This is a genomic window from Burkholderia contaminans (assembly GCF_029633825.1).
In the GTDB taxonomy this organism is placed as follows: Bacteria; Pseudomonadota; Gammaproteobacteria; order Burkholderiales; family Burkholderiaceae; genus Burkholderia; species Burkholderia contaminans.
In genome coordinates, this window is the sequence record NZ_CP090641.1 from 1037047 (window position 1) to 1152389 (window position 115343).

Genomic DNA, 115343 nt, shown 5'->3' on the forward strand with positions numbered 1-115343 from the left:
CGCACGCCATGCCGGCGAATACCCGACTCCCAGCCTCTTATCAGCCGATCGCGCCCGACGCGGCGCGGCGGGAAGCGCTCGTCCGTCGTTGACGTCATGACGCTCCCGCCGTGTGCAGTCCGGCACCTGGAGCACGCATGACACGACTCGATCTCTCGGCTCAGCCGAACCGGCAGCACCGGTTTGCACACGACAACCACCAGGACGCGCTCCCGCGTGCCACCTCACCCGTCGTTTACGTCGATCCGCCGCCGCTTCTTCACGCGCGCCGCGCTGACGCCGACCGGGTCGCGCACACCACGCCCCGCCTTCTCATGCGCCGGCAACGCGGCACTGCCCGCCTTTCGGCGCCACGCCATGTCCGATGTACCGGGAGAACACCATGCAAAACCGTATGAAACTCCACGCCAGCCGCCTGATCCGCGATAGCTACGTCTACTTCAAGATGCCGTACGCGCTGCTCATGCATTTCGACCGGCTCGCGGCAGCCTATGACGCGCTGGATCGCAAGCAAAAGCACGCATTCTCGTTTCCCGAGCACACCGACGGCTTCCTGCCGTTCGGGCTCGAATACTCGCATGCGCCGGAGCGTCCGGATCTGTGCGACCGGTTCTGCTACTGGGTCGCGCGTCGCGATGCGCATCACGGCTTTGCGCTGGCCAGATCCGCGTTCTATCGCGAGATGGCCGCGTACGAAGCGTGCATCCACGCAATCGCGCAGGACCTGCTCGATGCGGTATGCGAGAACCTGGGCGGTACGCCGCAGCCGCCGGTCCGGCACAGCTCCTACCTGCAGTTCTGCGCGTACGAGCAGCATCACGGCAGCCACGACCGCGCATACCTGCAGGATCCGCACGAGGACGGCCACCTGCTGTCGTTCATCCGGCCGACGGCACCCGGCCTTGTCCTGCTGCCCGACTCGTCGCCGATTTCTGCGCTGCCGCGTTCCGACGAAATGATCGTGCTGGCCGGCTCGCTGCTCGAGGCGCTCACCGACGGCGAAGTACCGGCGATGCAGCACGCGGTCGAACGCCCGCGCACGCGCGCCCCGCGCAAGTCGCTGATGTACTTCGTCAATCCCGACCTGTCGGCCGCGCACGCCAGCACGATCGTCAACCAGCGGCCGCTGGACTTGCGGGCACTCGCCGAAGGCCGGCACGTCGCATTCGGCAACCGCGCGCTGTGCCGCCCGTGCGCGGCCTGATCCGCGTCGTCCCGCCCACCTTTTCTCCGGAGAATCCATGCTTGGACGCTTCCTCCCCGTCGAAAACCGCTTTTTCGACCTCTTCGACACGCATGCGCAGCACATCGTCCTCGCCGCGTGCGAGGTTCAGATGCTCCTCGACAATCTCGACGATGCCGAGCTGGCCATGGCCAACGTCCAGACCACCGAACGGACCGGCGACAAGCTCGCGCACGATGCCATCGACCTGCTGCACAAGACGTTCATCACGCCGCTCGATCGAGACGAGATCCACAAGCTGGTCACGACGATGGACGACATCCTCGACCTGATGGAGGACGTCGCGACCACCGTCGTGGTCTACGACCTGAAATCGGTCACCGACGAGGCCAGCGAGCTCGCGGAAATCGTCGTGCAGTCGGCGCTGCAGGCGCAGATCGCGGTCAACCTGCTGTCCGACATGACGGAGTCGGCGCAGATCCTCAAGGCCTGCGAAGAAATCGACACGCTCGAGACCCGCGCCGACCGCGTGCTGCGATCGGCGATCTCGAAGCTCTTTCGCGACGACATCGACGTGAAGACGCTCATCAAGCTGAAGGGCGTCTACGACCTGCTCGAACGCATTACCGACAAATTCGAGGATGTCGCGAACATCGTCGAAGGCATCGTGCTGGAAAACGCCTGAGCGAATCAACAAGATGCATTCGATACAACTCGCCCTGTGGATGGTCGCGACGCTGGTGCTCGTCGCGCTCGTATTCGACTTCATGAACGGCTTTCACGACGCGGCGAACTCGATCGCCACCGTCGTGTCGACCGGGGTGCTGAAGCCCCGGCAGGCCGTCGTGTTCGCGGCCGCGTTCAACGTCATCGCGTATTTCATCTTCCACCTGAAGGTCGCGCAGACCGTCGGTAAAGGCACGATCGATCCCGGGATCGTCGACCACTACGTCATATTCGGCGCGCTGGTCGGTGCGATCGGCTGGAACGTGATCACGTGGTACTACGGGATTCCGTCGAGCTCGTCGCACGCGCTGATCGGCGGCCTGGTCGGCGCGGCGCTCGCCAAGTCGGGCTGGAGCTCGCTGAACATCGACGGGCTGCTGAAGACCATCGCGTTCATCTTCATCTCGCCGCTGCTCGGCTTCATCCTCGGCTCGCTGTTCATGCTCGGCGTGTCGTGGCTGTATTTCCGCACCGCGCCCAGCAAGGTCGACCGGCGCTTCCGGCGGCTGCAGCTGCTGTCGGCGGGGCTGTACAGCCTCGGGCACGGCGGCAACGATGCGCAGAAGACGATCGGCATCATCTGGATGCTGCTGATCGCGTCGGGCTATGCGTCGGCAACCGCCGATGCGCCGCCGGCGTGGGTGATCGGCGCGTGCTACCTGTCGATGGGCCTCGGCACGCTGTTCGGCGGCTGGCGCATCGTGCGCACGATGGGCCAGAAGATCACGAAGCTCAAGCCGGTCGGCGGTTTCTGTGCGGAAACCGGTGGCGCGATGACGCTGTTCCTCGCATCGTTCCTCGGCATTCCGGTGTCGACCACGCACACGATCACCGGCGCGATCGTCGGTGTCGGTGCAACGCAGAAGCTGTCGGCCGTGCGCTGGGGTGTGGCCGGCAACATCGTGTGGGCATGGGTGCTGACGCTGCCCGCGGCCGCGCTGTTCGCGGCCGGCGGATGGTGGCTCGGGCACCGGATCTTCTGATGGCTGCGGCGCAACCCTGCGCGTGACGCACGGCGCATCACACGCCACGCGTCACGCGTCGCGTTCGAGCGACTTCATGTTCGTGAGCTGGGGAAACAGCCGCATCCACGTGAGCGCGACCAGGATCGTCGCGGTACCCCCCACGACGATCGCCGCCGGCGCACCCCACCACGCGGCCGTCACGCCCGACTCGAATTCGCCGAGCTGGTTCGACGTACCGATGAACAACGAATTGACCGCGCTCACGCGCCCGAGCATGTCGTCGGGCGTGCGCAGTTGCACGAGCGACAGCCGCACGACGACGCTGACTACGTCTGACGCGCCGAGCGCGGCCAGCGCCACGAGCGACAGCGCGAAGTGTCGCGACAAGCCGAACACGATCGTCGCGATGCCGAACGCGATCACGCCGCCGAACATCGCGCGGCCCGGCCGCCCCTTCAACGGGAAACGCGTGAGCCACAGCGTGCCCGCGAGCGCGCCGACGGCAGGCGCCGCACGCAGCGCACCGAGCCCCCACGGGCCGACCTGCAGGATGTCGCGCGCGTAGATCGGCAGCAGCGCGGTCGCGCCGCCGAACAGCACCGCGAACAGGTCGAGCGACAGCGCACCGAGAATCGCCGGCTCGCGCCGGATGAATGCGATGCCCGAAAACACCGAGCGCAGCGTGACCGGCTCGCGCGCGGGCGGCGCACTGCGCAGCGGGATCGTGCCGCTCAGCACCGCCGCGATCGCGAATGCGACGACGCTCGTGCCGAATGCCGCGGGCGCGCCGACGCCATACAGCAGCCCGCCGAACGCGGGCCCGAGGATCTGCGCGGCCTGGTTCGCGGACGTCGACAGCGCGGTCGCGCGCGGCAGGTCGGTGCGCGGCACGACGGCCGGTAGCAGCGACGACACCGACGGCGATTCGAACGCGCGGGCCGTGCCGACGATCGCAGCCAGTGCATACACGGCCGGTGCCGCCAGCCACCCTTGCGCGGCACCGAGCAGGAACACGGCGGCGGCCAGCGCCTCGACGCCCTGGCAGATCGTCGCGATGCGCCGGCGATCGTAGCGGTCGGCTACCTGCCCGACGACGAGCGTCAGCGCGAACATCGGCACGAACTGCGCGAGTCCGACGAGACCGAGCGCGAATGCACTGTGCGTGAGCGCGTAGACGTACCAGCCGATGGCAACCGACAGGATCTGGAAAGCCAGGGAAGACATGACGCGCGTGCCCCAGAAGCGCTGGAACGGGACATGGCGGAACAGGTTGGCGGGTAGCGGGGATAAAGGACTAGGGTCGGGCACGGAGTCGGTCATCGAGGTCTCGGTGGTCGGCGCTGTGCGTCGGTACCGTTCGAGAAACGACTGCGCACGACCACGCGTGCGCGCGACAACGGTGCCGAAGCGGCCAAAGCGCGATGATATGCCAACCGCGGAAAACGGGCCGGAGACGTGGGTGCCGACGATTCCGGCGGCCACGCGGATCGCGGCCGCCGGGTGGATGCCTGACGACAGGATCTTCCGATGCAGGCGGCCCGCGCGCTTTACTGCGGCGCGCCGGCTGTATCGCTCGAACCCATCACCATGCCGAATAGACGTTGCCCTTCCGGCGTGTCCTCGACTCTCCAGCCCTCGGCGCTCAACGCTTCCCGGATCCGGTCGGCTTGTGCCCAGTCCTTGTCCGCCCTCGCGCGCTCACGCTCACCGAGCAACACGTGGACATGTTCCGGAATGTCGAACGCAACCGGCCGCCATTCGCGCAAGCCAAGGCCGAGCACGTCATCGAAGCTGTCGACGGTCGCTTTCAGGGTGGCAGGCGGCAGGTTGCTCCTGACCAGATCCCACAGCACCGCGAGCGCCCTCGGCAGATTCAGGTCCTCGTTCACTTCGGCATCGAATCGCGCGACGAAGTCCGCATCGGCGCACCCGCCGTCCGGCCAGCCGGCATAAAGGTGCCGCAGTCGATTCAGCGCGGTGTGTGCCGCGTCGAGCGACGCCCACGTGAAATGCAGCTTGCTTCGATAGTGGGCCGTCAGGCACAGGTAGCGGTACGCGAGCGGATCGACACCCCGGCTCTGCAAGGTCTCCAGGCGAACGAAATCGCCGCTCGACTTCGACATCTTCGTATCGTCGTCAAACGTCAGGAAGTGCCCGTGCATCCAGTAATTCGCGAGCTGCGTGCCGTGGGCCGCCCGCGTCTGCGCGATCTCGTTGCTGTGATGCACGGCGATGTGATCCTCGCCGCCGCAATGGATATCGAACAATGTCCCGAGATACTTCGCCGACATCGCCGAGCATTCGATATGCCAGCCCGGAAAGCCGCGCCCCCACGGGCTGTCCCATTCCATTTGCCGCTTGACGTCGGCCGGGCTGAACTTCCACAACGCAAAATCCGTGATGCTCCGCTTCCCGCCCAGCGCCACCCGCTTGCCCGCCTGCAACCCCGCGCGGTCCAGCCGCGCGAGATACCCGTAGTCGTCCTGCCGACTGGTGTCGAAGTAGAGGCCGTCGTCCGTCCGGTAGACGTAGCCGCCGCGGTCGAGCGTATCGATGAACGCGATCTGTTCGGCGATGTGGTCGGTGGCGCGGCACCACACCGTCGGCTCGAGCAGGTTGAGCGCGCGCCAGTCGCGGACGAACGCCTCGGTGTAGCGCCGGGCGATGGCCCATGCCGATTCGCCGGTCCGACGGCTCCCCTTCTCCATCTTGTCTTCGCCTTCGTCGGCATCCGACGTCAGGTGGCCGACGTCGGTGATGTTGACGACGTGCCGGACCGCGTAGCCGTTGCGCGCCAGTACACGGCGCAGGAGATCCTCGAACACGTAGGTTCTCAGGTTGCCGATGTGGGCATGGTCGTACACCGTCGGGCCGCAGCAATACATGCCGACCTGCCCGGCCCGGACAGGCGTGAAGGGGCGCACGGTACGCGACCAGGTGTCATACAGCGCAAGCGGCATCGAATTTCTCCGTCCCGAAGGTGTGGGCCCAAAAACAAAAAGGCCGCCTGTCTTGCATCACAGGCGGCCGGAAGGCGATTGCTTGAATGTTCAGCGAATTCGCTAGACGCAACTTCCCCCTGGCATGTGCTGACAACATGCGCGGATCAGCGACGAGGGGGACATGGCGAGATCAAGCATGCGGACGATGCTAGCGCCTATAGACGGCAATGGTCAAGACCATCCGGGCGCTGTTTCCCGGGCGGTGGCCAGGCTGGCGGCGCGGGCCGGACGGCTTTCGTGCCCGCTCACGCCCGGCAAAAAAAAAGCGCGAACCGAGGTTCGCGCCAAAGAGAGACCGCTCGCTGAAGACGTCGCTGCCCCACCCATCCCGCTCAGAACGAATGCCGCATCCCGATCCGCACGTCGGCCTGCGTCTGCGTCGTCGACGGCGTGAAGCTGTAGCCGACCACCGCATCGACGCCCTGCGACGCGCGCAGGTAATCGCCGGAGATGTAGATGTCGGTGCGCTTCGACAGCAGGTAGTGCAGGCCCGCCGTGCCCTGGTTCCAGTGGTGGCCTTCGAAGCGCGTGTGCTGGTAGCCCGCGATGAGGCTCAGCGCCGGCGTGAACTGGTACAGCCCGCCGCCTTCGTACACCTGCATGTGTGACGACTGGCCGAAGCCCTTGATCGTCGTGTACGAGTAGTTGGCGTCGAGCGTCAGCTTGCCGATCGTGTAGCTGGTGCCGATGCCGAACGTGCCCTGGCTGTCGACGTCCATCGCGGTGTTCGCAAACAGGTCGGTGCGTGCGCCGGTCGCCGGATCGACGGTGACGGTCTGCTGGCCGAGGAACGTGTGCGTGCCGATCATCGCGTACGGGTCGAACGCGTAGATGCCGTTCGGGTTGTTCAGGCGCGTGTACGCGGCGCCGATCGAGAAGTCGCCCTTCGTGAAGCTCGCGCCCGCGCTCCATGCGCTGTTGCGGTGGAAGTTGCCCGCGACGTTGCCGAACGAGTACATCGCGCCGAACTTGAAGCCGCTGAGATCGTTCGACAGGAACTTCACCGAGTTCGGCAGGCGGTCGCCGTTGAAGCGGTCGAAGTCGCCCTGGTGGATCGCATAGCCGCTGCCCCACGCCGAAATGTTGTAGATCGACACGAGTTCGTTCGTGATGTCGAGCTGGTTGCCGAACGACAGCGTGCCCCAGTCGTTCTGCAGGCCGACATACGCCTGGCGGCCGAATTCCGCGCCGCCGAAACCGAGTTGCCCGTTGCCGAGGTGGAAGCCGCTCTCGAGCGTGAACACGGCCTTCAGGCCGCCGCCCAGATCTTCGGTGCCCTTGAGGCCGAAGCGGTTTCCGTAGGCGACGCCGTCGTCGAACTTGACCACGTGCGAACCGCCCGTGTTGTTCACGTACGTGATACCCGCGTCGAGAATCCCGTACAGCGTCACGCTGCTTTGTGCATGCCCGATGGCGGGAATACAGGCCGCGCATGCAAGCGCGGCGGCTACGGCAACTTTCTTTTGCTTCATTGTCGACCACCCTCCCTGAACCGTTCGATGGATAGAATCTCGTCCCGGCGCGTGCCGCGATGCGCCGGTGGATTCCAATTCAGACCGCCCCGCTGGCTTCGGCATTTCGTTTTCCGCAATAACGGAGCCATTGGCGAAAAATACAAACCCATATTTCGGGTCACCCGTCTGAAGGCGACACCAAATGGTCACGATGCGACGGATCGGGAAAACACGTAGACAGGCGGCACGGCAAAAACCGGCCGCCCGGAGGGAGGGAATCAGCGAGCGTCGAGGGCCGCGCGCACGGCCGGCAGGCCCGGTGCGCCGGCCGCCGTCGTCACGCCGTCGAGCCAGCCGGCGACCAGCGCGGGCTCGGCCTTCAGCGCATGCTGCGCCGCGAGCGCGGGCGAGGTCTTGTGGTCGAGCATGTCGGCGATCATCCGGTTCTCGACGTCGACGGAGAACGTCATCTGCCGGAACAGTCGCGCGAGGTTCGCGCACTGGCCGGCGAACCCGGCACGCGTGACCGTGTTGACCGTCGCGCCGCCGTAGTTCGGGCCGAAGTACGCATCGCCGCCCGACAGATACGTCAGATGAAACTTCGTGTTCATCAGATGCGGCTCCCACGCGAGAAACACGATCCAGCGCTTGTCGCGCACCGCGCGCTCGACCTGCGTGAGCATGCCCGTCTCGCTCGATTCGACGAGCGACCAGTTCGCGGACCCGAGCACGTGGTCGGACAGCATCCGCTTGATGTTCTGGTTCGCGGGCGCGCCGGGCTCGATCCCGTAGATCTTGCCGCCGAAGCGATCCGCGTAGCGCGCGAGATCGGCGAACGTATGCACGCCGGCGGCGGCCACGTAATCGGGCACGGCGAGCGTGAACTTCGCGCCGCTCAGGTTCGCGTGCAGCACGTCGATCGATTTCTCGTCGACGAACGGCTTCACGAGCGGCGCCTGCGCGGGCATCCAGTTGCCGAGAAAGACGTCGACCTGCCCTTTCTTGAGCCCCTGGTACGTGATCGGCACCGACAGGTTCGCCACGTCCTGCCGGTAGCCGAGCGCCTTCAGCACGACGCCCGCCATCGCGTTCGTCGCGTCGATGTCGGTCCAGCCGGGCGCCGCCATCTTCACGTTGCTGCACGTCTGCGGATCGGCCGCGTGCGCGGCCTGCGTCGTCATCAGGCACGCGGCGGCGGCGAGCGCCACGCCGATCCTTCGGATTGCTGCATTGCGTTGCCGTTTCATGGTTCGCTTCCTCCGTCGTTGTTCAATGATCGCGATGCGGTACGCTCAGCGCCCGACACGCGGAAACCGCGCCATTGCCTCGAGCGTGTCGAGCTCGATGTGATTGCGCATGTAGCGCTGGCTCGCGTCGGTGAACGGCTGCCAGTCCCACGCCTGGATGCGGCCCTGCGTCGTGGCCGCGTAATGGAAGCGCCGGCGCCGCTGGCTCGCGCGCACCTGCCGGTCCAGCTCGGGCAGGTTCCAGCGCTGCGCGGCTTGCGCGCGGAACGCGGCAAGCACGTCGGCCGCTTCCGGCGTGCCGGCCAGGTTCGTCAGCTCGCGCGGGTCGCCCGACAGGTTGTACAGCTGGTCGGGATCGAGCGGGCAATGCACGTACTTCCAGTCGCCGCTGCGGATCATCACGACCGGCGCAACCGCGCCTTCCGCCAGGTATTCGCCGAGCGCAACGTCGTGCGCGGGCGTGCCGTACAGGTGCGGCACGAGGCTCGCGCCGTCGACCGGGTCGGGCCAGCCGCCGGCCGGCGCGGCGCCGGCCGGTCGACGAGCGTCGGCAGCAGGTCGACGTGCGACACGGGCCCGCGCACGCGCGCGGCAGCGAAGCGGCCCGGCGCATGCACGATCAGCGGCACGCGGCAGCCGCCTTCGAAGAACGTCATCTTGTACCAGAGCCCGCGTTCGCCGAGCATGTCGCCGTGGTCGGACGTGACGATCACGATCGTATCGTCGGCGAATCCGCATTGCTCGAGCGCGGCCAGCACGCTGCCGAACTGCGCATCGACGTAGGAGGTCGCGCCGTAATACGCGCGACGCGCGGCGCGGATCTGCGCGTCGGTGGGCGGCGTGCGGTCGTTCTCGCAGACGAAGCGCAGCCGCTGCGAATGCGGATCGCTTTCGGCCGCGTCGAGCCGCACGGCCGGCATGTCGATTTCTTCGTCGCTGTACCGATCCCAGTATTCGCGCGTGATCGCGTACGGGTCGTGCGGATGGGTCAGCGACACGACCATGCAGAACGGCCGCGCATCGTGCCCGGCCGCGCGCTCGCGCGCGACGTCGTACAGCTTCTGCTTCGCGGCGAACGTGACTTCGTCGTCGAAATCGAGCTGGTTCGTGCGCACGCACGGGCCGGCCTCCAGCACCGAACTCATGTTGTGATACCAGCTCGGCCGCTCGGTCGGGCTGTCCCAGTCGGGCACCCAGCCGAAATCGGCCGGATAGATGTCGGTCGTGAGGCGCTCCTCGAAGCCGTGCAGCTGATCGGGACCGCAGAAATGCATCTTGCCGGACAGCATCGTCCGGTAGCCGCCCGCGCGCAGGTAGTGCGCGAACGTCAGCGTTTGCGCCGGCAATTCGGCGGCGTTATCGTAGGCGCCGATCCCCGACGGCAGCTTGCCCGTCAGCAGCGAGAAACGCGACGGCGCGCACAGCGGGCTCGCGCAGTACGCCGCGTCGAATACGACGCCTTGCGCGGCGAGACGGTCCAGCGTCGGCGTGCGCGCGACGCGATTGCCGTAGGCCGGCAGCGCGAACGGCGTGAGCTGGTCGGCCATCAGGATCAGGATGTTGGGTGTCGGGTTCGTCATCGGCTGTCGTGGGGAAAACGGTGTTCGAATGGAACGGTGCGCCGCTCGTGCAGCGGGATGTCCGGCATGACGGAAGCGGCTCGACGAAAGTGCCGCACGGGCGGGCCGTGCTGGCTAGAATCGCGGAATACGTTGCGCGGCGGCCGTGAAGCAGACTGTGAAGCAGGCCGTGAAGCACAGGTGCCACACCGTCCGCAGCACTATCGCCCGCCCGAATTCGCGCGGGTAGGCGTCCGGCCCTTATGGGGCCATTAGAGAGACTTATGTCGAAATCCGAACCGTTACCGTCGATGCAGGCGCTGCGCGCGTTCGAATCGGCCGCCCGGCTCGCGAGCTTCACGGCCGCCGCGCGCGAGCTCGGCTCCACCCAGCCTGCCGTGAGCCAGCAGGTGTTCCAGCTCGAAGCCGAACTGGGCGTACCGCTGTTCGAGCGCAGTCCGCGCGGCGTCACGCTGACGGCCGACGGCGAGTGCCTGTACGAAGCCGTGCGGCTGAGCCTCGACACGCTGCGCGGCGCGACCGCGACCCTGCGTGCGCGCCGCGAGCACGGTGCGCTCACGATCGTCACCGACTTCGGCTTCGCGACCTACTGGCTGATGCCGCGCCTGGCCGGGCTGAAGCGCGTGATGCCGGATGTCGACGTGCGCGTCGTCACGTCACAGGATTACGACGCGCAGCGCGACCATGGCGACATCGCGATCCTGTTCGGCGACGGCCACTGGCCCTCGTGCACCGCCGCACGTCTCTTTCCGGAATCGGTCACGCCCGTCTGCTCGCCGGCGTTCCGCGACGCGCACCCGCACGTCGCGCGGGCCGAGCACCTGCTGACCCTGCCGCTGCTGCACGTGCAGCCGACGCGCCCCGAGCGCTGGCTGTCGTGGTCCGGCTGGTTCGACGCGCACGGCCTCGATACGGTGGCCGCCGCGCGCGGCGTGACCTTCAACAGCTACGCGCTCGTGATCCACGCCGCGCTGCTCGGCGAAGGCGTCGCGCTCGGCTGGGCGCCGCTCGTCGACGAACTCGTCGCGGCCGGGCAGCTCGTGAAGCCCGTCGACGCGCCGGTCGTCACGTCGCGCGGCTACTTCCTGGTGCGGCCGCCGCAGCGGCCCGAGCCGGACGCGACCCACGTGTTCCGGCGCTGGCTGCTCGACGCCTGCGCGAGCGCGTGACGGGCCCTGCCCGCCCCTGCGCGCTGGCGCGCCGATACCAGCCACACGGCGCGTTGGTTCTATCCGCCCCGAAATCGTCCTGATTTACTTGAGCCTCCCGCTACCCGCGCGGCGCGGCGCCTTCGTGCGCCGCCGCACGGCCGTGCGCCCATGCCATCCGAGGAGTCTCATGACCGCCGAGCACCGCCCCGATCAATTCGTCCTGACACTGTCGTGCCCGAGCGCGGCCGGCCAGGTCGCCGCCGTCGTCGGCTTTCTCGATCGCCATCGCTGCTATGTCGATGCGCTGAACGTGTTCGACGACGATCTCAGCAACCGCTTCTTCGTGCGCTGCGTCTTTCATCCAACGGATGAAACGCTGCAGATCGATGCGCTGCGCCAGGAATTCGCGCCGATCGCGGCCGTGCTCGGCGGCGGTGAAAGCGACACGCAATGGGCGATCCATGACGTGAACGCACGGCCGAAGGTGCTGATCATGGTGTCGAAGCTCGAGCACTGCCTCGCGGACCTGCTGTTCCGCTGGCGGATGGGCGAACTGAAGATGGATATCGTCGGCATCGTGTCGAACCATCCCGACTTCGAGCCGCTCGCGGTGCAGCACGGGCTGCCGTTCCGCCACTTCCCGATCACGGCCGATACGAAGGCGCAGCAGGAAGCGCAGTGGCTCGACTTCTTCGAGACGAGCGGCGCCGAGCTCGTGATCCTCGCGCGCTATATGCAGGTACTGTCGCAGGAGACGAGCGCGAAGCTCGCGAACCGCGCGATCAACATCCACCATTCGTTCCTGCCCGGCTTCAAGGGCGCGAAGCCGTATCACCAGGCGCATGCGCGCGGCGTGAAGCTGATCGGCGCGACTGCGCACTTCGTCACCGACGATCTCGACGAAGGCCCGATCATCGAGCAGGTCGTCGAGCGCGTCGATCATGCGCTGCGCCCGGAGCAACTGCTCGCGGTGGGGCGCGATGTCGAATCGCTGACGCTCGCGCGCGCGGTGAAGGCGTTCATCGAGCGGCGCGTGTTCCTGAACGGCGATCGGACGGTGGTGTTTCCGTAACGCACGAACGCACGACGCTCACGTGGAAGCCGACGGCACGCGCGCAGGCGCCGTGCCGATTCGATGCGCCCTGCGCCGCAGGTACAGGTTGTTCAGGATCAGCGCCGCACCGGTCAGTGCGGCGCCTGCGATCTGTGCATGATTCGGCACGACGCCCGTGAATGCGGAAACGGCGAATGCCGTAATGGGCACGATGTCCATGAACAGCACGCCGTTCATCGGTCCGAGAATCCGGTTGCCCGTCATCCACAGCAGGATCGCGCCGAAGCCGGCCACCGGCCCCATGTACGCAAGATGCGGAAGGACCGCATGCACCGCGGCGAGTGACGGTGCCGCGATCCGGTGCGTGACGATCAGCAGCAGGTTGACCGCGACGATCGTGGTCAAGCCGAGCCACGTCGTGAAGGTCGTGTATTTCAAAGCCGACCAGCGGGTGAAGCGTGCCGCGCCGAACGTATAGACGACCCAGCACAACGCGCCGACGATGATCAGCGCGTTGGCCGCGTAGTGCTGCGGCTCGTGCAGCGCGGCAATCACGTCGCCGCGCGTGATGACGAGGGCCACGCCGGTAAAGGACAGCACGACGAACAGCACCGACACCGGCGCGGGCGCGATGCGCCGCACCACGGCATTGAGCAGGAGCCCCATCATCGGCTGCGTCGCCATCATGATCGATGCGGTCAGCGCGCCTTCGTCGCCGGCCAGTTGCTGGCCCAGGAATACGAACGATCCGAATCCGCAAAAGCCGATCGACCCGAGCAGCCACGCGAGCGCCACGGGCTCGCCTGCCGAACGGAATGCGTCGGGCCCTTCGACGATCCGCAGCAACGCAATGAAGCCCGTGCCGGCGATCAGGTAGCGCAGCGACGTGAACGTGAAGGGATCGATGTAGCGCAGCGCATCGGTCATCACCGGAAACATCACGCCCATCAGGATCGTCGCGGCCACACATGCCGCGATGCCTTTGCCGTACGCGCTCGCGGCAGGCGTTGCGGGAGTTGCGTTATTCATGACCGATCATTCCCAAATTAATTGAAAAATGATGCCGGTGCGACTGCGCGCAGCAGCAGCGTCGTATCAACCACCTTGCCGTTCTTGCCTGCCCTTCACGGTCTCGATGCGGGCGTCGGGAATGCCTCACATTTGAAACCGTTCATTCTCAAAATAATCAAAAAAATCAGGTCAGTGCCCGCATCGCGATATCGACGATCGATGCCAGCTCCGCCTCCGACGCGCTCGACTTGCCCAGCACGCGCATGCCCTGGATCAGGCACAGCAGGAACCGGCCCACCTCTTCCGGATCGAGATTGCGGTCGAAATCGCCCGACTGCTGGCCGCGTGCGATGGCCAGGCTGAACTGCGTGCCGATGCGCAGCAAGGTCGATTCGATGTACGGACGGAGTGCGTCGTCGCCGGGCAGGAGTTCGACGGTAGAATTCGTGATGAGGCAGCCGCGTCGCTCCGACAGCCTTACACCGATTTCCGTGTAGTGCAGCAGCGCTTCCCGGAGTGCCTGCCGCGGCGGCAAATCCGCCGCGAGACGCTCCTTGAGCCGTGCGATCGCGCCTTCGGCGTAGCGGTCGAATGCGGCGATCAGCAAACCGTGCTTGTCGCCGAACGTGCGGTACAGGCTGCCGCGAAAGACGCCGGTCGCCTCGCACAACGCGTCGATCGACGTCGCGTGATACCCCTGCTCCCAGAACACGCGTGCTGCCGCGTCGATCACCTCGTCGGTGTCGAATTCGCGCGGGCGCCCCCTGTCGCGGGTGCCGGAAGACGTCGAGGTCGGGCTCATGGATGCCGATATTAGAACCGATCGTTCTCAAAATCAAGCGGTCACGCGCCGTGAATGCGTCGCGCGCCGGCATGAATGACGAAAGCCCGACCGCTTGCCAGCGAGTCGGGCTTCATTGCCTGCCGCGATATCGATCGCGGCGTCCGTGTGCGGTTTCCGGACGCCGCGCTCCGTTACACGGCTCGACGCGTCACTTCACCCACGCAAAGTAATACGACAACCAGATCGTCAGCCCCGCGCCGACCAGCGCAACGTAAGGCATCAGGTTCAGCCACATCGCGCGCTTCGGCACTTCGAGCTCCATGTCGCGCTGCATCTGCGCGGGGAACCGGCCGCGATCCTGCCAGTAGTGGCGGAACAGGAACACCGGCACGATCAGCAGCATCGCGATCAGCCCGTTGCGCAGCGTGCCCTCACCTTGCAGGTTCGCGCCCGCGCCGACATACACGAGGTTCGCGTAGCCGCAGATCGCGCCGCCGACGAGCAGCCAGGTCGGGCAGCGGAACGGCCGATCCCAGTTGCCGCGATCCATCCGGTGGATCCAGCCCGACTGAAGATTCAGGAATACGAACAGCATGTAGCAGACATTCGAGATCGACAGCACCGTCATGTAGTCCGACATCATCAGCAACACGAGGTTGAAGCCGAGATCGGTCCACATCGCACGCGTGGGCGAGCCGTGCTCGTTCACGTGCGACAGGTACTTCGGCAGCCAGCCGTCGACCGATGCCTGGTACAGCGTGCGCGACGAGCCCATCATCGACGTCATCACGATCAGCAGGATCGACAGCATCAGCATCACGACGACCGCATTCGCCACCCACGCGCCACCGCCGACGATCTTCGCCATCGCAGCCGCGACACCGGTGCCGTCGCCGATCGACGGATCGAGCATCGCCTGCGTGCCGAGTGCGCCCTGGAACGCCATCGGCACGAGCGTCATCACGACGAGACACAGTGCGCCCGACCAGAAGATCGCCTTGGCGGTATCACGACGCGGGTCACGGAATTCACGCGTGTAGCAGACGGCCGTCTCGAAGCCGTACGACGCCCAGCCGGCCATGAACATCGCACCGAGCGCCATCGTGACGCCCTGCCCGTTCCACGAGCCGAACGTCGCGGCCGTGAGATTGCCGTTCGCGTCGTGACCGAGCGGCAGCAGCGGGAGCAGGTTCGACATCGGCACGTCGCCCGTGACGAACGGCACGATGCCGACGATCAACAGCGGCGTGAGCGAAGCGATGCCGAGAATGCGCTGCGTACGCGCAGCCTTCGATGCACCGCTGTGCTGAAGCTTGAACGTGATGAGAAGCAGGATCGTCGCGATGATGAACGTCGCATTGATCCGCAAAGACAGACCCGGCTTGATGAACCCGAGATCTGCAACCTTGAGCTGCCAGTGCAGCACCGCCGCATCGGCGGGAAAGAGGCTCGTGAGCGCATAGCTCGCCGCGAGGCCGCAGCCGAGCGCAAGCATCGGCGACCACGCGAGCCAGTTGCACCACACGGAAACCGGGGCAATCAGCTTGCTGTAACGGACCCAGCCGATCGCGCCGTACACGGACGCGCCGCCCGATTTATGGGGAAATAGCCCCGATATTTCCGCATAAGTCGCGCTTTGAACCAGCCCCATCGTGATCGCGGCGATCCAGATCGCCCACGCGGGCTGGCCGATCGTCGCGCATACGCCGCCGATCGTGAACAGCACGCCTGCCGGCACGCCGCTCGTTACCCAAAAAGCGTCTTTCCAGGTCAGGCCACGATGCAGCGTGTGGCCCGTCGAATCATGTGAGATGGTTGCCTCAACATCACTGGTGCGATTCGCACGCAGTCCTGCTTGACTCATCCAATTCCTCCTGTGATGACTCTGCACAAGGGCGCTAGTGTAACAACTTACGCACTTTTCTGCAGAATCAAAAAAATAATTCCGGGATAAGGTCGCGTCGCAGTGCGATTATTTCGCATTCCTTCCAACCTTTCCCGGACTGTCTCTTCATCTTGTTATTGCGGCGAATCGCCGCGGTCTTACTGTGCGCCTTCGGTCCACGTGTTCACGCGGTCGGCATGGGCCGCGATCCACGCATCGGCTGCTGCTTCCGGCTTCGAGCCGTTCTGGATCGCCAGCATCACGCTGTCGATTTCACCCGGCTTCCACTGGAATTTCTTCAGGAACGCGACCACCGGCTTCGCCTTCGCTTCGAGCCCCGGATTCACGACGCTGTCGACATGCTCCGCGCCGCCGTACACCTTCTTCGGATCCTCGAGGAAGCGCAGCTTCCACTTCGCGAACATCCAGTGCGGCGCCCAGCCCGTCACGATGACCGGCTTGCTCGCACCGACCGAACGCGACAGCTCGGCCGTCATCGCGCTGCCCGAGCTCGGCATCAGCGTGTAGTTCAGCCCGTAGCTCTTGATCGCGTCGTCGGTCTTGCGCATCACGCCGGCACCGGCATCGATGCCGACGATCCGGCCGCCGAAGCTGCCCTTCTCCGCGTTCAGGTCGTCGATGCTCTTCGCCTTCACGTAGGCGGGCACGATCAGGCCGATCTTTGCATCCGGGAAATTCGCGCCGAGGTCGACGACCTTGGCCTTGTATTCATCCCAGTACGAGCCGTGCGTGACCGGCAGCCACGCGGACAGCGTCGCATCGAGATCGCCGCGCGCGACGCCCTGCCACATGATCCCGGCCGCGACCGGCACGAGCTTCACTTCGTAGCCGAGCTTCTTCTCGATGACGCGGGCCGCGACGTTCGACGTCGCCACGCTGTCGTCCCAGCCTTCGACGTAGCCGATCTTCAGCGTCGGCTTCGTATCGGCCAGCGCCGATGCGCTCAATGCCACCATTGCCGACAGGGTGCCGGTCCAAAACAGTTTTCCGAGCAGTTTCATGGTCGATCTCCTTGGTCTGCGCACCGTGCGCGTCGTCTCTCTAGGTTCTTCAACCACAAATCCGCGGTATCGTTGTTTTCCGACGGATGCTTGTCCGGACGCGACGCGCCCGGACAACCGACGGCGTGTTGCGACTACTTGTCGATCACGAGATCCGACAGCGGCTTGCTGCAGCACAGCAGCACCATCCCCTGGTCGATCTCGCGCTGGCGGATGCCGCCGTTGTGCTTCATTTCGACCTGCCCCGATACGAGCTTCACCTTGCAGGTGCCGCACATGCCCTGCGTGCACGATGCCGGCAGCCGCACGCCCGACTGGCGAGCCGCATCCAGCACGTGCTGCTCCGAGCCGCACGCAATCTCGCGATTGCTCTTCGCGAAGCTGACCGTGTACTGCTTCGTTTCGGTGTCGGCGCCTTCTGCCGGCGGGGCGAGCTCGGCGAGCAGTTCGTCGCTTGCGGTTTCGGCAAGCGTTTCGAACGAGAAGCTCTCCTCGTGATACCGCTTGCGATCGAAGCCGGCTTCGTCGAGCAGGTCGCGCACGGCCTTCATGTACGGTGCGGGGCCGCACGTGAAGATCTCGCGCTCCATGAAATCCGGTGCGATCAGCTTCAGCAGCGGCAGCGTCAGGAAGCCCGTGACGCCCGGCCAGTTGGTGCGGGCACCCACGCGCTCGACGACGAACGACGTGCGGAAATTCGTATGGTTCGACGCGATCAGGTCGAGCTCGCGCGCGAAGATGATGTCGTCCGGCGTGCGCGCGCTGTGCACGAACAGGATGTCGCGATCCTCCGCGAGATCATGGTGCGCGCGGCTCATCGACATCAGCGGCGTGACGCCCGAGCCGGCCGACAGGAACAGGTACTTGCGCGCCGGATGCCGTGCGCACGTGAATTCGCCGGCCGGGCCGAGCACGCGCACCGCGGCGCCCGGCTGCAGGTTGTCGTGCAGCCAGTTCGATACCTTGCCGCCCGGCACGCGCTTCACCGTGATCGACACCGTGTGCGGCCGCGCGGGCGACGACGAGATCGTGTAGCAGCGGTTGATCGTTTCACCGTCGATGTCGAGCTCGAGCGTCAGGAACTGCCCGGGCTCGAACGAGAACGAGCGGCCCTGCGGCGAACGGAAGAAGAAGCTCTTCACGTCGTGCGTTTCCTGCCGCACGTGGCAGCACACCAGCGTTTCCTCGACGTCGCTCGTCCAGCGCTCGGGCAGCGCGTTCCAGAAGGCCGGGTGGGTGACCCGGCTGTCCACCGGCTCGAAATTGGCCGCATCTCGCATCATCTGTAACTCCGCTTCAGTGCTGGGTACTACGCGCCGGTTTGTTCGGCGAGCCGGCCGATGTACCAGGCCGAGAATTTTTCGACGAGACCTTCCGTGAACGGCGAATACGGGCCCGGCTCGTACGCGCTGCTGGTCGCGCCGCGCTGCGAGAATTCGACGAGCGCGCGATCCTGGTCGTTGGTCGCGTTCCACACGGCCGTGAGGTTCTTCACGTCGTAGTCGATGCCTTCCTTCGCGTCCTTGTGCACGAGCCACTTCGTGCGCACGAGCGTCTTGCCGGCCGACAGCGGGATCACCGAGAACGTCACGATGTGATCGCTCATGAAGTGGTGCCACGAGTTCGGCTGCGTCCAGAACGACAGCCCGCCGAGGTCCGCCTTGTCGAAGCCGCCGAGCAGCTTCTTCGATGCGACCTTCGCATCGAGCGTCTGCGATTCGCCGTGGCGATCGAGCGGCAGGCGCTGCGTGCGGAAGCCCGTCACGTCGAGCAGCTTTTCGATTTCGGCGGACGGCAGGCCCATCTCGGCCCACTCCTTCCCGCGCCGCACGCACGTTTCCGCGAATGCATCCATGCCTTCGGCATTGGCGTCGGAGCGCTGGTAGCCGAAGCCGTATTCGTACAGCGAGATGGTGAGCTCCGGATGGTTCGCGACGCAGTGATAGCACTCGCGGTTGTTCTCCATCGTGAGCTTCCAGTTGCCTTCCTCGATGATGTCGACCTGCGCGGCGATCTTCGTGTTCGGCAGATCGTGCGGCAGCAGGTACGGCTCCATCTCGGCGCGCAGTTGCGCGAAGTCGGCGGGCGGCTCGTCGGCGAGGCAGACGAAGATCAGGCCCGCGAGGTTCTCGACGTGCACCGACTTCAGGCTGTGCTTGCAGCGGTCGAACTTCTCGCCCATGTGCTCGGCGAACATCAGCTGGCCCGTCAGGTTGTAGGTCCAGCTGTGGTACGGGCACACGATGTTGCCGACCGAGCCCTTGTCCTCGTTGCACAGGCGCGCACCGCGGTGGCGGCACACGTTGTGGAACGCGCGGATCGCCATGTCGTCGTCGCGCACGATCAGGATCGAATCGCTCCCCAGTTCCACGGTCACGTAGTCGCCCGGCTCCGGAATGTCCGGCTCGACCGCCACCTGGATCCAGTGCTGGCGGAAAATCGCCTCCATGTCGAGCGCGAAGATGTCCTCGCTCGTGTAGAACGGTGCCTCGAGGCTGTAGCCTTCCTTGCGCCGCTCGATCAATGCACGAATGTCTGCCGATACTTTCATCGTTTGCTCCGGATTCCTTGCATCCCTGGGTTCTTGCCGACAGGCATCAAAATCAGTAGTCGATGAGCTGATGCTCGCGCAAATACGCGAGGATCACTTGTGCTTTTTCGACCGAACTCCCTTCATTTACGACGTTGCCGCCACGGCTTTCGGTCGTCGTCGCGGACAGCATCCGGGCATGCCCGGAGCGCTTCTCGGCGGCGACCAGTTTTACGGGTTTACGCTCGATCGGACCGACCGTCCACGCGGCCGCGTCGGCGTCCGCGCCGGGCGCCGCGAGCGCCGGCCGGATCGCGCCGGCGCGCAGCCGCGCATACGCATAGCGCGGCTCCGCATTGGCGAGCGGATGAACGGCGACGACGGCCGGCAGCGCCGCGTCCACGCGCCGCCGCAGCCCTTTCGGCAAAATTGCCGGACCGCCGCGCGGCCGCCGTCGACCGTCACGTCGACGGCCGAGCCGACGAGCGGATAGCCGAGCGCCGCCGCGACGCGGTAAGGCAGCATCCCGGTGTCGTACGCGCCCTCGGCGCGCGTGCCGGTCAGCACGAGGTCGTAGCCCTCGACGCGCGCGGCGAGCGCATGCACGGCGTCATCGCCGTCGCGGCAGGCCAGCACCTCGACCTCCCGCGCGCCGAGCGCGAGATATTCGGCAAGCGCCGTATTCGCGGGGTCGCCCGCATGGATCACGTCGAGCGTCGCGCGATGCCGCTCCGCGAGCTGGCGGCCGGTTTCGAGCGCGGCCGCATCGTTGCGGCTATAGCGCGCGACGCCGCTGACCGGATGGCGGCCGACGGACACGAGCACCGCAATGCGTTGCAAGGGGCGGGGGGCGTTCATGCGGCAACTCCTTCCGGTTCACGGGTGCCGACCGCGGCCGGCGATTCGCCACGCGCGGCGCGCGCGGCCTGCACCTGTTCGATCAGCGCGGCGATCGTGCCTTGCGCGTCACCCACCACCGTCAGGTTCGCGCGCTTCGCGATCGGCGCACTGCCGTCGAGGTTCACCGCGATCACGTGGCGGCAGTCCTTGATCCCCTGCAGGTGCTGCACCGCGCCCGAGATGCCGAACGCGATGTACACGCTCGCCTCGACCGTCTTGCCGGTTGCACCCACCTGCTTGTCACGCGTGAAGTGGCCGTTGTCGACCGCGACGCGGCTCGCGCCGATCGCCGCGCCGAACACGCCGGCCAGCCGCTCGAACGCGCCGATGTCGGACACGCCGTTGCCGGCCGACACGATGAAATCGGCTTCCTCGAGCGCGACCTGGGCCGCATCGATTTCGTCGAGACCGAGATCGCGGTACGGTTGCGCGGCGTCATGGGCCGGGCGAATGAAGTCGGCGGCGAGACGCTCGCCCGCGCCGACGAACGGCAGCTTCGCGTCGACCGCGTTCTGCGCGAGCAGGATCACGTCGGGCAGCGCGCGGGTGGCAAACGCGCGCCCGGCCTGCGCATACGCGCCGACATGCTTCGCGTCGATCTCGACGACGTGCGCCGCGACGCTCGCGCCGGCAGCGGCCGCGTAACGCCGGCCGAGATCGCCGTCGCCCGTCGCGTTGTCGGGCACGAACACGTGTTTCGGCGCGAGGGCCGCCACGCATGCCTGCAGCGCTTGCAATTCGCTTTCGGGGTCGAACGCACGCCGATCGAAGCCGGCGAGTTCAAGCAGCTTGTCGACGCCCAGTTCGGCCACGTCGTCCTTCAGTTCGCCGAACGCGAGCAACGCGACTTCCGTCTGCGCATCGGCGAGCAACGCGGCGGCAGCGATTGCCTGCCGCGAATGATCGTCGAGCGCGCCACGTTCGCTGTGCGCGACCACCAGCATCACATGCTTCGGATCCTGCACCGCGCGGCGCGGCTTGGCAGCCGCTGCCCCATGACCGTGCGCGAACCCGTGCACGACGTTCGCATCGGCGCTGCCTTCCTCGCCGAGCGTGATGCGCTTCAGGCCCGCGGCCGTGATGATGAACGGCCGGCGCGGATCGATTCGTTTGATCGTGTTCATCGATTCACTCCAGCGAGGCGGCAACGAGTTCGGCCACGTCGAGCACGTCGGGGCGCGGGCCCACGACGCCTTCGAGCATCGCCGTGCAGTTCGGGCAGGCAACCGCGACCACGTCCGCGCCGATCGTGCGTGCGTCGGCGATGCGGATGTCCGGAATGCGCTGCTTGCCGGGGATGTCGGTCAGCGGCGCACCGCCGCCACCGCCGCAGCAGCGGCCGCGCATGCCGTTGCGCTCCATCTCGACGACCTGGATGCCGATCGTCTTCAGCAGCTTGCGCGGCGCTTCCGTTTCGCCGTTGTAGCGGCCGAGGTAGCACGGGTCGTGATACGTGGTGCGCTTGTCCTGCAGCGCTTCGACGGCCTTCGGCGCGATCTTGCCGCTGTCGGCCAGCTCCGCGAGGAAGGTCGTGTGGTGCTTGACCGTCACGCGCAGCCCGAGCGCACGGTACTCGTTGCGCAGGCTGTGCATCACGTGCGGGTCGGCCGTCACGATCTGCTTGTACGACAGCGTGCCGAGCGTGCCGATCAGGCGCTTCGCCATCTGCTGGAACGTCGCTTCGTCGCCGAGCCGGCGGGCGACGTCGCCCGTGTCGGTCTCGGTCGAGCCGAGCACCGCGTAATCGACGCCCGCCTTGTTCAGCACCTTGACGAACGCGCGCAGCGTGCGCTGGTAGCGCATGTCGAACGCGCCTTCGCCCGCGACGAACAGCACGTCGACCGGCTTGCCCGGTTGCGCGACCGGCGCGCTCAGGTCGACCGACCAGTCGTAGCGCGCGGCCGTGTCGTAGCCGCCCATCGTGCCCGTCTCGCGCAGGTTCGCTAGCACTTCCTGGCCCTTGCCCGGCACCGTGCCGTGCACGAGCGTGCGGTTGCGGCGCATGTCGACGATCGCGTCGACGTGTTCGATCAGCATCGGGCATTCCTGCACGCACGCGCGGCAGGTGGTGCACGACCACAGCGTCTGTTCCTCGATCAGGCCCGACACGATCGGGCCGTTCGGCTCGCCGCGATGCTGGCCGACCGGAATGCCCGGCGACGGGCTGCCCGCGTAGGCCGCATCGGTGCCACCGGCCATCCCGACCACGAGATCCTGGATCAGCTTCTTCGGGTTCAGCGGCTGGCCCGACGCGAACGCGGGGCACGCGGCTTCGCACTTGCCGCACTGCACGCAGGCGTCGAAGCTCAGCAGCTGGTTCCAGCGGAATTCGACCGGCTTTGCGACGCCGTACTCCTGATGCTCGATGTCCGGCAGCTTCAGCGCGGTCGGCGGCGTGGCCGTGCCGTTGCCGGTGAACGACTCGCGGGTGGCCGCGAAGCGCTCCTGGCGCGGGTGGAAGGCCAGGTGCAGGAGGCCCGCGATCGCATGCTTCATCGGGCCGCCCTTCGCGGCGCCCACCGTCATCGTGAATGCGCCGACACCGATCAGCACCGCGCAGAGCACCGCGAACGCGCCCGACATTGCGCCGGTCGGCACCAGCATGAACAGCACGAGGCCGAGCGCGAACGAGCCGAGCAGCCAGGGCAGCGTATTCCACGGGCCGCGCGACAGGCGGGCCGGCACGTCCCTGGCCGCGCGGCGGCGCCACACGAACACCGCGCCGACCAGCATCGCGAGCGCCGCGAGGAAGATCAGCTTGTCGAGCCACGGCGAGTAGATCGCGAGGCCGTAGTTGATGAACACCAGCGCGAGCGCGCCGATCGCGCCGCCGGCGGTTGCGACATGCGTCTTCGCGATATACGGATCACGGGCGACCACGTGGTGCAGGTCGACGAAGTAGCGCTTCGGGATCGCGAACAGGTTCGAAACGCCGAACGAGCCGGGCGCGGTGGCCCGGCCCAGACGCCAGTATGACGAGCGCTTCGCGACCGCGAACGCGAGCCCCGCCACCGACAGCCACAACAGGGCGGTAATGAGGAAGGACGGGTTCATCGTTTAGAAATCCTTCACGAGACGCAGCGAGTCGTAGATCGCACCGTGGACGTTGTGCATCGAGATGCAGTCGCCGACACGGAACAGCAGGAAACGGCCGTTGCCGAGTTCTTCCGACAGGCACGGCTGCGGCTCGGCCGCGAACAGCGTGTGCGGATCGATCTGGCCGCGGTTCACCGATTCCGGCTTGAGCTTCCAGTACAGCTCGTCGTTCGGCGACGAACCGTTCTCGATCACCACCTGGTCGACCGCGCGCTCTTCGAGCTCTTCCGTGTACTCGTTGCGCAGCACGGCGATCAGCTTGCCGTCCTCTTCATAGACGCGATCGAGCATCGTGTTCGGCGTCGGGATCACGCCGAATGCGTACAGGCGGCGATAGAAGATCGGGAACGTCGTGCCGCCGCAATCGTCGGCGACCTTCACGTCCGGCGTGACGACCTCGACCTTCGAGCCGCGGCTCGCCATGAAGTCGGCCACGCCGGCGCCCGCATGCGTGCTCACGCCGTCGAACAGCAGCACGTTCTGCTTCGGCTCGACCTTGCCGGTCAGGATGTCCCACGAGCTGACGGCGAGGCCCTCGGCCACGCCCCAGCCCGGCACCTGCCACGTGAAGCTCGACCCGCCCGTCGCGAGCACGACGATGTCCGGCTTCTCGGCCATGATCATCTTCTCGTCGGCGGCCACGCCCAGGCGCCGGTCGACGCCCAGGCGCTTCGTTTCCATGTCGAACCAGCGGATGATCCCCGACATCTGTTCGCGCTGCGGCGCCTTCGCGGCGATCATCACCTGCCCGCCCACTTCGGCATTCTTCTCGAACAGCACCACGTCATGGCCGCGCAGCTTCGCGACGCGCGCCGCCTCGAGCCCTGCGGGGCCCGCGCCGACCACCACGACCTTGCGCTTCGGGCCGCGCGACTTCTCGATGATGTGCGGCATCGTCGCTTCGCGCGACGTCGCCGCGTTCTGGATGCACAGCACGTCGAGGCCGTTGTACTGGCGGTCGATGCAGTAGTTCGCGCCGACGCACTGCTTGATTTCGTCCTCGCGGCCGTCGCGGATCTTGATCACCATGTGCGGATCGGCGATCTGCGCGCGCGTCATGCCGACCAGGTCGATCATGCCGGTCGCGAGCAGGCGTTCGGCCTGGCCCGCATCGCGGATGCTCTGCGCGTGCATCACCGGAATCTTCACGACCGACTTGATGCCGGCCGCGAGGTGCACGAACGGCTCCGGCGGCAGCGCCATCGGCGGCATGCAGTTGGCGATCGTGTTGTGCGTGTCGCCGCCCGAGCCGACCACGCTCAGGTAGTCGATCAGGCCCGTCTCGGACATCGCCTGCGCGATTTCCTTCAGCGCTTCGTGATCGAGGCCGTCCTCGTGGAATTCGTCGCCGCACATGCGCAGGCCGACGCAGAAATCCTTGCCCACCGCCTCGCGCACGGCCGTCAGCACTTCGATGCCGAAGCGCAGGCGGTTTTCCAGGCTGCCGCCCCATTCGTCGGTGCGGTGGTTCGAACGCTTGCTCCAGAACTGGTCGATCAGGTGCTGGTGAGCGGCCGAGATTTCGATGCCGTCCATGCCGGCCGCCTTCACGCGCTTCGCGGCGGCCGCGAAATCGCCGATGATGCGGCGGATTTCCTCGATCTCGATGATCTTCGCGTTGCCGCGGTGCACGGGTTCGCGCACGCCCGACGGCGACATCAGGTGCGGCCAGTGCTCGCCGTGGAACGACGAGCGGCGGCCCATGTGCGTCGCCTGGATCATGATCTTCGCGCCGTGCTTGTGCATCGTGTCGGCGAGGCGCGTGAGCGGATCGATGATCTTGTCGGTCGACAGGTTCACCGATTTCCACCAGCCCTGCGGGCTGTCGATCGACACCGGGCTCGACCCGCCGCAGATCGCGAGGCCCACACCGCCCTTCGCCTTTTCTTCGTAGTAGCGGATATAGCGGTCGCCCGGCAGGCCGCCCGGCTCGGCATACACCTCCGCATGCGCGGTGCTGACGATCCGGTTGCGCAGCGTCAGCTGGTTCAGCTGCATGGGTTTGAACAGGTGGGGATAACGCATCGCTGGCGACCTCTGGCGTTCGAATGTCTCGTGTTGCGGGTGTTGTTGTGTTGCTGTGCCGTTACGTCAGCGCATCAGTGCGCGATCGGCGACACTTCGAAGACGCAGTGGTCGTGATGCTCGGCCGCGCACTGCACTTCCTTCGAAAACGCGCGCGGCGCGCCCTTGCCTTCCGGCGTCGTGTCGTTGACCCAGTCCATCGCGCCGGCGAACCAGCCCGCGAACATGTAGCAGAGCTTGCCTTCCTTGCCAGGCTGCTGGAGCACGAACGACGAGTGGCGCAGCTCGATCTTCGCGCGTGCGCTGGCCGGATCCGCCTCGATGATCGAGAACAGGCCCCAGCCGCGTTGCGACAGGCGCTTCAGGTAGTGCTCGAACACCGCCATGCCGGTGATGCCGTGCTGCTTCGCTTCCTTGTCGCACCAGTGGTAGGCGGACTTGTAGCCGGCCTTGTACAGGATCTCGGCATACGCTTCGACGCCGAGCGCTTCCTCGACGGCGACGTGGTTGTTCGTGAAGAAGTGGCGCGGCACGTACAGCATCGGCAGCGCGTCGGTGGTCCAGACGCCGGTATCGGGATCGACGTTGATCGGCAGTTGCGGTTGCATCGTGTGACTCCGTGAGGAAATTGGCCGCGCGGCTCGGTGCGCAGGCGCGATATCGTCCGCGCGCCCGTGCGGCTTGCACGGGCACGTCCCGATTTTTTTAATGTTGAATCGCTGTCGGCGGTTCGGCGTTCGCGGCGCTTATGCGCCCCACACGTCCTTGAACACGCGCACCCAGTTCTCGCCCATGATCTTGCGGATACGCGACTCCTTCCAGCCGTGGCGTTCCATCGCGGCCGTCAGGTTCGGGAATTCGCCGATCGTGCGGATGCCGTCCGGGTTGATGATCTTGCCGAAGTTCGTCAGCTGGCGATAGCGGCCCTTGTCATGCGTCAGCATGTCGAAGAATTCCTTCGCGTAATCCTGCGTGAAATCCGTGCCGATGCCGACCGCATCCTCGCCGATCAGGTTCACGACGTAGTCGATCGCCTCGATGTAGTCGTCGATGTTCGCTTCGATCCCGCGCTTGAGGAACGGCGCGAACATCGTCACGCCGACGAAACCGCCCGCATCGGCGATCTCCTTCAGCTGTTCGTCGCTCTTGTTGCGCGGGTGCTCCTTCAGGCCCGACGGCAGGCAGTGCGAATAGCACACCGGCTTCTTCGAGAACGCGATCGCTTCCGACGACGTATTGCCGCCCACGTGCGACAGGTCGACCATGATGCCGACACGGTTCATCTCGGTGATCACTTCGCGGCCGAAGTCCGACAGGCCGCCGTCGCGCTCGTAGCAGCCGGTGCCGACCAGGTTCTGCGTGTTGTAGCAGAGCTGCACGACGCGCACGCCCATGTCGGCGAACGCTTCGATGTAGCCGATGTTGTCCTCGAACGCATGCGCGTTCTGGAAGCCGAGGATCACGCCGGTCTTGTCTTCCTTCTTCGCGCGGAAAATGTCTTCCGTCGTGCGCACCAGCGTCAGCAGCTCGCTGTTGTCGCGGATCTTCTTCTTCATCACGCCGATGTTGTCGACGGTCTTGGTGAAGTTCTCCCACACCGACACCGTGCAGTTCGCGGCGGTGATGCCGCCTTTGCGCATGTCTTCGAACACCGGCTTCTCGAACTTCGAGATGTTCAGCCCGTCGATGATGATGCTGTCTTGATGCAGCGTGCTCATGTGTTGCTCCAGTATTGTCGGGTCGGTGGGATCAATAGATCGGGAAGCGTTCGCACAACGCGAAGATCTCGCGGCGCACGCGCTGTTCGGTCGCGTGGTCGCCTTCCGGATTCGCGCGCAGCGCGTCGAACACTTCCAGGATCAGGCGGCCCACCTCGCGGAATTCCGCGACGCCGAAGCCGCGCGTCGTGCCGGCCGGCGTGCCGAGGCGGATGCCCGACGTGACGGTCGGCTTCTCGGTGTCGAACGGAATGCCGTTCTTGTTGCAGGTGATGCCCGCGCGCTCCAGCGCCTGCTCGACCGGCGCGCCCTTCAGGCCCTTCGGGCGCAGGTCGACCAGCAGCAGGTGGTTGTCGGTGCCGCCCGTGACGAGATCGACGCCGCCCGCCTTCAGCACTTCGCCGAGCGCCTGCGCGTTCGCGAGCACGTTGTCGATGTAGGTCTTGAAGTCCGCGTGCAGCACTTCGCCGAACGCGACGGCCTTGCCGGCGATCACGTGCATCAGCGGGCCGCCCTGCAGGCCGGGGAACACGGCCGAGTTGATCTTCTTCGCGATCTCCTCGTCGTTGGTCAGCACGAAGCCGCCGCGCGGGCCGCGCAGCGTCTTGTGGGTGGTCGACGTGACGACGTGCGCATGCTCGACCGGGTTCGCGTGGCGGCCCGCGGCGATCACGCCGGCGATGTGCGCCATGTCGACCATCAGCTTCGCGCCCACGCCATCGGCAATCGCACGGAAGCGCGCGAAGTCGAGCGCACGCGGGTAGGCCGAGAAGCCGGCGATGATCAGGTTCGGCTTGTGCTGCTGGGCGAGTTCCTCGACCTGGTCGTAGTCGATCAGCATCGTGTCGCGGTTCACCCCGTACTGCACGGCGTTGAACCACTTGCCCGACAGCGCCGGCTTCGCGCCGTGCGTCAGGTGGCCGCCCGCGTCGAGCGACATGCCGAGCACCGTGTCGCCCGGCTTGGCCAGCGCGAGCATCACCGAGCCGTTCGCCTGCGCGCCCGAGTGCGGCTGCACGTTCGCATAGCCGGCGTTGAAGATCTGCTTCACGCGCTCGATTGCCAGCGCCTCGACTTCATCCGCGAATTCGCAGCCGCCGTAATAGCGCTTGCCGGGATAGCCTTCCGCGTACTTGTTGGTCAGCACCGAGCCCTGCGCCTCTAGCACGGCGCGCGACACGATGTTTTCCGACGCGATCAGCTCGACCTGCGACTGCTGACGCTCGAGTTCCTTCAGGATGGCGCTGCGCACCGGCGCGTCGCGCTCGGCGAGGGGCTGCGAGAAGAAAGGCTGGGTATTCGACATAGTGCGTCCGTGACGAAGAATAGGGGGCTGAAACCGAAGCTCAAGGCCCGCCCTGCCTGGGTTTCCCGCTTGTCCCGTGCAAGGCTGCCGACGGCTCTATTCTTGTCGTTCGGATTTTCGGCGGATTGATGAATTTAGACGCGTTCTTTGCCTTTTCCGCCATCCGCGTCCGTTTTGTACAAGTGACCGGTCGTGCTTTTTCGGATGACCAAGCAAACCGCCTCCCTCGGTTCACCTATGAACAGGCACGCCGGCGGTGCGACCGCCGCCCGGTCGGGGTGCAGCACGTCACGAATACGGTGCAGTGCAGCATGCCGCTTTCAGCCAGGCAACGTATGGATCTAGGGTTTAGCCGTATGGCACGCTTGTTGCGCTGGCTCACACAATATCGCAGCCCGTCCGTGCCCCCGGGCGTAAAAGCTATTAGAGATTCTAGGAACGCTCCCCATGTCGCCCGACCGCACAGCGTCGCTGTCCCACTTCGCGTTCATGCCGTTACCGAACTTCACGATGATCGCGTTCACCAATGCGATCGAGGTGCTTCGGATGGCGAACTACCTGAGCGGCCAGCCGCTGTACCGCTGGTCGGTGATCAGCCCGGATGGCGGCCCGGTCACCGCGAGCAACGGCCTGACGGTCGACACCGGCCCGGCCGAATGCGTGGGGCAGCCCGACATCGTGTTCGTGTGCGGCGGCGTCGACGTGCAGCGCGCGACCACGCCCGCCCATCTGTCGACACTGCGCCGCTTCGCACGCTCGGGCATCCCGCTCGGCAGCCTGTGCACGGGCACCTATGCGCTCGCGAAATCGGGGCTGCTGGCGGGCTACGCGTGCGCGATCCACTGGGAGAACATGTCGGCGCTGAAGGAAGAGTTTCCGGACACGCGCTTCCTGAAGGAACTGTTCGTGATCGACCGCGACCGCATCACGTGCACGGGCGGCGTCGCGCCGCTCGACATGATGCTGAACCTGATCGCCGCGCGCGTGGGCACCGCGCGCGTCACGCAGATCGCCGAGCAGTTCATCGTCGAGCACGTGCGCGACACGAGCGCGCAGCAGCGCATGCCGCTCGTCGCGCGCCTCGGCTCCGCGAACAAGTCGCTGTTCGAAGTGATCTCGCTGATGGAGAACAACATCGAGGAGCCGCTGTCACGCGAGGAGCTCGCGCGGCTCGCGAACATGTCGCAGCGGCAGCTGCAGCGCCTGTTCCGCGAACACCTCGGCATGACGCCGACGCACTACTACCTGACGCTGCGGCTGCGTCGCGCACGCGAACTGCTGCTGCAGACCGACATGTCGATCATGCACATCACGATGGCGTGCGGCTTCCAGTCAGCGTGCCATTTCAGCAAGAGCTATCGCGACGCGTTCGGCGTCGCGCCGACCCGCGAGCGCCGCAAGCAGGTCGCCCCGCTTGCGCAGGGTGCGGCGAGCGCCATTCCCGCCTTCCCGGCGCATCTGCTGCACGCATGAGATTCGCGTCGATCGACGCGTGAAAAAAAAGCGACCTCGAAGGTCGCTTTTTCTTTGCGGTTACGATCCCCACACCTGCATTTCGTCGAGCGAATACCCCCACTGCGTCGCGCGCTTCGTGCCATACATACGCACATAGCGGCCATGCCCGTTCAGGTTCGGCAGCGTCACATGCCCATACGACACGCCGTTGTTCGTCGAGTAGATCGTCGTCCAGTTCACATTGTCGTTCGACGTCTGGATCTGGTACACGAGGGCGCCCGCATCCCAGTAGAGATCGACGCTGCTGATCGTCTTCGTCGCGCCGAGATCCACGGAGATCCATTGCGGATCGACGCCCGCACCTTCCGGCGAATCCCAGCGCGTGCTCGTGGTGTTGCCGTCGAACGCCTTGTCGGGCGTGAGCGATGCGTTGTAGCTCGCCGATGCGGCAGCCGGACGCCCCTGCGACAGCAGCGTCGGCTGCGCGGCGGCCGGGCCGCCGTAGTAGCTCGACCCGAGCTTGGCCTTCGTCGTGTCGGCGTTCACGCCGAACTGCGACAGGCTCCAGCGCTGGCCGGTCGTCACGTCACCGACGTAGAGCTGGTAGCCGCCCGCCGTCGTCGACGAGAAGAACACGTAGTTGGTGCCGCTCACCGGCGCCGGATCCGAGTTGTTGCTCACGCAGTCGTTGATCGGCAACGCGTTCGGCGTCGACGCCGGGTCCGCCGTCTTCGTGTAGATCTGGTCGGCCTGGCCGCTGTCTTTCCAGCGTGCGTAGAACACCATGCCGTCCGCGCGCACGATCGGGTAGTACGTTTGCAGCCCGGCCGGCGCATCGAACACCGCCGTCGCGCCGGTCGCGAGCGTGCGCTTCATCAGCCCCATGTTCGCGCCCGTACCGGTCGCGTAGTACACGGCGCTCGCATCGGGCGCGAGGAACGGCATCGAGTATTCGGCGCCGGAGGGTGCGTTCGTCAGGCTCACGACCGACGTGAACACCGGGCCCGCGCTCGTGTACGACAGCGTCGCCTGCTTGACGTCGCCGTTCTGCTTGAACACGAGCGTCTTGCCGTCCGTGCTGAATTTCGGGTCTTCGTTGCGCGTGGCGCCCGTGCTGTTCGTCAGGTTGACGGGCGGCGTGCCGGCGCCGAGCTGCAGCATGAACACGTTCCATGCGCCGTTGCTGATGCCCATGAACGCGAGCCACTTGCCGTCGGGGCTGAACACGCCGTTCATCGGATCGGTGATGCCCCACGTGCTCTTGCTCAGTTGCGTCAGCGTATGGGCCGAGAAGTCGTACAGGAACAGCTGGCTCGTGCCGTCGCCGTACTTGACGTAGCTGTGATAGACGAGCTTGCCGGTCAGTGCGGCGGGGAACGTCGCGCTGGATTGCGCCGGCGGATTGCTGATGCAGGCGGCGTGTGCTGCGCCGCCGAGGAGGTTGAGGGCGAGGCCGGCCGCGAGGCCCGCGACGAGAGTGTTCGATTTCACGCTGAAGGTTTCCGGTTAGGGTCATGACACCGCTGACTAGACCTCGCACGCACGGGCGCACGGGGCACGGATCAGCCGGCGGACAGCGTGAATTCCGTATCGGTCAATGTCGGGAACGAGGATTGCTCGAGGGGTGAAAGCATGCCAGCGAGTGGCGCCTGAAAACAGGATCAGAGTCCGTGAAAAACAAGCGGATCACGGGATATCGAGGCCTGTCGCGCAGCGCGCGCCGTGCTACTCTTTTTCGGCACAAAGCTGCTCGACTTGAGGCCGGCATGAAGCGTTATGCGATGCTCGCGCGGACAATCTCCGAGTCGATCCGGCGTGGAGATCTGGCCCCCGGTGCGCGCATCCCCACCGTGCGCGCCGCGTGCCGCGCATATGGCGTGAGTCCTTCCACCGTGTTTCGCGCGTACTACGCGCTCGAAAGCGAGGGTCTGATCGTCGCGCGCGCACGGTCCGGATATTTCGTTGCGAACCTCGAAGACAAGCACGTGCGGTTCAGCCATGAACCGCCGCGCAAACCGGCCGCCACGCCGGCGGGCAACGGCGATACGTTGTTCCGGCTGCTCGATTCGCTCAAATGCGAGGAGATCGTCCCGCTCGGCTCGGCCTTCGCCAGCTATTCGCTGTTCCCGATGAGCAGCCTGTGGCGCGCGATGGCATCGGCGGCCCGCAACATGGATCGCACGGCCCTGCTGTCCGGCGCGCCGCCCGGCCACGACGGGCTGCGCCGCCAGATCGCGCTGCGCTACCTGAATGCGGGCGCGGCGTTGCCGATGGATGAAATCGTCATCACGACCGGCGCGCTCGAAGCGCTGACGCTCAGCCTGCAGGCGCTGACGCGTCCCGGCGATATCGTCGCGATCGAGCGACCGGCGTTTCATGCGGTCCTGGAGGCCGTGCAGCGCCTGCACCTGAAGGCCGTCGAGATTCCGGTCGACCCGCGCACCGGCCTCGATCTCGATGCGCTCGAGAAAGCGCTCGACACGCATCCGGTGCGGGCCTGCTGGTTCATGACGTCGTTCCACAACCCGACCGGCGCGACGCTGACCGACGAGCGCAAGCGCGCGCTGATCGACCTGCTCGCGGCACGCAACGTGCCGCTGATCGAAGACGACGTCTACGGCGAGCTGCATTTCGGCACGGGACCTACACGCCCCGCCAAGCTGTATGACGACAGCGGTCTCGTCCTGCATTGCGGTTCGTTCTCGAAATGTCTCGCGCCCGGGTTCCGGATCGGCTGGGTCGCGGCCGGACGCTACGTGCGGCAAATTCGCCAGGCAAAGGGCGCAAGCGCGCCGGCAGCGGACGTGCCTGCCCAGATGGCGATTTCGAGCTACCTGCGCGACGGCGCGTACGACCGCTTCCTGCGCAAGCTGCGCCGCAACCTTGCCGCGCACCAGGCACAGATGCTGGCGGCCGTGCGTGCGTATTTCCCGGCCGGCACCGAAGTGTTCGCGCCGCGCGGCGGGTATTTCCTGTGGCTCGAATTGCCGCCGCGCGTGGATGCGATGCATCTGTTCGGCGATGCGATGGAAAGCGGTGTCAGCATCGCGCCGGGCCCGATCTTTTCCGCGACCGGCGGGTTTCGCCGCTATCTTCGGCTCAATTACGGCCGGCCGTGGACGCCGGCGGTCGAGCACGCGATGGAGATCATCGGGACGCTCGCGGCCCGGCAGCGGCACGACAGTTAACGCGGAACCGACGAATCAAGACAGCCTGTTTGTGCCTTGCGTTTCGCGCACCGGCGACCAAGAATGAAGCGGTAGGCAACCACGGACGAACATGTTCCGCACACCCGATGTCACGGAGAATCCCATGAACGCCGAATGCGAACGACAATCTACGACGTACGCATCATTGCATTCCGGCACGGGCCAATAGGCTGCCGTGCAGGAACGGATCATGACGACCGGCGATCGTTCGCCCTGTTGACGGCGCCCGCCCGCCTCCAGCGATGCGAGTCCTCCCCAAGCGCACCATTCGCGCGCGCGACGACTGGCGCGCGATCCTGAAATCGCGAGCCGAAGCGCGGCGCACCGCCCGCTTCCGCTGCAGCGAATGCGGCTTCACGGCCTTCCGTGCACTCGAACACTGCCCCGCCTGCGGCCGGTGGAACCGGCCGTTCGATTCGATTCACCGCGCACCGGATGCCGCGCATGCTCCGCACGCGTTTCACACGTGGTCGTCGCGCATCGCGCGCGCGCTTCGCAACGCGGCGCTCCAGCAGCCTCGCGCATCGACCGCGCCGATCCTGAGCATCCTGACACTCGTGTTGCTGGTCGGCGGCTATGTGGTAGTCGACCGGACATGCAAGGCCGATCCGGCCTGTCGCGGCTCGAGCGATTCGCGCGCGATGGCGAGCGATGCCGCCCCGTACGCATCGAACGACCCCGTGCTGCCGGTCTTGCCCACACCCGTCTTTCCGTTTCATTCGACTGACGGAACGCAGGTGGCGATCGCCCGACCAGGCAGCCCGGGCCCGGATGCCAGCCGCGCATCCGCCGGTGGGACGGCAGTCGCGCGAGCGGCGCCTGCCATGCATGCGCCCGACCGATCGCACCCCACCACCGCGGTTCGCCTGGCGGGCTGGAAAGGCAATCACGGTGCCGCGCATCGCCCACATACCATCCACCGCGTGAGCACGCACACCGCACGTGCGCGACGCGCCGCCAGCAATACGCAGCAAATCGCACAGCTCTATCGCGGCCACTGAGCGCGCGCGTGGCGGTTTCAGCGGAGGAATTCCATGAGCACCGATAACCCACTCCAGGCGACGATCCAGGCACTCGTTCAGGATGGCAAAGGGTTGCTGGCGGCCGACGAAAGCGGGCCGACCATCGCAAAGCGTTTCAAGACGATCTCCGTCGAATCGACCGAAGAGAATCGCCGCGCATGGCGCACCCTGTTGCTGTCGACACCAGGCCTCGGGGAATTCGTCAGCGGCGTGATCCTGTATGAAGAGACGCTCGGGCAATGTGCGGACGATGGCACGCCGTTGCCCAAACTCGCCGCCCGTCAGCAGATCGTGCCCGGCATCAAGGTCGATGCGGGCAAGATCCCGCTCGCGCTCGCGCCCGGCGACGAAATCACGCAAGGGCTCGATGGGCTTGCGGCGCGCCTCGACGGCTACCGGCGGCAAGGCGCGCGGTTCGCGAAATGGCGTGCGGTGTACAACGTGTCCGCCACGCTGCCCGGCCATGCGGCGATCGAAGCCAACGCCGAAGCGCTGGCGCGCTATGCGGCGATCTGCCAGGAGGCCGGAGTCGTGCCGATCGTCGAGCCGGAAGTGCTGATGGATGGCGATCATTCGATCGACCGCTGCGCGCAAGTGACCGACGCCGTGCTGCACGCCGTATTCAACGCGCTGCACCGGCATCGGGTCGTGCTCGCGCACATGTTGCTCAAGCCGAGCATGGTCGTCGCGGGCAGCACGCACGCTACACAGGCGGCCCCCGCCGAAGTCGCGGAGGCGACGGTACGCCTGCTGCGCAGCGCCGTGCCGGCCGAAGTACCCGGCATCTTCTTCCTGTCCGGCGGACAGACGCCCGAGGAAGCGACGGCGCATCTCGATGCGATGAATCGCATTGCCGGGCGGCCGTGGCTGCTGAGCTTCTCATATGGCCGCGCGCTGCAGGAGCCGCCGCTGGCCGCGTGGAAGGGGCAGGCGGCCAACGTACGCGCCGCGCAGGCGGCGCTGCTGCTGCGCGCACGCCTGAACGGTGCGGCCTGTCGCGGCCAGTACGACGCCGCGATGGAGCGCACCGCGTGAACGGAGCCGGGCGAATGTCGTCCGAACGATCGCTCACGCGTGAGCGTCTCGCCCGGCACGATCGCGGGCACAGAGCGCGCGCTTCCCGAACGCACGAAGGGCCGAGGCGCTCGAACGCCCCGGCCCCTTCGGTTACCGCGTGATGATCGGTCGCGTCATGCCGCCAGCAACCCGTGCGGGTCGATGACGAATTTGCGCGGCGCGCCGCCGTCGAACTTCTTGTAGCCTTCCGGCGCCTGGTCGAGCGAGATCACTTCGACGTTGACGATCTTCGCGATCGGCAGCCGGTCGAACAGGATCGCCTGCATCAGGTTGCGGTTGTACTTCAGCACCGGCGTCTGGCCCGTGAAGAACGAGTGCGACTTCGCCCAGCCGAGGCCGAAGCGGATGCTCAGGCTGCCGTGCTGCGCGGCCTTGTCCTTCGCGCCCGGATCGTCCGTCACGTACAGGCCCGGGATACCGATCGCGCCGGCCGGCCGCGTGATTTCCATCAACGAATTCAGCACCGTCGCAGGCGCTTCCTCCGAATGGCCCGACGAACCGTGGCCGTGCGCTTCGAAGCCGACGCAGTCGACCGCGCAATCGATCTCGGGCACGCCGAGGATCTGCTCGATCTGCTCGCCGAGCGATGCATCCTTCGACAGGTCGACCGTCTCGAAGCCCATCGCGCGTGCGTGCGCAAGGCGTTCCGCGTTCATGTCGCCGACGATCGTCACGGCCGCGCCGAGCAGGCGCGCCGAGGCGGCCGCCGCCATCCCGACCGGGCCCGCGCCCGCGATGTAGACCGTCGAGCCCGGCTTCACGCCCGCGCTCACCGCGCCGTGATAACCGGTCGGCAGAATGTCGGACAGGCAGGTCAGATCGCGGATCTTCGCCATTGCCTGATCGCGATCGGGGAATTTCAGCAGGTTGAAATCCGCGTACGGCACGAGCACGTACTCGGCCTGGCCACCGATCCAGCCGCCCATGTCGACATAGCCGTAGGCGCCGCCGGCACGCGACGGGTTCACGTTCAGGCACACGCCCGTATGCGTGTCCTTGCACATCGCACAGCGGCCGCAAGCCACGTTGAACGGCACCGACACGAGATCGCCGAGCTTCAGCGTCTCGACGTCGCGGCCGATCTCGACCACCTCGCCCGTGATCTCGTGACCGAGCACGAGGCCGACCGGCGCGGTCGTGCGGCCGCGCACCATGTGCTGGTCGGAACCGCAGATGTTCGTGCTCACCACTTTCAGGATCACGCCGTGGCCGATCGCGCGGCCGCTCGGGTCGACCATCTTCGGATAATCGATTTTCTGGACTTCGACCTGGCCCGGCCCAAGATAGACGACACCTCGATTGCTGCTCATCGTATTGTCTCCATGTCTCGTTGGATGGCGCCGCGGCGCGCCGGCTCATGCGGCGCACGCGCAACGCGCTGTTCGAGAGTAGCCCCGGAGGCAGGGGCGCCGATGTCTCAAACGCGACACGTGTTTGAACGGCGCCGACATCGATGGCGGAAATGCGAAAGTCGCGCGGGAAACGACGGGAGGGTTTGGCGCGGGGGTAACGCGCTGGATGGTGATGGTGGTGGTGATGGAACTGGACGCGCTGCGGGCGCTGGGGTGCTGGGGTGCTGGGGTGCTGGGGTGCTGGGGTGCTGGGGCTCTCGGGCTCTCGGGCTCTCGGGCTCTCGGGCTCTCGGGCTCTCGGGCTCTCGGGCTCTCGGGCTCTCGGGCTCTCGGGCTCTCGGGCTCTCGGGCTCTCGGGCTCTCGGGCTCTCGGGCGCTGGGCGCTGGGCACTGGGGGCTCGGGCTGGGGAACTGGCGAGCTGGCGAGCGCCGTGACGCACCAGGCGCCGGGCGGCGGCCCGTTCGCGGCGACCGGCCGCCCCTCTCTCGTTCGGACGTTACCCGCCCTGATTTTCGCGGATGATCGCGGCGGCGGCGCTTTCCGCGTCGCTCGCGACGCCGTCGTGCACGCGTGTGCTGACGGCCGGCGTCGGCGGCTCGCTGTCGAGCGCATGGCCGTTGCGATCGTGCGTGTCGACCGTCGCGCGCATCGACAACCCGACGCGCAGCGGATGCGCGGCCAGATCGCGCGCATCGAGCGCGATCACGACCGGCACGCGCTGCACGACTTTGATCCAGTTGCCGGCCGCATTCTGCGACGGCAGCATCGAGAACGCGCTGCCCGTACCCGCCGAGAAGCCCTGCACGCGGCCGCGATAGGTCACGCGCGAGCCATACAGATCCGACACGACCTCGACCGGCTGCCCGATGCGCATGTGGCGAATCTGCCCCTCCTTGAAATTCGCCTCGATCCACAGCTGGTTGAGCTGCACGATCGACATCAGCGGCACGCCGGGCCCGACCTGCTGGCCGACCTGCACCGAACGCTGCCCGATCGTGCCGTCCACCGGCGCGACGATCGTCGTGCGCTTCAGGTTCCGGTACGCGAGCTTGAACTGCGCGGCCGCCTGCACGACGGCCGGGCTTTCGTCGACGGGCAACCGCGTGCCGAGCGCGCGTGCCGCATCGAGCTGCGCCTGCGCGGCCGCAAGGTTCGCCTGCGCGCCGGCGACCGCCGCGCGCGCACGCGCGAGCTCCTCGGGGCGACGATCTCGACCGACGCGCCCGAGCGTGCAGCGAACGCGCGCTGCGCGAGCGCCAGGTCGGCACGCCGCGCATTCACGGCCTCGACGTACATCGTGTTCGAGATCTTCGCGTTCGCGACCTGCCGCACAGCCTGTGCGAGCTGCGCCTTCGCCTGCGCGAACGCGACGGATGCCTCGGTGTCGTCGAGCTTCACGAGGGTCTGGCCGGCGCGCACGGCCTGCGTATCGGCAACCACGACGTCGGTCACCGATCCGGGGATCTGCGCGGCGACCTGGACGATGCTGCCGGCGACGTACGCGTCATCGGTGTCTTCGTAATAGCGATCGCTCAGCAGCCAGTACGCGATCCACGCGAGCGCGGCCACCAGCACGACCGCGAAGAACGCGATGAAGCGCTTGCGGCGCGTCGCGCGGCGTGCGTCGAGTGCCGGGTCGTTCAGTGCGGCCGGCGGCGCGGCGGTATGGAGGTTGTCGTGATGCATCAGTCGCTTTGCGTAACGATCAGGCGATCGTGCTGGAACAGGGGAATCGGTGGCGTGACCGACGGGCTCGGCGCCGGACTCGCTGCTGCCGTGCGCGCGAGAACGGCGGTGCTGCGAGGCGTCGCGGCGACGGCCGGCGTGCGTGCCAAGTCGTCGCGTCGTGCGGGCCCCGCATTCGACGCAGCGACGATCGGCGGGATGGCCACGCTCGCCGCGCGCACATCGGCCGACGGCGCCGCCACAGGTTGGCTCACGGTCGGTGCGGTCGGCGCAGCCGGTGCAGCCGCAGCAGTCGCAACCGCAACGGCGGGCGCGGCAATCGCAGCGCCTCGCTTCGCCGCCCCGCTACGCGCCCGATGCGCGGCCGGCGCCTGCGCAACCGTCGCGCCCGCATCGAACCCGCCGCCCAGCGCGCCGATGAGTCCGACGCGCAGCGACCGCTGCCGGCCGAGCAACGCGATCATCTGCGCGCGCTCGTCGATCAGCGTGAGATCCGCGACATCCACGTCCTTCTGCATCAGCACGCCGCGCCGGTGTCGGTCGGTCGCGATCTCGACGATCTTCTGCGCGGCCGCGACCGCGTCCTGCTGCTGCGCGACGAGCGTCTGCGACGTCTGCAGCGACGTGACGAACTGCGCGACCTGCCCGAGCGCATCGTCGACGGTCTTGTTGTACAGCCCGATCGCGACGTCGGCCTGCGCGACATCCGCGCCGAGCTTCGCCTTCAGCCGGCCGCGATCGAAGATCGGCAGCGAGATCGCCGGGCCGACCGAGCCAGCGAGCGCGTCGCGCGAGAACAGCGACGCGGGCGTGAGCGCGAACACGCCGCCGAGCGCGACGAGGTTCACGTCCGGATAGAACTGCGCGCGCGTCGAATCGGCATTCGCGAACGCGGCTTCGACGCGCAACCGTGCGGCGACGATGTCGGGCCGGCGACCCAGGAGATCGGCCGGCAGCCGCGCGGGCAGCGCACCGCCCGCGAATGTGCCGACGCGCGGCCGCTGCAGTGCGAGCCCGCGCTCCGGGCCGCGACCGGACAGCACGCCGAGTTGCAGCTGCGCGAGCTTGATCTGTTCGTCGTTGAGTGCGATCTGCGCGAGCAGCTTGCTGCGCTTGATCGAGGCGTCGCTCGCGTCGTACGCGTTGTCGAGCCCGCGCGCGGTGCGCTCGCGCAGCACGGTCGTCACGCGCTGGCTGACCTTCAGTTTCTGCTGAAGCAGGTCCTGCGTCGCATACGCCTGGTCGAGCTGGCAGTACACGGTGACGATCGCGACCGCCAGCGTGAGCCGCACCTGCTCGGCCTCGACCCGCGCCGCTTCGCGCAGCGACATCAGGCTCTTCGTCGCGGCGCGGTTCTTGCCCCACAGGTCGAGCTGGTAGGTCAGCCCGACGAACACCGACGACGGCGAAGTGTTCGGATCGCCGAAGATCTCCACGGGCACGCGATAGCCGCTGACCGACACGTTGGCGACGTCGTCGCCCGGCTTCGGCATGCGCGCGCGGCTGACGGTCGCGCCGGCCGTGCCCGTCAGTCCCGTCAACGAATCGAACTGCTGAAGCTGCGCCTGCGCGATCCGCAGCCGCGCCTGCGCGACCTGCAGGTCCGGGTTGTTTTGCGAAGCCTCGGCAACCAGCGCATCGAGCTGCGGATCATTCAACTGCTTCACCCAGTCGGGCGCGGGCCACGCGCCGTTCGCGCCGGGGCCGGCCGTATGCACGAGCGCATCGTCGGCCGGCGCACGCAACGACAGCGACGGCAGGAAGCCTGACGGCACGCATCCGCTCAACGCCAGCGACACGGCCGCGGCGGCGATCGTCATCGATCCGCCCTTCACGCGACGCGCCGCACTCGCCGCTTCATTCACACGCCGCATCGCGCCCCTCACCCCTGCTGCACGCGTTGCGCACGCGCGGCCAGACGCGGCCGCGTGCGTTCGAGCGGACCGAGCCGGCCGAACAGGCCATCCGCGACGCCGAACAGGATGCCGGCGAGCTTCGCGCGCTTGTCGCGTTCGACGAGCGCGATCTGCACGACCTGCCACATCGTCAACAGGTTCGGCACGATCGCCACCGGAAAACGCAACCCGTACTGCATCCCGAGCTGCACCGCATTGCGCGCGCTGTAGTAGCGCCGTTGCCACGAGTGATTCATCGACGTCATTTCAAAAGGGCCGATCGCATGACGCTGCTTCGCGCCGATCCGGTGCGGCAGCACCAGCGACGGCACGACATAGAGCGGCACGTTGCGCGACAACGCGCGGAAACTGTATTCGGTATCGACGTGATCGATGAACAGCGTCTCGTCGAAACGGCCGAGCACGTCGAATGCGTCGCGCGACACGACGCAGCCCGACGAAATCAGGAACGCGCAGCGCTGCAGCGGCGCGCCCGGCTCGATGTGCAGGCGGCGCAGCCCGATCCCGTTGGTCGACAGTTCGGGCAGGAAGCTGCGCGCGTTTTCGTCGAAGATGCGCGGGCCGGCCAGGAACGCGCGCCTGCCGAGCCCCGCGCACACATCGCGCATCGCGGGGAAATACGCGGCCGGCACCGACGAATCCTGGTCGAACAGCGCGACGGCATCGATCCGGTCGCGAAACAGCGCCGCGAGCCCCGCGTTGTACGCGCCCGCGATCCCGCCGCGATTGCCGTGATGCAGCAGCGCGATGCCTTCGCGCGCGCACATCTCGCGGGCCCGTGCATCGGGCTGCGGCGTGTTGTCGACGACGAGCAGAGCGTCGCACGCGTGCCGCCATGCGCCGAGCGCGTCGAGCTGTGCATCGCTCGGGTGATACAGGATCACGAGTGCGCCGAGTGTCGTCATGTTCCTCTCCTCAATGCCCGAACGAGGCCGCCGCGCCGCGCTTCGGCCGCGTCAGCCACATCATTGCCGCGAGGGCGAGACACGTCATGCTCGCCATCCAGAACATGTCGTTGGTCGCCATCATGTAGGCCTGCTGCATCACGACCTGGTGCAGCGTCGACAACTCGCGCACGCCATCCACGCCCATCGCGTTCAGCGTGTGCACGAAGCGCTGCGTGTTCGCCGACGCGTGCGTGACGGATTGCGACACGACGTCGTAGTGATAGGTCGCGCGGTTGTCCCACAGCGTCACGCTCATCGCGGTGCCGAACGCGGCGGACAGCGTGCGCAGGAAGTTCGACAGGCTCGACGCGGCCGCGAGCCGGTCGTCCGGAATGCGCGACAGCGTCGCGGCGGTCAGCGGAATGAAGAAGCACGGCAGCCCGATCCCCTGGATCAGGCCCGGCGCGGCGATCTGCGCGAACGTCACCTTCAGCGTGAAATGCGCGTCCCATGCGAGCACGGCCGCGAACACGAGGAAGCCGAAGGTCGCGAGCACGCGCGCGTCGAAGCGATGCGCATGCAGCCCGACGAGGATCGAGAACACCAGCGCGAGCACGCCGAGCGATGCCGTGGCGAGCCCCGCATGAAACGCGTTGTAGCCCATCACGGCCTGCATCCACAGCGGGAACACGACACCGACCACCGAGAAGCTCATCATCCCGAGCGAGATGATCAGTACACAGAACGAGAACGTGCGATCGCGGAACAGGCTGAGATCGACGACGGGGTGCGCCTCGCCCGCCTCCCAGATCAGCAGCGACACGATCGAGAGCGCCGCGACCACCGCGAGCGTGACGATCAGCGGCGAGCCGAACCAGCCGCGATCGTGGCCGAGATCGAGCATCGCCTGCAGCGAGCCGACGCCGATCACGAGCAGCACGATGCCCGGCACGTCGATCGGGCCGGCCTGGCCACGTTGCGCGTCGGGGCGCAGCATCGCGGTGCAGACCGCGAACGAGAACAGCCCGATCGGCAGATTGATCAGGAAGATCCACGGCCACGAGAAGTTGTCGACGATCCAGCCGCCGACCACCGGCCCGAAGATCGGCGCGAGCAGCACCGTCATCGCCCACAGCGCGAGCGCGATCGTGCGTTTGTCCGGCGGGAACGTGCGCAGCAGGATCGTCTGCGACAGCGGCACCATCGGCCCGGAAAACAGCCCCTGCAGCGCGCGGCAGATCACCAGCACGTGCAGGTCGCGCGCGAGCCCGCACAGCAGCGACGTCAGCGTGAACAGCAGGATCGCGCCGACGAACAGCCGCAGCTCGCCGACGCGGCGCGCGAGCCAGCCCGTCAGCGGCACCGCGATCGCGGCCGCGACCGAATACGAGCTGATCACCCATGTGCCCTGGCTGTTCGATACGCCGAGGCTGCCGGAGATCGCCGGCACCGCGACGTTCGTCACGGTCGAGTCGAGCACCTCGATGAAGGTCGCGAGCGACAGCGCGAACGTCAGCAGCGCGAGCCGGATGCCGCGCACCGGCCGCGCGGCCGGCGCAGGCGCAGGCGCGTCGAACGCGGACGGCGTGACCGGCCCGTCGTGAAGCGGCGACGCGGTGCTCATGCGCCGGCCACCACGACATCGGCCCGCGCGCGCCCGCCCGCGCTTCGGCACGAACCGTTCGATGAAATCGGCGGCCGCGTTGCAGCCGTCCGGCGCGGCCGCGAGCAGCGCACGCGTACGCGCCGCATGCACCGCGAACGCGGGGTCGTCGAGCACGCGCGCGAGCGCCGCGCCGAGCCGCCCGCCGTCGAGCGGGCCGTCGACGCGCACGCCGCAGCCGTTCGCGACGACGCGTTGCGCGTTGTCGAACTGATCGTGCGCGAACGGCGTGACGACTTGCACGATGCCGGCTTCGCACGCGAGCGCCGCCGTGCCGATCCCGCCGTGATGCACGAGCGCGCGGCAGCGCGGCAGCAGCGTGCGCATCGGCACGAAGCGGCGCACGAGCAAACGGTCACTGTCCGGCGCCGCATCCTGCGACGTCAGCAGGATCCCGCGCGCGCCGGTCGCGCGCAGCGCGTCCGCCACCGCGTGCGCGTATGCCGCGTGATCGACGCGTGTCGAACCGGCCGTGAACACGACCGGGGGGTCACCGGCCGCGAGATACGCATCGAGTGCCACATCGTCTTCAGGCGTCGCAATATCGTTGAACAGCGGGAAACCGCTTTGCAGATGATTCGACGGCCAGTCCGGCTGCGGCGGCGCGAACCAGCCGGGAAACAGGCACAGCACGCCATCGGTCGAATGCAGCCAGCGGCCCAGCACGCGCCGCGCGGGCGCGAGCCCGAGCGCGCGGCGCACCGCGTTGAGCGCGGGCCCGCACGTGCGATCGAGCACCTGCCGCTCGATCAGCGTCATCAGCGCCGCCTTCACGGGCAGCGGCCAGCGCGCGGGAATCGTCAGGCGCGGGTGCGTCGGCGGCGCATGCGCGGACAGCAGTGTCGACGGCGACACCTGCACCGATACGTACGGCGTGCCGTGCAACTCCTGCATGAAGCGCGCGGAGAACGCCCACAGCGTGCCGACGAGCACCGTATCGTCGTCGGTCAGCGCACGCAGCGCGTCGTAGTGCGGGCGCAGCGTCGGCGCGATCACCTCCCACAGCGTGCGAAACGACGTGCGCGAATCCCACAGCGCGGGGTTTGCCATCGCGGCCTCGTATTCGGCCGCGGTGCCGATCGGCACGAACGCGAACCCGCAACGGCGCACGACCGCCTCGAACGGCGCATGCGTGCAGAACACGACGTCGTGACCGCGCGCCGCGAGCGTGCGTGCGACGCCGAGCAGCGGATGCACGTCGCCCGCCGAGCCTATTGCGGTCACGATCATCTTCGCCATCGCGCGCCTCGCGGGAGTCAGTAGAAGCCGGGAATCAGCGCCGCGACTTCCCGACGGTACTGCGTGTACGCCGGCCCGAAATACCCGGTCAGCCAGCTTTCCTCGACACGCACCTTGTACGCGAGCGACGCGAACACGAGCAGCACGCCGATCGCGCCGCGCCATTCGCCACCGATCAGCGCCGCGCCGACGAGCGCGATCAGGCAGCCGGTATAGATCGGGTGACGCACGAGCCCATACGGCCCCGTGCGGACGAGCTCGTGGTCTTCCTTCAGCGTGACCGACACACTCCAGTTCGTGCCGAGGTGCAGCCGCGCCCACACCGAGAACAGCAGGCCGGCCACCAGCACCGCGAGCCCGCACTGCGTCTGCAGGCCGAAGCGCTGCCAGTCCGGCACGAGCGCCTGCCAGGACGGATCGGGCAGGATGATCAGCGCGCCGCCGACGATCAGCGGAATCGACTGCAACGTGCGCGAGCGCGACGCTTCCTTGCGCACGGTCGTCTTCACGCCTTGCGAAGTGGCGATCCAGTAGGCGAGCCACACGGCCCACGGAACGACGATGGCGATGGTCTGAACGATATTCACGGCTGGCCTGCCTCGTTGGGATGGGAATTCGGGAGCGCCGCGCGTACCGGACGCACGGCGGACGGCGTCACGACGACAGCGCGTGCATCGGAGCCGGCACGCACGACTGCGCGGCGGCGAGCGCCATGCCGGCGGCGAGCGTCGAGCCGCCGCAGAAAAAGTCGAGCAATGCCGAACGCGTGTATTCGCGCTGCGCGCGGCCTTCGATGTCGAGGAAGTGGCCGGCGTCCGGCACCGTCGCGAACCGTGCGCGCGGCACGTGCGCGCCGAGCTGGCGCACGTCGGCGGGCGTCGTGTATTCGTCGCGCTCGCCGTTCAGGAACAGCAGCTCGCAGCCGATGTTCGAGAACTCGCTGAGGTAGCGCTCCGGCTGCAGCGACAGAATCTGGTCGACGTGGAACGCGACCTGGTCCTGCTCGTCGCGCGGCAGGCGCGTGAGATAGCGGTAGTTGTACAGCTTCATGATGCGCGGCAGGTAGCGGCCGACGGTGTCGTTCAGCAGCTGCGCGGCCTTCAGATTCTCGCCGGCCGCGATGTGGTCGCGGGCGCGCGTCACGTAGTCGACCATCGCGTCGTTCAGGAACGGCGAGAACGAGCAGATCGCCGCGCGCCGCACGCTCGGGCAGCCGCGTGCGAGCGCGAACAGCGACGCGACACCGCCCCACGACACCGACACGAGGTACGCCGGCGCGAAGCGCTCGACCAGGTGCTGCAGGATCGCGGCCTCGTCGTCCTTCGTCAGGATGAAGCAGCCCGGATTGTGCTGGCGCGACTGCCCCGCATACGGCAGGTCGAAGCAGATCGTGTTCATCCGCTCGCCGAGATACTGGACGGTCTGCCCGAACGACGCGGTCGTCGCCAGGGCGCCGTTGACGAGCATTGCCGTGTCGAACGCCGGGTCGAACACGTTGCGTTCGACGTAGACCTTCAGACCATTCGGCAATGGGACCACGTGTTTTTCGGTCAGCATCGTCGTTCTCCGGTTGATGCGGCGTCTCGACGTCGCGGCATGCTGCAGGTGCGCAATGACTGCGCCGGTTTCTTACACGCGATCCGAATCGCGCGATTGGCCAATGCACCGCGGCAATACCGGCGGCATCGATTCATTCCTCGTAGTGCGGCGCCATACTAATACGGACAATATTACTGACTCAAGTCATTCCAACGATACCCTCTACTCTGTTAGGAAATACGGCAGATTCAAATTATTCCCGCATTTTTTATGGTAGGCGGAATTCGATCGAGGGCGATAGCAATCGTTTGCGGGGCGGTGGTCCATTTCCATCAAAACGACAAATATCCGTTCATAATCATAAAGTTACTTCGTTTCATTCGCTTATTTCAAACGGATTTTCATGACCGAATCGTGACGTCGTTTCGCGCATCGACTTCCACGCTTAACCGAATCTCACACAGCTCAATGTTCTTTCATTCCGTAATCGCTTCGACACCTGAAACGATTAACCGGATTGATCGCCCAATTCAGAAAGCGTTTTAAACAAACTCCAATTTTTTTAAACGTCTTTCAATTATTTTTCCGCACCTGCACAACGCTCGAACGGGGCCCCGCTCACCTGCCGCGCAGCCGCCGTCACCGTCCGACCCCGATTTTTTTTATTGATTGAACGATCAATAAAAAACCGCTAAGCTCTCGACTTCCATGGACGGCCCGTCCGGGCGAAAGGAGTCGCGATGCCGAAAGTCGGAATGCGGGAGATTCGCCGCGCACAGTTGATCGACGCCACGCTGCGCTCGATCGACGAGGCGGGCCTGCCCGGCACGACGCTCGCATCGGTCGCGCAACGCGCGAACATCTCGACGGGCATCGTCAGCCACTACTTCGGCGACAAGGACGGCCTGCTCGAAGCGACGATGCGGCACGTGCTGCGCGACCTGTCGGCCACCACGCGCCGCCGCGTGGCGGCACGCAAGGATCCGCGCTCACGGCTGCGCGCGATCGTCGCCGCGAACTTCGACGACACGCAGGTCAGCGCGCCCGTGATGAAGACCTGGCTCGCGTTCTGGTCGCAGAGCATGCACGACCCGATGCTCAAGCGCCTGCAGCACGTCAACACGCGGCGCCTCCACTCGAACCTGTGCGCCGAATTCGCGAAGGCGTTGCCGCGCACGCAAGCGCGCGAGGCCGCCAGCGGCCTCGCCGCGCTGATCGACGGCCTGTGGCTGCGCGGCGCACTCGCCGGCGGCCCGATCGACACCCGGGCTGCATTGAAGCTCGCCCACGATTACATCGACCTGCTGCTCGCGTCCGACTGACGCGTCACGCAGTCGCCCTCAAGGAGATCCTCATGTCCGTATTCGGTTTGCAGCGCCTCTACATCGGCGGCGGTTACGTCGACGCCACGAGCGGCAAGACTTTCGACACCTTCGATCCCGCCACCGGCGAACTGCTCGCGCAGGTGCAGCAGGCCAGCGCGGCCGACGTCGACCGCGCGGTGGCGTCCGCACAGGAAGGCCAGCGTGAATGGGCGGCGATGACCGCGATGCAGCGCTCGCGCATCCTGCGCCGCGCGGTCGACCTGCTGCGCGAGCGCAACGACGAACTCGCGGCGCTGGAAACGCGCGACACGGGCAAGCCGATCGGCGAGACGCTCGCGGTCGACATCGTCACCGGCGCGGACGTGATCGAGTACTACGCTGGCCTCGCGACCGCGATCGAAGGGCTGCAGGTGCCGCTGCGCGCCGAGTCGTTCGTCTACACGCGCCGCGAGCCGCTCGGCGTGTGCGCGGGCATCGGCGCGTGGAACTACCCGATCCAGATCGCGTGCTGGAAGACCGCCCCCGCGCTCGCGGCCGGCAACGCGATGGTGTTCAAGCCGAGCGAAGTCACGCCGCTCACCGCGCTGAAGCTCGCGGAAATCTATACGGAAGCCGGCGTGCCGGCCGGCGTGTTCAACGTCGTGCAGGGCGACGGCTCGGTCGGCGCGCTGCTGACGGGCCACCCGGACATCGCGAAGGTGTCGTTCACGGGCGGCGTCGAAACCGGCAAAAAGGTGATGTCGCTGGCCGGCGCGTCGTCGCTGAAGGAAGTGACGATGGAGCTGGGCGGCAAGTCGCCGCTGATCGTGTTCGACGATGCCGACCTCGACCGCGCGGCCGACATCGCGGTCACCGCCAACTTCTTCAGCTCGGGCCAGGTCTGCACGAACGGCACGCGCGTGTTCGTGCACCGTTCGGTCAAGGACGCGTTCACGCAAAAGGTGCTCGAACGCGTGAAGCGCATCCGTGTCGGCAAGCCGACCGATGCCGAGACCAACTTCGGCCCGCTCGTGTCGGCCGCGCAGCTCGACAAGGTGCTCGGCTTCATCGAAAGCGGCAAGGCCGAAGGCGCGAAGCTGCTCGCGGGCGGCACGCGCCTGACGGATGGCCACTTCGGCGGCGGCCAGTACGTCGCGCCGACCGTGTTCGGCGATTGCCGCGACGACATGAAGATCGTCCGCGAGGAAATCTTCGGGCCGGTGATGAGCATCCTCGATTTCGAATCGGAAGACGAAGTGATCGCCCGCGCGAACGACACGCACTACGGCCTCGCGGCCGGCGTCGTGACCGAGAACCTGTCGCGCGCGCACCGCACGATCCATCGCCTCGAAGCCGGCATCTGCTGGATCAACACGTGGGGCGAATCGCCGGCCGAGATGCCGGTTGGCGGATACAAGCAATCCGGTGTCGGACGCGAGAACGGCATCACGACGCTCGAGCACTACACTCGAATCAAGTCGGTGCAGGTCGAGCTCGGCCGCTACAACCCGGTGTTTTAAGGATCACGAAAGGAGATTGACCGTCATGACGACACGCGAATACGACTACATCATCTGCGGCGCAGGTTCCGCGGGCAACGTGCTCGCAACGCGCCTGACGGAAGATCCGGACGTGACGGTGCTGCTGCTCGAAGCGGGTGGCCCCGACTACCGCTTCGACTTCCGCACGCAGATGCCGGCCGCCCTCGCCTACCCGCTGCAGGGCCGCCGCTACAACTGGGCCTACGAAACCGACCCCGAGCCGCACATGGACAACCGCCGGATGGAATGCGGCCGCGGCAAGGGGCTCGGCGGCTCGTCGCTGATCAACGGCATGTGCTACATCCGCGGCAACGCGCTCGACTACGACAACTGGTCGACGCACAAGGGCCTCGAGAACTGGACGTATCTCGACTGCCTGCCGTACTTCAAGAAGGCCGAAACGCGCGACGTCGGCCCGAACGACTATCACGGCGGCAGCGGCCCCGTGTCGGTCACGACCAGCAAGCCCGGCGTGAACCCGCTGTTCGAGGCCATGGTCGATGCCGGCGTGCAGGCCGGCTATCCGCGCACCGACGACCTGAACGGCTATCAGCAGGAAGGTTTCGGCCCGATGGACCGCACGGTCACGCCGAAGGGCCGCCGCGCCAGCACCGCGCGCGGTTACCTCGACCAGGCGAAGGTGCGCTCGAACCTCGAGATCGTCACGCACGCGCTCGCCGATCGCATCCTGTTCGACGGCAAGCGCGCGTCGGGCGTCACGTACCTGCGCGGCAGCGAACGCGCGACCGCGCATGCGCGCCGCGAAGTGCTCGTGTGCAGCGGCGCGATCGCGTCGCCGCAACTGCTGCAACGCTCGGGCGTCGGCCCCGGCGCATGGCTGAAGGCACTCGACATTCCCGTCGTGCTCGACCTCCCCGGTGTCGGCCAGAACCTGCAGGATCACCTGGAGATGTACATCCAGTACGAGTGCAAGGAGCCGGTCTCGCTGTACCCCGCGCTCAAGTGGTGGAACCAGCCGAAGATCGGCCTCGAATGGATGCTGAACGGCACCGGCCTCGGCGCGAGCAACCACTTCGAGGCGGGCGGTTTCATCCGCACGCGCGACGACGACCTGTGGCCGAACATCCAGTATCACTTCCTGCCTGTCGCGATCAACTACAACGGCTCGAACGCAATCGAGATGCACGGCTTCCAGGCGCACGTCGGCTCGATGCGCTCGCCGAGCCGCGGCCGCGTGAAGCTGCGCTCGCGCGATCCGAACGACCATCCGAGCATCCTGTTCAACTACATGGCCGAAGCGCTCGACTGGCGCGAGTTCCGCGATGCGATCCGTGCGACGCGCGAAATCATGCGGCAGCCCGCGCTCGATCGATATCGCGGCCGCGAGCTGAATCCGGGCGCCGACTGCAAGTCCGACAAGGAACTCGACGCGTTCGTGCGCGCCCGCGCGGAGACCGCGTTCCATCCGTCGTGCTCGTGCAAGATGGGTTACGACGACATGGCCGTGGTCGATGAAGAACGCCGCGTGCACGGGCTCGAAGGGCTGCGCGTCGTCGATGCGTCGATCATGCCGATCATCACGACCGGCAACCTCAATGCGCCGACGATCATGATCGCCGAGAAGATCGCGGACAGGATTCGCGGGCGCAAGCCGCTTGCGCGCGTGGATGTGCCTTACTTCGTCGCGAACGGGGCGATGGCCCGCAATGTCGCGAAGGCCGTGCGGCAGCCGGAAACGGTCTGACCGCGGCGGGCGTGTTGCCCGCGCATCGACGTACTGACGAAACGCCGCCGACAGCACGTGTCGGCGGCGTTTTGCATGGGATCGTCAGCCGCTGTTCACTTCCCGCTTCAACCGCTCGACGTCGACGTTTTTCAAGTAGTTCGTAATGTTCTGCCAGATCGGATGGAACCCGTAGCCGCCGTGCTGCAGTTCATCGAGCGCCTGCTCGCGCGTCCAGCCCTGGTACACCATCCGGTACAACGCCGACACGAGGCCGGTACGATCGGCGCCGTGCTGGCAGTGGATCAGCACCGGGCCGTCCTGGTCGGCCGTGCGCAGCGCCTTCAGCGCGGTCACCATGTCCTCGTCGCGGATGTCCCACGTGTTGATCCGGATGCGCTGCATCCTGATCTGCGTGCCGGCCAGGATGGCGTCGTCCGCGTGAAACGAACGGAAGCTGATGACCTTGCGGATGCCGAGCTTCTGCAGTTCCGGCACGTCCGAGCGCGACAGCTGGGCGCTGCGATACAGCGTCGGCGTGATGCGGTGCAGGTTGTTCACATGCGCATCGGCCACGCTCTGCGCCCATTTGATCGGCCGGGCGGACACCTCGGAGGCCGGATCCGCGTGGGCCGGCTGCACGAGCCCTGCGAGCGTAGCGGCGAGCGCGGCAATGACGGCGATTTTCATGTCGGGTCGGAAATCAGTAAAAGGCGCGCTTGCGCTCGCGGGAAACGATGAACAGCACGATCGCAGCGGCGCTCATCGTCCAGTAGTCGGTCGGGGCCACGCCCAGCCAGTGGATATGCCACGGCACGTTCGCCGGATTGAAGCGGGCCAGGCCATACGCCGGATTCAGCACGAACCACAGGAAATCCTCGGTCAGCCAGAACACCATGATGCACGCGATGATCCGCGCTTCGATGCGCCACGACCACCGTCCGTTGAACACGGCCGGCAGGTGAAAGAACAGCGCGACGAACGGGAACACCCACGCGTGGTAGCCGGTCATCGGCCGCCCGCCCCAGAAGAGGTCGAGCAGCCAGTGATGCTCGATGCGCCACGTCGGCAGATTCGCGGCCCAGCCCGCGCTGCCTTCGATCTGGATCTCGACGTTCGCGAAGAAGTACGCGAGCAGCACGACCCACGCGACGACGAACACCGTATGGCGCGTCGGCACAAAACGCGCGACGCTCATGCGGCCGGCTCCAGGCCCAGCACGCGATCGAGCACGAAGCGGCCGGCGAGCGGCCGCCCGAGCGGCGCGAGGCGGCGGCGCATGTCGGCGAGACGCTCCGGCGCCTGCAGCAGCGCGCGGATCCGGTAGACGAGCGCATCGTCGTCGATCGCCTTCAGCGCGACGCCCTGTTCGAGCAGGAAATCCGCATTGCGCTCTTCCTGGCCCGGAATCGGCGAGTTGACGATCATCGGCAGTTGCATCGCGAGACATTCGGACGTCGTCAGGCCGCCCGGCTTCGTGATCGCGAGATCGGCGCAGGCCATCAGGCGTTCGACCTGCTGCGTGAAACCCTGCGGAAACAGCCGGCCCGGATGCTGCGCGGCCAGTTCCTGCAACGACGCCAGCATCGCCTTGTTCTTGCCGGCCAGCGCGATCAATTGAAAGTCGGCCTCCATCTCGAGCAGGCGCGCGGCGAGCACGTCGAGGCCGCCGAGGCCCGCGCCGCCGGACATCATCAGGAACGTCGGGCGCGCGGGATCGAGGCCGAATTCGGCCGCGCAGGCCGCGCGATCGAGCGGCTGGCCGAACGCCGGCATGATCGGAATGCCGCTGACGTGCACCGTGTCGGGCGCCATGCCGCGCGCATGCATGCGCCACGCGATTTCGTCGTTGGCCGCGAAATAGCCGCGCATGTTCGGCACGACCCACATGCTGTGCAGGTCGAAATCGGTCACCTGCACCCACACCGGCGTGTCGACGCGCCCCTTGCGGATCTCGCGCGACAGCAGTTCGGCGGGCAGGAAGTGCGTGCAGATGATCGCGTCCGGGCGCTGCCGTTCGATTTCCGCGAGCAGCTGGCGGCAGTTGAGCCGCTCGATCGCGCGGCGGATCTTCTGCGATGCCGCGGCCGGATCGACCTCGTCGGTCTTCTGGTACAGATAGCCCCACAGTGCCGGCTGGCTGCTGACGAGCTTGATGTAGAGATCGGTGTACAGCTTGCGGAAGCCGGTGGATACGAAATCCATCACGTCCAGGTGGGTGGCTTCGATGCCGGCGGGATGGTGGTCGGCGAACGCGCGGATCGCTTCGGCCGCCCGGGTATGGCCGGCGCCGGCGCTGACGCTCAGGAGGAGGATCTTCTTGTTTTGCTTTGACATCTGACTGACCGTTTCGATGAAGGTGGCCCGGCGGCGGGTTCGCGGCGGCGCTCTCACGCGGCGGCGGTGTGCGTCCGGCTTACAACAAGCTTGGCAGATCTTGGGCGGTGCGGGCGGGCGGTTACAGCGCAGCGATCGCCGGCATCGACTGCGGAATCATACTGCGTTCGGTCGAGGGTGCCCGGATCGGGGGAGGCGCGAGGCAGTCAGGCGGTCAGGCGGTCAGGCGGTCAGGCGGTCAGGCGGTCAGGCGGTCAGGCGGTCAGGCGGTCAGGCGGTCAGGCGGTCAGGAAGGATAGATGGCGTGGACGGCGTGGGCACCGACGGCACGAAGGCTCAGCGCGCCGCCTGACGCCCGTTCGCGCGTACGAACGAGGCCCGGCACTTCGGCGCGAGCCAGGGTGCTCGTGCGCGATTCGTTTGGAATCCTTGCATGTCGCTTCGGTCAAGGCGATGCATCAGTCGGCCGTGTCCCACGTGCCCCCGATTCAGGGCGATACGACACCCCGCTTCCGCATCCGTTTCCCGCGGACGATCGGATTCCATCGCGACGTCAGGCTCATCGCGCCTTGCAGGCGTTCGAACGCGACGTCCTCCTGCGGCCCGAAGCGGCTGACCGCCGGCCACGCGAGCACGTGATCGAGCCACGCCTGCCATTCATCACCATGAAAGCGGTGACCGACTTCCTGAACGGCGTCCGGCGCTGCAATCACGATGCCCGCCAGCAAGTAGTAGGCCCAAACGCTGCCCGCGCCGACGAGTTGATCGAGCCGGCACACGGACAACGCCGCGAGCAGCCCGTCCACCGACGCGAGATCGGCACGATGCGTGCGAATCGCCCGCGCAACGAGGTTGTGCTGACCGCCATACGCGGCAACAGCGGTCCCGTCGCCAGCGGCGAGTGCGGCCGAGAAGGTCACGAGCGCAGCCATCTCGTCGATGCGCGACGCGTCGTTGCGCGGCCCGCACACACGCAGCACGATCGCGTCGATGACGGCGCCCGGCATGGCCGACGTTTCTCCACTCGCCGCCGCGACGACGGCCAGCCTTTCTCTCAGGTTCTTCGCAGGCGGCATGTCGTCCTGCGCGCCCTTTTCATGTTCGGTACATTCACGGCCATCGCCCCCGTTGCATTCGACACCGCCGGCAATCCGCTCGAGTGCGGCCCAGCCGACATCGGGGTCGTCGAACGCGCATGCATCGATCACGCCGTACGCGGTGTCGAACACGGCGCGCGAGCCGGGGCAGCTACGTTCGGCTTCGGCGAGTTGCTGCATCGACGGCACATGCGAGCACGGACCGCGCGGGTCGCTCAGATCGCATGCGCACATGCCGCCGTCCGAGGCGATCCACGGCGCGAGCCGACCAAGAATCGTGGTCGCTTCTCGGGACAAGTTCGCGCCCACCCGCATACGTATCGCGTGTGACGAGATGACGGTCGTGTCGCCGGCGTCACCCGCCTCCGCCGCGCACGCATCAGCGTCGAGTCGTTCGATCAGGTACTGCAACCACGCGGCCGTGCGCAGCCGGTCAGGCGTCGCGCCGCGGGCATCTCCATACTTTGCTGGATCGGTAAGCATGGGTCTTCCGGGAGTGTTCTGGCCAATTGGAATAGTGGTTAATTCAGTTGGATCGGATGGCGCGGTACGCCGTGCCGATCCTGCAAGGCCGCGCGCATCGGATCGCGACGCATGCGGCCAGCCTGTCATCGCGCTGATATGGACGAAGGCTCGAAAGCATCGAGGAAGCGGAAAGCCGCGTGCATCCAGCCCGCTCTTCGCGCACAGCGAGCGCCCCGGCGGCCTTACACGGAAAACGCGACCGCTCTGCGGAACGAATCCGGCCGCCGTGCCGAATCACGCGACGGTACGGACCCGTCGAAGCTGCCAATACCCGCCGCGCCTGCCGCACGGCCCTCGCACGCGGCGGGCACCCGCTTCGATCCGCGATCGCTTATTGCACGTGGAACTTCGGCGACGTCGCGACCGTGCCGCCCACCGTGCAATCCGGCGTCAGCGTGGCGTTGTTGAACGTCAGCGACGAGTTCGGATCGCTCCACGTCGTCACGACCTTGCTCGGCCCGCAGGTACCGAGCAGCGTGACGTTCACCTTGACGTTATTGATCGTCAACTGCGTCGTGCTGTCGGCCTGCCCCGTCCACGGCGACGCGCTGCTCGCGCTGCCGTTGATCAGCCCGCACGTCGCACCGCCCGAGAACGTCGTCGACGTGATGTTGACGATGCCGGTCGACGTGATCGTGCCGTTGAAGGTCGCGTTACAGGCCGCGGTGATCTGCCCCTTGCTGAGGTTCGTGAGCCCGGTCGCGGAAAAAGGCTCGCCGTTCGGGTTCATCGGCTGACCGTCGGCCCGCGTAACGGTAACTGCGAAAGCAGGCGCGGCCGAAACCGCGGTGAAAGCCACTGCAGCAACAAGCGATACGATTTTGCGAATGCTCATTTGAACTGCCCCCTCTCTTCACAAATGGCGGCACGCCGCCAGGAACGCGACCTCCCGACCGAAAAGGTCCGGCCAGCCAGTCGCAGGAAGCCGCCGACGCGCGTCATGCGCACCGGTCGGCTCAGAACTTGTAGGAAATCCCGACGAACGTGATCAGCGGGTCAGCCTTCAGCCGCGTGCGCGTGGTGGCAAGCGTCGAGCCGTCGGCCGCCTTGATCACGAGCGACGAGTAGGTCTTCAGCGGCATGTAGGTCAGCGTCGCCGTGAGCCCCCAGTGCTTGTCGATCGCGTAGCTCGCGCCGACGTTGTAGACCGGCGTGAACGACGACGACGCCTTGCCCTCCACCGACGTCGGCCCCGGCTTGCCGGCACCGGCCGCAAGCACGCTGCCGAGGTTCTCGTTGATGTCCTTCGCGAAGTTGCCATTCAGCTCGATGTTGCTGAACCAGCTGTAGGCCACGCCGATCCCGACGAACGGCCGGAACCGCGCGGTCGGCGAATTGAAGTAGTACTGCAGAATGATTGTCGGGCTCCACTGCCGCGCGTTCTTCACCGCCGGCTGGTTCGCCGGGTCGTCCATGTTGACGCTGCCGAGCGCGCCGGCCGGGCCGGGCGGCCGGATCGTGCCGTGCCCGGTCAGCGTGAACTCGGGCGGCACGCCGAGCACCGACGTCACCGCAATGTGATCGGTGAAGAAGTGCGTGAGCGTGAGGCCGACGGTATCGGCGTTGTTGACCGTCAGGCTCGTGCCCGGCGACGTGAACGACCCGGGCAGGCGCAGCGGCCCGTTGATCGGCATGCTCGCGAGATTCGTCGTCAACCCGTTGGTCGAATCCTGCGGCATGATGTGCAGCCAGCCCAGCGTCGCGACGTTGTCGCCCGCCTGCTGGGCCGATGCGAGCGTCGACACGCCTGCGACGACACCCGCGACAATCAGCTTCTTCATGAAGTCTCCCCTCATTCTGTCCGGGCGCCGCGCATCCGCGCGCGGCGCCACCGTGTCTCCATCCAGGCGTGCGTCACTGCACGAATGCGCCGACCGTGAAGTACGGGTTGCTCGTATCGTTCATGTCGAGGAACCCGAATACGCCGCCGGTGAACACGAACTTGCCGGTCGCCGGCCCCGACGCCGCATCCGCATGCACGGTCGTGACGACACCGGGCACCTTCTGCGTGTAGTCGAGATTCAGCGCACGCGTGAGCGCGGCCTGCGACGCATTGAACGGATCGAGCAGCGTGGCCTGCGCGCCGACGAGCGCGGTCGCGCGGTAGTTGAACGCGCTGTCGACACCCGTGTACTCGCCGTTCTGCGAGCCTTGCGCGATCGCCGTCTGCGGGCTCAGGAACGAGATGCCCGATTCGTCGTCCGCGCTCGGCGGGCCTTGCGTGAGGTCCGCGTTGGCTGCACCCGTGCGGATGAAGATCGGCACGAGCTGGTTGCGCAGCTTGCCGACGATCAGGATCCCCTTGCCGGCCTTCGCCGGATCGACCGCCGCGAGCGTCGGCTGAATCTGCGGCAGGTAGTTGAGCGACTGGAACGCCGGCGCATCGGGCCGCAGCGCGAACGGCTGGTTCACGGTCGCGCTCGATGCAAGCGGCTGCCCGCCGTTCTTCTTGCCGAAGTTGTCGGTCTCGACGTAGCTGCCGTCCGCGTTGATCGTCACCTGCTGGTCGAGCGCCACCGGCTGGAAGCTCTGCGACGGCACCTGGTGATAGCCGAGCTGGTTGTACTTGCCGGCGATCTTCGTCAGGTCGGTTTCCAGCGACGAGAAACTGATGAACGGGTAGTACGGGAACGTCGTCTTCGTGATCTTGCCGACGCCGATCACGCCGTCGAACTGAATCGTCGCGCCGGGAATCGCGCCGCCCAGCACGCCCTCGCCGAGGAACAGCCGCGCGGGCCGGTTCGGGTCGAGGCTCGCGTTCTGCATCCGGAACGTGCACTGGTTCAGCTTCACCGTCGGCAGCCCCGTTTCGTCGGCGAGCGTGCCGTCGACCACGTTGGCCGGCGTCGTGTCGCGGGTCGGCTGCACGGTGCCCGTGGTGGTCGGCACCGGCGATGCGAGATACGTCATCCGGTACGTCATTTTCGTCGTGTCGAGCTGCACCTTCACGAGCTCGCCCGATCCCGACCCGCCGACGAACACCGTGTTGTAGTCGATCGTCTGCGGGCACAGCCGAACTACCGGTGCGGGCGGCGGGTCGCCGTCGCCGCCGCAGGCGGCCAGCACGGGTGCGAGCGACGCCGCTGCCATCCATTGCTTCAAATTCATAGGAATCCTCTTGAAATTCGATTCGCCGGCGGCGACGCATGCGCCGCTGGTTTTACGTGTTCAATGCAGGGTTACTGGACGAACGCGCCGACCGTGAAGAACGGGTTGACCTGGCTGTTGTTGACGACCATCGCGTAGACGTTGCCGGCCGTCACGATCCAGCCCGTATCGCCCTTCTTGAAGATCGCCACGTTGCCGCTCGCACCCTTCGCGTTGAAGTCCTGCGAGGCCGTGACCTTGATCTTGCCGGGCGTGGCCTGCGTATAGTCGAGCGCGAACTGCGAGGTCACCGACGACGTCTGCGGATCAATGAACGCCGCGGTATTGCCCTGGAACAGCGTCGACGTATAGTTCGCGGCCATCGTCGACACGGCAGTGCCGTCGTTACAGGTTCCGGCTTCCGTCAGGAAGGTGCCATTGACGAACTTGCCAGGCAGATCCGGGTGCGGCACGTTTGGATTGAAGCTCGGGCCTGCCGACGGGAAGAAGCTCGTCGTGCCGGGAGACGTCACGACGCCGCATGCGGATGCGCTGGTCGCGCCGATGTAACCGCCCTTCAGCGAATTGGCGGCAATCGCGGTGGCTGACGACAGCATCGAGATCCCGACTTCGGCATCGGCGACCGACGCGAGCGGATTGGCCGGATCGACATACGTATAGCCGACACGAATCACGACCGGTATCCGTACGCCGTTCAGCTTGCCGACGATCATGATGCCTTTGGCCTGACTCGACGCAAGGAGGATGAGCGACGACCCCTGCCCCGCGATCGGATACGAGGCCACGCCAAACGCATTCGGCAGCCCGTTGCTCACGAACACGTTGTCGGCCGACCCGTCCGCATTCTTGCGAAGCGTCCAGGGGGTCCCGGTCGTCTGACACGAGTAGTCGCTGCCTTGCGTGATCGTGCACGAACCGTCCGCATTGAGCGTCTGGTTCCAGTTGACGACGTCCGGCTCCCAGCCGATTGGCCCCGGCGCGCTCTGCCCCCGCCGATCGGCGACAGATGGATGCCTACCTCGTTGTAATTGCCCGCGACCTTCGAAAAGTCGGTTTCCGTTTCGATGAAGCCGATGAACGGGTAGAAATCGAACGTCCGCGACGGCACGTAGCCGATGGGCGTGGGGGCCCCGAGGTCGATACCCTTGTACGCAATCGTCGCCCCCGGAATCCCGCCACCCACCACGCCATTGCCGACGAACAGCATCGGCGGATCGGCACGGTTGATCGTCACCGAATACGCACCGTCGCTCGTCGCGCCGCTGTCGAGCACGAATGCGCAGCGGTTCTGCTCGGCGGTCGGGAGCGTGGTCGGATGATGGAATGCGCCGCTGATCGTCAGGCCCGCGCGCGTGTTGTTGACTTGCCCGGCCGACGTCGGCACCGACGATTCGATGAACTGCATCTGATAGGTGAGCTTAGTCGTGTCGAACTTCACCTTCACGTACTCGCCGCTGCCCGCGCCGCCCGTATACGTCGTCGTGTAATCGAGCGCATCCGGACACAGCTTCGTCACGACGGGCGGCGTCGTTTCGGCACCGCTCGGCCCGCATGCGCTGCCCGAGCACTGCGGCACGTTGATCGGCCCCGGATCGTCGCCGCCGCCGCAACCGGCGACGAACGGCAGCGCCAGTACCGCGCACGACAGAATCGCCTTCCGCCATTCAGGAATGCAAAGCATCAACCCCTCCTTTTCAGGTACGACAAGTCTCGTCCGGACAGGCTGCATGGCCCGCCGGTTGGTATCGCGCCGCGGCACGAAAGCGCGGCGCATGACGGTGCGCGCAAGACGGCCGCGATGCCGGTCAGGCAAATGCGGCACGCGCCGCGGCGGCAGGCAAACGCTCTCCCGCGGCGCCGTCAAGCAGCAAGGCGCCGTGAGAACGATCGAAACGGGAAGTGGTTCGCCGCTACACGGCGAGAGAGCAATGCAGACACGCGATCTGCATCGCGCCTGCATTCAGCGAAAAAACGGGAAACGGCAGTCCGACTGGCCCCGCGGATAGGCGTCTCATGTATGGGTCTCCATCCGTACGCTTGATTCGTTATCGTGATGCGTCGTTGGTGGAGACTATGATCGGACGATACCCACAAGTAAATGGATGCAGAGTTCCAAACGACGGAAACCACGCAATCCTAGCGTTTACACGGTATTTGACAGATTTTCAAACAGCCTTCATTTTATTTGCTCAGACAAATACCCAGGCGGTATAACACGCGTTTGAATGGTGACCGCCAATCCGCGCCTGGCCACGCCAGCCGGGCCTCAGCCGCCCGCTGCATGTTGCGGCGCAACCTTACACGTCGATGATCGCGAGCGTGCCGTGGCTGCCCGGCAGCACCGCATGACGCACACCGGCGAGCGCGAGGTACATCTGGCCGGCCTCAACCACGACCGTCTCGCCCCCGACCTCGAGCATCATCCGGCCGTCGAGCACCAGCAGCCCCTCGTTGTAGTCGTGCACTTCCGCTTCGTAAGCCTGCGCATCCATGCGCAGCACCTTGATCCTGGCCGGCCCGACCTCGCCGACGATCGTGGATTTCCACGCGACGGGCTGCGCCGCCGCCACGGATTTGAAGTCGATCAAAGACATGCGCGCCGCTCCGTGAACGATGAAAGGAACGCATTATCGCGAGCGCGGCGGATGCCGTCCCGGTACGGCGCGACGGCCTTCGGGCGGCACAGTCGGCCGGCCGGCCGCGCTGCCGCCACGCCGAAACGCGCTCGCCGCCCGGTTCGCCGAAAACACTTCGAATTGTTCGTACGGCTCAAATAAAGCGCAGCTTTATTGAGCAATGCGTGACCATTTCCCGCAAATCCGGCACCGACACCGCACGCCCTTTCCACGAGAATGCATTTCCATCTACCGATTGCTAATATGGCGGTCCTGCGATCCCGCACCACAACGCCGTTCGACATGACGCCCGTTCGCCATGCCGTCCCCGATCCCGGCCGCTTCGCAGCGGCGGCGACGCCGGGCACGTGCGGCGCACGCCGTCGCGCCGGCCGGCCGTGCCATCCGTGAGCATGCAACCGATCCTTTCCGTCTCAGACCTCTCCAAGACTTACGCGTCCGGCTTCCAGGCGCTGAAGCACGTGACCCTCGACATCCGCCCCGGCGAGATCTTCGCGCTGCTCGGGCCGAACGGCGCCGGCAAGACGACGCTGATCGGCTCGATCTGCGGCATCGTCACGCCGACCGAAGGCCGCGTGACGGTCGGCGGCCACGACATCCGCGATCAATACCGCGCGGCCCGCGAAATGATCGGCCTCGTGCCGCAGGAACTGACCACCGACGCGTTCGAGACCGTGTGGGCGACCGTGTCGTTCAGCCGCGGCCTGTTCGGCAAGGCGCCCGATCCCGCGTACATCGAGAAGACGCTGAAAGCACTGTCGCTGTGGGACAAGCGCGACAACAAGCTGATGACGCTGTCGGGCGGCATGAAGCGCCGCGTGATGATCGCGAAGGCGCTGTCGCACGAGCCGCGCATCCTGTTCCTCGACGAACCGACGGCCGGCGTCGACGTCGAGTTGCGCCGCGACATGTGGAAGCTCGTCGATTCGCTGCGCGACAACGGCGTGACGATCCTGCTGACCACGCACTACATCGAGGAAGCCGAGGAAATGGCCGACCGCATCGGCATCATCCTCGGCGGCGAGCTCGTGCTCGTCGAGGAAAAGCACGAGCTGATGCGCAAGCTCGGCAAGAAGCAGCTCACCGTGCAGCTCGAGCACCCGCTCGCCGACGTGCCGCCCGCACTCGCGCCGTTCGGGCTCGAACGCGCGGACGACGGCGCCGCGCTCGTCTACACGTACGACTCGCAGCGCGACGACGCGAGCATCGCGAAGCTGATCAACGCGCTCGGCTCGGCCGGCATCGGTTTCCGCGACCTGCACACGACGCAGAGCTCGCTCGAGGACATTTTCGTCAGCCTGATCGACAACCGCCGCAACGGCACGCAAGGAGCCTGACGCATGAACTGGCATGGCATCCGCGCGATCTACCGCGCAGAAATGGCCCGCACGCGCCGCACGCTGATGCAGAGCATCATCGCGCCGGTGATTTCCACATCGCTGTACTTCGTGGTGTTCGGCTCCGCGATCGGCTCGCGCATCAGCGACGTGAACGGCATCGGCTACGGCTCGTTCATCGTGCCGGGGCTCGTGATGCTGTCGCTGCTGTCGCAGAGCATCTCGAACGCGTCGTTCGGCATCTACTTCCCGCGCTTCACGGGCACGATCTACGAAATTCTCTCCGCGCCCGTGTCGTACTGGGAAATCGTGATCGCGTACGTGGGCGCGGCCGCGTCGAAGTCGATCCTGCTCGGCGTGATCATCCTCGCCACGGCCGGCCTGTTCGTGCCGCTGCACATCCTGCATCCGTTCTGGATGGTGCTGTTCCTCGTGCTGACGGCGGTCACGTTCAGCCTGTTCGGCTTCGTGATCGGCATCTGGGCCGACAGCTTCGAGAAGCTGCAGCTCGTGCCGCTCCTGATCATCACGCCGCTCACGTTCCTCGGCGGCAGCTTCTACTCGGTCGACATGCTGCCGCCCGCGTGGCGCGTGGTCACGCTGTTCAACCCGATCGTCTACCTGGTCAGCGGCTTCCGCTGGTCGTTCTACGGGATCGCCGACGTGCACGTGGGCGTCAGCCTCGGTGCAACGTCGCTGTTCCTCGTGATCCTGCTGGCGATCGTCGCGTGGATGTTCCGCACCGGCTACAAGCTGAAGAATTAATTGATGCGCGACGGCCGCCCCCCGCGCGGCCGCCGATGACGCATTTGGGCAAGCAGGCGGCGCTTTTCCTCTGATGCGGCATTTTGTGGTCGCGTCTACTGAACATGAAGCATCGGGGCCGCGAAGCACGCGCTTCGCGGCCCCTTTTCATTTCAGAGGACGCCATGCCCGCCGCCACCGCTCCCGCCTCCGCCGCCGCCCGGCTCGAACGCCTGCCGTTCTCCGGCTATCACAAGCGGATCTTCTTCATCATCGCGATCGCGTTCTTCTTCGACTCGGTCGACCTCGGCACGATGACGTTCGTGCTCGGCTCGATCCGCAAGGAGTTCGGGCTGTCGACCGCGGCCGCCGGCCTCGTCGCGAGCGCGAGCTTCTTCGGGATGGTGCTCGGCGCGGCCGTGGCCGGCCTGCTCGCCGACCGCTTCGGCCGCCGGCCCGTGTTCCAGTGGAGCATGGTGCTGTGGGGCGCGGCCTCTTATCTGTGCTCGACCGCGCAGAGCGTCGACGCGCTGATCGTCTACCGCGTGCTGCTCGGGATCGGGATGGGGATGGAATTCCCGGTCGCGCAGACCTTGCTGTCCGAATTCGTGCCGACCGAGAAGCGCGGCCGCCTGATCGCGCTGATGGACGGCTTCTGGCCGCTCGGCTTCATCACGGCCGGCATCGTCGCGTACTTCGTGCTGCCGCAATTCGGCTGGCGCACGGTGTTCGCGCTGCTCGCGATTCCCGCCGTGTTCGTGCTCGTGGTGCGCCGCATCGTGCCGGAATCGCCGCGCTGGCTCGAGCATGCGGGCCGGCACACGGAAGCCGACACGGTGATGCACACGATCGAGGCGAAGGTGATGCGCTCGGCCGGCGTGACGACGCTGCCGCCGCCGTCGCGGCTCGCCGAGCCGGCCGTCGCGCGTGGCCACGGCGCGCTGCGCGAAATCTGGAGCGGCGTGTACCGCCGCCGCACGGTGATGGTGTGGCTGCTGTGGTTCTTCGCGCTGCTCGGCTTCTACGGTCTCACGTCGTGGCTCGGCGCGCTGCTGCAGCAGGCCGGCTTCGAGGTCACGAAATCGGTGTTCTACACGGTGCTGATCTCGCTCGGCGGCGTGCCGGGCTTCCTGTGCGCCGCGTGGCTCGTCGAACGCTGGGGGCGCAAGCCGACCTGCATCGCGTCGCTGATCGGCGGCGCCGTGATGGCGTACGCGTACGGCCAGAGCGCGCTGTACGGCGGCAGCACGGCGCTGCTGATCGGCACCGGCCTCGCGATGCAGTTCTTCCTGTTCGGGATGTGGGCCGCGCTGTACACGTACACGCCGGAGCTGTACGGCACCGGCGCGCGCGCGACGGGCTCGGGCTTCGCGTCGGCGATCGGGCGCGTCGGCTCGTTGATCGGGCCTTACGTGGTCGGCGTCGTGCTGCCGGTGTTCGGCCAGGGCGGCGTGTTCACGCTCGGCGCGCTGTCGTTCATCGCGGCCGCGCTTGCCGTGTGGACGCTCGGGATCGAGACGAAGGGCCTTGCGCTGGAACAGCTCGCAGCGGGCGATGAAGCGGGTGGCGGCGGCAGGTACGCGGCTGCGGCGGACAAGCTCTCCTGAGCGCCCGATCGACCCGGATGTTCACGATAGCCGGGACAGTACGCAGCGCCGTGCCCGGCTGCTGCGCGAAGCGGCCGGATTCGTGGCCGGATTCGCGGCCAGACTCGCGGCCGGACCGACGCTGCCGGACCGAGCCGAGACGCCCTGTCGCTCGCCTGCCCGGCCAGTGCGCTGTGCCCGATCCAGCCGCTCGATCTCGACCTCATCCTGCCGAGGCACGGCCCGGCCCTCATGCACGACATCCCGCGCGTGCATGCCGGTGCGATCGCATATTGCGAAACCGCCCCCGCATAGGCGGCGGAGGCGGCAATCCAGGAGCGGTACGGCAGGTGCCGGTCAGGCCCCGGCGACGATGAACTCTTCGGCCGCCTTGCGCTGCACCGCGGCCATCACCGCCAGTTCGCGCTTGCTGCGCGAGTCGCCGGACACGACACCCGTCGCGTGCTTCGCCTTCGCGCCGAGCGGGAAAAACACGAACGACGCGCCGGCCGGCGCCGCCGGCTCCGCACGCAGGCGTTTGTTCAGGATTTTCAGGTATTTCTTCTTCGAGACTTCTTTAGCAGCCATGGCGCCCTCCGCGTGAACGTGGTGAGGATCAGCATACCAGTTTTGGCGACGGGCTCCGGAACGGCGCAGCGTCGCCGCACGAATCGATCTGCCCTAGAATGGAGCACGCTTTCGCGACTTGTCCCCCGCCCGAGACCGCATGTCCTCATCGGAGCGCTCCCATGCATGTCGAGTTGTTCGCGCAGCATCACGCTTGTACCGGCTGGCAGGGCGACATGGCCCGGCGCATCGCCGCATTCGACTGGGCCGCCACCGGGCTGGGGCCGCTCGACGGGTGGCCGGCCAGCCTCGTCACGGCCGTGCGCACGGTGCTCGCGTCGCCGCTGCCGCTGGTGATGCTGTGGGGCCGCCCCGGCTACATGATCTACAACGACGCGTATGCCGGGTTCGCTGGCGGGCGCCATCCGTATCTGCTCGGCCAGCCGGTCGAACTCGGCTGGCCCGAAGTCGCCGATTTCAACCGTAACGTGATGGACACCTGCCTCGCCGGCGGCACGCTGTCCTATCGCGACAAGGCCCTCGTGCTGCTGCGCAGCGGCCGCCCCGAAGACGTCTGGATGGATCTGCACTACAGCCCGATCCCCGACGACGACGGTGCACCGGGCGGCGTGCTCGCCGTCGTCGTCGAGACCACCGAACGCGTGCTCGCCACGCGCCACCGCGATCGCGCGGAAGCGGCGCTGCAGGCATCCAACGCCCGGCTGCGCGACCTGACCGAGACGCTCGAGCAGCGCGTGACCGACGCGATCGCGGAGCGCGCGGCGATCGAGGAACAGTTGCGTCATGCACAGAAGATGGAAGCGATCGGCAACCTGACCGGCGGCATCGCGCACGACTTCAACAACGTGCTGCAGGTGATCAGCGGCAACCTGCAGATCCTCTCCGTCGAACTCGGCGCCCATGCAGGCGCGCAACCCCGGATCGAGAACGCGAACAACGCCGTGCGGCGCGGTGCGCAACTGGCGTCGCACCTGCTCGCCTTCGCGCGCCGCCAACCGCTCGCGCCGACGACGCTGAATCCGCGGCAACTGATCGTGGACATGAGCGAGATGCTGCGCCGCGCGCTCGGCGAAACGGTCCGGATCGTCCCCGCGCTGGCGCCCGATGTCGGCAACGTGCTCGCCGACCGGCACCAGCTCGAAAACGCACTCCTGAACCTTGCGCTCAATGCGCGTGACGCGATGCGCGGCGACGGCACGCTGACGATCGCCGCCTACAACGTGCAGTCAGGCGATGCGTCGGGCGCCTGCCGCGCGCCGACGCCACCCGGCGAATACGTGACGCTCGAGCTCGCCGACACGGGCACCGGCATGACGGCGGACGTGCTCGAGCGCGCGTTCGAACCGTTCTTCACGACCAAGCCGGATGGCGAAGGCACGGGGCTCGGGCTCAGCATGGTGTTCGGCTTCGTCAAGCAGAGCGGCGGCCATGTGTCGATCGACAGCACGCCGGGCAAGGGCACCACCGTGCGCCTCACGTTTCCGCGCTGCCACGGCGCGGCCGAGGAGCAGGCCCGCCTACCGCAGCACGTCGCGGTGCGCGGCCGCGAGACCATCCTCGTCGTCGAGGACGATGCGGACGTCCGCCTGACCGTGGTCGACATGCTCGCGCAACTCGGCTACAAGGTCATCACGGCGTCCAGCGGCGAAGCCGCATTGCGCGTGCTCGACAGCGAGACGCCAATCGACCTGCTGTTTACCGACGTGATCATGCCCGGCCGCGTGAAGGGCGGCGAACTCGGACGCCGTGCCGCGCTGCGCAAGCCGCCGTTGCCCGTGCTGTTCACGTCCGGCTACACGCGAGACGAGATCTTCCATGCGGGACGGCTGGACCCCGGCGTGATGCTGCTCGGCAAGCCATACCGGCGCGACGAACTCGCCGCCCGGATCCGCAGCGCGCTCGATGCGGGCGCCGGCACGACATGACGGATTGCCGGCGCAACGCCGCACACGCCGGTCGCCCCTGAGATTTTTTTCCTGCGATGTCGATTCGCGCCGCCGCCGCACGTCGTGTCGTCGTAACCGTTCATTTGGCCGTCGCCCCCGACGGATACCCTCATTCTTGTTCAAGGAGAGTCGCCATGCGCGTCCTCGTCATCGTCAAAGCCACCACCGATTCCGAATCCGGCCGGATGCCCGACCCCGAAATGATCGCCGCGATGGGCCGGTTCAACGAAGAACTGGCGCAAGCCGGCATCCTGCTCGCGGCCGACGGGCTGCACCCGAGCATGCGCGGCAAGCGCGTGCACTTCGCGGGCAAGAACCGCACCGTCATCGACGGCCCGTTCGCCGAAACGAAGGAACTCGTCGCCGGCTTCTGGCTGTGGCAGGTGAAATCGATGGAAGAGGCCGTCGAATGGGTGAAGCGCTGCCCGAACCCGATGCCCGGCGATTCCGACATCGAGATCCGCCCGCTGTTCGAGGCCGAAGACTTCAGCCCGGCTTTCACGGACGCGCTGCAAGCGCAAAAGGCACGGCTGAGCGCACAAGCCGAAGCCGGAAAACACATGTAAATCGCGGCGGCGCCAGACGGTTTCGCATGACCGCCGGGCGCCGCCCCTACCCGCTGATACGTGCGCGTCTTACGCGCGTTTGCGCGGCACCGCGAGCCGCTCGACCGCGCCGCCGGTCACGTCCTTGAACATCCCGGCATTGCCGTACGCCCGCGCGGCGAGCATCGCGCCATAGACCAGCGACACGAACGTCGCGGCCTCGGTCTGCACCGATATGCCCGGTTGCACGACGCCGTCTTTCACCCCCGCCTCGAGCACGCGCACCAGCCATGCGGCGAGGTCGTCGAAATGCGCCCTCACCGCCCGCGCGACGTCGTCGGGCAGCGCCGGCAGTTCCGCGCCGAGCATGCCGGCGACGCAGAACGGCGCGCTGTCGTCCGCGATGCAGCGTTCCCAGTAGCCGATGTACGCGCGCATCTGCACCAGCGCGTCGGCGCCGCTCGCGTCGAGCAGCGACATGTCGGCATCGAAATTCGCCTGCGACTGCTGCAGCACGGCGACCGCCAGATCGGCCTTCGTCGGGAAATGGTGGTGGATGCTCGCCTTCCGGATGTCGATCGCGTCGGCGATGTCGGCATAGCTGAACCCGCTGTAGCCGCGCCGCATGATCAGTTGCCGCCCGGCTTCGAGAATGCGGCCCGCGGTACTGTCCCCAGTGATCGTCATATCTGCCTACCATCTAGTCGGATGAAAAAACCAGGATAGTTTACCGCTACGAGATACTGTTTTCCAGCCGCGCTTTCTCCTTGAAATAAAAACTACCTACTAGTAGGATGGCTACATCGACGGAACAAGACAACTGTCGATACCCGACGGTTCCCAACCTGCCTTTCTTCTGGAGAATGAAAATGAAGCGCCTTTCCCGAATCCGCCAGCTCGCCGCCGCACTCGCCGTTTCCGCCGCCGCCTTCGGTTCGCACGCGGCCGTCGCCGCCCCCGTCAAGAACGTGGTGCTGGTTCACGGCTACTTCGCCGACGGCTCGGGCTGGCAAGCCGTCTCGAACATCCTGACGCGCGACGGCTACAAGGTTTCCGTCGTTCAGCAGCCGGAAACGTCGTTCGACGACGACGTGAAGGCAACCCGGCGCGTCGTCGACGCGCAGGACGGCCCGAGCATCCTCGTCGGCCACAGCTATGGCGGCGCGGTGATCACCGAAGCCGGCAACGACGACAAGGTCGCGGGCCTCGTCTACGTGGCCGCGTTCCAGCCCGACACCGGCGAAAGCCCGCTCGACCTGACCAAGAAGACGCCGCCCGCGACGAAGGCGATCAAGGCCACCGAAGACGGCCACCTGTATTTCGACGAAGCGTCGTTCCACGCCGACTTCGCGGCCGACGTGCCGGCCGCCGAAGCGAAATTCATGGCGATCTCGCAGGTGACGCCGGCCGCGCAGTCGTTCGGCGTGCCGATCACGCATGCCGCATGGCGGACGAAGCCGAGCTGGGCAGTGGTCGCCACGGCCGACCGCGCGATCAACCCCGAACTCGAACGCTTCATGACGCAACGCGCCGGCAGCAAGACGATCGAACTCAAGTCGAGCCACGTCGCGTACATCTCGCACCCGGCCGAAGTCGCGAAGCTGATCGAACAGGCAGCCAAGGGCGCCGGCAAGGAGTGAGGCAAGGTATTGCCCGATTCCGCCAGTTGACGTTCCGCCGCCGAGTAACGTATCGTTTTGGTACGTTACTCGGCGAAATCCTTCCGTCATGCACTCCCGCTTCGACCGTTTCCGCATCACAGCGCTCGGCGCCCAGCTCGAAGCGCTGATCGCGCAACCCGAGCGCTACGTCGAATTCGCGGCGCTGTCGCGCGTCGGCGTCGCCGCGATCGGTGCGATCCAGCACGAGATAGCGCACAAATTCCCCGAAATCGAAACCGACACCACGGCCCGCCAGTTCTGCGGCGCGATGGTCGCGGAAATCATGCGCCGCCACGGGCACGATGTCGTGCAGGCACGCGGGCGGCTCGGCGGCACGCCGTTCAGCTATGGCGCGGTGTTCAGCGCGTATCCGCAGGTGCTGCCTTTCGCCGACGTCATCGCCGCGCTGGCGCGCCTGCCCGACCGGCTCGCCGCGTATGCGGCACAAGTGCCGGCCGCGCTGCGGACACGCCGCCCCGACGGCACCGGTTTCTCGCTCGTCGAGCATGCGTGCCACCTGCGCGATCTGGACGCGGTGTTCGCCGAGCGCATCGACGCCGTACGCACGCTCGACCTGCCCGTGATTGCATCCGTCGACGGCACCGCGCTTGCCGCGCAACGCGACTATCTCGCACAGCCGCTCGACGCTGCCGTCACGGCATTCCGCACGGGCCGCGCCGCGCTGTGTGCAACCGCGGCCGCGCTAGATTCCGCGCAGCTCGCCCGCTGCGGGTTGCGCGACGGCATCCGCCGCCTGTCGCTCGACGAACTCGTGCGCGAGCTGCTCGACCACGACCGCACGCACGTGCTCGAACTCGACGAACTGCTCGCCGAACTCGAATTGCCGCCCCTGCCTTCCGCGCCCGCACCATGACCCAGCCCACGCCCGTCGTCTTCATTCACGGTTTCATCGGCACGCTCGACGTGCGCGGGTGGAACGGCCCGCATCTCGCCCCCGACCTGCTCGGCTACGGCACGCATCGCGCGACGCCGTTCGACGCGATCACGCTCGCTGCGCAGGTCGAGCACCTTCGCCATGCCGTCGATACGCACTTCGGCGCGCAGCCGGTCGATGTCTTCGGCCACTCGGTCGGCGGCGCGATCGCGATGCTGTTCGCGCATGCGCACCCGGAACGCGTGCGGCGGATCGTCAACGTCGAGGGCAACTTCACGCTCGACGATGCGTTCTGGTCGGCGTCGGTCGGCCGCATGACGCCAGCCGAAGCCGATGCGATGCTCGACGGCCTGCGTGCCGATCCGCAAGGCTGGCTGCGCGGCGCGATCGACGCGCCGTCGCCGGGCCTGCTCGACGACGCCCGCCGCTGGCTCGCGCACCAACCCGCATCGACGCTGCGCGCGATGGGCCGCTCGGTGGTCGCGACGACGGGCGAACCGGGCTATCTGCAGGCACTCGCGCAAGTGTTCGAGCGTCACCCGGTCTGGCTGATGGCCGGCGAACGCTCGCGCGCTGGCTGGCACGTGCCCGACTGGGCGCTCGCGCGCTGCGCCGGCTTCGACACGATCGAGCGCTGCGGGCACCTGATCCCGGCCGAGCGACCCGATGCGTTTCGCGCGGCGCTCGGGCGCATCGTGTCCGCGCCGCCAGCCTGACAACCCGTAGGATTCGCCGAAATTTGGTTGAAAGGCGCGGTTGCTAGAGTCGCCAGAACAGGGTTTTCCCGGCGTCTGCGCCGGACGGGATCGACACATGCGAGGATCGACAAACCTGGCACGCGCTTTCTGGCTGATTCTGCTGCTCGCCATTTCGGGCCCTGCTCTCGCATTCCACGCGCGGGTCGTCGCCATTCCCAGCGCCGCGATGAACGAGACGCTCAAGGCCACCGTCGTGCTGCCCGACGCCTATGCGCGCGGCGCCCGCGACGGCGACCGCTATCCGGTCGTCTACCTGTTGCACGGCTCGGGCGGCGATCACACCGACTGGACGTCGAACACGCACATCGCCGCGCTGGCCGACCGTTACCACGTGATCCTCGTGATGCCCGACGGCGGGCACGAGAGCTGGTACATCGACAGCCCGTTCGACTCGGGCAGCCGCTACGAAACCTTCATCGGCGACGAAGTCGTGTCGTACATCGACTTGCACTTCCGCACGATTGCGATGCAACGCGCCCGCGCGATCACCGGGCTCAGCATGGGCGGCTTCGGCGCGCTGCGCATCGCGCTCGACCGGCCCGACACGTTCGGCGCGGTCGGCAGCATCAGCGGCGCGGTCGATCCGCGCTGCTGCTCGGACGAGCCGGGCATCGCACACGTGTTCGGCGACCCCGACCGCCATCCGTCGTTCTGGAACCGCAACGTGATCGTCGCCAGCGCCAGCGCGTTCGTGCGCGCGCATCTCGACCTGACGATCGATTGCGGCCGCGACGACGCGCTCGTCGGCTCGAACCGCACGCTGCACGAACGGCTCGTCGCGCTCGGCGTGCCGCACGACTATGCGGAGCGGCCGGGCGGTCATACGTGGGATTACTGGGCGAATGCGATCCGCTACCAGATGCGGTTCTTCGCGACGTCGTTCCAGCAGCGCGGCTATGCGTACCATCCGGCGCCCCATGCGCCGGGCATGACGCGCGCGGGCTGACGCGCGCCGCATCGCCGCGCCGCGACGCGGCCCGGTGAACCCGGTGGTACGATGCGCGGGCATCGACCACCCGACACCTTCCATGCCGCGCGACAACTTTGCGGACCTCCTCGCCTTCATCGCCGTCGCGCGCGAGCGCAGCTTCACGCGGGCGGCCGCTCAGCTCGGCGTCTCGCAATCCGCGCTCAGCCATACGATCCGCTCGCTCGAAACGCGCCTCGGCGTGCGGCTGCTCACGCGCACGACACGCAGCGTGGCGCCGACCGAAGCCGGCGAGCGCCTGCTGCTCAATCTCGCGCCGCGCTTCGACGAAATCGAGGCCGAACTGGCTGCACTCGCGGAACTGCGCGACCAGCCCGCGGGCACCGTACGCATCAACGCGACCGACTTCGTGATCCGCACGCTGCTGTGGCCGAAGCTCGCGCCGGTCCTGCGCGACTATCGCGACCTGAAGGTCGAGTTCGTGAACGACTACGGGCTGTCCGACATCGTCGCGGAACGCTTCGACGTCGGCGTGCGGCTCGGCGACCAGGTGGCGAAGGACATGATCGCCGTACGCATCTCGGCCGACATGAAGATGGCGATCGTCGGCGCGCCCGCGTATTTCGCGGAACGCGCGCGCCCCGTGTCGCCGCAGGATCTGCTCGCGCACGACTGCATCAACCTGCGCCTGCCGACGCACGGCGCGCTGTACGCGTGGGAGCTCGCGCGCGGTGACGACATGCTGCAGGTGCGCGTCGACGGGCAGGTCACCTTCAACGGCACCTACGAAACGCTCGACGCGGCGCTCGCGGGCTACGGGCTCGCGTACGTGCCCGCCGAACTCGCGGCGCCGCATGTCGCCGCCGGCCGTCTCGACAGCGTGCTCGACGACTGGTGCCCGACGTTCCCCGGCCATCACCTGTACTACGCGAGCCGGCGGCAGTCATCGCGCGCGCTTGCCGTGATCGTCGACGCGTTGCGCTATCGCGCATGAGCCGACGCGGCGGCGCCGATGCGCGCCGATTCATGAATCGCGTCGATAAGTGCATGCGGATCGACGGGGATTATCGATAGACGCATCGGTGGCTACCATCGACGGTGTTCCCCACTTTCCCCGGAGCACTCGATGTCCGAACCGACTTCCGCCGCACGCAAAGCGTTCGGCGCCATCGCCCCCGCCCTCGCCGACTACACCGACAACGTGCTGTTCGGCGACGTCTGGCAGCGCCCCGGCCTGTCGCCGCGCGATCGCAGCCTCGTCACGGTCGCGAGCCTCGTGTCGCTGTATCGCGTCAACGAACTGCCGTTCCACCTGAAGAAGGCGCTCGACAACGGTCTCACGCGCGACGAGCTGGTCGAAGCGATCACGCACCTCGCGTTCTACTCGGGCTGGCCGACCGCAAGCTCGGCGCTCACGATCGCGCAGCGCGTGTTCGACGAAGCCGGCGTGTAAGCGCGGGCGCGCAGGTGGCCGCGCACGCCGCCGCGCGCGGCACGACGTCAGTTGCGTTCGCGCTCGCGTGGGTCTTGAAGAATCGCATCGTCAGCTCGACGATCGCGGGGCCGCGCACCGAAGCGCACTGGGACAGCTACATCGATGCGCTGACGCTCGAACTCGGTCCGGACGACGAGCGATTCGTCGATTCGCTCGTGCCGCCCGGGCATGCATCGACGCACGGCTATACCGACCCCGGCTATCCGGTCGAAGGCCGCAAGGTCTGAAGTCGGAACGGGATGCGTGAATGACATGCCGGGCGCGCAGCCCGGCAAGATGATGATGATGAAGGCGCGCCGCTCGACGCGCGTTCACGTCGATGCAGCTCGATCAGTTGTCGTGCGCGGTTGCGTCCGCACTGACTACGCGATCGAAAAATTCCTGCGCACGCGCCAGCTCGTCGAGCGCGCGGTCGAGGCGCGACATCGCGCGTGCGTATTCGGCCGACGAAACGTCGTCGTCGCTTTCGCCGCGCACGGCGCGAAACGCCTGATCGACATTGCGCGTGGCTTCGACGAAGCGCTGCGCGGCCCGGGCTTCCCGCGAACAGATGTGGGTCGACATCGACACTTCTCCCTCAGGGTTGCAGTGTGAAGCACGCCGACGCTCAGTGTGCGTGGTGCGCATGTCGGCGGCGTGAACCACGACCCATCGAGTATCGACGCATCGGCCGCCGCGCAGCGCGCTTCGTGCCGATTGTCTCTCTGCGCTCGCCGCTCCGCTATGGCGAGATTGCAACAAATTCTTGCGCGACCTGCTGCGCGCGTTTCGTCACGCGCGCCCGATACGGGGAAGCGCAAGGCCGGCGAACGCGGCCGCTTCACCCGGCGACAGGTCGAACAGGTCGCCGGTGAGATCACGCGGATGCTCGGCCGCCGGCCGGTTGCGCAAGCGTGCCGCGTGCGTGGGCGCAACATACGCGGCCGCCGTTTCGATCGGCGGCACGTCGAACAGATCGCGCGTGACGCCGCGCACGGCGTCCGTCGGCGAACGGCCGCGCAAGCGCGCGACGAGTTCGACGAAGCGATCGAAATCGCCCGCGCGCGTGGCCTTGTTCACTTCCGCGAGATCGCGCGCCTTCAGCACGCACGGCTGTGCGAGCCGCACGAAATACGGTGCTTCGAGCTCGACCGACAGCGCGAGCGGATAGCTCTTGCCCGTCTGCTCCTTCGCACGCCCGACGCAATCGACCACGGCCGCCCCCTGTGCGGCGCCGAGCGGCTGGCCGGTGCTCACGCTGCGCAGGTGATCGGGAAACACGCGCAACTGCGTGCCGACCGTCAGTGCGGTGGACGACGCGCACACGAGCGCGTAGTGCTGTTCGCGGCGCCGGCCCGACGGCAAGGTCGCGCGGCTGGCGATGAACGTGTGCGGCGGCAGCGGGCGCACCTGCCCGCTTGCGTCGACCCATGCATTCCACAGCAGCATGTCTTTCCGCTCGCCTGCGCGCGGGCGCGATGCGACCGGTGAAAACAGCGCGAGCAGCGAGCCCGTGCGATGCGCGGCGACTTGCGCGCTGCTGCCGAGCGGCTGGTTGATGCCCCACAGAAAACGCCCGCCCCCGAGCCGGCGCTCCCATTCCTTGCGGAGCACGACGGTCGGCAGTTCCTCGCCGGACTCGGTACCGATCTTGGTCCAGCAGAACGTGGGTGGGAGGTGTTTCAGTGTCATCAACTTTCTCGGGGATACAGCCTCGCCGGTGACAGCAAGCCCATTCAACAGCCGTAACTGTATAGGTATAATGCATTGCATGGAAGCCCCGGACCAAGATTTTCCCGTTCAAGACCTGTTGCGCCGCCTGATGGCAGATACACGCTCGTCCAGCGAAATCGCGCGACTCTCCGGGGTCAGCCAGCCGACCGTATCGCGCCTGAGGCTGTCGAACGGGCAACGGCTGCGCCGCAGCGCGCCATTCAATAAGCTATGCAGTTTCTATGGTGTCGATACCGGGCCGTCGCGCCGCCAGTTCAACGACCTGCTGCGCGACGCGATCGTCGACGCGTGGGACGGGTCGGATGAGCACGGGCGCGCGCTGCTGGTCGTGATCCAGGGGCTGAAGGGGTTGCAGGCGAAGGCGGATGATGGGTGACGTCGCGGCCGCGCGGTGCCGCCGGGTCGCATCGCTGGCGCGGCAGCAGCGCGCCGCGTGTTATCGGCCGGCGGCGGGATCGGTGACGAAACCAACCCTTGCAATGCCGGCAGCCGGTGCCGCCGGCAGCAACTTCGCGATGCTGTCGCAGCGAGCCGCGTGGTCGGCCGACAGGCGCACTTCCGGTTGGGGCGCGGCGTGATGCAGCACCGGCAACGTCACCATGAACACCACCAGCAGCACGAGCATCACGTCGATCAGCGGCGTCATGCTGATGTCCGCCGCCAGGGCCATCCTATCGTTGCCACCGGCCGCATCGTCATTCATGCTCGTGCTCCGTCGGGAGCCGGCCGCAGGTCGGCCGGCATTCCGGCCGCGCGTCCGGCGCATGCAGCCGCCGGGGGCCCGCTGCCCGTGAGCAGCAACAGGTGCAGCCCATGCGCGAAGCAGTTCAGGCGCGCGACGATATCGCGCGACAATTGCACCGGCGCGTGATAGCCGAGCACCGCGGGGATCGCCGCGTCATCGGGTTGCCCTGCGCCCATACGTGACCGATTCCATAGACCGTCATGACGAAGTGTCCTGTCATTCGTCGAGATTGAACGTGATCGGCACGCGCGCCCGCGTGGGCAACGCCGCGCCGTTTTCCACATGCGGCGCGCAGCGGCTCGCCAGCACCGCGTCGCGCGCCGCCGCGTCGAGACGCGGTGAGCCGCTGCCGGCCATGATCCGCGCGGCGACGACCCGGCCTGCCGCGTCGGTCTCGAGTTCGACGAGCGCGGTGCCATGCTCACCCGCGCGCAGCGACTGCGGCGGGTAGTCGGGAGTGACCAGCGCACATTCGGGATGCGCGACGAAGCGCGGTATCGCAGGCGCCGGAGGTGCCGGTGACGCGGCTTGCGTCGGCGTGACACCGGAAGCCGCGTCGTCGTGCGGCGCCTCGCGTCGCTCGACCGCCGTCGCGAACGGCACCGGCCGCGGCGGCGCAAGCGCATCACCGGCACGCTGCCGGGCGCGACCCGGTGCGACCGGCCCGGCTGGCTGCGACACGCTGCCCGTTGACGATCGGGCCGCGGCATTCGCCCGACGTGTCGTGTGCGACGCCGCCTTCGGCCGCGTCGCGGCAGTCGCCACCATCGATACCTGCTGCGCCGGTTCCGGCGCAATCAGCGTCGCCACCATCACCTGCCGCTGCACGGGCACGCTTCGCACGGCCGGATCGCGTGCAAGCAGGACGAATACGCCTGCATGAAGCACGCTCACGACGGCCACGGTCGACGCGACGTACATTCCGCGACGACGGGAACGATTGCGGGCGAATCGATATGAGCCGCCCGCCGCTCGCGTATCGAAGGCAGCCGTACTCATCGCACCCTCCATCCGGCGTTCAATGATCCTCGCGTGTACGCACCCGATCGCCCATATGAAGAGGATTGCGTATCGATCGCCACGGTCCCCATCGCTTCGCCGTGCCCCGTTCACGCCCGCCGTCTTCGCCGCGCGCCCTCAGCAATCGCACGCGGCGCCGCATTGCGCGAGCGAATTCTCCCGGCTGCGGAAAATCAGCGGCTGTTCGTCGCGCGGCGTGCCACGACGCGCGAATTGCACGGCCTGCTCGACCTGGCCGTGGTGCGCGGACTTCTCGCACACCGGATCGGCCTCCTTCGGGTCGCCGGCCAGCAGGTAGGCCTGGCATCGGCATCCACCGTGATCCACATGCCGTTCGTCGCACATGCGGCACGGCTCGCGCATCCAGCCGTCGCCGCGAAACGCGTTGAACGCGTCGCTGTCGTACCAGATTTCCCGCAGCGACCGGTCGCGCACGTTCGGCAGCACGAGTCCGGGCAGCGACCGCGCGGCATGACACGGCAGCGCGGTGCCGTCCGGCGCAACGCCCAGGAACACCGAGCCCCAGCCATTCATGCAGGCCTTCGGGCGCCGCTCGAAATAGTCGGGCACGACGAACAGGATCTTGCAGCGCTCGCCCACCAGCTTGCGATAGCGGTTGACCGTTTCCTCGGCCTCGCGCACCTGTTCGACGGTCGGCATCAACTGGTCGCGGTTCAGCATCGCCCACCCGTAATACTGCGTGTTCGCGAGCTCCAGGTAATCGGCGCCGAGGTCGAGCGCCATCTCGATGATCTGCCCCACGTGCGGCAGGTTGTAGCGATGCAGCACGCAGTTGAGCACCATCGGGTAGCCGTGCGCCTTGATCAGCCGCGCAACGCCGCGCTTCAGTTCGAACGTGCGGGTGCTGCTCAGGAAATCGTTCAGCTCGCGCGTCGAATCCTGCAGCGACAACTGGATGTGGTCGAGCCCGACCGCCTTGAGCCGCTCGATGCGGGCAACGCTCAGCCCGACACCCGACGTGATCAGGTTCGTATAGAAGCCGAGCCCGCGCGCATGCGCGACGAGCGTCTCGAGGTCGTCACGCTGCAGCGGTTCGCCGCCCGAGAAGCCGATCTGTGCGGCGCCGAGCGCGCGCGCATCGCCGATGACCGTGCGCCATGCATCGGTATCGAGTTCCGCGCCGTGCGCCGCGAAGTCGACGGGGTTGTAGCAGAACGCGCAGTGCAGCGGGCAACGGTACGTGAGTTCCGCGAGCAGCCACAGCGGCGCGGATGGACGGGAAGTGTCGGGCGCCATGTCAGTCGAGCCAGCCGCGCAGCCGCGCATGATCGAGGAAACGATAGACGTCGGTCGCGAGATCCGACTGCCTGAACAGGCGCTCGAGTTCGCCGATGATGTCGTCCAGCTCGCGCGTGCCGTCGCAACGCGCGAGAATCTCGCCCGCACTCGGGTTGAGCTTGACCATGCCCTCCGGATAGAGGAGCACGTAGGCATCCTGGGCCGCCTCCCATTGCAGGCGGTACATGCCACTGAGGCAAGGGCGCAGCGGCACGCCGCTGGCGGCTTCGATCGCGTTCATAGCGGGTAGGCCCTTTCGACGGCGTCGAGCATCGACCACAGAATGTCGAGCTTGAATTGCAGGATGCCGAGCGCGCGCTGCTGCGCATCCGGTGTCGTGAAATGCTGCAGCGTGACCGCGAGGCCATGCTCGACGTCGCGCTGCGCGAGCGGCACGCGGCTGCGAAAGTAATGCAGCCCGGCCGGTTCGATCCACGGGTAATGCGACGGCCAGCCCGCGAGGCGGTCGAGATGGATCTGCGGCGCGAACATCTCGGTCAGCGACGAGCACACCGCTTCCTGCCACGGCGCGCGCCGCGCGAAGTTCACGTATGCATCCACCGCGAACCGCACGCCGGGCAACACGTGCTCGAGCGACCACAGTTCGGCGCGAGAGAGACCGCATGCCTCGCCGAGCCGCACCCACGCCTCGATGCCGCCTTCGTTGTCGCCCTGCCCGTCGTGATCGACCAGCCGCTGGATCCAGCGGCGCCGCGTGTCGCGGTCGGGGCAGTTCGACAGGATCGCCGCATCCTTGAGCGGGATGTTGATCTGGTAGTAGAAGCGGTTTGCCACCCAGCCGCGGATCTGCGTGGGCGAACAGGCGCCGCCGTTGAGCCGCCGGTTGAACGGGTGATGGATGTGGTAGCGCGATTCGAGCGCACGCAGGCGCGTCTCGAATTCGGTCGCGGTCCAGGGCGTCGCGTGCAACGCCGTAGCGGGGATCGGTGCGTTCATCGTCAGACCTGGAATTGCATGCCGTCGTGTGCGACGTCGATGCCGTGCGCGCGCAGGTGCGCGTGCTCGACGGAATGCGGATCGAGAATCGGGTTCGTGTTGTTGATGTGCGTAAGCACCTTGCGCGTATGCGCGGGCAGCGTGTCGAGCCAGTCGATCATGCCGGGCCGCCCGTGTTCCGCGCACTGCGCGAGGTGGCCCATGTCGGCTGCGTGCTTGCCCGACAGGCCGAGATCGATCATCTCGGTCCCGGTCCAGAACGTGCCGTCCACCAGCACGAGATCGGCGCCGTCCATGGCCGCACGCACGTCGTCGGTGACCGTCGCGAGCCCCGGCGCATAGAACGCGCGGCGGCCGCTCGCGACGTCTTCGATCGACAGCGCGATGTTGTCCCCGGGCGCGGCCGACGCGCGCCGTGGCGAATAAGGCGGCGCCTTGCTGTCGACGGCAATCGCGGTGAATCGGATCCCGCGCGCGGCAGGCACTTCGAACGGCTCGCCGGGCACGATCGTCTGCGCGGCGACGCCGCAGTAATGGCCGAGCAGCGGCACGAGCGGCAGGCCGGTCGACAGGTCGTCGAGCACCGGCGCGCTCGCGTAGAGCGGCAGCGGCGTCGAGCGCTCGCGCAGCATCAGCAGGCCCGTCACGTGATCGATCTGCGCATCGCACAGCACGACGGCGGCGATGCCGCTGTCGCGGATCGCGCGCGCCGGTTGCAGGTCCGGATCCGCGCGCAACTGGGAAAGAATGTCGGGCGACGCGTTGACGAGGACCCAGTCGATGCCGTCGTCGCTGACCGCGATCGACGACTGCGTGCGCGGCAGTACGTGGCCGCTTCCGCTGCGCGCACGGCGGCAGTTCGCGCAATTGCAGTTCCATTGCGGCAAGCCGCCGCCGGCTCCCGAGCCGAGTATCTTGATCTTCATGGGCGTCAGCTCCCGAGGCCGCCCGCGCCGATCACGGCGAAACGGGCGGCACGCACGGCGATCAGCGGTTGGCGATGTACATCGTGATTTCGAAGCCGAAGCGCAGGTCGGTGTAAGACGGTGTCGTCCACTGCATGATGTTGTCTCCTGATCGAGTTGATGAGTTGATGCGTTGCATGGTGAGTCGAACAACCGCGGAAATCGGGCGGTCGGTTCCTCTTCAGCAAGGAGCGTGCCGAAACCTCGCGTCGGCCCTCCCGCGGCCGCATAAGGCCGTCGTTCGGGCATCGGAATGCCATCCTTACGAATAGCCGACAGGATTCGCGCACACGCGATCCTCCGCCCGTGCAGCGGGGTGTACGAGGGGTGTGACAGGTGTTGAATCGTTGAACACCGGTGTTGCAACTTGACACACCGGTCGTAACAGGGCGCGCGCAGTGCGCCGGCCGGGATCCCGCGGCCGGCGCGTCAGTTCTCGTCCGACGGGCGACGCTCCGTGTCGGCGGCCGGCATCTTCCGGTAGATCGTGTTGCGCGAGACGCCGAGCGCGCGCGCCGCGGCGGACACGTTGCCGCCATGGCGCGCGAGCGCGGCGGCGATCGCGGACGCCGCGACGTCCTGCAGGCGCGCGTCGGCCGGCGGGAGCGCATCCGCGACGCACGGTCCGGCAGACGGCTCGTGCGCGACCTGGGCGGCCTGCGCATCGCCGCGGCGCAGGTCGTCGAAGAAGTCGTCCGGCAGATGCTCGCGCCGGATTTCGCCATCGTCGTCGACCATCGCCGCCGCCGTGCGCAGCAAGTTGCCGAGCTGGCGGAAGTTGCCGGGCCAGGTGCAGCGCACGAACAGCGCCATCACGTCCGGCGCGACGGACAGCGGCGGCCGGCCCGGCCCCGCGAACGCCTCGCGTTGCAGCATCTTCTGCACGACCACCGCAAGATCCGTGCGGTCGCGCAACGGCGGCAGGCGCACCACGAGGCCGTTCAGCCGGTAGTAGAGATCCTCGCGAAAGCGATTCTGCGCAATCATGTCGCGCAGGTCGCGGTGCGTCGCACAGATGATCGCGATGTCCACCGCAATCGTCTTCGTCGAGCCGAGCGGGTTGACGAGACGCTCCTGCAGCACGCGCAGCAGCCGCACCTGCAACGGATACGGCATGTCGCCGATTTCGTCGAGGAACAGCGTGCCGCCGTTCGCCTGCAGCAGCTTGCCGATCGCGCCCTTGCGGCGCGCGCCGGTGAATGCGCCCTCCTCATAGCCGAACAGCTCGGACTCGATCAGCGTCTCCGGAATCGATGCGCAGTTGACCGCGACGAACGGCGCGTCGCGCCGCGGCGAGTCGTTGTGGATCGCCTGCGCGAGCAGTTCCTTGCCGGTGCCGGTTTCGCCGGTGATCAGGATCGGGATGTCCTTGCCGATCACCTTGCGCACCTTCGCGATCACGCAAGCCACCTGCGAATCGCCGGTGTCGAGGTAGTTGAGCCGCGACAGGCCGGCCGACGTGCCGGCGGCCGGCGCCGGCACTGCATTCGCGCGCGCGGCCGGCGCGAGCGCATCGTGGACGTCCGTCGGCCGGCTGCCTTCGGCGAGCGTCGCTCGCCGGAAGTGCACGCGCGCGCACACTACCGCGCCGTTGCCGAGATTCAGCGTCAGGTGTCGGTCGGTGCTCGCGCGCATGCGGTCGATCAGTTGCGCGCTCGTGATGTCGAACAGCGACGACAGCGTATGCGCGCGCAGCGCGGCGAGCGGCATGCCGAGCTGAAACTGCGCGCTGCGATTGGCCGACAGGAAGCGGCCGTCGGCGGTAAACGCGACGATTCCCTCCATCAGCGTGCCGAGGAATTCAGGACGGCCGTGGAACGACACCTGCAGCGTTTCCTGAAAGGTCGTCGTAAACAGATGATTCTCGATCATCTGCACCGACATCTTCGCGAGCGCCATCGTGTGCTGGTGATAGCTGCGGTGGTCGCCCGTCACGTCGAGCACGCCGATCGCATCGCCGTACGGATCGAGGATCGGCACGCTCGAACAGGTCAGGAAGCGGTTCGCCGCCAGGAAGTGCTGGTCGCCGTGGACGACCATCGGGCACAGTTCGGCAAGCGCCGTCCCGATCGCATTGGTGCCCTGGCGGTTCTCCGCCCAGTTCGCGCCCGGGCGCAGCGCCACCTTCTCCGCGCGACGCAGGAAATCGTCGTCGCCGATCGAATGCAGGATCAGACCTTCGGCGTCGGTCAGCACGATCATGCTCTGCGTGTTGACGATCTGCTCGTGCAGCGTCTCCATCACCGGCATCGCGTGCACGCACAGCACCCGGCTCTGCTCGCGCTTGAGCACCAGCGCCGAGCTCGGCAGCACATCGTAGTCGGGCCGGGCCGATACCTGCAGGCCGAACGTCTCGGACCGCTCGTGGGCTTTCTGAATCGACGGCGCGGGCCAGCCGGCGGGATGCGCGGCCCGTGTTCCGGCCGCCTGCTCTACGTCATCGCGCATTGTCTCCTCCGGGGATCCTTCCGGTCATGTGCCGGACTCTTTGCCGTCATTGCAAGCAAGCATCGGGCCACGCCAGCATCGCCGCTCGAACTGAAAGCAGGACGTAATGAACGATCCGGGCACACCGGTGCATGTGCGCCGCGCGACAGGCCGGCTTCGTGATACCGCGATTTCCGGACGCGTGACTACCCGTGCGAATCCCGATCTTCGCGGCTGGCGCGTTTCTGGCTTTGTCGCAGGTCAAGACCAGCGGCCGCCCGGACATCCATGCGGCCGCGTGACGGTTGCGCCGACTCCACACCGAGCCTTATCGACATGACACGCCGCCCGATTCGATCCACGCTGTCGCCCGCGATGCGGGTATTGCCCGATACACCGGCACCGCCCGCCGTCCCTGCCGTCCCCGCCGCCCCCGCCGTCCGCCGCCTGCGGCGCGATGCCCAATCGATCGCGTTCGCCGTGGCCGGCGCCGCGCACGGCCACCCGGTCGTCGTGCTGCACGGCGGGCCCGGCAGTGGCAGCCGAGCCGGCATCCTGCGGCTGTTCGACCTGACCCGCGTGCGCGTCGTGCTCGTCGACCAGCGCGGTGCAGGGCCTCCGCGCCGCGCGGCGGCACGCGCCACAACAGCACCGCGCGGCTGATCGCCGACCTGGAGGCCGTACGCGAACAGCTCGGCATTGCGCGCTGGGGTGTCGTCGGTGGATCGTGGGGCGCCGCGCTCGCACTCGCCTATGCGGGCACGCACCCCGCGCGGGTGACCGGCGTCGTACTGCGCGGCCTGTTCCTGACGTCGCCACGCGAAGTCCGCCGACTGTTCACGACGTCGCGCACGCGAGCGCCCCGCGAATGGCGGCGCCTGCATGCGGCGGCCGGCGGCGGCCGTGGAGCGACTGCTGTCGCGCTGCGCGCGGCGGTTGCGCCGCGGCGCGAGCGTTGCACACCAGCGCGCAGTGGCGCTCGCGTGGCACGCGTACGAAAACGCCGTCCTCGCCTCGGCGCGCACGCGCCGCTCGCCTGCGCAGGCGATCCGCTCGGAGAAGACCGTTCGCAGGCTGATCGACAAATACCGGATCCAGGCGCACTACCTGCAGCGCGGCTGCTGGCTCGGCGAGCGCTGCGTGCTTGCGCTCGCGCGTCGGGCGGCGCGGGCGGGGGTGCCGCTGTTCGCCGCGCACGGGATGCACGACCCCGTGTGCCCGGCCGCCAACGTCGTTCGCCTCGCGCGTGCCGCACCCGAGGTGGTGATCGAACGCGTGCATGCCGGGCATCTCGCAAGCGATCCGGCGTTGGCACACAGCGTCGCACGCGCCGTGGCAACGATGTTCGCGGCGCCAGCGTTCATGTGATCGCGGATGCCGTGCAACCTGCGCCCGTTCACGCCGTGACGCGACGCATGACACGACGACCGGCGCGGCCGCGCCACGCTCAATCCCACGCGTAGCGCACACCGATCCACGCACCGCGCGGCGCGCCCGGCCCGACGAACTGCTCGTTCACCGGATTGGCGCTGTCGAACGTGTGATTCGGTCCGTTGAAGAAGTTCTGGCCGAGCGCACCGAAGCTCGCATAGCGCTTGTCGAACAGGTTCGTCACGCTGGCGAACACCTCGAACCGCTTCGTGATCCGGTAGCGCATGTCGAGATCGACGAGCACGTAGCCCGCGAGCCTGCCGTTCACGTCCTGGTTGTTCTCGTCGCCGCGCGCATACACGCCGCTGCGCCACGTGACGTTCGCGCCGATATCCCATGCGGGCGTCGCCGCGTAGTCGAGCCTCAGCTTCACCGTGTGCGCGGGAATGCCGGGCACGCGGTCGCCGGACTTGACCGTCACGTTGCCGTTCGCATCGGCCGCCGAATTCGCCGGGCTGTGTTCGGTCCACGACGAACGGTAGGTCGCATCCACATAGCTGTACGACAGCCCGACACCGAGCGGCCCGAGCCGCGTGCGGCCCGCCAGTTCGATGCCCTGCCGCCGCGTATCGCCGACATTGCGGAAATAGCCCTGCGCGCTTGCCGGACTGCTGATGAACTGGATGTCGTCGGTCAGTGTCGTGCGGTAGGCCGCGGCGCTCCAGGTCGTCGCGGCGCCGATGCGGCCGCGCACGCCGGCTTCGAACGTCTTCGAGATCACCGGTTTGAGCGCCGGATCGGCAATGAAGTCGTTCGGCAGCGAACACGGCGCGGACGGGTCGGCGCATGCCAGCTCGATCGCGGTCGGCGAACGCATGCCTTCGTTGTACGCCGCATACGCGGTGACGCCCGGGACCGGGTTCCAGTTCAGCCCGACCGCCGGATTGAAGCGCGAGAACGTATGGTTGCCGTCGAGCAGCGGCTGCACGCCGCTCTCGTCGCCGATCTGCGCTTTCGACCAGTCGTAGCGGCCCGACAGCGTCAGCGTCCAGTGCGGCGTCAGCGACAGCGCGTCGCTCAGGTACACGCCGACGTTCGCGTTGCGCGTCTTCGCGCGGGTCTGCTGGACGAAATCGCCGACGCCGATCGCCGCGCGCGTATCGGTGAAGTACGCGTCCTGCGACGACGCGACGTAGCTGGAATTCGCGACATCGGCCGCGACGCCCGCAATCAACCGGTTGGCCATCCCGCCGAGCTTGCCGAGCAGCGTGAGCTGCACGCTGCCGCCGTAGCTGTCGGTGACGATCGTCGACCGCGCATTGCTGCCCTGCACCGTGTCGACCGTCCCGTCCTCGCCGGTCGATCCGTAATCCGTATTGTTGTTGCTGCTCGTATTGGCGTTTCGCAGGTGCCGATAGTAAGCGTTGCCGCTCAGTTCGACGTGCTCGCCGAAGAACCGGTCGCCCGACAGCGTCAGGTAACCGGCGCTGTTGCGGTTCTGGTCCGGATACGTATACGCCTGCTTCGGGTTGCCGAGGAACGAGCGCGGAATCGTCTGGGTGCCGTATAGCGTGTTGTCCGCGCCGCCGCCGGCGATCGACAGCGTCGTGTCCGCATCGGTGTAGCGCAGCTTGCCGAACGCCTGCCGCACGCGACTCGCGTTGTGGTCGGCCCAGCCGCCATCGTTCGCGACGTTCGCGGTTGCGTAGTAATCGAGGTTCGCGCCGATCGTCCCGCCCTGCTCGATGCTGGCGGTCTTGCGCCCCCACGAGCCGCCCGACACCTCCGCTTCGCCACCCGGGTTGGTCTTGCCGTCCTTCGTCGTGATCGCGAGTGCACCGCCGAGCGTATTGCGTCCGTATACCGGATTGGAGCCCGGAATCAGCTGCACCCGATCGATCGCTTGCGCGGGCAGGATGTCCCAGTTCACGACGTCGCCGAACGGCTCGTTCACGCGCACGCCGTCGACGAACACCGACAACCCCTGCGGTGTGCCGAGCAGCGGCGACGCGGTGAAGCCGCGATAGTTGACGTCCGTCTGGTACGGGTTGCCCTGCGCCTCCGAGATCGTCACGCTCTGCAGGTTTGCGGCGAAGAAATCGGTCAGCGTCGCACGGTGCTGTGCGTCGAGTTCCGCGCCGCGCACCGTCTGCACGTTTGCCGGCACCTTCGACAGCGGCGTGCCGATTCCGAGCAGCGGCGTCGTGCCGACGACGACCACCGCCGGCAACATCACGGCCGACGCTTGCGACGCGACGGCGGCGGCCGGTGGCGCGGCACCCTCCGCCTGCTGCTGCGCACGCGCGCTGCCGGGCGACAGCCCGGCGAGCGCAAGCGCACCGATCGCCGTGCCGACGCATCGCGCCCGCCGGCCGCCTCGCATCGCGCTATGTCGCCCGGCTGCCTTTGGCCTCCTGATCATTTCCGTTGTCTCCGTATTTTTATGTTCCGCCGGGTCGTGCAATGCACTGCGCGGCGATGTGGTGTCGAGAAGCGCGCGTGCGAGAACCATGCCAGCGCTGCCTGCGCCGCGCATCGGTTCCGCGCGGCATGGAAGCGTGCGACGGCCCACCTGTCCCGCGTGCTGCGTCACCTGTCATGTTTGGCAACACCTCGTGCGCGGCGGTGTACCTGAATGCAACACCTTCGGGGGTGCCGGAGCCCGGCGTGTTCGACGGCGCATCGCGCGCGCTGCGCCGCCATGCCGCGCCGCGCGGGCTTCGCATCGCGATGGCATGCGACTTGCGTGACGGGCAGGGCACTCGGCCCGGATTCCCAACCGTGCCGGCGCGACCAACCGTTCGCGGCGGTGCGACCACAATGACTCAGGAGACAACCATGAAGAAATTCTCGGCTTCAGCGAGCCGGCTGGCGACGATCGGAATCGCGGTGGCGGCCGCCGTCGCGCTGAACCCCGGCCTCGTCGAAGCGGCCGCGGACTACCCGGCCGTGACCTACCAGCGCCTGACCGATGCACATGGCGATCCCGGCTGGCTGACCTATTACCGCACCTACGACGGCCGCTCGCATTCGCCGCTCAAGCAGATCGACACGTCGAACGCGAAGGATCTCAAGCAGGTGTGGGCCTACAAGTTCCCCGCCGACCTGAAGCAGGGCTTCGAAGCCACGCCGATCATCAACGGCAACTATCTGTTCGTGACGACGCCGAAGGACAACGTCTACGCATTCGACGCGAAGACAGGCAAGCAGCTGTGGAAATACGAGCCGAAGCTCGGCGCCGCGTCGTTCAAGACCGCGTGCTGCGACGTCGTGAACCGCGGCGTCGCGCTGTACGGCAAGAACGTCTACGTCGCGATGTTGAGCGGCGAAGTCGCGGCGCTCGATGCGCAGACTGGCAATCTCGTGTGGAAGAAGCAGATGTTCGAGCCGGGCCTCGGCTACGCATTCTCGCTCGCGCCACTCGCACTCGACGGCGCGATCGTCGTCGGCACGTCGGGCGGCGAATACGGTATTCGCGGCTATATCGTCGCGCTCAACCCGGAGAACGGCTCCGAAGTCTGGAAACGCTACACGATCCCCGCTTCCGGCGAAAAGGGCGCGGAAACCTGGCCCGACGGCATGCAGAGCCACGGCGGTGGCGCGGCGTGGCTCACCGGCACCTACGACGCCGCATCCCGCACGCTGTACTGGGGTGTCGGCAACCCGGGCCCGTGGCTCGCCGCGCTGCGCCCCGGCGACAACCTGTATTCCGACTCGCTGCTTGCGCTCGACGCGAAGAACGGCAACCTGAAGTGGCACTACCAGTACACGAACAACGACACGTGGGACTACGACGGCGTGAACGCCGCCGTGCTTGCGGACATCAAGTACAAAGGCAAGGACTACGACGCGATCATCCACGCAGACCGCAACGGCTTCTTCCACGCGATCGACCGCACGACCGGCAAGCTGATCTATGCGACGCCGTTCGTGACGGCGTTGTCGGTCACCGGCTACACGGCCGACGGCAAGCCGATCCAGGACGCGTCGAAGTTCCCGAAGGCCGGCACGACGATCGAAACGTGCCCGAGCTTCCTCGGCGGCAAGAACTGGTGGTCGATCTCCTATGACCAGGAACGCAACATCGCGGTCGTGCCCGCGCTGCATGCGTGCATGAGTCTCACCGGCAAGTCGGTCAGCTACATGGAGGGCCTGCCGTACCTCGGCGAAGGCTTCGAGATCAAGCCCGAACCGGGCAGCGAAGGCTACGGCGAACTGACGGCCATCGACGTGAACACCGGCAAGAAGCTGTGGAGCCACTGGTCGAAGAAGCCGTGGAACGGCGGCGTCGCGACCACCGCGAGCGGTCTCGCGTTCAGCGGCTCGCTCGACGGCCACCTGTATGCGTTCGACACGGCGACCGGCAAGGTGCTCTGGGAAAGCCCGCAACTGGCGAGCGGCATCATTTCGCAGCCGTCGGTGTATGAGGTCGACGGCAAGGAATACGTGGCCGTGCTGGCCGGTTACGGCGGCGCGAATCCGATCTGGGGCGGCCCGATGGCCGACATCGCGAAGGACGTTCCGCGCGGCGGCACGCTCTATGTGTTCGCGCTCGACTGATCAGGCGCCAGGCCCGAGTCGCGCCCGCATGCGCCCGATGCGGGCGCGACGCCCTCCCCGCTTCAACCGGACACAGGATCATGAATACTCGTCTCACTTCCGTTACCGTCGCCAGTCTGCTCGCCGTGGGCGTGGCGCTGACACCGGCTGCCGCGTCGGCCGGCGTACGCATCTGCACGCTGCCCGGCAGCCCGACCACGGCGCTCGACCGATCCGTTGCACGCGAAGTATTCCGCTCTGCAGGCATCGCCGCGACGTTCAACAAGCGCGGCGTCGATGACGATGGCGGCGACGACGGCATCTCCGCCGGCGAGCTGAAGAAATCGCTCGAACACGACTGCGACGTGATCGCCGGCTTCCCACGCTCGGAAATCGCCGATGCATCGGGATCGAAAATGACGTTCTCGCAAGGCTATCTGCGCTCCGGCTACGTCAGCGTGTCGCTGCTCGACGCGCAGGCCTCGTCCGATGTCAAGGAAACGATCGCGGCCACGTATGGCAGCCCGTCTCAACTGATCGCCGCCCAGCAGGCGAACGCCCGCTTCGACCTCGAAAACACGAGCGAGCAGACGATCGGCGCGGTCGCCGCGGGCCGTGCCCAGCGCGCGATCGTCTGGTATCCGAGCGTCGTAGCGTACGAACGAGCGCACCCGCGCCAACGGTTCCGGGTCGCGGCGACTTCATCGCCGTACTCCAACTGGCAACTGTCGTTCGCATTCGGGCCGGGCAAGGACGCATTGCAAAAGCGCATCGACGCAACGCTGTCCCGCATGAGCGGCGACGGCCGCCTCGCCTCGCTCACGCGCGGTTGGGCGCTTCCGGACACGGTCACGCAAGCCGCCGCCGCGCGTGCGGCCGGCCGGTTTCTCGACGGCGCGATCGCATCCGCACCATCCATGCCGGCAAGGAGCGGCTTCATCAAGGTGTCGGCCAGCGAAGGCAGCGACATGCCGTCGTTCGACCAGGCGCAGGTCCAGCATGGCAAGAAGCTCTACGGCGACGCCTGCGCGAAATGTCACGGCGACCAGCTCGAAGGCAATACCGCCCCCGCGCTGAGCGGGGAATCCTTCGCTCCCGAAGGCAAGTCGCACATCACGGTCGGCGGCATCTTCCAGTACATGTCGAACAACATGCCGGCCGATCGCCCCGGCAAGATGACGGCACAGGAATACGAGGACGTGATGGCGTTCCTGCTTTACTCGAACGGCTATGACGCGTCCAAAAGCAAGCTGACCGCCGATGCCGCCACCGCGTCGAAGGCGCCGCTCATCGCCGGACCGCGCAAGTAACTTCCCCGCCCGCTTTCGTTTCGACCGACCGCCGCGCCGGGCAGCATGCCCGGAGCGCGGACCCGGCTTCATCCTTTCATTTCATTCAGGACAACGCGATGATCTCTTCCAACCGCAGAACCTTCTTCGTCCACGCGGCCGGCCTGTGCGCCGCACTCGCGGCCGGCACCCGCGCATTCGCCGCCCCGCCGCCCGTCGACGAAAACGACGCGGCCGCGAAAACGCTCGGCTACCGCGCCAAAGCCACGACCGTCGACGCGGGCAAGTTCCCGAAGTACCAGGCCGGCCAGACCTGTTCGAACTGCCGCTTCTACAAGGCCGCCGCGGGTGAATCCTTCGGCACGTGCCCGATGTTCGCGGGCAAGACGGTTGCCGCCGAAGGCTGGTGCAACGTCTATGCAAAGCTCGCTTGATCCCGGGGCCGCGCGCGGACGCGACAGCGCACCGCGTCGCGACACGGATGCCGACCACGCGGCCCATCTGCATGCGTTGATCGCGCTGGGCATCGATCGCGGTTACGTGACACCCGGCGAAATCGCCGACGCGTTGCCCGACGATGCGGCGGAACGCACGGACGTCGATGCGGCCGCGTCGACGCTCCGCGCGCTCGGCATCGAGGTGCGCGCGCATGCCGGCTCGCGTACCGCGTGGACGCTCGACCGTCACTTCGCGCAGGCGCCGGAAGTGACGCTGCGGCTTGCGGACGCATCGGCGCCGCTCGCGCCCGACGATCTGCTCACGGGCCGGACCAACGATCCGGTCCGGCTCTATCTGCGGGACATGAGCGCGACGCCGCTCCTCGAACGCCACGAGGAGATCGCGCTCGCGCTTCACCTGGAAAGCGGCCGCGCGGCATGCATCGACGCATTGAGCCGGGATCCGGACGCACTCGCCGGCCTCGCCGCGATCGCAGACGACATCCGCGCCGGCAAGGTCGCGGCGTCGGTCTACGTGACGGGGTTCACCGGGGGCGCCGAATCGCTCGCGCTAGCGCCCGCGATGCCGCCCGACGATTTGCACGACGATTCGCCCGGGAACGACACGGCGCCCGCCCCCGCCATGGAATCGGGCGACACCGGCCTCTCGCCGGACAGCCCGGCGTGGCGCGATGCAGTTGCCGAATCGCTCGGGCGCGCCGGTGCGCTGGCGCCGGCGATGCGGCGCGCATTGCACGCCGACGGGTTCGCGTCGGCCCGTTATCGCGCGCTGATTCGCGAAGCTGCCGCGTTGACCGGCAGGATCCGCTTCACGTCGCGCGCGATCGAGCGCATCGGTCATGCGAACGTTGAACGCGCAACCCGGGCGCGCCAGGTCGAAAAACGGCTCGTCGATACGCTGGCCGCATCAGGCATACGTACCGGATCGACGCGCCGCGACCGCTTCGCGCCGTGCGACGATGCGCACGCCGGCTGCGCGCCTGCATCGCCGCGCATCCCGAATGCGCCGCCGCCCTCGCCCGCCACACACCGGCGCTGATCGACGCGCGCATCGCGCTTGCCCGCCTCGCCGGCCAGTCGCCGCTGCCGCTCACCATCGCGGTCGCGCTCGACGCGCGGCTGTCGCGTATCGAGCGTGCGATGCAACCCGCGAGAACGAAACTGTTCCGCAGCAATCTGCGGCTCGTCGTATCCATCGCCAAACGGTATCCCGATCGCGGCCTGCCGTTCCTCGACCTGATCCAGGAGGGCAATATCGGCCTGTTGAAGGCCGTCGATCGCTACGACCACCGGCGCGGCTTCAAATTCTCGACGTATGCGACCTGGTGGGTCCGGCAGGCGATCACGCACGCGCTCGCCGATCAGGGCCGCACGATACGGGTGCCCGCGCATACGGTCGATGCGCTCAACAAGCTGTCGCGGCTCGCGCTAACGCATCGGCAGCGCACCGGCGATGTCGCCGACGCGCCGGCACTCTCCACGCAGATGCAACTGCCCGTCGACAAGGTACGCGAACTGATGCGCATCGTGCGCGAGCCCGTCTCCGCCGACTCGCCCGTCTCGCCCGATCACGACCTCACGTTGTGCGACGTCACGATCGATCCCGATGCGCCGAACCCGGAAGACGCCGCGAGCGCCGGCCAGCTTCGCTCCGCGGTGGCGGCGCTGATCGACAGCCTGCCCGCACGCGAAGCGTGGATTCTTCGCCTGAGGTACGGCATCGACGTGGACAGCGAGTATTCGCTGCGCGAGATCGGCCGCCAACTGAACCTGTCGGCCGAACGCGTTCGCCAGATCGAGGTGGCGGCGCTCGAACGCATCCGGCAATTCGGACACGCACCGGCGCTGCGATCGCTGCTCGCCTGACGCGGCGGTACCGGCGGCCTTTCGAGCTTCACGCCAATGCTCAGGACTGCAACACACCCTGCTGCATTTCTGAACGACCGGCCGCATCGTGCTGCCGTGCACGACGTGGTCCGCCGGTAGCGATCGTTCGGCACGCGCCCCGGCTGCCGCGGTTGTCGCCGCCGGCGCGCGTCGATCGCCGATGCTGGCATGCATGTTGCGTTTTCCGGAATACCGCCAGGCATCACAAGAACGCAAGGAGACACGCTTGTCCAAGATTGAATCGGTTCTTCACGAAACCCGTCAGTTTGCGCCGCCCGCGGCGCTCGAACAGGCGGCGACCATTTCCGGCATGCCGGCCTATCGTGCGCTCGCCGCCGAAGCCGAAAACGATTACGAAGGATTCTGGGCGCGGCTCGCGCGCGAGGGTCTGGCGTGGCACAAGCCGTTCACGAAAGTGCTCGACGAGTCCAACGCGCCGTTCTACAAGTGGTTCGACGACGGCGAGCTGAACGCGTCGTACAACTGCCTCGACCGTCACGTCGAAGCCGGCAACGGCGAGCGCGTCGCGGTGATCTTCGAAGCCGACGACGGCACCGTCACGCGCGTCACCTATGCGGATCTCCTCGCCCGCGTGTCCCGTTTCGCGAATGCCCTGAAGAAGCGCGGGATCGGCAAGGGCGACCGCGTCGTCATCTATATCCCGATGTCGATCGAAGGCATCGTCGCGATGCAGGCCTGCGCGCGCATCGGCGCGACGCACTCGGTCGTGTTCGGCGGCTTCTCCGCGAAGTCGCTGAACGAGCGGCTCGTCGACGTCGGCGCAACCGCGCTCGTCACGGCCGACGAGCAGGCGCGCGGCGGCAAGACGCTGCCGCTGAAGAGCATCGCGGACGAAGCGATCGCGCTGGGCGGCTGCGAGGCCGTGAAGAGCGTGATCGTCTATCGCCGCACCGGCGGCAAGATCGACTGGCACGCCGGGCGCGACCTGTGGATGCACGAACTGACGGCCGGCGAATCCGACCAGTGCGAGCCGGAATGGGTCGGCGCCGAGCATCCGCTGTTCATCCTGTATACGTCGGGCTCGACCGGCAAGCCGAAGGGCGTGCAGCACAGCACGGGCGGCTACCTGCTGTGGGCCGCGCAGACGATGAAGTGGACCTTCGACTGGAAGCCCACCGACGTGTTCTGGTGCACGGCCGACATCGGCTGGGTCACCGGCCACACGTACATCACGTACGGCCCGCTCGCATGCGGCGGCACGCAGGTCGTGTTCGAAGGCGTGCCGACCTATCCGGACGCCGGCCGCTTCTGGAAGATGATCGGCGACCACAAGGTCACCGTGTTCTACACCGCGCCGACCGCGATCCGCTCGCTGATCAAGGCGGCCGAGGCCGACGACAAGGTCCATCCGAAGAGCTACGACCTGTCGAGCCTGCGCATCATCGGCACGGTCGGCGAACCGATCAATCCGGAAGCATGGATGTGGTATCACAAGCACGTCGGCCAGGAGCGCTGCCCGATCGTCGACACGTGGTGGCAGACCGAAACCGGCGGCCACATGATCACGCCGCTGCCGGGCGCGACGCCCACCGTGCCTGGCTCGTGCACGCTGCCGCTGCCGGGCATCATGGCCGCGGTGGTCGACGAAACCGGCCAGGACGTACCGAACGGGCAGGGCGGCATCCTCGTCGTCAAGCGTCCGTGGCCCGCGATGATCCGCACGATCTGGGGCGACCCGGAGCGCTTCAAGAAGAGCTACTACCCCGAGGAACTCGGCGGGCGCCTGTACCTGGCCGGCGATGGCACCGTGCGCGACAAGGACACCGGCTACTTCACGATCATGGGCCGGATCGACGACGTGCTGAACGTGTCGGGCCACCGGCTCGGCACGATGGAAATCGAATCGGCGCTGGTCTCGCACGAACTCGTGGCTGAAGCCGCCGTGGTCGGCCGTCCGGACGATACGACGGGCGAAGCGGTGGTCGCGTTCGTGGTGCTGAAGCGTTCGCGTCCGGAAGGCGAGGAAGCGGCGGCGCTCGCGAAGACGCTGCGCGACTGGGTCGGCAAGCAGATCGGGCCGATCGCGAAGCCGAAGGACATCCGCTTCGGCGACAACCTGCCGAAGACGCGCTCGGGCAAGATCATGCGGCGCCTGCTGCGTTCGCTCGCGAAGGGCGAAGCGATCACGCAGGACACGTCCACGCTCGAGAATCCGGCCATCCTCGGGCAGTTGAACCGCTCGGTGTGACACCGCCCGCCACGGCGTGCTTACCGCATCGCCGCGGCGCCGGCGCGCGGCCGTATCCGGCTCGCGAAAAGCATTGCCGTGCGTTCCCGACGGCACGGCATGCGGGCGGCTCGCATCGAGTCCATCGCCGCCGATTTAATTAGTTATACATATTACAACACTCAACAAGACGGAGACAGACGATGAACGGAAGGACACGGATGATTGGCGCGGCACTGCTGGGCGCAGCGGCCAGCACGAGCAGCTTCGCCCAGAGCAGCATCACGCTGTACGGCGACCTCGACGCCGCATTGCTTTATACGAGCCGATCGCTCGACTCGGCAACCGGTGGCAACGCCGGACGCCAGTTCGCGCTGACCGACACCGGCATGACGCCGACCAACTTCGGGATGACGGGCAGCGAAGATCTCGGTGGCGGGCTGCATGCGAGATTCAAGCTGGAAAGCGGCTTCAACATCACGGACGGCGCGTTCGGCCATTCGAACGGCAACTTCTTCGGCCGCCAGGCGTGGGTCGGCATCGATGGCGGGTTCGGCGAGACCAAGGTCGGCCTGCAGTTCTCGCCGTTCGTGCTCGCGATACTCGGCTCGGATCCGCGCAATATCTCGCACTTCGGCGCCGCACTGATTCCGTACGTCGACAACGTGCTTGTCACGGGTCTCTTCAACCCGAACGCGATTTCGTACACGAGCCCGACGATCGCCGGACTGACGGCCAGCGCGATGTTCGGATTCGGCGGGAAAGCCGGCGACTTCCAGGCGGGACGCCAGTATTCCGGCAGCCTCACCTATACGAACGGCGGCTTCATGCTCAACGCGGCGCTCTACGACGGGAACGGCGGCACGTCCCCCACGCCGGTTCCGAGCACGGTCGCATTCGTCGGCCGCACGATCGGTACCGCCTACACGTTCGGGCCGGTAACGGGCAAGGCGTCGTTCACGAGCTACAAGGTCGCCGGATCGTTCAGCAACAACGTGTACAGCGCCGGTCTCGACTATCGCGTCACGCCGGCCCTCGACCTGAACACCGGCGTGTGGTACACGACCGACCGCAACGATTCGCACAATCACTCGCTGCTAGCCGCGATCGGCGCCGACTACAGCCTGTCGAAGCGAACGGGCCTGTATGCGCAGGTCGGCGTCGTCAACAACCACGGGGCGATGAATACGGGCCTCGGCATCACGGGTGGCGCGTTGTACGGGTTGCCGGGCACGACGGTCGGCGTCAACGCCGGCATCCACCACGTGTTCTGACGCAGCGCGTGCGGGCGGGCGGCCGGCATGCGCCCGTCCCCGCCCCGCACCGGTACATGGCCGCTTCGAACGCGGATGACGATGTGCCGCGCCCTGCATCGCCCGGGCAATCGGGCCTGGATGTTTACCCGACCTCAAGTCCGCGGCCATGCTGCCGTCAAGTCAGGAGCGCGCGCCCGATATCCGCCCGGAACCGGGCGTGCCCCTAAAGGAGACCCAGCAACGTGAACTTCTTCGGAATCGGCCGCGGCCGCCGTTCGTCGCGCGCGGTCGTCGGCGACATCGCCGAGCAGGCCGGCAGGCTCGGCATCGAGATCTGCGACGTGTCGGGCCATGTCGAGGAAGTGGCCGCCCGCGTCGCCCGTCAGGCGGAGGTCTGCCACACGCTGCGCGAATCGGCCGCCGTTACGCTGCGCGGCAACCACCGGATCGCCGAGGCGGCGCAGCAGGTGCGCGACGTCAGCGCCAATGCGTCGAATGCGGTCCGCCAGTCGCAGCAGACGATCGAGGCCTCGCTCGCGGACATTCACGGCCTCGTCGAGGGCGTCACCACGATCAGCGACCAGATGGGGGCGCTGCGCGACGCGCTCGATCACGTGCGGGCCGTCTCCGAGGATATCTCCGTCATCGCGCGCCAGACGCACCTGCTCGCGTTGAACGCCGCGATCGAGGCTGCGCGCGCAGGCGACGCGGGTCGCAGCTTCGCCGTCGTCGCCGCCGAGGTGAAGAACCTGTCCGCGAAGACCGGACAGGCGACGGCCCAGATCGAGACGACCCTCGCGCGGCTCGCCGAGCAGACCGAACACCTGATCGCCGAGGGAACCGACAACGCCGCACGCGCGCACCGCGTGCGCGAAGGCACGCGCGCAATCGGCGAAGTCGTGCACGCGACCGGGCATGCGATCACCGAGCTCGCCGGCGAAGCCGAACAGATCGCGTCGCTGACGGACGAGATCGAGACGCAGTGCCACCGCCTCGACGAGCAGGTGGGCGAGATGGCGTCCGGCGTCGAAAACTCGAGCAACAACTTCTCACAGGCCAAGGACCGGCTCGGCAATCTGCTCTCCGTCTCCGAGACACTCATCGAACTCACGGCCGCGACCGGCATCGAGTCGCCCGATACGCGCCTGATCGAAACCGCAAGGAACACCGCCGCCGCGATCAGCAAGCTTTTCGAGGAGGCGGTCAGCCGCGGCGACATCACGCTCGACGCGCTGTTCGACGCGCACTACGAGCCGATTCCCGGCACCGACCCGCAGCAGTTCATGACGCGCTTCACGGCGTTTACCGATCGCGTGCTGCCGGCCATCCAGGAGCCGGTGCTCGAGATCGACGCGCGCATCGTCTATTGCGCGAGCTTCGACCGGCAGTGCTACCTGCCGACCCACAACCGGAAGTTCTCGCTGCCGCAGCGCGCGGACGCCGCCTGGAACGCTGCGAACTGCCGGAACCGCCGGATCTACACCGACCGGACAGCGCGCACCTCCGTGTCGCATACCAAGCCGTTCCTGTTGCAGACCTATCGGCGCGACATGGGCAACGGCCAGTTCGCGCTGATGAAGGACGTTTCCGCACCGATCGTCGTCGGCGGGCGGCCGTGGGGTGTCCTGCGGATCGGCTACAGCGTCTGAATCGGGGCGCGCGGCCTCTGCTGCTCCAGTTCCACCGCCAACGGCCGTCGATCGCTGCGCACGTGATCGTCGAACGCTAGCAACATCGGAATGATTCAGGCGGTTAGTGGATCTCGATTCGTAACCCTCCAACGTAATCTGGGTCGACTTTACGTTTCCGAGCCCAAGCTCGTCAGCAACGACATGTACTGTGCAGCAGAAAATCGGCGTCACTGTACATTTCATCCCGCTTCCACCTCGAACACAATGCCCGTCAGGCTCGGGATCAGTCCATCCGGAAGGGCCTTCGGCACGCCATACCTGGGTACAAGACGATTGAAGCAATCCGGCCCGCTCGAGGCATCACGGCGGCGATGAAACCTGGACGCCAATTCCATGAACACCTCCGCTGACCCGCTTCCGTCGTCGCTTGGCGCTGCCACGTTCGTTCCATTCCTCGTCGCGAGCATTGCACTGGCCGCCGCCTACGGCGCCAGCTTTCTCCTTTCCGAGCATTTGCGTCAGAGCGGCCTGGATTCATCGATGGCAGGCGCGGTGATCTCGACCGGCATCCTGACCATGATCGTCAGCTCCGTCATCGCGGGATGGGTAGCACAACGAATCGGCTTGATGTCGACGATCGTGGCGGCCGCCGCCGTCATGGCACTTTCCATGATCGCATTCAGCCTGGCAGCGCACGATGTGCGGATCGCATTCATCGGCGGCCTGCTTCTGGGAACGGGATGGTCGGCCTTTTACATACTCGCGCCGCTTCAGATCATTCATCACCTGCGGCCCGCCGCGCGGATCAAATACCTGACCTTGCTGTCGGGCGGCCAGATGGTCGGGCTGGGTCTCGCGTCACCGATCGGCCATTTCGTCGCCAGCCGCTTCGGATCGTATGCCATCGTCTACGCAGGGCTCGCGGGTCTCTGCGTGATTGCCGCCATCGCATTTTCGCTCGTCCGACAACGGACTGAACGCACACCACAACCGCAGATCGACGCGACCGGACTGACAGCCGCGCGAGTCGCCGAGATCCTGCGCCATGGCACCCGCCTACCGATCATCATGATCGGACTCGCCGCATGCGTCTTCTCCGCGTTGTCGAATTTTCAGGCGATCTATGCGGAATCGCGACACCTGTCGCCCGATACCTTCTTCGTGACGTTCACATTGACGACCGTTTTCTGCCGATTCACGCTGGCGCAGACGATCAGCCGATTGCCAGTCCGAAAACTCGCGTTCACGCTGTTCGCCATGACACTCCTGGCACTGGTTCTGTTCGTGTCGAACCCGGGCAGCGAAAGCCTTTACGTGATCGGCTCGTTCATCTTCGCGATCGGCTACGGCCTCAGCTACTCCACCTTGAACGGCATGGCGGTCAATCTCGCCGGTGAGAAGGGCCTGTCCGCATCGGCGTGTTCGCAAGTCTTCACGATCGCCTACTTCACGGGCCTGTTCGGGTTTCCGTACGTAGCCGGCACATTGGTGACCCACGTCGGCGTGAACGGGATGATCGTCGCAACGATCGCCGTCGTCGTCATCAACTTGCTGATGCTCGTTCACGCGAGCCTTCGGCGCGACAACGCGCAGATCGCGGCACGCTGACCGCGAACGCGCAATACAGACACAGGTTCAGATACGGCCCCTACTGCTCCAGCCCCACCGCCAACGGCCGTTGATCGCTGCGCCCGTGATCGTCGACCACCCGCACCGTATAACTCCCGGCCGTTCGCGGCTGCCAGAACAGCGCATCGCCCGGTGCACCGCGCCCGACAAACGCATCGTTGACGAACCAGTACAGCGCATGCGCGCTCGCATCGGCTGTCGCGTTGAACGCGATGCGCGTCTCCTCCGTACGCTTCACGCGCATCGCATACGTACTGCCGCGCAGCGGCGACGTGATGCGCGGCGGGTCACCTTCGACCTGCCCTGCATCGCGACAGTCCGCGTTCTGCGGCGGCCGCCGGCGCGGAATGCCGGCCTGCGCGAACACCTGCTGCAGATCCGACGGCCAGAACTCGAAGATCTCCGTATGCGTGCGCTTGCCGCCGTACGGCGGACACGCGGCCTTCCCCGTCGCGTCGTCGATCACGACCGGCCGGTGCACGGTGCTCACGCGGATCGGCGACGTGCCCGGAATGAACCACGTCCAGCCCTGCTGCGGGCACCACTCGTTCGGCAAATCGCCGCTCGCGAGGCAGATCCGCACGCGCTTCAGCTTCGGCGGCACCGCGCGCGGCGGCTCGACGAGCGTGCGCTCGGCGTTCAGCGCATCGACGACCTGGAAGAACAGCGGCGCGGCCGCGTCGACGCCGACGAATGCCGTATTGGTCGAATTGTCGAAGTTGCCGACCCACACGACCAGCACATACGGGCCGAACACGCCGGCCGTCCATGCATCGCGGAACGACCATGACGTGCCGGTCTTCCAGTAGACCGGCACGCTCGACGGCTGCGCGCCGCTCGTCTCGTCGGGGCGCAGATGCTGGCGCAGCATGTCCATCGTCATGTAGCTCGCCTCGGCGCTGAGCAGGCGCTGGCCGGGCAGCGCCGGTTCGTCCGCGCGCAGCCGCAGCGGCCGGAACTCGCCGCGATTCGCGAGCATCGCGTAGAGCGCCGCGATATCCTGCATCGTCACTTCACCGCCGCCGAGCACCAGCGCGAGCCCGTAGTGCTGCGCGCTCGCGAGCCGGCGCACGCCGGCTTCCTGCAGGAACCGGTACAGATCGGGCGACTTGAGCTGCGACGCGACCCACACGGCCGGCACGTTGCGGCTGCGGTTCAGCGCATCGGTCGCGGTGATCGGCCCGAGGAAATGGCCGTCGAAATTCTCCGGCGCATACGGGCCGAATGCGGTCGGCACGTCGCGCAGCACGGTCTGCGGATGCAGCACGCCCTGGTCGAAGCCGAGCGCATAGATGAACGGCTTGAGCGTCGAGCCGGGTGAACGCCGCGCAAGCGTGCCGTTCACCTGCCCGTCGATCGCACGGTCGAAGAAGTTCGCGGAACCGACGAGCGCCTTCACGCCCATGTCGCGCGTATCGACGAGGATCGCCGCAGCATTGCGCACGCCGCGCGTATCGTTGCGTGCGACATAACGTGCGATCTGCCGTTCGAGCGTGTGCTGCAGGTCGAGATCGAGCGTCGTCACGAGTCGCGCGTCGGCGTCGCTGTCGTTCGCCGCGGCGCTCGAGGTGGTATGCCACGCGTTGCGCGCGGCGAGTGCCTGGCCAACCGCGTGCGGCGCATCGAACGGCAGCGCGGACAGCGGCCGCATCGCAAGCGGCAACGCGAACAGCGGCTTGAACGATGCATCGCCAGGATGCTTCGTCAGCCAGCGCGCATACAGCCGGTTGCGCGACGCGGCCAGCGCGCGGTTGATTTCATCCTGCCCGCCGCGCACGCGCCGCGCCGGGTCCTGCGGAATCACCGCGAGCGCGAGCGCCTCGGGCAGCGTCAGCGCGTCGGGCATCCGGTCGAAATAGACGACGCTCGCGGTGCCCGCGCCTTCGACGTTGCGGCCATACGGCGCATCGTTCAGATACGCTTCGAGGATCTGCCGTTTCGAATAGAAGAGTTCGAGCTGCACCGCGCGCGCAACCTGCTCGAGCTTGCCGGCCGGCGTGCGCGTGTTCAGCCGCCACAGCGAGCGCGCAAGCTGCATCGTCAGCGTCGAGCCGCCCTGCGGATTGCCGCCGCGCACGTACGTGATCCAAGCGCCGCGTGCGAGCCCGTACGGGTTGAAGCCGGGATGCCACCAGAACCAGCGGTCCTCGTGCAGCATCACCGCTTCGACGAGCTGCGGCGACATCCGGTCGAGCGGCACCCACAGCCGGTAGCGGTCGTCCTTCGCGAGCGTGAGCCGCAGCAAGCGGCCCTGCGCGTCGACCACCGCGACCGACGACGGCTTCCATTCGCGTAGCGGCGGATGCGGCCACAGCCGGCATGCGGCCAGCGCGCCGAACACGAGCAGCACGCCGGCGATCCAGTTCTGCCAGCGATGGAGCCACCCGGCGGCGCCGTGCAGCACGCGCCGGCGCACCGAAACGTCGTCAGCCACGCGCGGGCGCTCCTCGCACCCGGCGCGGCCGGCAACGACGTTGCAGCGTCGTCGTCATCGCACGCGCTCCACCGTCAGGGTCGTGCCGCCGGGCGCCTGGGCCTGCAAGCGGCGGTCGTACATCGACTCGCCGTAAGCCGGCGGCGCGATGAAGCGGCCCGCGTTGCTCGCCTTGATCCGGTAGACGAACTCGCGCACGTCGGTCGTCGCGGTGCCGTAGATCACCACGCGATCCTCGCGCACGTCCGCGAACTGCGGCTGCCACGTGGAACCCTTCACGCCGATCGGCGAACGCCACGGGGCATCGGCCACCGGCGCCGACGCGCCGCCGTCGCCGTTGCTGTCGCCGTCCTGCGTGTCGGTGACGGGCGGCGGCGCGATCACCGGATCGAAGCCGCCCGGCAACAGGTCGACGATCGCGATGTTGCCGACGCTCGCCGAGCCGGTCGCACGGATCTTCAGGTGCACGTCGATCTCCTGGCCGACCGTGATCTTGTCGAGCGGCTTGCCGTCCGTGCCGGTATAGTCGCGCACGATCTCCAGCCCGTTCTTGATCGCCTTCGTCGACGTGCCGCGGTCGTAGCCCGACTGGCTCGTGATCCACCATGCGGGCAACGTGCTGCCGTTCACGAAGTCGACGCGCGATGCAGCGGCCGACCACGTGCCGGAGCGCACGAGGTTTGCCTGGATCGACGACACGTCCTTCGGCGCGGCGCCCGCGCGCACCTCGTCGATCGCGAGCTGGTCGAGCTGGCCCGCGCTCGACGCCGCATATGCATCGAGCGCGAGGATCGTCATCGCCGACGACAGCGTGTTGTAGCGATTGTCGACGAGCGGCGCGGCGAGGTTGTCGATCGCGCGCGGCGACAGCTTGCGCACGCGCTCGGGGAAGTGCTTCGCGATCAGGTACAGCACGCTCGCGTCGCGCGTCAGCGGATCGAGGTAGTAGCCCGTCACGTAGCCGCCGTCGGACGCACGCTTGCGCTCGAGCAGCGCCTGCGGGCCCGCGATCAGCGCCGCGGCCTCCTTGTCCTGCTTCAGCAACTGGTACGACGCAGCGAGCCATGCGGCCGCGAGATCGTTCTTCCAGTCGTTCGGGTACGCATCCTGCAGCCGCTTCTGCACGGCCGCGAGGCTGTTGGTCGTCACGTTGCCCTGGCGCGTCAGCAGATACACCGCATACGCGCGCTGCCGCAGCAGGTCGAGCGAGCCGAGCGAATCGTTCGCCGCGAGCTTCTGCAGATACTGATTACCCGCGTCGAGCATGTCCTTCGGCACCGCGATGCCGCGCTCGCGCGCGTCGAGCAGCACGTGCATCGCGTACGCGGACACGAACGGATCGGCGTCCGGCGTCGCACTCCACAGCCCGAACCCGCCCTGCGCGTTCTGCCGGCTGCGCAGCACCCCGAGGAACTGCGCGATCGCCGCCGCGTTCGTCGCGTCGGCACCGGCGTCGGTTGCGTGCATCGCGCTCGTCAGCGCGCGTACCGACAGCCACTTCGCCGCGAACACGCGCGGCACGGCCGCACTCACCAGCTGCTCGCTGCAGGCGTGCTCGAAGTTGACGAGATACGACGACAACCCTTCGGACAGCACGAGCGGCGCGGTGGAGATGCTCGCATCGCGCGACGCATACGCGTCGTACATCGACCGCAGGTTCGGCACGCTCGCCTTCTTGCCCGGATCGAGGCGCGCGATGTCGAGCTGCGTGCGGAACGCGGCGGCCGGCCGCACCGACACGTCGACGCGCTGCTGCGCGCCCTTCGCGCCATAACGCGCGCCGAACGACAGCGAACCCGAGCCGAGCGTGTCGGTCGCCTTCACGCGGAACATCGCGACACCTTCGTGCTGCGGCGCGAGTGCAACGTTCTGCGTAGCCGGCCCGACCACCTGCAACTGCGGCCCCGTCTTCAGCGTGACCGCGACCGGCACCGGCTGGTTGCCGACACCCGTCAGGTTGTTCGCGACACCGACGCTGACGTCGGCCTCGTCACCCGGCGCGAGCGTGGTCGGCACGTTCGGCGACAGCACGAAATCGCCGCGCACCGTCGTCGCGCCTTCGAACGTACCGACGAGATCCGGCGACACCGACACGGCCATCACGCGCAGCTTGCCGTTGAAGTAATCAGGCACGGTGTAGCTCAGGCGCGTGTCGCCGTTCACGTCGACGATCCCCGACCAGTAGACGACCGGCTTGTCGCGCTTGCGCTTGAACGGGTTCAGCTGGCGGCCGATTGCATCGTCGGCGTCGCCGCCCGGCGCGGCCATCGCCATCAGCTTCTCGAAGTCCGGCAGGATCAGGTCGAGGATCTGCGACGTGCCGACTTCGAGCATCCGCTTGCGGAAGAAGAACTTCAGCGGATCGCCGAGCTTGTAGCGCGCGACCTGCAGGATGCCCTCGTCGACCGCGAACACGACGACCTTCGCGGGCTTCGCCGAATGCACGGTGAAATTCACCGTGTCGCCGGGCTTCACGAGCGCCGGCGCATCGACCGACACCGCGTTGCGGCGCGCATCGAGGTTCACCGAGAACGGCACGACGCCGTAGCTCAGCGGGCTCATGAAGATCTCGTCCGACGACGGGTCGCGGATGTACTGCACGTTGATGTAGCCGTTGCCTTCGAAGCCGGCCGGCACCGTGATGTGCTGGATCGAACTCGTCGTGTCCGCATGGAACCACGCGTGCGCATACACCTTGTCGCGCTCGATCGTGATCAGGCCGCTGCCCGCGTAAGGCGCGCGGATCGCGATCTCGACCTGCTCGCCCGGCTTGTAGTCGTGCTTCGCGAGCGTCACCTGCAGCTCCGCGTTGCGGTCGAGCGAACGCGTGACGTTCGCGTCGCCCGTGACCGAATACTCGATCCGGTTCACCGCGGCGCCGGCCGCGTTGCGGATCACGAGCGCATAGCTGCCCGGCTTGTCGGTACGCAACGTGAAGTCGAGCCCGGCTGCCGGAATCGCCAGCGGCTTCTCGTCGACCGGCACTTCCTTCAGCCGCGAATCGTATTTGTACGCGCCGGAATCCTGCTTGGTCAGCACCGACACGTAGCGTTCCTCGACGAGTTGTGCACGCAGGTCCTTCACGTCGATCGCCTTCGCGTTCGGATCGATCGCGACGAGCCGCACCGTGCGCGGGCTGCCGCGCTTCACGTAGCCGAGATCGTCGACCGACTTGTAGCCGACGAGCCAGTCGTTGTTCGACACGAGCGCCTGCGCGTTCGCGGCGACGTTGCGCCCGCCTTCCGCTTCATAGGCCTTCGCCTGGAAGTAGAGCTGGTAGGTCGCGTCCGCGTACTTGTCGAGATCGAGGTCGAACTCCGCATGGCCCTTGTCGTCGGTCGTGCCGTCCTGCAGCGTCGTCGTATAGCCCTCCTTCGCGCGGCGGGCATCGAAGAAGTGATAGCCCTGCCAGCTGCGGAACGACGGCCACACCGGACGCAGCGTCAGCGTCGCCGCGACGCGGCGCTTCTCCGCCGGCGTGCCGAACAGGTTCTGCGCATCGACGATGCCCTTCAGCCCCTTCGGCTTCACCCATCCTTCGACGACCTGCTGCGACAGCTTCGCGTCGACCTTCATCCGGTCGGGCAGGAACTCCTTCACCTGCACCGTCGTGCTGCCGATCGGCTCCGCACCGGGCTGGCCGTCCTTGACGATATACAGGTTGACCGTCCACGTGCCGGTCGGCGCCGTTTCGGCCGTCGTATAGCCGAGCTCGGTGAAGCCGGTCGCATCGACCGTCACCGGCTTGCGCTCGACGGTGATCCCGCGCGGGTCGACGATCTCCGCCTGCAGCGGCACGCCGGCCGGGCTGCGCGCCCAGCTCGCCGCGCGCACGATCAGGCCGATGTGGAACGGATCGCCGGGCCGATACAGGCCGCGATCCGAGAACAGGTACGCGGACAGTTGCCCCTGGCCCGTCGCATTGCGCTCGCCGTCGACGTCGAAACGCGAGAAATCGAGCTGGCGATCGCGGCCGGCCACCGGCAGGAACGACAGGTCGGTGTCCTTCTTCACGACGTACAGCTGCGGCCACTTCTCGCGGTCGAGCCCCTTGAACGCGGGGAAATGCACGATGCCGTCGGCGCTCGTGGTCTGCGTGAACAGCGCCTGGCCGTTCACGGCGAGCACCGATACGGTTGCGCCCGCAACCGGCTTGCCCGTGCGGATCGACTGGATGAATACGTCCTGGCTGCCGTCCAGCGCCTTCTTGACCAGCATCCCGAGATCGGTCACGACGATCAGGCGCGTGTCGCCGAGCGCGTTGTCGCTGTCGTCGCCGTTGCCGTTGCCGTCGCCCGAATCGGCGTTGTCCGACTGATCCTGGCTGCCGTCGCCGGACGATGCCTCGCCATCCTTCGCATCGTCGGCCTTCTTCTTCTCCGCCGCCGGGTCGTACTTCGTCAGGTGCAGCAGGAACACGCCGCGCTTGCCGCCCTTCAGGTACTGGCCGAGATCGATGCCTTCGTAATGCGCCTTGCCGGGGTCGCCGGCCGGGAACGCACGCGTCTGCACGAAGCGCTCGACGATGTGATCCTCGCTGAACGAATACGACAGCTCGGGCCGCGCGTACGTGCCGTTGTTGAAGCTCACGACGTGCTGGAGCTGGTCGGGCAGCACGCGGCCGATCTCGACCTTCATCCCCGGCAGGTTGCGCGACACGACCGACAGCCGCTTGCTGCCGCTCATCGACAGCAGCGAGCCGTCGGCCATGAAGCGCAGCAGCTTCGGATAGTCGGGCACCGTGAACGCGGTCGTCACCGGCTCGGCGAGCAGGTAGCCGCCGGCCGATTTCAGGTCGCCCGCGAAACGCACGACGATGCGATCGCCCGGCGTCGCGTGGTACTTGAAGCTTTGCAGCGTCGCGTAGTCGTTCTCGGTCGGCACCGCCTCGAGCGGCAGCGGCTTCGACTGCTTCAGCACCGCGTCGCTGATGTCGGCCACGTTCCATTCGTACGGCGGATCGTCGTCCGACTGATCGACGCCCGGCTTGCGCTTCGGCAGCACCCACGCCTTCGCGCGTGCGGCCAGATCCACGCTGCGCACGCCGTCGGATGCTTCGGCGACGAGCACCTGTTCGGGCTCGTAGCGCTCGTTGTCGACGAGCGTCGGCGCGACGTTGGCGATCGACAGGCTGTAGAGCCCCGGCACGTCGACCGACGCATGCAGCACGTCCGGCGTGCCGTTGCCGCCGCGCGAACTCTTCACGCCCTTGTCGACGTCGAGCCGTGCCGCCATCGAGTTGAGTGGGATCTCGAGCGACTGCGAGCGGACCCATGCGCTCGTCTTCATCTTGTCGTAACTGACGGTGTAGCGCAGCGGCGTCGTATTCTTGCCGTCGCGGCCGACCAGCACGAGGCCGATGCGCTTCTCGAACTCGGCCGGATCGACCGGGTAGTTGAAGCGCAACTGCATCAGCGCCTGCTTCTCCGCCGGGTTGTCGGGGTTCTGGTAGAACTCATTGTTGCCGAACGTCGCGGCGAACGCGGGCAGGTCGAACGCGAAACGGTCGTCATGCATCGTCACCTGCGGTGCGAACACCCGGTGCACCGCGAAGCGCACCTCGACGTGCGCGCCGACCGGCCAGTCGGCCGCCGGCGTGAAACGCAGCGTCTTGTCGTCGGCCCACTCCCACGCGCCCTTCAGCGTGGGCGTCATCTCGATGCCGTCGCCGGCCGGCTTGCCGACGTGTTCGATCGGCGCGGCCGACTGCGCAAACACGACTTCGAGCGGATGCACGGTGATCTTCGGCTTGTCGGTATCGTCCACCTCGTAGGTGGTGATCGCCGGCGCCTTCACGGTGAAGCTGACAGTCGCGGGCTCGGGCGGCTTCGGGCGATGCTTGAACCAGTAGCCGCCATAGCCGAGCGCGGCCGCGAGCAGCACGAGGCCGCCCGCATGCCACGGGCGGCGGCGCACGGCCGCGGCGGTGACGCCCATCCACGTGGGCGCCGTCCACGATACGTCGCCCACCAGCGGCCGCAGCGCGCTGCCGAGCAGCCACCACAAGAAGCCCGCCACGCGAATCGGCAGGAGCAGCAGGAAGCGCAGCAAATCCATTGTTATTTCCTTGTCAAGGACATGCTGCCTGGTGCGGCAACCTTCCCCGAATTGTTATGGGTCTGTGACGGCGCGGCCCGGTTGCGCCGTAATTGCTTGGTATGTTCGACCGGATGCTGGGCGCCATTATCGATCAGACCCGAAACGATGGAAATATCGGCGTGCCGGCGCGCAACGCCGCCGGATGACCGGCCGGTCGGGCGGATATCGGCCGTCCATCGCGCAACCTCTGCACACGTCGGCGCCGCGTTCGCTAGAATGCGCGGCTCGGCAGGATCGAATCGAAATGAAAGGAAACCGCTTGAAACTCCCGTTCGAATGGCAGATCGGGCTGCGCTATGCGCGCGGCGGCCGGCGCACGGCCGGCGACGGCTTCGTGTCGTTCATTGCCGGCGCCGCGATGGCCGGCATCGCGCTCGGTGTCGCCGCGCTGATCGTCGTCCTGTCGGTGATGAACGGATTCCGGACCGAAGTGCGCGACCGGATGCTGTCGGTGCTCGCACACGTGGAAATCTTCTCGCCGACCGGCGCGATGCCCGACTGGCGGCTCACCGCGCACGAATCGCTGCGCAATCCGGCGGTGCGCGCCGTCGCGCCCTATGTCGACGCACAGGCGCTGCTGACGAACGCGGGCAGCGTGACAGGCGTCGCGCTGCGCGGCATCGATCCCGTGCTGGAGCCGCGCGTATCCGAGATCGCGCGCAAGCTGAAGACCGGGCGGCTCGACGCGCTCGTGCCGGGCGAGATGGGGATCGTGCTCGGCTCGGCGCTGGCCGACGCGCTGCACGTGAAGATCGGCGAGCGCATCACGTTCTTCGCGCCCGGCAACACGGCGCGCATCGGCGACGCGCTGCCGCAGTTCCGGCAGTTCAACGTGGTCGGCACGTTCGAGTCGGGCCACTACCAGTACGACAGCGCGCTCGCCTACATCCACATCCGCGACGCGCAGACGCTGTTCAACGTGCGTGCGCCGACCGGCGTCCGGCTGCGCCTCGACGATCTGCAGCGCGCGCCGGAGATCGCGCTGGAACTGTCGCGCACGCTGTCGGGCGATCTCTATATCCGCGACTGGACACGGCAGAACCGCACGTGGTTCGAGGCCGAGCGGCTGCAAAAGCGCATGCTGTCGCTGATCCTGATGCTGATCGTCGCGGTCGCCGCGTTCAACCTCGTGTCGTCGCTCGTGATGACCGTCACACAGAAGCAGGGCGACATCGCGATCCTGCGCACGCTCGGCGCGCCGCCCGGGTCGATCATGAAGATCTTCGCGATCCAGGGGATGACGATCGGCCTCGCCGGCACGCTGGCGGGCGTCGCGCTCGGCTGCGCGATCGCGGTGAGCATCCCGTGGGTGCTGCCCGCGATCGAGCAGTTGCTCGGCATCCGCTTCCTGACGCCGTCCGTGTACTTCCTCAGCTCGCTGCCGTCGAAGCTCGCGGCGACCGACGTGATCGAGATCGCCGCGGCCGCGTTCCTGATGTCGTGCGTCGCGACGCTCTACCCGAGCTGGCGCGCCGCGCGGGTACGGCCGGCCGAAGCGTTGCGCGACGAATAGGCCCGCGACGCCCGGTGCCCGGCTCGCCGTGGCGTGCCGTCATGCGACCTCGTGGAAACCGACGCTGTTGCGGCCGTTCAGGATGTCCTCGAACGCCGCCCCGAAGCCGACGTCGATCAGGCCCGGGCGTCGGCCGTAGGTCTTCTGCCCCGAATCGTCGACGAAGATCGCCGCCCCCGACGACAGCTGACGGTCGGTCTCCAGCAGTGCGAGCGTGCCGCGCGCGCTGCCGGCCGACGGGTCGAGCGTCAGCCGCGTGCCGTCCTGCGTGGTGAAATGCCCGCCGACCTCCTCGAACGTCCGGTTGCGCACGACGGACGCGTTGATCTCCTTCATGAACAGGAAGTCCGCGTCGGCGCGCTGGCTGGCCACCTTGCGATCGTCGTCCGTGAACGTCTCGCCTACGGCGGCCGCGCCCTGCTCCGCGAAGTCGACGGCCTGCTGGTGAAACGCGCGCGTCGCGAGCACGAGGCCCGCGTTCGCATTCAGCGTCGACTCCACCCACGCGCGATCGCTTTCCGTCATCGTCTTCGCTACGACCTTGATCTGGCCGTTGTCGGTCGTGAAATCGAACTGCGCGTCGGCCAGGTCCGGCCGCTTCGCGATGATCTCGTGCATGCTCGCCGCGAGCTGGCTCGTGACGTCGCGCAGCTTCGTCGACAGGTTGCCCAGTATCGACATCTGCTTCATGCGCGCCGCCTGCATCGCGTCCGGGTCCAGCGCCCGGATGGTAATCGGCGCGTCCTGCGGTTGCCCGGCCGCCGCGTCCGTCTGCTGGCGGCCGTCGAGCGCCGCCTGCTGCGCCATCTGCGCGAGCGAAAGGCCGCTCGCTGCCGTGACCGAAGTCGTCATGCCCTCTCTCTCCTTTCAATCTGTTTTTTACCGTTTACGGACAGATTTCCCGGAAATTTAGACCGATCGCAGGTCCGTCGCCTCGCACGCTTAAAAACTTTGTTTGACTCAAACTAAAAAAGTTTGACACCGAGATTTCACTGAGATAAGTTTTGCGCAAGCTTCCGGAAAGCATTCCGGCCGGCCCCGCCGACTCGCGTCGCGCTTTCCTGCCGTTGCAGCACCGCCGTTCGCACCATCCCCGCCTCATCGCATCGTGCCGTTGCGTTTCATCTGAAACCTGAAGGAAGATCGGGCATGCACGCATTTGATTCGCACTCCTGTATTCATTTCGCGCCGCCGGACCCACTTCGACCGGGCGGCCCGAATCAGCCGCCGCGCTGACGCTTTTCCGGTCGGGGCGACGCAGTCGCCCTGACGCTCGCCGGGTTGTGCGATGCGTGACGCGCGTCGACACCGGCCGTGACACCCGGGCATCGCGCCCGGCGCTTTCGCAGGTGCAGTTCCGTTTCATCCGATGCAGCACCCGGCCGGGCCGCAGGGGGCATATCGCGGGCCGGCCGGTTCCAGACAATCACAAGAAGAGGTCGACAATGGACATTCATCGAACCGGATTGCGTCGCGCGTGGCTACCCGCGCTCGTTGCGGCCGCAACGCTCGCCGCGTGCGGCGGCGACGACGGCGGCAGCGTGGCGGGCGTCTCCGCGCTCGCGCAGGGCAAACAGGAGGAGGCCGCCGCGTCGGCAGCCGACAAGCAACTCGCATCACGCATTTCGCCCTCCGGCGTCCCGTACGCCAATCAGGCCAGCGGCGGCCGCTACCGGCCCGTGATCACGAACGGCCAGGTGCAGCCGTCGCTGTCGGGCGGCACGATCGAGGAGAACGCGTGGGTCGACACGCCGGTCGACTCCGACGGCGACGGCACGCGCGACCGCATCCACGTCCGCATCGTGCGCCCGACCGAAACCGCGAACGGCGCACGTACGCCCGTCATCGTGCTCGCGAGCCCGTACTACGCGGGCCTCGCCGACAGCCCCGACCACAACGTCGACGTCGAACTCGACGGCACGCCGCATCCGGCCGCCACGGCGGCCACGGCAGCGACCGGCGCCTCCGCGCGCATCATGGCCGCCGCGCCGCAGGTGCGGATGCTGCAGCAGGTCGAGGCCGCCGCCGCCGGGCGCTCGTGGATCGAGGGCTACTTCATCCCGCGCGGCTTCACGATCGTCTACGCGGATTCGCTCGGTACTGCCGGGTCGGACGGCTGCCCGACGATCCTCACGCGCGACGAATCGGTCGCGATGGCATCGGTGATCCGCTGGCTCGGCCGCGACGCAACCGCGAAGGACGCGAACGGCAAGGCGGTCGTCGCGAACTGGTCGACGGGCCACGTCGGCATGTACGGCGTGTCGTACGACGGCACGCTGCCGAAGATGGTCGCGAGCCTGCGCACGCGCGGGCTCGACGCGATCGTGCCGGTCGCCGGGCTGACCAACATGTACGGCTACTACCGCTCGGGCGGGCTCGTGCGTGCGCCGGAGGGCTATCAGGGCGAGGACGTCGACGTGTACATCAAGGCGCTGCTGACGAACGCGCATCCGGAGCGCTGCACGCACCTGATCGACGAAGCGCTGCAGCAGGAAGACCGCAAGACCGGCGACTATTCGCCGTTCTGGGCCGCGCGCGATATTCCCACCGCGTACGCGGTCGCGCCGGCGCTCGTCGCGCAAGGGCTCACCGACGACAACGTGCGGGTCGACCAGTCGACGCTGTGGCATCTCGCGATGCGGCGCCAGGGCGTGCCGACGCAGCTGTGGCTGCATCGCCTGAAGCACACCGACCCGACCCGCGTGCCGGCGATGGCCGATGCGTGGACGGCGGAAGTGAACCGCTGGTTCACGCGCTACCTGATCGGTTTCGACAACGGCGTCGAACGCGATCCGCGCGCGGTGATCGAGCAGGCGGACGGCACGCTGCTGAAGGAAGCGGACTGGGCCGCGCGCCACGCCACGCCGGTCACGTACTTCGCGGGCGGCGACGGCGCAGGCACCGGCACGCTGCTGCGGCTGCCGAGCGGCGGCCCGCTCGCGCGCTTCACCGACGATGCGCGCATTCCCGCGCTCACGCTGGCGAACGCACCGACGGGCGAGAACCGCAGCCGGTTCGAAACCGCGCCGCTCACGGCCGCGACACGCCTGTCCGGTTCCGCGACCGCGCGCGTCAGGCTGACCTTCACGGCCGTGGCCAACGTGACGGCCCTGCTGGTCGATCGCGCGCCGGACGGCACGGCCACGATCGTCACGCGCGCGTGGACCGATCCGCGCAACCGCGTGTCGGAGTGGGTCTCGCAGCCGGTTCTGCCCGGGATGCCGTACGACCTGAAGCTGACGTTCATGCCGCGTGACTACAAGCTGGAAGCCGGCCACCGGCTGGGGCTCGTCGTGATGTCGAGCGACAACGAGGCCACGTTGCGGCCGACGCCGGGCACCGGGCTGACGCTTGACCCGGCCGGCACGTCGGTGACGGTGCCGTTGACGGCGTCCTGAACGGCGGCGTGACCGTCCTGAAGCGATCCCGGGACGCCAGTGCACCGGCGTCCCGGGATCGCTCCATTCATTCGCTTCCATTTCCCGATTCTTATCGAAACAGAAGCAACGACTCTTTAAAACAACAATTCCACGCTTCATCAATCAATTGCATTATTGAATCGAAATCGGAAACAATCTGATATCGCTTGACATCGATTCCCCGCCGGCTAGATTTAAAAGTCAATAATCCGGACATTTGTAGCCGGTCGCTGCGGGGGCATGGCAATGAACAACCTGGTTACCAGCAAAACCGTCGCATCCGCGTCGTCATTGAACGATCGGCGTCGCCAGCCATTCGCGGCCGTTCGAGGCCAACTGCAAAACGATTACGAATCGCGGGTCATGGAGGCCTACCAGGACGATCCGGCGCAGTGGAGCAAGGCGATTGGCGATCGCCTCTGGTTCCAGTTCGGCGTCTATGACGATCCCCAGTCGCCCAGGCCGGCCGACCTCGACGAATCGGGCCTCAGGTATTTCGAACGGCAACTGAAGATCGCCGGCCTGGACACGCCCGGGCGCCAGCCGATCAACCGGATACTCGACATCGGATGCGGCTGGGGAACGGTGCTGCGCGATCTGTCCGAGCGGTTTCCCGGCTGTCATCGCCTGGACGGCATCAACATCAGCGATCGCCAGCTCGAATACTGCGCCGAAGTCAACGCCGCGCGCGGCGTCTCCGACAGGATCAACCTGTTCCGGTGCAATGCACTGGACATCGACCTGCTGCCGGACTTCGACGTGCCCTACGACCTCGCGATCATGCGCGGCGTGATCTCCCATTTCCCCTATGATCTCTTCGAGATCGTGATGGCCAAGTTGCGCCGGCGGCTGGCCGCAAACGGGACGGTCATCGTTTCGGATAACTTATATAACGTCGACCTCTCCGAATACCGTTCCGATACGCCCGACCTGGTCGACAGGCTCGCGTGCAAGTATCGCAAGACGCCCGCATACCTGCGCCAGGTGTTCGAGCAAAGCGGCTTCCGCGTCCACGACATGCAGGTCCTGCCGAACCGGACGGACGCGACGCGATGGCTGCTGGACGTTCAGGACAACATCGAGCGCCATTTCCCGACGGGCGCGGTCGGCGCGCTGGAAGAACTCCGCGTGATGTGCGAAAGCCTGGCCGTCGCCATCGTCAAGCGTCAGGTTTCCATCTACAGCTTCGTGCTCAAGCACGGTTGACGAAGGCCACCCGTCCCGGCCGCCGGACATCCAGCCCGAGATCCCGCCATGACAGATATTCCCAACTTCGTTCGCAACCTGCCGGGCCTGCCGAAGCCCGGGGAAAAGATCTTCCATCCGGATTTCCATCTGCAACTGAAACCCATGTGGCATCCGCTCCATGACGAGGCGGAACGCCGGATCGCGCTCACGGACAGCCCGTACATCCTCGCCTACTACGGCAGCCAGAAGGCCGTCGAACATTATCTGGCGCAAAGCATGCCGTCATTCGGCGGGCTGTGCTATCCGCACACGCTGAACGACAGGATCTACGATCTGGAACGGATGATGAGCATCACCACGCTGATCGACGACACCATCACCAACCCCGCGATGCTGGATCAGGCGCAACAGCGCTCGACATTGCGCCAGCACTACTTCGATGCAATCGCCGGCATTCGCCCGCCCGACACCGCGCCCATCGCGCAATTGCTGTACGAGGGGCTGCTGCCCGTCAAGGCGCATCTGGCGTCGAAACCGCGTGTCTGGAAACGCATGGAGGACGCGCTGCATACGTTGATCGTCCGGCAGACGGATCCGCTGGCGTTGAAGATGGACGAACTCACGTTCGATGCCTACCTGGAGATGCGGCGCATCGACAACTACGGGGAATGGGCGGCCATCATGACGGAGTACGCGATCGACGTCGACATGACCGAGCACCTGGTGGCCGACCGCTCGCTGGCGGAAATGAGAACGGCCGCCATCGATTCGATTACGCTGGTCAACGACCCGTATTCATTCCGAAAGGAAATTCATATCGCCGATTCGGTCAACTCGGTCTGGCTGCTGATGTACCGGGAGGGCCTGAAACTCCAGGACGCGCTGAACAAGCTGGCAACGCTGGTGGCCGAGAACGAGCGCAACCTGATGGCCGCGCGCGACCGCGTCCTTGCCGGCCCGCTCGGGAATCGGGCGGATGTGCGCGCCTACGTGACGGAGCTCGAGCATCTGGCGTCCGGCAACGCGGAATTTCACGCGATCAGCACGCGCTACCACGGCCGGGATTTCAAGGGGAAACGGTTCATTTCCGGCGAGGTGACCATTCGGGCGCTACCCTCGACGGATGAAGTCGCCGCGGCCGATCTGGCCGGTATCCGTCCCGCGAATTGAGGCAACCGGATCGGCGACGCAAACGCATCGATTCTGTCGAAACAACGGCAACAGACTCGCTGCGGCAGAAAAAACCGCCGTGCCTGCCGCACGAGCGGCCCTCACACCGGCGTCAGCACCGGCTGCCCTGAAAAGTGCCGCTCGGCATTGTCGATGAACTGCCGCACCGACCGATCGAGCGCCTCGGGCGACCAGCCACCCATGTGCGGCGTCAGCACGACGCTGTCGAGATCCGTCAGCGCGCGCGGCGGCTCGGGTTCGCCTTCGTACACGTCGAGCCCCGCACCCGCGATGCGTCCTTCACGCAACGCCTCCGCCAAAGCAGCCGTATCGACAACACTGCCGCGTGACACGTTGACGACGAACCCGCCGGGGCCGAGCGCATCGAGCACCGCGCGATCGATCAGATGCCGTGTGCCCGCGCCGCCCGGTGTCGCGACGATCAGGAAATCGGCCCACTGCGCGAGCGCGTCGACGCGGTCGAAATAGCGATAAGGGACCTTCTTCTCCGAACGATTGTGATAACCGATCTCAATGTCGAAGCCGGCCGCGCGGCGCGCGCACTTCTCGCCGATCTTGCCGAGCCCGACGATGCCGAGCTTCTTGCCCGACACGTTCGGCGGCATCGCCAGGCCGTCGCGCCACACGCCCGCACGGGTTTTCGCATCGAGCTGCACGACGTTGCGCACCACCGCGAGCAGCAGCGCGAACGCGTGATCGGCCACGCAATCGTCGTTGGTGCCGGCGCCCGTGACCACGGTCACGCCGCGCGCCTTGGCGTGCGTCACGTCGATGTGCTCGTACCCGGCGCCGAGCGCGCTGACGAACGTGAGTTGCGGAAGACGATCGATCTCGGCGGCGGTGAGCCCCGTGCTGCCGTTGGTCAGCACCGCGCGTATGGCGCCGCCGTGTTCGGCGATCGCGCGTTCGCGCTCTTCGGATGTGGGGGCGTAGCGCACGTCGAACGACGCGGCGATCTCGCGATGCGCGTCGCCGCGCAATGCGATGAGAACCAGCAACTCGGGCTTCATGTCAGGAAGTGTCGGCAAGGCGGGAACGGATTCAGTGTAACAAGCCTGCAACACGGATGCGGGTAATCCCCACACGGGCTGTGGGCACGCCGCCGCATGCGGTTTGCCAAAGCCGGCTCAGTCAAGTAACTTTCGGCGTACGCCCCCGTCCTGGAGATTGGCCCGTATGAAGCTCGCCCTGCCCGCCCGGATCCTGGGCCTCGCGCTCGCCGCTACCCTCGTCGCGCCCGCTGCGCATGCCGACACGCCCGTCGTGGTGTCGTCGAAGATCGACACCGAAGGCAACCTGCTCGGCAACCTCATCGCGCAGGTGCTGAAGGCGCACGGTATCCCCGTCACCGAAAAGATCGCGCTCGGCACCACGCCGATCGTGCGCAAGGCGCTCACGAGCGGCGAAATCGACGTCTACCCCGAATACACCGGCAATGCCGCGTTTTTCTTCAACAAGGCGGACGATCCGCTGTGGAAGAACGCGAGCCAGGGTTACGACACCGCGAAGCAACTCGACTACGCGGCGAACCATCTCGTCTGGCTCACCCCGGCGCCCGCGAACAACACGTGGGGCGTCGCCGTGCTCGCACCGGTCGCGCAATCGCAGCACCTGAAGACCTTCTCCGATTTCGGCAAGTGGATCGCCGGCGGCGGCAAGGTGAAGCTCGCGGCGTCGGCCGAATTCGTGAACAGCGCGTCCGCCCTGCCGTCGTTCGAGAAAGCA

At 67.0% G+C, this 115343-nt stretch carries 87 protein-coding genes and 7 pseudogenes (1 of these 94 running past the window's edge); 40 read left to right on the forward strand and 54 right to left on the reverse strand.

The window, feature by feature from the left end; all coding sequences use genetic code 11:
- Positions 1 to 394 precede the first annotated feature (394 nt).
- Genes LXE91_RS22395 through LXE91_RS22405 form a run of 3 tightly spaced genes read left to right on the forward strand, consistent with a single transcriptional unit; the run spans position 395 to position 2892 of the window.
- Positions 395 to 1204, forward strand: a complete 810-nt coding sequence (locus LXE91_RS22395; protein WP_039356639.1) for a 2OG-Fe(II) oxygenase family protein — start codon at positions 395 to 397, stop codon at positions 1202 to 1204.
- Positions 1205 to 1241: 37 nt separating this feature from the next.
- On the forward strand, positions 1242 to 1868 hold the full coding sequence (locus LXE91_RS22400) for a DUF47 domain-containing protein (protein ID WP_046544114.1): 627 nt from the start codon (positions 1242 to 1244) through the stop codon (positions 1866 to 1868).
- 13 nt (positions 1869 to 1881) lie between these two features.
- Entirely contained in the window at positions 1882 to 2892 is a 1011-nt protein-coding gene (locus tag LXE91_RS22405) for an inorganic phosphate transporter (RefSeq protein WP_046544115.1), read from the forward strand.
- Positions 2893 to 2943: 51 nt separating this feature from the next.
- Here the strand turns inward: LXE91_RS22405 and LXE91_RS22410 are convergent, their stop codons facing one another.
- From LXE91_RS22410 to betC, 5 genes and pseudogenes are all read right to left on the reverse strand, one after another.
- Positions 2944 to 4194 carry an MFS transporter gene (locus LXE91_RS22410; protein WP_039369634.1) on the reverse strand — a complete coding sequence of 417 codons (1251 nt, stop codon included), beginning with the start codon at positions 4192 to 4194 and terminating at the stop codon, positions 2944 to 2946.
- 227 nt (positions 4195 to 4421) lie between these two features.
- Positions 4422 to 5834, reverse strand: a complete 1413-nt coding sequence (gene cysS, locus LXE91_RS22415; RefSeq protein WP_039369612.1) for a cysteine--tRNA ligase — start codon at positions 5832 to 5834, stop codon at positions 4422 to 4424.
- Positions 5835 to 6208: 374 nt separating this feature from the next.
- The gene (locus LXE91_RS22420) at positions 6209 to 7348 is read right to left on the reverse strand and encodes a porin (protein ID WP_039369609.1); all 1140 of its coding nucleotides are present in this window, start codon (positions 7346 to 7348) and stop codon (positions 6209 to 6211) included.
- A 260-nt stretch (positions 7349 to 7608) separates the two neighbouring features.
- Entirely contained in the window at positions 7609 to 8577 is a 969-nt protein-coding gene (gene choX, locus LXE91_RS22425; protein ID WP_039369606.1) for a choline ABC transporter substrate-binding protein, read from the reverse strand.
- A 45-nt stretch (positions 8578 to 8622) separates the two neighbouring features.
- Positions 8623 to 10173, reverse strand: a pseudogene (gene betC, locus LXE91_RS22430) (choline-sulfatase); the annotation flags it as partial.
- A 247-nt stretch (positions 10174 to 10420) separates the two neighbouring features.
- Between betC and LXE91_RS22435 the strand changes: the two are divergent.
- Both LXE91_RS22435 and purU read left to right on the forward strand, forming a co-directional pair.
- On the forward strand, positions 10421 to 11326 hold the full coding sequence (locus tag LXE91_RS22435) for a choline sulfate utilization transcriptional regulator (RefSeq protein ID WP_039369602.1): 906 nt from the start codon (positions 10421 to 10423) through the stop codon (positions 11324 to 11326).
- Between the two features lie 169 nt (positions 11327 to 11495).
- Complete coding sequence (purU, locus tag LXE91_RS22440) at positions 11496 to 12380, forward strand: formyltetrahydrofolate deformylase (protein WP_039369598.1); 885 nt, start codon at positions 11496 to 11498, stop codon at positions 12378 to 12380.
- 18 nt (positions 12381 to 12398) lie between these two features.
- On the opposite strand, the gene LXE91_RS22445 is transcribed toward purU, so the two are convergent.
- From LXE91_RS22445 to LXE91_RS22505, 13 genes and pseudogenes are all read right to left on the reverse strand, one after another.
- Entirely contained in the window at positions 12399 to 13391 is a 993-nt protein-coding gene (locus LXE91_RS22445; RefSeq protein ID WP_039369594.1) for a DMT family transporter, read from the reverse strand.
- A 166-nt stretch (positions 13392 to 13557) separates the two neighbouring features.
- Entirely contained in the window at positions 13558 to 14175 is a 618-nt protein-coding gene (locus tag LXE91_RS22450; RefSeq protein ID WP_039369590.1) for a TetR/AcrR family transcriptional regulator, read from the reverse strand.
- A 190-nt stretch (positions 14176 to 14365) separates the two neighbouring features.
- Positions 14366 to 16021, reverse strand: coding sequence for a trimethylamine N-oxide permease (locus tag LXE91_RS22455; RefSeq protein ID WP_039369587.1), 1656 nt, complete (start codon positions 16019 to 16021; stop codon positions 14366 to 14368).
- A 179-nt stretch (positions 16022 to 16200) separates the two neighbouring features.
- Positions 16201 to 17064 carry a glycine betaine ABC transporter substrate-binding protein gene (locus tag LXE91_RS22460; protein WP_039369584.1) on the reverse strand — a complete coding sequence of 288 codons (864 nt, stop codon included), beginning with the start codon at positions 17062 to 17064 and terminating at the stop codon, positions 16201 to 16203.
- A 134-nt stretch (positions 17065 to 17198) separates the two neighbouring features.
- Positions 17199 to 18347 (reverse strand): FAD-binding oxidoreductase, encoded by a 1149-nt coding sequence (locus LXE91_RS22465; RefSeq protein ID WP_039369582.1) that lies wholly within the window; start codon positions 18345 to 18347, stop codon positions 17199 to 17201.
- Between the two features lie 26 nt (positions 18348 to 18373).
- Positions 18374 to 19615 (reverse strand): aromatic ring-hydroxylating oxygenase subunit alpha, encoded by a 1242-nt coding sequence (locus LXE91_RS22470; protein WP_039369579.1) that lies wholly within the window; start codon positions 19613 to 19615, stop codon positions 18374 to 18376.
- 52 nt (positions 19616 to 19667) lie between these two features.
- Positions 19668 to 20452 (reverse strand): annotated as a pseudogene (locus LXE91_RS22475) (electron transfer flavoprotein subunit beta/FixA family protein).
- Positions 20449 to 21618, reverse strand: coding sequence for an electron transfer flavoprotein subunit alpha/FixB family protein (locus LXE91_RS22480; RefSeq protein WP_039369575.1), 1170 nt, complete (start codon positions 21616 to 21618; stop codon positions 20449 to 20451). The pseudogene LXE91_RS22475 and the gene LXE91_RS22480 overlap by 4 nt, the downstream one beginning before the upstream one ends.
- A 4-nt stretch (positions 21619 to 21622) precedes the next feature.
- Positions 21623 to 23548, reverse strand: a complete 1926-nt coding sequence (locus tag LXE91_RS22485; RefSeq protein WP_039369572.1) for a (Fe-S)-binding protein — start codon at positions 23546 to 23548, stop codon at positions 21623 to 21625.
- A 3-nt stretch (positions 23549 to 23551) separates the two neighbouring features.
- Complete coding sequence (locus tag LXE91_RS22490; protein ID WP_021160633.1) at positions 23552 to 25615, reverse strand: NADH:flavin oxidoreductase; 2064 nt, start codon at positions 25613 to 25615, stop codon at positions 23552 to 23554.
- 74 nt (positions 25616 to 25689) lie between these two features.
- Positions 25690 to 26223, reverse strand: a complete 534-nt coding sequence (locus LXE91_RS22495) for a DUF5943 domain-containing protein (RefSeq protein ID WP_027807228.1) — start codon at positions 26221 to 26223, stop codon at positions 25690 to 25692.
- A gap of 138 nt (positions 26224 to 26361) precedes the next feature.
- Complete coding sequence (locus tag LXE91_RS22500; protein ID WP_039369565.1) at positions 26362 to 27333, reverse strand: dipeptidase; 972 nt, start codon at positions 27331 to 27333, stop codon at positions 26362 to 26364.
- A gap of 31 nt (positions 27334 to 27364) precedes the next feature.
- Positions 27365 to 28639, reverse strand: coding sequence for a serine hydroxymethyltransferase (locus tag LXE91_RS22505; RefSeq protein ID WP_039369562.1), 1275 nt, complete (start codon positions 28637 to 28639; stop codon positions 27365 to 27367).
- 447 nt (positions 28640 to 29086) lie between these two features.
- Here LXE91_RS22505 and LXE91_RS22510 point away from each other — a divergent pair, with 447 nt between their 5' ends.
- On the forward strand, positions 29087 to 30112 hold the full coding sequence (locus LXE91_RS22510; protein WP_039369559.1) for a GlxA family transcriptional regulator: 1026 nt from the start codon (positions 29087 to 29089) through the stop codon (positions 30110 to 30112).
- A 60-nt stretch (positions 30113 to 30172) separates the two neighbouring features.
- Here the strand turns inward: LXE91_RS22510 and LXE91_RS22515 are convergent, their stop codons facing one another.
- Positions 30173 to 31585 carry a discoidin domain-containing protein gene (locus tag LXE91_RS22515; protein ID WP_039369555.1) on the reverse strand — a complete coding sequence of 471 codons (1413 nt, stop codon included), beginning with the start codon at positions 31583 to 31585 and terminating at the stop codon, positions 30173 to 30175.
- 275 nt (positions 31586 to 31860) lie between these two features.
- Between LXE91_RS22515 and LXE91_RS22520 the strand changes: the two genes are divergently transcribed.
- The 3 genes from LXE91_RS22520 (at position 31861) to LXE91_RS22530 (ending at position 35360) form a co-directional block, all read left to right on the forward strand.
- Positions 31861 to 33282: an aminotransferase-like domain-containing protein gene (locus tag LXE91_RS22520; RefSeq protein ID WP_039369553.1), complete on the forward strand. Its 1422-nt coding sequence runs from the start codon at positions 31861 to 31863 to the stop codon at positions 33280 to 33282.
- A gap of 263 nt (positions 33283 to 33545) precedes the next feature.
- The gene (locus LXE91_RS22525) at positions 33546 to 34304 is read left to right on the forward strand and encodes a hypothetical protein (protein WP_039369550.1); all 759 of its coding nucleotides are present in this window, start codon (positions 33546 to 33548) and stop codon (positions 34302 to 34304) included.
- A gap of 33 nt (positions 34305 to 34337) precedes the next feature.
- Positions 34338 to 35360, forward strand: coding sequence for a class I fructose-bisphosphate aldolase (locus LXE91_RS22530; RefSeq protein WP_039369547.1), 1023 nt, complete (start codon positions 34338 to 34340; stop codon positions 35358 to 35360).
- A 155-nt stretch (positions 35361 to 35515) separates the two neighbouring features.
- On the opposite strand, the gene fdhA is transcribed toward LXE91_RS22530, so the two are convergent.
- From fdhA to LXE91_RS22570, 8 genes and pseudogenes are all read right to left on the reverse strand, one after another.
- A complete protein-coding gene (gene fdhA / locus LXE91_RS22535) occupies positions 35516 to 36712 on the reverse strand; it encodes a formaldehyde dehydrogenase, glutathione-independent (protein ID WP_039369545.1) in 1197 nt (398 codons plus the stop codon).
- A 539-nt stretch (positions 36713 to 37251) separates the two neighbouring features.
- Positions 37252 to 38441 (reverse strand): annotated as a pseudogene (locus LXE91_RS22540) (hemolysin secretion protein D).
- Positions 38441 to 40315 (reverse strand): efflux transporter outer membrane subunit, encoded by a 1875-nt coding sequence (locus LXE91_RS22545; RefSeq protein ID WP_039369538.1) that lies wholly within the window; start codon positions 40313 to 40315, stop codon positions 38441 to 38443. The pseudogene LXE91_RS22540 and the gene LXE91_RS22545 overlap by 1 nt, the downstream one beginning before the upstream one ends.
- A gap of 8 nt (positions 40316 to 40323) precedes the next feature.
- Positions 40324 to 41262, reverse strand: coding sequence for a glycosyltransferase family 2 protein (locus tag LXE91_RS22550; RefSeq protein WP_039369535.1), 939 nt, complete (start codon positions 41260 to 41262; stop codon positions 40324 to 40326).
- Positions 41263 to 41272: 10 nt separating this feature from the next.
- Complete coding sequence (locus tag LXE91_RS22555) at positions 41273 to 42868, reverse strand: DHA2 family efflux MFS transporter permease subunit (RefSeq protein ID WP_039369532.1); 1596 nt, start codon at positions 42866 to 42868, stop codon at positions 41273 to 41275.
- Positions 42865 to 44146, reverse strand: a pseudogene (locus tag LXE91_RS22560) (glycosyltransferase). The gene LXE91_RS22555 and the pseudogene LXE91_RS22560 overlap by 4 nt, the downstream one beginning before the upstream one ends.
- A gap of 17 nt (positions 44147 to 44163) precedes the next feature.
- Positions 44164 to 44733, reverse strand: coding sequence for a methyltransferase family protein (locus tag LXE91_RS22565; RefSeq protein WP_039369527.1), 570 nt, complete (start codon positions 44731 to 44733; stop codon positions 44164 to 44166).
- Between the two features lie 67 nt (positions 44734 to 44800).
- Entirely contained in the window at positions 44801 to 45703 is a 903-nt protein-coding gene (locus tag LXE91_RS22570) for an alpha/beta fold hydrolase (protein ID WP_039369524.1), read from the reverse strand.
- Positions 45704 to 46425: 722 nt separating this feature from the next.
- Here LXE91_RS22570 and betI point away from each other — a divergent pair.
- The 3 genes from betI to betA are packed head-to-tail and all read left to right on the forward strand — an operon-like array spanning position 46426 to position 50235.
- Positions 46426 to 47007, forward strand: coding sequence for a transcriptional regulator BetI (gene betI / locus LXE91_RS22575; RefSeq protein ID WP_039369520.1), 582 nt, complete (start codon positions 46426 to 46428; stop codon positions 47005 to 47007).
- Between the two features lie 32 nt (positions 47008 to 47039).
- On the forward strand, positions 47040 to 48509 hold the full coding sequence (betB, locus tag LXE91_RS22580) for a betaine-aldehyde dehydrogenase (protein ID WP_039369518.1): 1470 nt from the start codon (positions 47040 to 47042) through the stop codon (positions 48507 to 48509).
- A gap of 25 nt (positions 48510 to 48534) precedes the next feature.
- The gene (betA, locus tag LXE91_RS22585; protein WP_046544116.1) at positions 48535 to 50235 is read left to right on the forward strand and encodes a choline dehydrogenase; all 1701 of its coding nucleotides are present in this window, start codon (positions 48535 to 48537) and stop codon (positions 50233 to 50235) included.
- Between the two features lie 84 nt (positions 50236 to 50319).
- On the opposite strand, the gene LXE91_RS22590 is transcribed toward betA, so the two are convergent.
- The 9 genes and pseudogenes from LXE91_RS22590 to LXE91_RS22630 all read right to left on the reverse strand — a co-directional run bounded on the left by LXE91_RS22590 (position 50320) and on the right by LXE91_RS22630 (position 59875).
- Positions 50320 to 50904, reverse strand: a complete 585-nt coding sequence (locus tag LXE91_RS22590) for a dual specificity protein phosphatase family protein (RefSeq protein WP_046196646.1) — start codon at positions 50902 to 50904, stop codon at positions 50320 to 50322.
- Positions 50905 to 50917: 13 nt separating this feature from the next.
- Entirely contained in the window at positions 50918 to 51412 is a 495-nt protein-coding gene (locus tag LXE91_RS22595) for a hypothetical protein (protein ID WP_039369514.1), read from the reverse strand.
- A complete protein-coding gene (locus LXE91_RS22600) occupies positions 51409 to 52551 on the reverse strand; it encodes an MGDG synthase family glycosyltransferase (protein WP_039369512.1) in 1143 nt (380 codons plus the stop codon). Before LXE91_RS22600 ends, LXE91_RS22595 begins: the two co-directional genes overlap by 4 nt.
- A gap of 488 nt (positions 52552 to 53039) precedes the next feature.
- Complete coding sequence (locus tag LXE91_RS22605; protein ID WP_039369511.1) at positions 53040 to 54131, reverse strand: hypothetical protein; 1092 nt, start codon at positions 54129 to 54131, stop codon at positions 53040 to 53042.
- Positions 54132 to 54504: 373 nt separating this feature from the next.
- Positions 54505 to 55008: a hypothetical protein gene (locus tag LXE91_RS22610; RefSeq protein ID WP_039369510.1), complete on the reverse strand. Its 504-nt coding sequence runs from the start codon at positions 55006 to 55008 to the stop codon at positions 54505 to 54507.
- A gap of 121 nt (positions 55009 to 55129) precedes the next feature.
- Positions 55130 to 55954 (reverse strand): OmpW/AlkL family protein, encoded by an 825-nt coding sequence (locus LXE91_RS22615; protein WP_039369508.1) that lies wholly within the window; start codon positions 55952 to 55954, stop codon positions 55130 to 55132.
- Between the two features lie 73 nt (positions 55955 to 56027).
- Positions 56028 to 57281 carry a DUF2957 domain-containing protein gene (locus LXE91_RS22620; protein ID WP_039369506.1) on the reverse strand — a complete coding sequence of 418 codons (1254 nt, stop codon included), beginning with the start codon at positions 57279 to 57281 and terminating at the stop codon, positions 56028 to 56030.
- Positions 57282 to 57352: 71 nt separating this feature from the next.
- A pseudogene (locus tag LXE91_RS22625) lies at positions 57353 to 58962 on the reverse strand (DUF2957 domain-containing protein).
- Between the two features lie 616 nt (positions 58963 to 59578).
- Entirely contained in the window at positions 59579 to 59875 is a 297-nt protein-coding gene (locus tag LXE91_RS22630) for a cupin domain-containing protein (RefSeq protein WP_039369502.1), read from the reverse strand.
- 434 nt (positions 59876 to 60309) lie between these two features.
- On the opposite strand from LXE91_RS22630, the gene LXE91_RS22635 reads away from it, so the two are divergent.
- The 3 genes from LXE91_RS22635 to LXE91_RS22645 all read left to right on the forward strand — a co-directional run bounded on the left by LXE91_RS22635 (position 60310) and on the right by LXE91_RS22645 (position 63605).
- Entirely contained in the window at positions 60310 to 61254 is a 945-nt protein-coding gene (locus LXE91_RS22635; protein WP_039369498.1) for an ABC transporter ATP-binding protein, read from the forward strand.
- A gap of 3 nt (positions 61255 to 61257) precedes the next feature.
- Positions 61258 to 62019 (forward strand): ABC transporter permease, encoded by a 762-nt coding sequence (locus LXE91_RS22640; protein ID WP_039369495.1) that lies wholly within the window; start codon positions 61258 to 61260, stop codon positions 62017 to 62019.
- Positions 62020 to 62183: 164 nt separating this feature from the next.
- Positions 62184 to 63605, forward strand: a complete 1422-nt coding sequence (locus LXE91_RS22645) for an MFS transporter (RefSeq protein WP_039369490.1) — start codon at positions 62184 to 62186, stop codon at positions 63603 to 63605.
- 336 nt (positions 63606 to 63941) lie between these two features.
- Here LXE91_RS22645 and LXE91_RS22650 read toward each other — a convergent pair whose 3' ends face one another.
- On the reverse strand, positions 63942 to 64172 hold the full coding sequence (locus tag LXE91_RS22650; RefSeq protein WP_039369487.1) for a hypothetical protein: 231 nt from the start codon (positions 64170 to 64172) through the stop codon (positions 63942 to 63944).
- A 161-nt stretch (positions 64173 to 64333) separates the two neighbouring features.
- On the opposite strand from LXE91_RS22650, the gene LXE91_RS22655 reads away from it, so the two are divergent.
- Complete coding sequence (locus tag LXE91_RS22655) at positions 64334 to 66097, forward strand: ATP-binding protein (protein WP_039369484.1); 1764 nt, start codon at positions 64334 to 64336, stop codon at positions 66095 to 66097.
- 155 nt (positions 66098 to 66252) lie between these two features.
- Positions 66253 to 66684 (forward strand): YciI family protein, encoded by a 432-nt coding sequence (locus LXE91_RS22660; protein ID WP_039369481.1) that lies wholly within the window; start codon positions 66253 to 66255, stop codon positions 66682 to 66684.
- A gap of 69 nt (positions 66685 to 66753) precedes the next feature.
- Here the strand turns inward: LXE91_RS22660 and LXE91_RS22665 are convergent, their stop codons facing one another.
- Positions 66754 to 67350, reverse strand: a complete 597-nt coding sequence (locus LXE91_RS22665) for a TetR/AcrR family transcriptional regulator (RefSeq protein ID WP_039369478.1) — start codon at positions 67348 to 67350, stop codon at positions 66754 to 66756.
- 182 nt (positions 67351 to 67532) lie between these two features.
- Here LXE91_RS22665 and LXE91_RS22670 point away from each other — a divergent pair, with 182 nt between their 5' ends.
- From LXE91_RS22670 to LXE91_RS22700, 7 genes and pseudogenes are all read left to right on the forward strand, one after another.
- Positions 67533 to 68303, forward strand: a complete 771-nt coding sequence (locus LXE91_RS22670; protein ID WP_039369476.1) for an alpha/beta hydrolase — start codon at positions 67533 to 67535, stop codon at positions 68301 to 68303.
- A gap of 88 nt (positions 68304 to 68391) precedes the next feature.
- Complete coding sequence (locus LXE91_RS22675) at positions 68392 to 69198, forward strand: DinB family protein (protein ID WP_039369474.1); 807 nt, start codon at positions 68392 to 68394, stop codon at positions 69196 to 69198.
- A complete protein-coding gene (locus tag LXE91_RS22680) occupies positions 69195 to 69935 on the forward strand; it encodes an alpha/beta fold hydrolase (protein WP_039369472.1) in 741 nt (246 codons plus the stop codon). Before LXE91_RS22675 ends, LXE91_RS22680 begins: the two co-directional genes overlap by 4 nt.
- A gap of 97 nt (positions 69936 to 70032) precedes the next feature.
- The gene (locus LXE91_RS22685) at positions 70033 to 70923 is read left to right on the forward strand and encodes an alpha/beta hydrolase (protein ID WP_039369469.1); all 891 of its coding nucleotides are present in this window, start codon (positions 70033 to 70035) and stop codon (positions 70921 to 70923) included.
- An 82-nt stretch (positions 70924 to 71005) separates the two neighbouring features.
- Complete coding sequence (locus LXE91_RS22690; protein WP_039369467.1) at positions 71006 to 71899, forward strand: LysR family transcriptional regulator; 894 nt, start codon at positions 71006 to 71008, stop codon at positions 71897 to 71899.
- A gap of 132 nt (positions 71900 to 72031) precedes the next feature.
- Positions 72032 to 72358 (forward strand): carboxymuconolactone decarboxylase family protein, encoded by a 327-nt coding sequence (locus LXE91_RS22695; RefSeq protein WP_039369463.1) that lies wholly within the window; start codon positions 72032 to 72034, stop codon positions 72356 to 72358.
- A gap of 8 nt (positions 72359 to 72366) precedes the next feature.
- Positions 72367 to 72627: pseudogene (locus tag LXE91_RS22700) on the forward strand (aldo/keto reductase); the annotation flags it as partial.
- A 103-nt stretch (positions 72628 to 72730) separates the two neighbouring features.
- Here the strand turns inward: LXE91_RS22700 and LXE91_RS22705 are convergent.
- Both LXE91_RS22705 and LXE91_RS22710 read right to left on the reverse strand, forming a co-directional pair.
- On the reverse strand, positions 72731 to 72964 hold the full coding sequence (locus LXE91_RS22705; protein WP_039369627.1) for a hypothetical protein: 234 nt from the start codon (positions 72962 to 72964) through the stop codon (positions 72731 to 72733).
- A gap of 207 nt (positions 72965 to 73171) precedes the next feature.
- Complete coding sequence (locus LXE91_RS22710) at positions 73172 to 74071, reverse strand: hypothetical protein (RefSeq protein ID WP_039369455.1); 900 nt, start codon at positions 74069 to 74071, stop codon at positions 73172 to 73174.
- A 79-nt stretch (positions 74072 to 74150) separates the two neighbouring features.
- Here LXE91_RS22710 and LXE91_RS22715 point away from each other — a divergent pair, with 79 nt between their 5' ends.
- Positions 74151 to 74489 (forward strand): helix-turn-helix domain-containing protein, encoded by a 339-nt coding sequence (locus LXE91_RS22715; RefSeq protein WP_039369453.1) that lies wholly within the window; start codon positions 74151 to 74153, stop codon positions 74487 to 74489.
- 60 nt (positions 74490 to 74549) lie between these two features.
- On the opposite strand, the gene LXE91_RS22720 is transcribed toward LXE91_RS22715, so the two are convergent.
- The 9 genes from LXE91_RS22720 to LXE91_RS22760 all read right to left on the reverse strand — a co-directional run bounded on the left by LXE91_RS22720 (position 74550) and on the right by LXE91_RS22760 (position 81547).
- Positions 74550 to 74816, reverse strand: coding sequence for an ExbD/TolR family protein (locus LXE91_RS22720; RefSeq protein ID WP_039369450.1), 267 nt, complete (start codon positions 74814 to 74816; stop codon positions 74550 to 74552).
- Positions 74813 to 75034, reverse strand: coding sequence for a hypothetical protein (locus LXE91_RS22725; RefSeq protein WP_039369447.1), 222 nt, complete (start codon positions 75032 to 75034; stop codon positions 74813 to 74815). Before LXE91_RS22725 ends, LXE91_RS22720 begins: the two co-directional genes overlap by 4 nt.
- A gap of 40 nt (positions 75035 to 75074) precedes the next feature.
- Positions 75075 to 75857 (reverse strand): energy transducer TonB, encoded by a 783-nt coding sequence (locus LXE91_RS22730; RefSeq protein ID WP_158077510.1) that lies wholly within the window; start codon positions 75855 to 75857, stop codon positions 75075 to 75077.
- A 138-nt stretch (positions 75858 to 75995) separates the two neighbouring features.
- Positions 75996 to 77135, reverse strand: a complete 1140-nt coding sequence (gene pqqE, locus LXE91_RS22735; protein WP_039369443.1) for a pyrroloquinoline quinone biosynthesis protein PqqE — start codon at positions 77133 to 77135, stop codon at positions 75996 to 75998.
- Position 77136: 1 nt separating this feature from the next.
- Positions 77137 to 77418, reverse strand: coding sequence for a pyrroloquinoline quinone biosynthesis peptide chaperone PqqD (gene pqqD, locus LXE91_RS22740; protein ID WP_039369440.1), 282 nt, complete (start codon positions 77416 to 77418; stop codon positions 77137 to 77139).
- Positions 77415 to 78134 carry a pyrroloquinoline-quinone synthase PqqC gene (gene pqqC / locus LXE91_RS22745; RefSeq protein WP_039369437.1) on the reverse strand — a complete coding sequence of 240 codons (720 nt, stop codon included), beginning with the start codon at positions 78132 to 78134 and terminating at the stop codon, positions 77415 to 77417. Before pqqC ends, pqqD begins: the two co-directional genes overlap by 4 nt.
- A gap of 2 nt (positions 78135 to 78136) precedes the next feature.
- Positions 78137 to 79060, reverse strand: coding sequence for a pyrroloquinoline quinone biosynthesis protein PqqB (gene pqqB / locus LXE91_RS22750; RefSeq protein ID WP_039369434.1), 924 nt, complete (start codon positions 79058 to 79060; stop codon positions 78137 to 78139).
- 61 nt (positions 79061 to 79121) lie between these two features.
- Positions 79122 to 79196: a pyrroloquinoline quinone precursor peptide PqqA gene (gene pqqA / locus LXE91_RS22755; RefSeq protein WP_006485436.1), complete on the reverse strand. Its 75-nt coding sequence runs from the start codon at positions 79194 to 79196 to the stop codon at positions 79122 to 79124.
- A gap of 332 nt (positions 79197 to 79528) precedes the next feature.
- Positions 79529 to 81547: a sigma-54-dependent Fis family transcriptional regulator gene (locus LXE91_RS22760; protein ID WP_039369430.1), complete on the reverse strand. Its 2019-nt coding sequence runs from the start codon at positions 81545 to 81547 to the stop codon at positions 79529 to 79531.
- A gap of 315 nt (positions 81548 to 81862) precedes the next feature.
- Here LXE91_RS22760 and LXE91_RS43750 point away from each other — a divergent pair, with 315 nt between their 5' ends.
- The gene (locus LXE91_RS43750; RefSeq protein WP_423191627.1) at positions 81863 to 82189 is read left to right on the forward strand and encodes a hypothetical protein; all 327 of its coding nucleotides are present in this window, start codon (positions 81863 to 81865) and stop codon (positions 82187 to 82189) included.
- A gap of 8 nt (positions 82190 to 82197) precedes the next feature.
- Complete coding sequence (locus LXE91_RS22765) at positions 82198 to 82989, forward strand: alpha/beta fold hydrolase (RefSeq protein WP_423191626.1); 792 nt, start codon at positions 82198 to 82200, stop codon at positions 82987 to 82989.
- Here the strand turns inward: LXE91_RS22765 and LXE91_RS22770 are convergent.
- Positions 82974 to 85319 (reverse strand): TonB-dependent receptor, encoded by a 2346-nt coding sequence (locus tag LXE91_RS22770; RefSeq protein WP_039369425.1) that lies wholly within the window; start codon positions 85317 to 85319, stop codon positions 82974 to 82976. The genes LXE91_RS22765 and LXE91_RS22770 overlap by 16 nt on opposite strands.
- 416 nt (positions 85320 to 85735) lie before the next feature.
- Between LXE91_RS22770 and LXE91_RS22775 the strand changes: the two genes are divergently transcribed.
- The 8 genes and pseudogenes from LXE91_RS22775 to LXE91_RS22810 all read left to right on the forward strand — a co-directional run bounded on the left by LXE91_RS22775 (position 85736) and on the right by LXE91_RS22810 (position 97753).
- Entirely contained in the window at positions 85736 to 87457 is a 1722-nt protein-coding gene (locus LXE91_RS22775) for a methanol/ethanol family PQQ-dependent dehydrogenase (protein WP_039369421.1), read from the forward strand.
- Between the two features lie 80 nt (positions 87458 to 87537).
- Positions 87538 to 88746, forward strand: a complete 1209-nt coding sequence (locus LXE91_RS22780; protein WP_039369416.1) for a c-type cytochrome — start codon at positions 87538 to 87540, stop codon at positions 88744 to 88746.
- 98 nt (positions 88747 to 88844) lie between these two features.
- Entirely contained in the window at positions 88845 to 89159 is a 315-nt protein-coding gene (locus LXE91_RS22785) for a high-potential iron-sulfur protein (RefSeq protein ID WP_039369413.1), read from the forward strand.
- Positions 89143 to 91049 (forward strand): annotated as a pseudogene (locus tag LXE91_RS22790) (sigma-70 family RNA polymerase sigma factor). The gene LXE91_RS22785 and the pseudogene LXE91_RS22790 overlap by 17 nt, the downstream one beginning before the upstream one ends.
- A gap of 247 nt (positions 91050 to 91296) precedes the next feature.
- Positions 91297 to 93279, forward strand: a complete 1983-nt coding sequence (gene acs / locus LXE91_RS22795) for an acetate--CoA ligase (RefSeq protein WP_046544127.1) — start codon at positions 91297 to 91299, stop codon at positions 93277 to 93279.
- Positions 93280 to 93461: 182 nt separating this feature from the next.
- Positions 93462 to 94532: a porin gene (locus LXE91_RS22800; RefSeq protein WP_039346560.1), complete on the forward strand. Its 1071-nt coding sequence runs from the start codon at positions 93462 to 93464 to the stop codon at positions 94530 to 94532.
- Between the two features lie 224 nt (positions 94533 to 94756).
- A complete protein-coding gene (locus tag LXE91_RS22805) occupies positions 94757 to 96163 on the forward strand; it encodes a methyl-accepting chemotaxis protein (protein ID WP_039346562.1) in 1407 nt (468 codons plus the stop codon).
- A gap of 375 nt (positions 96164 to 96538) precedes the next feature.
- The gene (locus tag LXE91_RS22810; RefSeq protein WP_046196891.1) at positions 96539 to 97753 is read left to right on the forward strand and encodes an MFS transporter; all 1215 of its coding nucleotides are present in this window, start codon (positions 96539 to 96541) and stop codon (positions 97751 to 97753) included.
- 40 nt (positions 97754 to 97793) lie between these two features.
- On the opposite strand, the gene pbpC is transcribed toward LXE91_RS22810, so the two are convergent.
- Both pbpC and LXE91_RS22820 read right to left on the reverse strand, forming a co-directional pair.
- The gene (gene pbpC, locus LXE91_RS22815) at positions 97794 to 100208 is read right to left on the reverse strand and encodes a penicillin-binding protein 1C (protein ID WP_082139585.1); all 2415 of its coding nucleotides are present in this window, start codon (positions 100206 to 100208) and stop codon (positions 97794 to 97796) included.
- 54 nt (positions 100209 to 100262) lie between these two features.
- Positions 100263 to 106265: an alpha-2-macroglobulin family protein gene (locus tag LXE91_RS22820; RefSeq protein ID WP_039346563.1), complete on the reverse strand. Its 6003-nt coding sequence runs from the start codon at positions 106263 to 106265 to the stop codon at positions 100263 to 100265.
- A 301-nt stretch (positions 106266 to 106566) separates the two neighbouring features.
- Here LXE91_RS22820 and LXE91_RS22825 point away from each other — a divergent pair, with 301 nt between their 5' ends.
- Positions 106567 to 107820, forward strand: coding sequence for a lipoprotein-releasing ABC transporter permease subunit (locus tag LXE91_RS22825; protein ID WP_039346685.1), 1254 nt, complete (start codon positions 106567 to 106569; stop codon positions 107818 to 107820).
- Between the two features lie 39 nt (positions 107821 to 107859).
- On the opposite strand, the gene LXE91_RS22830 is transcribed toward LXE91_RS22825, so the two are convergent.
- On the reverse strand, positions 107860 to 108672 hold the full coding sequence (locus tag LXE91_RS22830; RefSeq protein WP_039346566.1) for a hypothetical protein: 813 nt from the start codon (positions 108670 to 108672) through the stop codon (positions 107860 to 107862).
- A 593-nt stretch (positions 108673 to 109265) separates the two neighbouring features.
- On the opposite strand from LXE91_RS22830, the gene LXE91_RS22835 reads away from it, so the two are divergent.
- From LXE91_RS22835 to LXE91_RS22845, 3 genes are all read left to right on the forward strand, one after another.
- Entirely contained in the window at positions 109266 to 111218 is a 1953-nt protein-coding gene (locus LXE91_RS22835; RefSeq protein ID WP_039346569.1) for a Xaa-Pro dipeptidyl-peptidase, read from the forward strand.
- 267 nt (positions 111219 to 111485) lie between these two features.
- The gene (locus LXE91_RS22840; RefSeq protein ID WP_052760200.1) at positions 111486 to 112445 is read left to right on the forward strand and encodes an SAM-dependent methyltransferase; all 960 of its coding nucleotides are present in this window, start codon (positions 111486 to 111488) and stop codon (positions 112443 to 112445) included.
- A 327-nt stretch (positions 112446 to 112772) separates the two neighbouring features.
- Positions 112773 to 113597 (forward strand): terpene synthase family protein, encoded by an 825-nt coding sequence (locus LXE91_RS22845; protein WP_189440439.1) that lies wholly within the window; start codon positions 112773 to 112775, stop codon positions 113595 to 113597.
- 101 nt (positions 113598 to 113698) lie between these two features.
- Here LXE91_RS22845 and LXE91_RS22850 read toward each other — a convergent pair whose 3' ends face one another.
- Positions 113699 to 114628, reverse strand: coding sequence for a 2-hydroxyacid dehydrogenase (locus LXE91_RS22850; protein WP_039346571.1), 930 nt, complete (start codon positions 114626 to 114628; stop codon positions 113699 to 113701).
- A 166-nt stretch (positions 114629 to 114794) separates the two neighbouring features.
- Between LXE91_RS22850 and osmF the strand changes: the two genes are divergently transcribed.
- On the forward strand, positions 114795 to 115343 hold the 5' portion of the coding sequence (gene osmF / locus LXE91_RS22855; protein WP_039346572.1) for a glycine betaine ABC transporter substrate-binding protein OsmF. The gene runs 375 nt beyond the window's last position; 549 of the gene's 924 nt are visible here — the first part of the coding sequence; its start codon is at positions 114795 to 114797; its stop codon lies off the right edge, out of view.

What these genes read in the sequence shown, in the direction of transcription:
- LXE91_RS22420 (WP_039369609.1), bottom strand. Translation starts at nt 7,348, where the DNA reads ATGAAGCAAAAGAAAGTTGCCGTAGCCGCCGCGCTTGCATGCGCGGCC.
- LXE91_RS22615 (WP_039369508.1), bottom strand. Translation starts at nt 55,954, where the DNA reads ATGAAGAAGCTGATTGTCGCGGGTGTCGTCGCAGGCGTGTCGACGCTC.
- LXE91_RS22770 (WP_039369425.1), bottom strand. Translation starts at nt 85,319, where the DNA reads ATGATCAGGAGGCCAAAGGCAGCCGGGCGACATAGCGCGATGCGAGGC.
- LXE91_RS22640 (WP_039369495.1), top strand. Translation starts at nt 61,258, where the DNA reads ATGAACTGGCATGGCATCCGCGCGATCTACCGCGCAGAAATGGCCCGC.
- betB (WP_039369518.1), top strand. Translation starts at nt 47,040, where the DNA reads ATGTCCGTATTCGGTTTGCAGCGCCTCTACATCGGCGGCGGTTACGTC.
- LXE91_RS22630 (WP_039369502.1), bottom strand. Translation starts at nt 59,875, where the DNA reads ATGTCTTTGATCGACTTCAAATCCGTGGCGGCGGCGCAGCCCGTCGCG.
- LXE91_RS22410 (WP_039369634.1), bottom strand. Translation starts at nt 4,194, where the DNA reads ATGACCGACTCCGTGCCCGACCCTAGTCCTTTATCCCCGCTACCCGCC.
- LXE91_RS22510 (WP_039369559.1), top strand. Translation starts at nt 29,087, where the DNA reads ATGTCGCCCGACCGCACAGCGTCGCTGTCCCACTTCGCGTTCATGCCG.
- LXE91_RS22665 (WP_039369478.1), bottom strand. Translation starts at nt 67,350, where the DNA reads ATGACGATCACTGGGGACAGTACCGCGGGCCGCATTCTCGAAGCCGGG.
- pqqC (WP_039369437.1), bottom strand. Translation starts at nt 78,134, where the DNA reads ATGAACGCACCGATCCCCGCTACGGCGTTGCACGCGACGCCCTGGACC.
- LXE91_RS22435 (WP_039369602.1), top strand. Translation starts at nt 10,421, where the DNA reads ATGTCGAAATCCGAACCGTTACCGTCGATGCAGGCGCTGCGCGCGTTC.
- LXE91_RS22695 (WP_039369463.1), top strand. Translation starts at nt 72,032, where the DNA reads ATGTCCGAACCGACTTCCGCCGCACGCAAAGCGTTCGGCGCCATCGCC.
- LXE91_RS22780 (WP_039369416.1), top strand. Translation starts at nt 87,538, where the DNA reads ATGAATACTCGTCTCACTTCCGTTACCGTCGCCAGTCTGCTCGCCGTG.
- LXE91_RS22460 (WP_039369584.1), bottom strand. Translation starts at nt 17,064, where the DNA reads ATGAAACTGCTCGGAAAACTGTTTTGGACCGGCACCCTGTCGGCAATG.
- pqqB (WP_039369434.1), bottom strand. Translation starts at nt 79,060, where the DNA reads ATGAAGATCAAGATACTCGGCTCGGGAGCCGGCGGCGGCTTGCCGCAA.
- LXE91_RS22725 (WP_039369447.1), bottom strand. Translation starts at nt 75,034, where the DNA reads ATGGGCGCAGGGCAACCCGATGACGCGGCGATCCCCGCGGTGCTCGGC.
- LXE91_RS22810 (WP_046196891.1), top strand. Translation starts at nt 96,539, where the DNA reads ATGAACACCTCCGCTGACCCGCTTCCGTCGTCGCTTGGCGCTGCCACG.
- cysS (WP_039369612.1), bottom strand. Translation starts at nt 5,834, where the DNA reads ATGCCGCTTGCGCTGTATGACACCTGGTCGCGTACCGTGCGCCCCTTC.
- LXE91_RS22720 (WP_039369450.1), bottom strand. Translation starts at nt 74,816, where the DNA reads ATGAATGACGATGCGGCCGGTGGCAACGATAGGATGGCCCTGGCGGCG.
- LXE91_RS22760 (WP_039369430.1), bottom strand. Translation starts at nt 81,547, where the DNA reads ATGCGCGATGACGTAGAGCAGGCGGCCGGAACACGGGCCGCGCATCCC.
- LXE91_RS22635 (WP_039369498.1), top strand. Translation starts at nt 60,310, where the DNA reads ATGCAACCGATCCTTTCCGTCTCAGACCTCTCCAAGACTTACGCGTCC.
- LXE91_RS22820 (WP_039346563.1), bottom strand. Translation starts at nt 106,265, where the DNA reads ATGGATTTGCTGCGCTTCCTGCTGCTCCTGCCGATTCGCGTGGCGGGC.
- LXE91_RS22550 (WP_039369535.1), bottom strand. Translation starts at nt 41,262, where the DNA reads ATGACGACACTCGGCGCACTCGTGATCCTGTATCACCCGAGCGATGCA.
- LXE91_RS22490 (WP_021160633.1), bottom strand. Translation starts at nt 25,615, where the DNA reads ATGCGTTATCCCCACCTGTTCAAACCCATGCAGCTGAACCAGCTGACG.
- LXE91_RS22400 (WP_046544114.1), top strand. Translation starts at nt 1,242, where the DNA reads ATGCTTGGACGCTTCCTCCCCGTCGAAAACCGCTTTTTCGACCTCTTC.
- LXE91_RS22835 (WP_039346569.1), top strand. Translation starts at nt 109,266, where the DNA reads ATGGACATTCATCGAACCGGATTGCGTCGCGCGTGGCTACCCGCGCTC.
- pqqD (WP_039369440.1), bottom strand. Translation starts at nt 77,418, where the DNA reads ATGAACGCGATCGAAGCCGCCAGCGGCGTGCCGCTGCGCCCTTGCCTC.
- LXE91_RS22605 (WP_039369511.1), bottom strand. Translation starts at nt 54,131, where the DNA reads ATGCTTACCGATCCAGCAAAGTATGGAGATGCCCGCGGCGCGACGCCT.
- LXE91_RS22480 (WP_039369575.1), bottom strand. Translation starts at nt 21,618, where the DNA reads ATGAACACGATCAAACGAATCGATCCGCGCCGGCCGTTCATCATCACG.
- LXE91_RS22405 (WP_046544115.1), top strand. Translation starts at nt 1,882, where the DNA reads ATGCATTCGATACAACTCGCCCTGTGGATGGTCGCGACGCTGGTGCTC.
- LXE91_RS22455 (WP_039369587.1), bottom strand. Translation starts at nt 16,021, where the DNA reads ATGAGTCAAGCAGGACTGCGTGCGAATCGCACCAGTGATGTTGAGGCA.
- LXE91_RS22840 (WP_052760200.1), top strand. Translation starts at nt 111,486, where the DNA reads ATGAACAACCTGGTTACCAGCAAAACCGTCGCATCCGCGTCGTCATTG.
- LXE91_RS22685 (WP_039369469.1), top strand. Translation starts at nt 70,033, where the DNA reads ATGCGAGGATCGACAAACCTGGCACGCGCTTTCTGGCTGATTCTGCTG.
- LXE91_RS22600 (WP_039369512.1), bottom strand. Translation starts at nt 52,551, where the DNA reads ATGTCAAAGCAAAACAAGAAGATCCTCCTCCTGAGCGTCAGCGCCGGC.
- LXE91_RS22850 (WP_039346571.1), bottom strand. Translation starts at nt 114,628, where the DNA reads ATGAAGCCCGAGTTGCTGGTTCTCATCGCATTGCGCGGCGACGCGCAT.
- LXE91_RS22555 (WP_039369532.1), bottom strand. Translation starts at nt 42,868, where the DNA reads ATGAGCACCGCGTCGCCGCTTCACGACGGGCCGGTCACGCCGTCCGCG.
- LXE91_RS22445 (WP_039369594.1), bottom strand. Translation starts at nt 13,391, where the DNA reads ATGAATAACGCAACTCCCGCAACGCCTGCCGCGAGCGCGTACGGCAAA.
- LXE91_RS22570 (WP_039369524.1), bottom strand. Translation starts at nt 45,703, where the DNA reads ATGCTGACCGAAAAACACGTGGTCCCATTGCCGAATGGTCTGAAGGTC.
- LXE91_RS22730 (WP_158077510.1), bottom strand. Translation starts at nt 75,857, where the DNA reads ATGAGTACGGCTGCCTTCGATACGCGAGCGGCGGGCGGCTCATATCGA.
- purU (WP_039369598.1), top strand. Translation starts at nt 11,496, where the DNA reads ATGACCGCCGAGCACCGCCCCGATCAATTCGTCCTGACACTGTCGTGC.
- LXE91_RS22590 (WP_046196646.1), bottom strand. Translation starts at nt 50,904, where the DNA reads ATGAAAATCGCCGTCATTGCCGCGCTCGCCGCTACGCTCGCAGGGCTC.
- LXE91_RS22690 (WP_039369467.1), top strand. Translation starts at nt 71,006, where the DNA reads ATGCCGCGCGACAACTTTGCGGACCTCCTCGCCTTCATCGCCGTCGCG.
- LXE91_RS22610 (WP_039369510.1), bottom strand. Translation starts at nt 55,008, where the DNA reads ATGAGCATTCGCAAAATCGTATCGCTTGTTGCTGCAGTGGCTTTCACC.
- choX (WP_039369606.1), bottom strand. Translation starts at nt 8,577, where the DNA reads ATGAAACGGCAACGCAATGCAGCAATCCGAAGGATCGGCGTGGCGCTC.
- LXE91_RS22655 (WP_039369484.1), top strand. Translation starts at nt 64,334, where the DNA reads ATGCATGTCGAGTTGTTCGCGCAGCATCACGCTTGTACCGGCTGGCAG.
- LXE91_RS22845 (WP_189440439.1), top strand. Translation starts at nt 112,773, where the DNA reads ATGAGCATCACCACGCTGATCGACGACACCATCACCAACCCCGCGATG.
- LXE91_RS22715 (WP_039369453.1), top strand. Translation starts at nt 74,151, where the DNA reads ATGGAAGCCCCGGACCAAGATTTTCCCGTTCAAGACCTGTTGCGCCGC.
- LXE91_RS43750 (WP_423191627.1), top strand. Translation starts at nt 81,863, where the DNA reads ATGACACGCCGCCCGATTCGATCCACGCTGTCGCCCGCGATGCGGGTA.
- betA (WP_046544116.1), top strand. Translation starts at nt 48,535, where the DNA reads ATGACGACACGCGAATACGACTACATCATCTGCGGCGCAGGTTCCGCG.
- LXE91_RS22650 (WP_039369487.1), bottom strand. Translation starts at nt 64,172, where the DNA reads ATGGCTGCTAAAGAAGTCTCGAAGAAGAAATACCTGAAAATCCTGAAC.
- fdhA (WP_039369545.1), bottom strand. Translation starts at nt 36,712, where the DNA reads ATGAGCAGCAATCGAGGTGTCGTCTATCTTGGGCCGGGCCAGGTCGAA.
- LXE91_RS22505 (WP_039369562.1), bottom strand. Translation starts at nt 28,639, where the DNA reads ATGTCGAATACCCAGCCTTTCTTCTCGCAGCCCCTCGCCGAGCGCGAC.
- LXE91_RS22525 (WP_039369550.1), top strand. Translation starts at nt 33,546, where the DNA reads ATGCGAGTCCTCCCCAAGCGCACCATTCGCGCGCGCGACGACTGGCGC.
- LXE91_RS22545 (WP_039369538.1), bottom strand. Translation starts at nt 40,315, where the DNA reads ATGCGGCGTGTGAATGAAGCGGCGAGTGCGGCGCGTCGCGTGAAGGGC.
- LXE91_RS22470 (WP_039369579.1), bottom strand. Translation starts at nt 19,615, where the DNA reads ATGAAAGTATCGGCAGACATTCGTGCATTGATCGAGCGGCGCAAGGAA.
- LXE91_RS22530 (WP_039369547.1), top strand. Translation starts at nt 34,338, where the DNA reads ATGAGCACCGATAACCCACTCCAGGCGACGATCCAGGCACTCGTTCAG.
- LXE91_RS22645 (WP_039369490.1), top strand. Translation starts at nt 62,184, where the DNA reads ATGCCCGCCGCCACCGCTCCCGCCTCCGCCGCCGCCCGGCTCGAACGC.
- LXE91_RS22710 (WP_039369455.1), bottom strand. Translation starts at nt 74,071, where the DNA reads ATGACACTGAAACACCTCCCACCCACGTTCTGCTGGACCAAGATCGGT.
- pqqE (WP_039369443.1), bottom strand. Translation starts at nt 77,135, where the DNA reads ATGGCGCCCGACACTTCCCGTCCATCCGCGCCGCTGTGGCTGCTCGCG.
- LXE91_RS22785 (WP_039369413.1), top strand. Translation starts at nt 88,845, where the DNA reads ATGATCTCTTCCAACCGCAGAACCTTCTTCGTCCACGCGGCCGGCCTG.
- LXE91_RS22500 (WP_039369565.1), bottom strand. Translation starts at nt 27,333, where the DNA reads ATGAGCACGCTGCATCAAGACAGCATCATCATCGACGGGCTGAACATC.
- LXE91_RS22495 (WP_027807228.1), bottom strand. Translation starts at nt 26,223, where the DNA reads ATGCAACCGCAACTGCCGATCAACGTCGATCCCGATACCGGCGTCTGG.
- LXE91_RS22830 (WP_039346566.1), bottom strand. Translation starts at nt 108,672, where the DNA reads ATGACGACTTCGGTCACGGCAGCGAGCGGCCTTTCGCTCGCGCAGATG.
- LXE91_RS22485 (WP_039369572.1), bottom strand. Translation starts at nt 23,548, where the DNA reads ATGAACCCGTCCTTCCTCATTACCGCCCTGTTGTGGCTGTCGGTGGCG.
- LXE91_RS22395 (WP_039356639.1), top strand. Translation starts at nt 395, where the DNA reads ATGAAACTCCACGCCAGCCGCCTGATCCGCGATAGCTACGTCTACTTC.
- betI (WP_039369520.1), top strand. Translation starts at nt 46,426, where the DNA reads ATGCCGAAAGTCGGAATGCGGGAGATTCGCCGCGCACAGTTGATCGAC.
- LXE91_RS22620 (WP_039369506.1), bottom strand. Translation starts at nt 57,281, where the DNA reads ATGAATTTGAAGCAATGGATGGCAGCGGCGTCGCTCGCACCCGTGCTG.
- LXE91_RS22775 (WP_039369421.1), top strand. Translation starts at nt 85,736, where the DNA reads ATGAAGAAATTCTCGGCTTCAGCGAGCCGGCTGGCGACGATCGGAATC.
- LXE91_RS22450 (WP_039369590.1), bottom strand. Translation starts at nt 14,175, where the DNA reads ATGAGCCCGACCTCGACGTCTTCCGGCACCCGCGACAGGGGGCGCCCG.
- LXE91_RS22680 (WP_039369472.1), top strand. Translation starts at nt 69,195, where the DNA reads ATGACCCAGCCCACGCCCGTCGTCTTCATTCACGGTTTCATCGGCACG.
- LXE91_RS22675 (WP_039369474.1), top strand. Translation starts at nt 68,392, where the DNA reads ATGCACTCCCGCTTCGACCGTTTCCGCATCACAGCGCTCGGCGCCCAG.
- LXE91_RS22670 (WP_039369476.1), top strand. Translation starts at nt 67,533, where the DNA reads ATGAAGCGCCTTTCCCGAATCCGCCAGCTCGCCGCCGCACTCGCCGTT.
- LXE91_RS22595 (WP_039369514.1), bottom strand. Translation starts at nt 51,412, where the DNA reads ATGAGCGTCGCGCGTTTTGTGCCGACGCGCCATACGGTGTTCGTCGTC.
- LXE91_RS22465 (WP_039369582.1), bottom strand. Translation starts at nt 18,347, where the DNA reads ATGATGCGAGATGCGGCCAATTTCGAGCCGGTGGACAGCCGGGTCACC.
- LXE91_RS22660 (WP_039369481.1), top strand. Translation starts at nt 66,253, where the DNA reads ATGCGCGTCCTCGTCATCGTCAAAGCCACCACCGATTCCGAATCCGGC.
- LXE91_RS22800 (WP_039346560.1), top strand. Translation starts at nt 93,462, where the DNA reads ATGAACGGAAGGACACGGATGATTGGCGCGGCACTGCTGGGCGCAGCG.
- LXE91_RS22705 (WP_039369627.1), bottom strand. Translation starts at nt 72,964, where the DNA reads ATGTCGACCCACATCTGTTCGCGGGAAGCCCGGGCCGCGCAGCGCTTC.
- LXE91_RS22520 (WP_039369553.1), top strand. Translation starts at nt 31,861, where the DNA reads ATGAAGCGTTATGCGATGCTCGCGCGGACAATCTCCGAGTCGATCCGG.